Source organism: Candidatus Sulfurimonas baltica, from assembly GCF_015265455.1.
GTDB lineage: Bacteria > Campylobacterota > Campylobacteria > Campylobacterales > Sulfurimonadaceae > Sulfurimonas > Sulfurimonas baltica.
Genome location: NZ_CP054492.1, coordinates 634385 through 749727, shown reverse-complemented (window position 1 = coordinate 749727; position 115343 = coordinate 634385). Strand labels below are relative to the sequence as shown.

Annotated in this window: 111 protein-coding genes and 1 tRNA gene (2 of these 112 running past the window's edge); 27 read left to right on the top strand and 85 right to left on the bottom strand. The window is 32.6% G+C overall.

Annotated features, from left to right (window positions below):
• The 31 genes from HUE88_RS03705 to HUE88_RS03555 form a co-directional block, all read right to left on the bottom strand.
• Positions 1-585, bottom strand: the 5' portion of a protein-coding gene (locus HUE88_RS03705) for an OmpA family protein (protein WP_194371192.1). 6 nt of this gene lie to the left of the window's left edge; the window shows 585 of its 591 coding nt (coding positions 1-585); the start codon lies at positions 583-585; its stop codon lies off the left edge, out of view.
• 72 nt (positions 586-657) lie between these two features.
• The gene (tolB, locus tag HUE88_RS03700) at positions 658-1908 is read right to left on the bottom strand and encodes a Tol-Pal system protein TolB (RefSeq protein ID WP_194371190.1); all 1251 of its coding nucleotides are present in this window, start codon (positions 1906-1908) and stop codon (positions 658-660) included.
• 2 nt (positions 1909-1910) lie between these two features.
• A complete protein-coding gene (locus tag HUE88_RS03695; protein WP_194371188.1) occupies positions 1911-2636 on the bottom strand; it encodes a TonB C-terminal domain-containing protein in 726 nt (241 codons plus the stop codon).
• Positions 2629-3021, bottom strand: a complete 393-nt coding sequence (locus HUE88_RS03690) for an ExbD/TolR family protein (protein WP_194371186.1) — start codon at positions 3019-3021, stop codon at positions 2629-2631. Before HUE88_RS03690 ends, HUE88_RS03695 begins: the two co-directional genes overlap by 8 nt.
• A 3-nt stretch (positions 3022-3024) precedes the next feature.
• A complete protein-coding gene (locus tag HUE88_RS03685) occupies positions 3025-3591 on the bottom strand; it encodes a MotA/TolQ/ExbB proton channel family protein (RefSeq protein ID WP_194371184.1) in 567 nt (188 codons plus the stop codon).
• 3 nt (positions 3592-3594) lie between these two features.
• On the bottom strand, positions 3595-3987 hold the full coding sequence (gene atpC, locus HUE88_RS03680; RefSeq protein ID WP_194371182.1) for an ATP synthase F1 subunit epsilon: 393 nt from the start codon (positions 3985-3987) through the stop codon (positions 3595-3597).
• A 16-nt stretch (positions 3988-4003) separates the two neighbouring features.
• A complete protein-coding gene (gene atpD, locus HUE88_RS03675; RefSeq protein ID WP_194371180.1) occupies positions 4004-5395 on the bottom strand; it encodes a F0F1 ATP synthase subunit beta in 1392 nt (463 codons plus the stop codon).
• Positions 5396-5406: 11 nt separating this feature from the next.
• Positions 5407-6294: an ATP synthase F1 subunit gamma gene (gene atpG / locus HUE88_RS03670; protein WP_194371178.1), complete on the bottom strand. Its 888-nt coding sequence runs from the start codon at positions 6292-6294 to the stop codon at positions 5407-5409.
• A 10-nt stretch (positions 6295-6304) separates the two neighbouring features.
• Positions 6305-7822: a F0F1 ATP synthase subunit alpha gene (atpA, locus tag HUE88_RS03665; RefSeq protein WP_194371176.1), complete on the bottom strand. Its 1518-nt coding sequence runs from the start codon at positions 7820-7822 to the stop codon at positions 6305-6307.
• 21 nt (positions 7823-7843) lie between these two features.
• A complete protein-coding gene (locus HUE88_RS03660) occupies positions 7844-8377 on the bottom strand; it encodes a F0F1 ATP synthase subunit delta (RefSeq protein ID WP_194371173.1) in 534 nt (177 codons plus the stop codon).
• Positions 8378-8890: a F0F1 ATP synthase subunit B gene (locus HUE88_RS03655; RefSeq protein ID WP_194371171.1), complete on the bottom strand. Its 513-nt coding sequence runs from the start codon at positions 8888-8890 to the stop codon at positions 8378-8380.
• Positions 8891-8899: 9 nt separating this feature from the next.
• The gene (locus HUE88_RS03650; RefSeq protein WP_194371169.1) at positions 8900-9322 is read right to left on the bottom strand and encodes a FoF1 ATP synthase subunit B'; all 423 of its coding nucleotides are present in this window, start codon (positions 9320-9322) and stop codon (positions 8900-8902) included.
• Between the two features lie 96 nt (positions 9323-9418).
• The gene (locus HUE88_RS03645) at positions 9419-10258 is read right to left on the bottom strand and encodes a ParB/RepB/Spo0J family partition protein (RefSeq protein ID WP_194371167.1); all 840 of its coding nucleotides are present in this window, start codon (positions 10256-10258) and stop codon (positions 9419-9421) included.
• Positions 10255-11040 (bottom strand): ParA family protein, encoded by a 786-nt coding sequence (locus HUE88_RS03640; RefSeq protein ID WP_194371165.1) that lies wholly within the window; start codon positions 11038-11040, stop codon positions 10255-10257. The genes HUE88_RS03645 and HUE88_RS03640 overlap by 4 nt, the downstream gene beginning before the upstream one ends.
• The gene (locus tag HUE88_RS03635) at positions 11037-11672 is read right to left on the bottom strand and encodes a biotin--[acetyl-CoA-carboxylase] ligase (protein ID WP_194371163.1); all 636 of its coding nucleotides are present in this window, start codon (positions 11670-11672) and stop codon (positions 11037-11039) included. The genes HUE88_RS03640 and HUE88_RS03635 overlap by 4 nt, the downstream gene beginning before the upstream one ends.
• The gene (gene fmt, locus HUE88_RS03630; protein ID WP_430733192.1) at positions 11653-12561 is read right to left on the bottom strand and encodes a methionyl-tRNA formyltransferase; all 909 of its coding nucleotides are present in this window, start codon (positions 12559-12561) and stop codon (positions 11653-11655) included. Before fmt ends, HUE88_RS03635 begins: the two co-directional genes overlap by 20 nt.
• Positions 12558-13328 (bottom strand): glutamate 5-kinase, encoded by a 771-nt coding sequence (proB, locus tag HUE88_RS03625; RefSeq protein WP_194371161.1) that lies wholly within the window; start codon positions 13326-13328, stop codon positions 12558-12560. Before proB ends, fmt begins: the two co-directional genes overlap by 4 nt.
• Complete coding sequence (obgE, locus tag HUE88_RS03620) at positions 13329-14438, bottom strand: GTPase ObgE (protein ID WP_194371159.1); 1110 nt, start codon at positions 14436-14438, stop codon at positions 13329-13331.
• Between the two features lie 209 nt (positions 14439-14647).
• Positions 14648-14905 (bottom strand): 50S ribosomal protein L27, encoded by a 258-nt coding sequence (gene rpmA, locus HUE88_RS03615; RefSeq protein ID WP_194371157.1) that lies wholly within the window; start codon positions 14903-14905, stop codon positions 14648-14650.
• A 33-nt stretch (positions 14906-14938) separates the two neighbouring features.
• Positions 14939-15247 (bottom strand): 50S ribosomal protein L21, encoded by a 309-nt coding sequence (gene rplU, locus HUE88_RS03610; protein ID WP_194365882.1) that lies wholly within the window; start codon positions 15245-15247, stop codon positions 14939-14941.
• A 94-nt stretch (positions 15248-15341) separates the two neighbouring features.
• Positions 15342-15683, bottom strand: a complete 342-nt coding sequence (gene hypA, locus HUE88_RS03605) for a hydrogenase/urease nickel incorporation protein HypA (protein WP_194365884.1) — start codon at positions 15681-15683, stop codon at positions 15342-15344.
• A gap of 13 nt (positions 15684-15696) precedes the next feature.
• Positions 15697-16695, bottom strand: a complete 999-nt coding sequence (gene hypE, locus HUE88_RS03600; protein WP_194371155.1) for a hydrogenase expression/formation protein HypE — start codon at positions 16693-16695, stop codon at positions 15697-15699.
• Positions 16688-16939 (bottom strand): VF530 family protein, encoded by a 252-nt coding sequence (locus HUE88_RS03595; protein ID WP_194371153.1) that lies wholly within the window; start codon positions 16937-16939, stop codon positions 16688-16690. The genes hypE and HUE88_RS03595 overlap by 8 nt, the downstream gene beginning before the upstream one ends.
• Entirely contained in the window at positions 16936-18012 is a 1077-nt protein-coding gene (locus HUE88_RS03590) for a PDDEXK nuclease domain-containing protein (RefSeq protein WP_194371151.1), read from the bottom strand. The genes HUE88_RS03595 and HUE88_RS03590 overlap by 4 nt, the downstream gene beginning before the upstream one ends.
• Positions 18005-19477 (bottom strand): McrB family protein, encoded by a 1473-nt coding sequence (locus HUE88_RS03585; protein WP_194371149.1) that lies wholly within the window; start codon positions 19475-19477, stop codon positions 18005-18007. Before HUE88_RS03585 ends, HUE88_RS03590 begins: the two co-directional genes overlap by 8 nt.
• On the bottom strand, positions 19471-20613 hold the full coding sequence (locus HUE88_RS03580; RefSeq protein WP_194371147.1) for an McrC family protein: 1143 nt from the start codon (positions 20611-20613) through the stop codon (positions 19471-19473). The genes HUE88_RS03585 and HUE88_RS03580 overlap by 7 nt, the downstream gene beginning before the upstream one ends.
• A gap of 1 nt (position 20614) precedes the next feature.
• Positions 20615-21574, bottom strand: a complete 960-nt coding sequence (locus HUE88_RS03575) for a Fic family protein (protein ID WP_194371145.1) — start codon at positions 21572-21574, stop codon at positions 20615-20617.
• A gap of 30 nt (positions 21575-21604) precedes the next feature.
• Entirely contained in the window at positions 21605-22726 is a 1122-nt protein-coding gene (gene hypD / locus HUE88_RS03570; RefSeq protein WP_194371143.1) for a hydrogenase formation protein HypD, read from the bottom strand.
• Position 22727: 1 nt separating this feature from the next.
• Positions 22728-23018: a HypC/HybG/HupF family hydrogenase formation chaperone gene (locus tag HUE88_RS03565; protein ID WP_194365894.1), complete on the bottom strand. Its 291-nt coding sequence runs from the start codon at positions 23016-23018 to the stop codon at positions 22728-22730.
• Positions 23018-23797, bottom strand: a complete 780-nt coding sequence (hypB, locus tag HUE88_RS03560) for a hydrogenase nickel incorporation protein HypB (RefSeq protein WP_194371141.1) — start codon at positions 23795-23797, stop codon at positions 23018-23020. Before hypB ends, HUE88_RS03565 begins: the two co-directional genes overlap by 1 nt.
• 112 nt (positions 23798-23909) lie before the next feature.
• Complete coding sequence (locus HUE88_RS03555) at positions 23910-24548, bottom strand: hypothetical protein (protein WP_194371139.1); 639 nt, start codon at positions 24546-24548, stop codon at positions 23910-23912.
• A 220-nt stretch (positions 24549-24768) separates the two neighbouring features.
• Between HUE88_RS03555 and HUE88_RS03550 the strand changes: the two genes are divergently transcribed.
• Entirely contained in the window at positions 24769-25329 is a 561-nt protein-coding gene (locus tag HUE88_RS03550; RefSeq protein ID WP_229860144.1) for a transposase, read from the top strand.
• Here the strand turns inward: HUE88_RS03550 and HUE88_RS03545 are convergent.
• The 11 genes from HUE88_RS03545 to HUE88_RS03495 form a co-directional block, all read right to left on the bottom strand.
• The gene (locus HUE88_RS03545; RefSeq protein WP_194371135.1) at positions 25326-25628 is read right to left on the bottom strand and encodes a monooxygenase; all 303 of its coding nucleotides are present in this window, start codon (positions 25626-25628) and stop codon (positions 25326-25328) included. The two genes, HUE88_RS03550 and HUE88_RS03545, sit on opposite strands and share 4 nt — an antisense overlap.
• Before the next feature lie 38 nt (positions 25629-25666).
• Positions 25667-27829 (bottom strand): carbamoyltransferase HypF, encoded by a 2163-nt coding sequence (gene hypF / locus HUE88_RS03540; RefSeq protein ID WP_194371133.1) that lies wholly within the window; start codon positions 27827-27829, stop codon positions 25667-25669.
• Positions 27826-29493 (bottom strand): hydrogenase, encoded by a 1668-nt coding sequence (locus tag HUE88_RS03535; RefSeq protein WP_194371131.1) that lies wholly within the window; start codon positions 29491-29493, stop codon positions 27826-27828. The genes hypF and HUE88_RS03535 overlap by 4 nt, the downstream gene beginning before the upstream one ends.
• Entirely contained in the window at positions 29490-30035 is a 546-nt protein-coding gene (locus HUE88_RS03530; RefSeq protein ID WP_194371129.1) for a HyaD/HybD family hydrogenase maturation endopeptidase, read from the bottom strand. The genes HUE88_RS03535 and HUE88_RS03530 overlap by 4 nt, the downstream gene beginning before the upstream one ends.
• 15 nt (positions 30036-30050) lie before the next feature.
• The gene (gene cybH, locus HUE88_RS03525; RefSeq protein ID WP_194371127.1) at positions 30051-30770 is read right to left on the bottom strand and encodes a Ni/Fe-hydrogenase, b-type cytochrome subunit; all 720 of its coding nucleotides are present in this window, start codon (positions 30768-30770) and stop codon (positions 30051-30053) included.
• Between the two features lie 12 nt (positions 30771-30782).
• Positions 30783-32516, bottom strand: coding sequence for a nickel-dependent hydrogenase large subunit (locus HUE88_RS03520; protein WP_194371125.1), 1734 nt, complete (start codon positions 32514-32516; stop codon positions 30783-30785).
• A gap of 10 nt (positions 32517-32526) precedes the next feature.
• Complete coding sequence (locus HUE88_RS03515) at positions 32527-33681, bottom strand: hydrogenase small subunit (protein ID WP_194371124.1); 1155 nt, start codon at positions 33679-33681, stop codon at positions 32527-32529.
• A gap of 184 nt (positions 33682-33865) precedes the next feature.
• A complete protein-coding gene (locus HUE88_RS03510) occupies positions 33866-35125 on the bottom strand; it encodes a nickel-dependent hydrogenase large subunit (protein ID WP_194371122.1) in 1260 nt (419 codons plus the stop codon).
• Between the two features lie 95 nt (positions 35126-35220).
• Positions 35221-35991, bottom strand: coding sequence for an NADH-quinone oxidoreductase subunit B family protein (locus tag HUE88_RS03505; protein ID WP_229860143.1), 771 nt, complete (start codon positions 35989-35991; stop codon positions 35221-35223).
• Positions 35992-35994: 3 nt separating this feature from the next.
• Positions 35995-36585: a TetR/AcrR family transcriptional regulator gene (locus HUE88_RS03500; protein ID WP_194371120.1), complete on the bottom strand. Its 591-nt coding sequence runs from the start codon at positions 36583-36585 to the stop codon at positions 35995-35997.
• A 59-nt stretch (positions 36586-36644) separates the two neighbouring features.
• Positions 36645-37022: a RidA family protein gene (locus tag HUE88_RS03495; RefSeq protein ID WP_194371117.1), complete on the bottom strand. Its 378-nt coding sequence runs from the start codon at positions 37020-37022 to the stop codon at positions 36645-36647.
• Positions 37023-37175: 153 nt separating this feature from the next.
• Here HUE88_RS03495 and HUE88_RS03490 point away from each other — a divergent pair, with 153 nt between their 5' ends.
• Positions 37176-37412 carry a hypothetical protein gene (locus HUE88_RS03490; RefSeq protein ID WP_194371115.1) on the top strand — a complete coding sequence of 79 codons (237 nt, stop codon included), beginning with the start codon at positions 37176-37178 and terminating at the stop codon, positions 37410-37412.
• Positions 37413-37421: 9 nt separating this feature from the next.
• Here HUE88_RS03490 and HUE88_RS03485 read toward each other — a convergent pair whose 3' ends face one another.
• From HUE88_RS03485 to HUE88_RS03475, 3 genes are read right to left on the bottom strand one after another with little or no spacing between them, the layout of a single operon-like run.
• A complete protein-coding gene (locus tag HUE88_RS03485) occupies positions 37422-37808 on the bottom strand; it encodes a thioredoxin family protein (RefSeq protein WP_194371113.1) in 387 nt (128 codons plus the stop codon).
• Positions 37809-37811: 3 nt separating this feature from the next.
• On the bottom strand, positions 37812-38909 hold the full coding sequence (gene dapE / locus HUE88_RS03480; protein ID WP_194371111.1) for a succinyl-diaminopimelate desuccinylase: 1098 nt from the start codon (positions 38907-38909) through the stop codon (positions 37812-37814).
• A 39-nt stretch (positions 38910-38948) separates the two neighbouring features.
• Positions 38949-41981, bottom strand: coding sequence for a MutS-related protein (locus tag HUE88_RS03475; protein WP_194371109.1), 3033 nt, complete (start codon positions 41979-41981; stop codon positions 38949-38951).
• A gap of 79 nt (positions 41982-42060) precedes the next feature.
• Here HUE88_RS03475 and HUE88_RS03470 point away from each other — a divergent pair, with 79 nt between their 5' ends.
• From HUE88_RS03470 to HUE88_RS03440, 7 genes are all read left to right on the top strand, one after another.
• Positions 42061-42999, top strand: coding sequence for a sensor histidine kinase (locus HUE88_RS03470; RefSeq protein ID WP_194371107.1), 939 nt, complete (start codon positions 42061-42063; stop codon positions 42997-42999).
• On the top strand, positions 42992-43681 hold the full coding sequence (locus HUE88_RS03465; protein ID WP_194371105.1) for a response regulator transcription factor: 690 nt from the start codon (positions 42992-42994) through the stop codon (positions 43679-43681). Before HUE88_RS03470 ends, HUE88_RS03465 begins: the two co-directional genes overlap by 8 nt.
• Positions 43682-43777: 96 nt before the next feature.
• Positions 43778-44614: an OmpA family protein gene (locus tag HUE88_RS14080; protein WP_194371104.1), complete on the top strand. Its 837-nt coding sequence runs from the start codon at positions 43778-43780 to the stop codon at positions 44612-44614.
• Positions 44611-46473, top strand: a complete 1863-nt coding sequence (locus tag HUE88_RS03455; protein WP_229860142.1) for a TolC family outer membrane protein — start codon at positions 44611-44613, stop codon at positions 46471-46473. Before HUE88_RS14080 ends, HUE88_RS03455 begins: the two co-directional genes overlap by 4 nt.
• Before the next feature lie 17 nt (positions 46474-46490).
• Positions 46491-48680, top strand: coding sequence for a type I secretion system permease/ATPase (locus HUE88_RS03450; RefSeq protein ID WP_194371100.1), 2190 nt, complete (start codon positions 46491-46493; stop codon positions 48678-48680).
• A complete protein-coding gene (locus HUE88_RS03445) occupies positions 48667-50007 on the top strand; it encodes an HlyD family type I secretion periplasmic adaptor subunit (protein WP_194371098.1) in 1341 nt (446 codons plus the stop codon). The genes HUE88_RS03450 and HUE88_RS03445 overlap by 14 nt, the downstream gene beginning before the upstream one ends.
• Before the next feature lies 1 nt (position 50008).
• On the top strand, positions 50009-50614 hold the full coding sequence (locus HUE88_RS03440) for a response regulator transcription factor (RefSeq protein WP_194371096.1): 606 nt from the start codon (positions 50009-50011) through the stop codon (positions 50612-50614).
• 46 nt (positions 50615-50660) lie between these two features.
• Here the strand turns inward: HUE88_RS03440 and HUE88_RS03435 are convergent, their stop codons facing one another.
• Complete coding sequence (locus tag HUE88_RS03435; protein ID WP_194371094.1) at positions 50661-56006, bottom strand: beta strand repeat-containing protein; 5346 nt, start codon at positions 56004-56006, stop codon at positions 50661-50663.
• Positions 56007-56292: 286 nt separating this feature from the next.
• Here HUE88_RS03435 and HUE88_RS03430 point away from each other — a divergent pair, with 286 nt between their 5' ends.
• Positions 56293-57636, top strand: coding sequence for a tyrosine-type recombinase/integrase (locus HUE88_RS03430; RefSeq protein WP_194371092.1), 1344 nt, complete (start codon positions 56293-56295; stop codon positions 57634-57636).
• 71 nt (positions 57637-57707) lie between these two features.
• Here the strand turns inward: HUE88_RS03430 and HUE88_RS03425 are convergent, their stop codons facing one another.
• Entirely contained in the window at positions 57708-57890 is a 183-nt protein-coding gene (locus tag HUE88_RS03425; RefSeq protein WP_229860141.1) for a hypothetical protein, read from the bottom strand.
• Positions 57891-57986: 96 nt separating this feature from the next.
• On the opposite strand from HUE88_RS03425, the gene HUE88_RS03420 reads away from it, so the two are divergent.
• Positions 57987-58373: a hypothetical protein gene (locus tag HUE88_RS03420; RefSeq protein WP_194371088.1), complete on the top strand. Its 387-nt coding sequence runs from the start codon at positions 57987-57989 to the stop codon at positions 58371-58373.
• Positions 58374-58688: 315 nt separating this feature from the next.
• On the opposite strand, the gene HUE88_RS03415 is transcribed toward HUE88_RS03420, so the two are convergent.
• The 21 genes from HUE88_RS03415 to HUE88_RS03315 form a co-directional block, all read right to left on the bottom strand.
• Complete coding sequence (locus tag HUE88_RS03415) at positions 58689-63041, bottom strand: ATP-dependent helicase (RefSeq protein ID WP_194371086.1); 4353 nt, start codon at positions 63039-63041, stop codon at positions 58689-58691.
• Positions 63042-63045: 4 nt separating this feature from the next.
• Positions 63046-63417 (bottom strand): hypothetical protein, encoded by a 372-nt coding sequence (locus HUE88_RS03410; protein WP_194371084.1) that lies wholly within the window; start codon positions 63415-63417, stop codon positions 63046-63048.
• 17 nt (positions 63418-63434) lie between these two features.
• Positions 63435-64418, bottom strand: a complete 984-nt coding sequence (locus HUE88_RS03405; protein WP_194371082.1) for a V-type ATP synthase subunit I domain-containing protein — start codon at positions 64416-64418, stop codon at positions 63435-63437.
• A gap of 9 nt (positions 64419-64427) precedes the next feature.
• Positions 64428-64688, bottom strand: a complete 261-nt coding sequence (locus HUE88_RS03400) for a hypothetical protein (RefSeq protein ID WP_194371080.1) — start codon at positions 64686-64688, stop codon at positions 64428-64430.
• Positions 64689-64785: 97 nt separating this feature from the next.
• Entirely contained in the window at positions 64786-66906 is a 2121-nt protein-coding gene (locus HUE88_RS03395; RefSeq protein ID WP_194371078.1) for a hypothetical protein, read from the bottom strand.
• Between the two features lie 20 nt (positions 66907-66926).
• Positions 66927-67259: a hypothetical protein gene (locus HUE88_RS03390; protein WP_194371076.1), complete on the bottom strand. Its 333-nt coding sequence runs from the start codon at positions 67257-67259 to the stop codon at positions 66927-66929.
• A gap of 11 nt (positions 67260-67270) precedes the next feature.
• Positions 67271-67489, bottom strand: a complete 219-nt coding sequence (locus HUE88_RS03385; protein ID WP_194371074.1) for a hypothetical protein — start codon at positions 67487-67489, stop codon at positions 67271-67273.
• 85 nt (positions 67490-67574) lie between these two features.
• Positions 67575-68060: a hypothetical protein gene (locus HUE88_RS03380; protein WP_194371072.1), complete on the bottom strand. Its 486-nt coding sequence runs from the start codon at positions 68058-68060 to the stop codon at positions 67575-67577.
• 40 nt (positions 68061-68100) lie between these two features.
• On the bottom strand, positions 68101-68637 hold the full coding sequence (locus HUE88_RS03375; protein ID WP_194371070.1) for an antirestriction protein ArdA: 537 nt from the start codon (positions 68635-68637) through the stop codon (positions 68101-68103).
• Between the two features lie 124 nt (positions 68638-68761).
• Positions 68762-69079 (bottom strand): hypothetical protein, encoded by a 318-nt coding sequence (locus tag HUE88_RS03370; RefSeq protein ID WP_194371062.1) that lies wholly within the window; start codon positions 69077-69079, stop codon positions 68762-68764.
• A gap of 37 nt (positions 69080-69116) precedes the next feature.
• Positions 69117-69857: a hypothetical protein gene (locus HUE88_RS03365; RefSeq protein WP_194371060.1), complete on the bottom strand. Its 741-nt coding sequence runs from the start codon at positions 69855-69857 to the stop codon at positions 69117-69119.
• A gap of 423 nt (positions 69858-70280) precedes the next feature.
• The gene (locus HUE88_RS03360; RefSeq protein ID WP_194371058.1) at positions 70281-70511 is read right to left on the bottom strand and encodes a hypothetical protein; all 231 of its coding nucleotides are present in this window, start codon (positions 70509-70511) and stop codon (positions 70281-70283) included.
• Between the two features lie 108 nt (positions 70512-70619).
• Positions 70620-71585: a DNA adenine methylase gene (locus HUE88_RS03355; RefSeq protein WP_194371056.1), complete on the bottom strand. Its 966-nt coding sequence runs from the start codon at positions 71583-71585 to the stop codon at positions 70620-70622.
• Positions 71586-72008: 423 nt separating this feature from the next.
• Complete coding sequence (locus HUE88_RS03350) at positions 72009-73481, bottom strand: type I restriction-modification system subunit M (RefSeq protein ID WP_194371054.1); 1473 nt, start codon at positions 73479-73481, stop codon at positions 72009-72011.
• Positions 73482-74468 (bottom strand): virulence RhuM family protein, encoded by a 987-nt coding sequence (locus HUE88_RS03345; protein ID WP_194371052.1) that lies wholly within the window; start codon positions 74466-74468, stop codon positions 73482-73484.
• A gap of 14 nt (positions 74469-74482) precedes the next feature.
• A complete protein-coding gene (locus tag HUE88_RS03340; protein ID WP_194371050.1) occupies positions 74483-75481 on the bottom strand; it encodes a PDDEXK family nuclease in 999 nt (332 codons plus the stop codon).
• Positions 75481-76047, bottom strand: coding sequence for an SLATT domain-containing protein (locus HUE88_RS03335; protein WP_194371048.1), 567 nt, complete (start codon positions 76045-76047; stop codon positions 75481-75483). The genes HUE88_RS03340 and HUE88_RS03335 overlap by 1 nt, the downstream gene beginning before the upstream one ends.
• Complete coding sequence (locus HUE88_RS03330; protein ID WP_194371046.1) at positions 76031-76900, bottom strand: SMODS domain-containing nucleotidyltransferase; 870 nt, start codon at positions 76898-76900, stop codon at positions 76031-76033. The genes HUE88_RS03335 and HUE88_RS03330 overlap by 17 nt, the downstream gene beginning before the upstream one ends.
• The gene (locus HUE88_RS03325; protein ID WP_194371044.1) at positions 76901-78040 is read right to left on the bottom strand and encodes a restriction endonuclease subunit S; all 1140 of its coding nucleotides are present in this window, start codon (positions 78038-78040) and stop codon (positions 76901-76903) included. It abuts the gene before it with no gap.
• On the bottom strand, positions 78037-80739 hold the full coding sequence (locus HUE88_RS03320) for a type I restriction endonuclease subunit R (protein ID WP_194371042.1): 2703 nt from the start codon (positions 80737-80739) through the stop codon (positions 78037-78039). The genes HUE88_RS03325 and HUE88_RS03320 overlap by 4 nt, the downstream gene beginning before the upstream one ends.
• Before the next feature lie 245 nt (positions 80740-80984).
• Positions 80985-81074 (bottom strand) — tRNA-Ser (locus tag HUE88_RS03315).
• 147 nt (positions 81075-81221) lie between these two features.
• Here HUE88_RS03315 and HUE88_RS03310 point away from each other — a divergent pair.
• Together HUE88_RS03310 and HUE88_RS03305 are read left to right on the top strand one after the other, a co-directional pair.
• Entirely contained in the window at positions 81222-81827 is a 606-nt protein-coding gene (locus HUE88_RS03310) for a transglutaminase-like cysteine peptidase (RefSeq protein ID WP_229860140.1), read from the top strand.
• Between the two features lie 56 nt (positions 81828-81883).
• Entirely contained in the window at positions 81884-82516 is a 633-nt protein-coding gene (locus tag HUE88_RS03305) for a transglutaminase-like cysteine peptidase (protein WP_194371040.1), read from the top strand.
• On the opposite strand, the gene pyrF is transcribed toward HUE88_RS03305, so the two are convergent.
• From pyrF to HUE88_RS03260, 9 genes are all read right to left on the bottom strand, one after another.
• Entirely contained in the window at positions 82513-83196 is a 684-nt protein-coding gene (pyrF, locus tag HUE88_RS03300) for an orotidine-5'-phosphate decarboxylase (protein ID WP_194371038.1), read from the bottom strand. The two genes, HUE88_RS03305 and pyrF, sit on opposite strands and share 4 nt — an antisense overlap.
• A gap of 78 nt (positions 83197-83274) precedes the next feature.
• Positions 83275-85224, bottom strand: a complete 1950-nt coding sequence (acs, locus tag HUE88_RS03295) for an acetate--CoA ligase (RefSeq protein ID WP_194371036.1) — start codon at positions 85222-85224, stop codon at positions 83275-83277.
• Positions 85225-85848, bottom strand: coding sequence for a 3'-5' exonuclease (locus tag HUE88_RS03290; protein WP_194372499.1), 624 nt, complete (start codon positions 85846-85848; stop codon positions 85225-85227). It lies immediately after the preceding gene.
• Complete coding sequence (locus HUE88_RS03285; protein ID WP_194371034.1) at positions 85848-87662, bottom strand: putative nucleotidyltransferase substrate binding domain-containing protein; 1815 nt, start codon at positions 87660-87662, stop codon at positions 85848-85850. The genes HUE88_RS03290 and HUE88_RS03285 overlap by 1 nt, the downstream gene beginning before the upstream one ends.
• Before the next feature lie 104 nt (positions 87663-87766).
• Complete coding sequence (locus HUE88_RS03280) at positions 87767-89431, bottom strand: cation acetate symporter (protein WP_194371032.1); 1665 nt, start codon at positions 89429-89431, stop codon at positions 87767-87769.
• The gene (locus HUE88_RS03275; protein WP_194371030.1) at positions 89432-89746 is read right to left on the bottom strand and encodes a DUF485 domain-containing protein; all 315 of its coding nucleotides are present in this window, start codon (positions 89744-89746) and stop codon (positions 89432-89434) included.
• Positions 89747-89757: 11 nt separating this feature from the next.
• Positions 89758-91131, bottom strand: coding sequence for an OprD family outer membrane porin (locus HUE88_RS03270; protein ID WP_194371026.1), 1374 nt, complete (start codon positions 91129-91131; stop codon positions 89758-89760).
• A gap of 204 nt (positions 91132-91335) precedes the next feature.
• Complete coding sequence (locus tag HUE88_RS03265; RefSeq protein WP_194371024.1) at positions 91336-91992, bottom strand: response regulator transcription factor; 657 nt, start codon at positions 91990-91992, stop codon at positions 91336-91338.
• Positions 91992-93209 carry a sensor histidine kinase gene (locus HUE88_RS03260; RefSeq protein ID WP_194371021.1) on the bottom strand — a complete coding sequence of 406 codons (1218 nt, stop codon included), beginning with the start codon at positions 93207-93209 and terminating at the stop codon, positions 91992-91994. The genes HUE88_RS03265 and HUE88_RS03260 overlap by 1 nt, the downstream gene beginning before the upstream one ends.
• Positions 93210-93352: 143 nt before the next feature.
• Between HUE88_RS03260 and HUE88_RS03255 the strand changes: the two genes are divergently transcribed.
• The 14 genes from HUE88_RS03255 (at position 93353) to HUE88_RS03190 (ending at position 107707) form a co-directional block, all read left to right on the top strand.
• The gene (locus tag HUE88_RS03255) at positions 93353-93856 is read left to right on the top strand and encodes a peptidylprolyl isomerase (protein ID WP_194371019.1); all 504 of its coding nucleotides are present in this window, start codon (positions 93353-93355) and stop codon (positions 93854-93856) included.
• 135 nt (positions 93857-93991) lie between these two features.
• Positions 93992-94393, top strand: coding sequence for a hypothetical protein (locus HUE88_RS03250; RefSeq protein ID WP_194371016.1), 402 nt, complete (start codon positions 93992-93994; stop codon positions 94391-94393).
• Between the two features lie 81 nt (positions 94394-94474).
• Positions 94475-96271, top strand: a complete 1797-nt coding sequence (locus HUE88_RS03245; RefSeq protein WP_194371014.1) for a hypothetical protein — start codon at positions 94475-94477, stop codon at positions 96269-96271.
• Positions 96272-96292: 21 nt separating this feature from the next.
• Positions 96293-97375 (top strand): epoxyqueuosine reductase QueH, encoded by a 1083-nt coding sequence (locus tag HUE88_RS03240; RefSeq protein ID WP_194372498.1) that lies wholly within the window; start codon positions 96293-96295, stop codon positions 97373-97375.
• Positions 97376-97426: 51 nt separating this feature from the next.
• Positions 97427-97873, top strand: coding sequence for a 3-hydroxyacyl-ACP dehydratase FabZ (gene fabZ, locus HUE88_RS03235; RefSeq protein WP_194372497.1), 447 nt, complete (start codon positions 97427-97429; stop codon positions 97871-97873).
• A gap of 11 nt (positions 97874-97884) precedes the next feature.
• Entirely contained in the window at positions 97885-98670 is a 786-nt protein-coding gene (gene lpxA, locus HUE88_RS03230; protein WP_194371011.1) for an acyl-ACP--UDP-N-acetylglucosamine O-acyltransferase, read from the top strand.
• Entirely contained in the window at positions 98667-99911 is a 1245-nt protein-coding gene (gene clpX / locus HUE88_RS03225) for an ATP-dependent Clp protease ATP-binding subunit ClpX (RefSeq protein WP_194371009.1), read from the top strand. The genes lpxA and clpX overlap by 4 nt, the downstream gene beginning before the upstream one ends.
• Positions 99912-99920: 9 nt before the next feature.
• The gene (locus HUE88_RS03220; RefSeq protein WP_194371007.1) at positions 99921-100958 is read left to right on the top strand and encodes a rod shape-determining protein; all 1038 of its coding nucleotides are present in this window, start codon (positions 99921-99923) and stop codon (positions 100956-100958) included.
• Positions 100951-101712 (top strand): rod shape-determining protein MreC, encoded by a 762-nt coding sequence (gene mreC, locus HUE88_RS03215; RefSeq protein WP_194371005.1) that lies wholly within the window; start codon positions 100951-100953, stop codon positions 101710-101712. Before HUE88_RS03220 ends, mreC begins: the two co-directional genes overlap by 8 nt.
• Positions 101713-101782: 70 nt before the next feature.
• Positions 101783-105040, top strand: coding sequence for a carbamoyl-phosphate synthase large subunit (gene carB, locus HUE88_RS03210; protein ID WP_194371002.1), 3258 nt, complete (start codon positions 101783-101785; stop codon positions 105038-105040).
• Positions 105001-105474: a hypothetical protein gene (locus HUE88_RS03205; RefSeq protein WP_229860138.1), complete on the top strand. Its 474-nt coding sequence runs from the start codon at positions 105001-105003 to the stop codon at positions 105472-105474. The genes carB and HUE88_RS03205 overlap by 40 nt, the downstream gene beginning before the upstream one ends.
• Positions 105471-105914 (top strand): hypothetical protein, encoded by a 444-nt coding sequence (locus HUE88_RS03200; RefSeq protein ID WP_194370994.1) that lies wholly within the window; start codon positions 105471-105473, stop codon positions 105912-105914. Before HUE88_RS03205 ends, HUE88_RS03200 begins: the two co-directional genes overlap by 4 nt.
• A gap of 33 nt (positions 105915-105947) precedes the next feature.
• Complete coding sequence (locus HUE88_RS03195) at positions 105948-106526, top strand: Cj0371 family chemotaxis-regulating polar lipoprotein (protein WP_229860137.1); 579 nt, start codon at positions 105948-105950, stop codon at positions 106524-106526.
• Positions 106527-106528: 2 nt separating this feature from the next.
• On the top strand, positions 106529-107707 hold the full coding sequence (locus HUE88_RS03190; RefSeq protein ID WP_194370992.1) for a glutathionylspermidine synthase family protein: 1179 nt from the start codon (positions 106529-106531) through the stop codon (positions 107705-107707).
• Between the two features lie 96 nt (positions 107708-107803).
• Here the strand turns inward: HUE88_RS03190 and HUE88_RS03185 are convergent, their stop codons facing one another.
• From HUE88_RS03185 to pglF, 8 genes are all read right to left on the bottom strand, one after another.
• A complete protein-coding gene (locus HUE88_RS03185) occupies positions 107804-109012 on the bottom strand; it encodes an IS256 family transposase (RefSeq protein ID WP_194368116.1) in 1209 nt (402 codons plus the stop codon).
• A 72-nt stretch (positions 109013-109084) separates the two neighbouring features.
• Entirely contained in the window at positions 109085-110578 is a 1494-nt protein-coding gene (locus HUE88_RS03180) for a Wzz/FepE/Etk N-terminal domain-containing protein (protein ID WP_194370991.1), read from the bottom strand.
• A gap of 61 nt (positions 110579-110639) precedes the next feature.
• On the bottom strand, positions 110640-110885 hold the full coding sequence (locus tag HUE88_RS03175) for a helix-turn-helix domain-containing protein (RefSeq protein WP_229860136.1): 246 nt from the start codon (positions 110883-110885) through the stop codon (positions 110640-110642).
• Positions 110854-112059, bottom strand: a complete 1206-nt coding sequence (locus HUE88_RS03170) for a type II toxin-antitoxin system HipA family toxin (protein WP_194370988.1) — start codon at positions 112057-112059, stop codon at positions 110854-110856. Before HUE88_RS03170 ends, HUE88_RS03175 begins: the two co-directional genes overlap by 32 nt.
• A 78-nt stretch (positions 112060-112137) precedes the next feature.
• Positions 112138-112383: a ComEA family DNA-binding protein gene (locus HUE88_RS03165; RefSeq protein ID WP_194370987.1), complete on the bottom strand. Its 246-nt coding sequence runs from the start codon at positions 112381-112383 to the stop codon at positions 112138-112140.
• A gap of 131 nt (positions 112384-112514) precedes the next feature.
• Positions 112515-113729, bottom strand: a complete 1215-nt coding sequence (locus HUE88_RS03160) for a type II toxin-antitoxin system HipA family toxin (protein ID WP_194370985.1) — start codon at positions 113727-113729, stop codon at positions 112515-112517.
• Positions 113726-114040 carry a helix-turn-helix domain-containing protein gene (locus HUE88_RS03155; RefSeq protein ID WP_194370983.1) on the bottom strand — a complete coding sequence of 105 codons (315 nt, stop codon included), beginning with the start codon at positions 114038-114040 and terminating at the stop codon, positions 113726-113728. The genes HUE88_RS03160 and HUE88_RS03155 overlap by 4 nt, the downstream gene beginning before the upstream one ends.
• 62 nt (positions 114041-114102) lie before the next feature.
• A protein-coding gene (gene pglF / locus HUE88_RS03150; protein ID WP_194372493.1) for a UDP-N-acetylglucosamine 4,6-dehydratase (configuration-retaining) crosses the window boundary here: on the bottom strand, positions 114103-115343 show its 3' portion. Its footprint extends 508 nt past the window's final position; only the last 1241 of its 1749 coding nucleotides appear in the window; the start codon falls outside the window, past its right edge; the stop codon is at positions 114103-114105.

The window sequence follows — 115343 nt, the reverse complement described above, 5'->3', positions numbered from 1 at the left end:
TAATAGTTTAAAATCAACTCTACGGTTCTTAGCCCAACAATCTTTTGTTTTATCAGTACAGGTAGGGTTACTTTCACCATAGCTTACCATTGTAATACGATTAACAGCAACACCTTCTGCTACCAAAGATTTTTTAACTGTACTTGCTCTTTTAAGACCTAAAGCAAAGTTGTACTCGTCACTTCCCCATTCATCACAGTTACCTTCTAGTTTTATAGAAAATTTACTTGCTGTTGAATTTGCCAATTGCACATCGCCAGAAATTTTGTTTTCCATGTCAGAACGAATATTGAACTTGTCAAAATCAAAGTATATTGATGAAAAGTTTTTTTCTAACTTCTCCATAGAATCAGAGCCTGAAGAATCTTTACTACTTTCGTCTAGTGTCACTTTTTCATTTAATACAGAAGACTCGCTAGATGATACAGTTTCAGTTTCTACAGGTGCAACCTCTTCAGCAACTTTATCTTTTGCTATTTCACTAGCAACCTCAGTCTTAGTTTCGTCTATAACTGGATCTTTACTACTACATCCGCTTAAGATTAAAAGTGCTGTTACTACACTTGATATTACTATACTTTTCATTTTTTCACTACCTTCAGTTTTATTTGTGTCATTGTACCAGAATTATATTAATATATTTTAATAAAAACCGTTTTACCAATCCATTGATTGGACTTTTCCATATTTCAAAGGAAAAAGATAATTTTTATTATGCTTTAGTCTTATAATGCCGATAGAACTTTGAGCGCTATAATTTTTAATAAAAATTATAGCGTCGCCATCTATAGAAAATCTTGGAAATTCATTTACCCCTACAGCCGTCAGTCTTCTGATAAAGTCTGTCTCTGTTGAGATAAGATGTAAATTAAATGTATTATCGGAAAATGCATCAGAGCTTTCTCTTGCTTTATAGACTATATACTTCCCAAAAGCACTACATGCAGCGTTACTTTTTCCATAGTAAACCATCTGCTCAACACTGCTTCCATCAATTCTTTTAGAAAAAATATTTGGATACCCAAGTCGATCAGATACAAATATTATATTTTCATTATCTATAAATTGACCACTAACATCAATTCCACCATATTTTGTCAATCTTGTGGTTTTTTTCGTTTGAACGTCATATAGATAAATATCTGGTTGTCCAGCAGGTGCCTTAGTCAGTAACAGCTTTTGTCCGTCATCACTTACATCAGAACATATCATCATTCCATCCGAAGATGCGATTACTTCACTCTTGCCTGTAGTAATATCAACATATTTTAAAGTTGGTTTTTTTTCATCCAATGAAGTGTAATAAAATGCTGTTTGAGCCTTATTAGACCACTTTGGAAATAAATTAAAACCGCCTTTTACAGCAATATGCTGATATGTAAGAGTATAATCAGATATTACCAATTCACTCTTTTGGGGAGCAACAACTCTTGAAAAAATAACTTTTCTTTTAATCCATTCAATAGATGGTTCACCCATAAACTTGTTAATGTCATAGGCGACAGTATGCGAAAGAAACATATAAATATTTTTATTATTAACTTTATAGTTTTTATTAAATACAATTTTATTATCACTTATAATTTTTAATTTTATATTTAATGCACCGGCATCATCCTCTATAAGTTGATACCTTAAAATATAATTCATATCTTTGTTTTCTTGTGCTGTACTGCTTGAATCAAAGTCAATTTTACGATGATGTCTATCAACATTAAATATTGATATTACATTTAAATCAGCTACCAATGACTTAAAAAAGATCATTTTAAATGTGTCACTATAACTTAAAGAAGAATCTTCTACTGCCAAAGTTGGAAGAGAATCGACTTTTTTAATTACTTCTATTGTAGCATCGCTCGCGTATGTAAAAGTGAAAGCAATCAAAAATGAAATTAAAATTTTCATACTTACTCCTCTGATTTTAAAATTATTGTATATACCCCTGAATTATTTTCAGGGTTTTGTGGAAAAATTACATTTTTAAGTCTATCTTTAATTTTGTCACACTCATTATTCAATGCAGTATTAGATGAATATCTTAAGATTCTAAAATCGTACACCCTTCCTATAGAACTAAGTTCTATAATAGCTTCTACACTATTTCCCTGAGAATTTTGAGGTGGATAAAAATATTCATATACCAAAGCTTGAATTTTAGCCAAATATTCATTAACTTCAGGCGCTGTAGAACTCTTTAAACTCTCTTGCTCAATATTGTTTGTTTCAATTTTATTAACTTTTTTTGATAATGATTCAACCATATTATTTTCTGATTTACTAATAGGTTTTTTGATTTCATGAAGTCTTCTTATGTCAACTGTTTTAGGTTTTTGGCTTGGTGTTTTTATAGTTTTAGTCCAAACGTCACTAAACAGATTATCTATATTTACCTCTTCACTTTTTTTAGGTGCTTCACTTTTTTTTATTTCCGCTTCACTTACACTTTCTTTATTACTCTTTTGTTCTGTTTTTGGCATATCTATTGATACAGAAATATAGTTATCTTTTTTCATGGCAAATGTTTTTACTTTGTCAGATGATGTAACCATATATATAAACAATACTAAAAAAAATATAAATAATGATAGTGATATAAAACCACTAATATAAAAATAGGAGTTGTTTTTATCCATTAGTTGCTAATGAAACCTCAGAAAAACCTGCTTGCTTTACAGCAGCAAGTACTGACATAACAACACCGTAATCCAAACTTTTATCAGCACTAATAAGTACAGTAGCTTTTTTATCAAGTTTTTTAGTGTATAAATAAAAATTATCCATAAAAGAGTTTAGCTCATAGCTATCTTTATTAATTTTAAGATTTTTATTTTTATCAATAGTTATATGAACAGGAGGTATTTTTGACAATTGTGTGGTCTTAGAGCTTTGAGGAAGATTTATTTTTTCTTCGTATATCATATTTGGTGCAATTACCATCATAATCGCTAAAAGCACCAGCATAACATCTACCAATGGAGTAATATTTAACTCAGGTTTTTCATCCCAATCATAATTCATTTTTTATACTTTACGAGCTATTATTGCATCACTTTGCATCTGCATAAAGCTTATTAGTTCAAAAGATTTTCTTTTTAGTATTTGATGATATGTATATGCGAATATAGCAACAAATATACCCGCAGCAGTTGCTACCAAAGCATCTGAAACACCACTGGCTATAATACTCATTCCACCGCTACTTTGTCCTATATGTGTAAATGTGTCTAGTATAGACACAACCGTTCCAAATAACCCTATAAATGGAGTTGTGGAAGCAAATATAGAGAGTATTGACAACCCTTTAGTAGCTTCTTTTGTTGCAGCAAGCATTCCTAAACTTAACACTTCTTTTGTAATGTTAGAACTAGTTTTTAGGAAATTAAATAAAAAAGATTGTTGATTTACTGTTGTAGCTCCCATAAGAAGGCTCTCAAGAGATCTATTCTCTATTTCAAGCCAACTATTAAGAGAAAAATAGCGATAAAAATAAACCCAATTTAGCACTATAAAATAGATTGATAAAAGTGCTAAAACACCCAGAGTAACTGGGTGACTTTTTAAATAAAAATCAGTTATTTCGTTAATCATAGTTTACAATAAGTTATGAGCCGCTGATTCAATTCTAGCTGAAACAGCTGCTATTGCAGGATTGTTATCCTTAATAGATTCAATTAATTCTTTAGCATTTTCAAGTGCTGTAGCAATTGCGCTTTCGTTTTCACCACGAATAGCTACAGCACCTTCAACTAGAACAATAACTTTCTCTTCATCAACATGAACAACACCCCAGTTGATTAAAATTGACTCAACTGACTTGTCTTCTTTTTCTATATCTATAACGCCAGCTTCTAACAGTGTTGTTAGCGAAGCGTGTTCTGCAAGAACACCAAACTCACCCTCTTCACCTGGAAGAGTTACACTAATAGCTTCACCATTATAGATTTCACCATTAGGAGTTAGAATTTCAAGTTTTAACATACTCATTTGGATCCTTTATGAATTACTTCTTTTGAGATTTCTCAATTGCTTCATCCATGTTACCAACCATGTAGAAAGAATTTTCTGACATATGGTCACATTCACCATCAAGAATCATTTTGAAACCTTTGATAGTATCTGCTAAAGAAACATACTTACCAGGAGAACCTGTAAATACTTCTGCAACAAAGAATGGCTGTGATAAGAATTTCTCAATTTTACGAGCTCTCTCTACAACATTTTTATCTTCTTCAGATAATTCATCCATACCAAGAATAGCTATAATATCTTGTAAGTCTTTGTATTTTTGAAGTGTTTGTTGAACACCACGAGCTACATTATAGTGCTCTTCACCTAAAATTTGAGGATCAAGTAATCTAGAAGTTGAATCAAGTGGATCAACTGCAGGATATATACCTTTTTCAGCAATTTTACGATTAAGAACTGTAGTTGCATCTAAGTGAGCAAATACAGAAGCAGGAGCCGGGTCAGTTAAATCATCCGCTGGAACATAAACAGCTTGAACAGAAGTAATTGAACCATTTTTAGTTGATGTAATTCTATCTTGTAACGCACCCATTTCACGAGCTAAAGTTGGTTGGTAACCAACAGCTGAAGGGATACGACCAAGAAGAGCAGACATCTCTGAACCTGATTGAGCAAAACGGAAGATATTATCAACAAACATCAATACATCTAGACCTTTTTCATCTCTAAAGTACTCAGCCATAGTAAGACCAGTTAAAGCAATACGGTTACGTGCTCCAGGAGGCTCACTCATTTGACCGTAGCATAGTGCAACTTTATCAAGTACATTCGAGTCTTTCATCTCGTGGTAAAGGTCATTACCTTCACGAGTTCTCTCACCAACACCAGCGAATACAGATAGACCATCATGACCATGAGCAACATTATGAATAAGCTCCATGATAATAACTGTCTTACCAACACCAGCACCACCGAATAGTCCAACTTTACCACCTTTTGAGTATGGTGCTAATAAGTCAACAACTTTAATACCTGTCTCAAACATCTCCGTAGTAGTTGATTGATCAACTAATGGTGGAGGATCACGGTGAATAGACCATAGTGGTGCATCAGTAACTTGCTCACCATCATCAATAGTTTCACCGATAACATTAAAAATACGTCCAAGTACTTTCTCTCCAACAGGAACCTTAATAGGTGAACCAGTAGCAGTAGCATCCATACCACGAACTAAACCTTCACTCATATCCATTGCGATCGTTCTAACACGACCATCACCTAAGTGAGCTGCAACTTCTAATACTAAACGATTTACAGAACCTTCTAAACTTATTTGAACTTCAATTGCTTCATTAATTACTGGAAGATACCCATCAAAATCAACGTCAACAATAGGCCCCATAACCTGGCTTATTTTACCAATCATATTTTTCTCCATTATTTCATAGACTCCACACCACTTATAATCTCTATAAGTTCTGTTGTAATAGCTGCTTGTCTAGCTTTATTAAATTTAATATTTAATGATTTAACCATATCTTTAGCATTATTAGTAGCTGTATCCATAGCCTGCATTCTAGCACTGTGCTCAGCCGCAACTGAATCAATTAGCGCATAATACATAGCATATTCTACATACCTATTAACCAAAGAATCAAGCATTTTCTCTTCATCTTGAGCTTCAATCTCTAAGATTGATTTTTGTACTTCTTCACATTCAAACTGATCTGCATCTACTGGCAACACTTTGTTCACATGTAACTCTTGTGTTATCATGTTTTTGTAGCCATTATATACAAGATGAAGAGCATCAATTTTTCCATCTTTAAAATCTTCAATAGAAGTTTCGATGAAATCGTCTGCTCTATCTTTATCAGGTCTTGAACTAAGATTTATAACTGAGTCAAACATTTCAACTTCATTATATTTAAAAAACTCAACACCTTTTTTACCGATTCCACGTAAACGCACTTTTACATTTTTTGCTTTATACTCTGCAATTAGTTTTTTAACAGCTTTAATAGTTTGAATATTAAAACCGCCACATAAACCTTTATCAGCAGTTACAAAAATAATATCAACAGTTTTAGGGTTTTCAATTTTCGTAAAACAACGATTATCGATTCCGCCAACTTTGTTACATTTAATGCGTCCAGCTATTTCGGCAATTACCTGATTCATTTTTGCAGCATAAAGACGTGAGCGCTTAGCTAACTCTTCTGCGCGACGAAGCTTTGCAGTTGATACAAGCTTCATAGCACGAGTCGTCTTTTGAGTGTTAGAAACACTTTTTATCTGTCTTTGAATATCTTTCAAGTTTGCCATAAAGTTTTCCTTACTTAGCTACAAAGCTAGATTTGAACTCTTCAAGTGCTTTTTTCAATAATGTTGTAGTATCATCATCTACTTTAGAAGTACTTCTAATATTCTCAAAAATTTGAGGATACGATGCTTCAATAAATGGATACATTTCAGCCTCAAAACGAACAACATTTGACGGATCCATATCATCTAGGAAACCTTCATTTCCAGCGAAGATAATAGCAACTTGCTTTTCAGCAGAAAGAGGAGAAAATGGTCCTTGTTTTAGAACTTCTACCATTCTTTGTCCACGCTCTAGCTGATTACGAGATGTTTCATCAAGGTCAGATGCAAATTGTGCAAATGCTTGAAGCTCACGATACTGAGCTAGGTCAAGTCTTAAAGTACCAGCAACTTGCTTAGTAGCTTTAATCTGAGCAGCACCACCAACGCGAGAAACTGAAAGACCAACATTAATTGCTGGACGAACACCCGAGTTGAATAGTTCAGTTTCAAGGAAAATCTGACCATCAGTAATAGAGATAACATTAGTAGGAATATATGCCGCAACATCACCCGCTTGAGTCTCAATAATTGGGAGTGCTGTTAGTGAACCAGCACCTTTTTCATCTGAAAGCTTTGCAGCTCTCTCAAGAAGACGAGAGTGAATGTAAAAAACATCTCCAGGATAAGCTTCACGGCCCGGAGGACGACGAAGAATAAGTGACATTTCACGGTATGCAACTGCATGCTTTGATAAATCATCATATACAATTAGGCCATGTCTAGCGTTATCACGGAAGTATTCACCCATAGTAACACCAGTGTATGGAGCTAAAAATTGAAGTGCAGCAGCTTCAGCAGCTGTAGAAGATACAATAATTGTATATTCTAATGCACCATGCTCCTCTAAACGACGAACTATTTGAGCTACTGTTGACTCTTTTTGACCTACTGCAACATAGATACAAACAACGCCATTACCTTTTTGATTAATAATAGCGTCTAGTGCTACTGTTGTTTTACCAGTTTGTCTATCACCAATAATAAGTTCTCTTTGACCACGACCAATTGGAACTAATGCATCAATTGCTTTAATACCAGTTGCTAACGGCTCGTGAACAGATTTTCTCTGCATGATACCAGGTGCTTTTTCTTCAACGAAACGAGTTTCAGTTGTCTCAATAGGACCTTTACCATCAATTGGCTCTCCAAGTGCGTTTACAACACGACCAAGTAGTGCATCACCAACAGGAACTTTAAGAAGCTTACCAAGTCTTTTAACAGACATACCTTCTCTTAGTTGTGAACCTCCGCCAAGAATAACAACACCTACTCTGCTCTCTTCAAGATTCATTACTAAACCTTGAGTACCCTCGTCAAACTCTACCATTTCTCCAGCCATAACATTGCTAAGTCCGTAAACCTGTGCAACCCCATCAGCATAAGAAACTATTTTACCAGTTTCATTAATATCAACACTTAGTTCAAAGTTATCGATACGCTCTTTAATTATTGAGCTGATTTCATCAGCTTGAATTTTTGCTACCACTATATTTCTCCTCTCTTGAAGTTAAATTGCTTTTATAATATGTTCTATCATTTGATTATTAATTCTAGATTTAGAGAAACTTATCTCTATACCAAGATCTTGTACATCTACTTTTATACCGTTAAAGTCACTTTTCACCAACTCTAATGATATAGTAGAATCAAATTTTTTACCTAAGCCACTACCTAAATCTTCTATAGTTTTTGCGTCAATACTGCTGTCGCTGTATATAACACCACTATAGTTTTTACTTGTAGTTGCAATATCTTTTCTCAACACTTCCGCTAAAGTAGGAATAATATTGATACGATTATGTTCAGCAAGTAATTTAACTAAATTCTCAACATCTTTAGAATTAGCAGATTTAACTGCTGCCAAAAGAATCTCTGATTTTTGATCTCTGCTAACATTTGGGTTATTAATAATCTGAAGAAACTTCGGATCATTAAAAGACTCAGCTATAGCAGAAAAAATCAAAGCCATGTTCAGCATTGAATCCATATCAGAGCTTTTCTTAATAGCTTTAATATATCTTTTTGCGATTAACTCTTCCATTTATGCCACCTTCTTCAAGATAACATTAGCCATAGCTTCTCTATCAAAACTATCACTACTTTGTTTAAGTACATCTTCAAGTGTATCTTCAACAACTTTACGAACCATTTTTCTTTGCTCAAAGTCCATCAAAGTTGTTTGTTGTTTTACTATTATTTCCAAATCAACATCGCACTGATTCATAATATTGTCATTTATAATCTTATTCTCTTTTTTAGAAGAAACAAGTAACTCTGTTGCAAATTTCTCTGCATCAGTTATTTTTACAAGTGCATCTTTTTTTAAAGAAATAGACTCTTTTAACTTATCTTGAACCTTTTGCATCTCGTCAGCAATTCCTTGACTTCTTGACGCAAAATAGTTTTTTGCTGGTTCTGCAACAAGGTACCAAATAAGTCCAGCAAACAATAAAAAGTTTACTGTTCTTTGAACTATATCAGTTCCTGCATGCTCTGCATTAGATGCTAACGCTATTGTTGATATCATAATCATTAATACTATAATTCTACTCACATTACATCCTTATATTTGACTAAATTTAGCTTTAACAGCTTCTTGAAACAATGGAACTTGTGACTTTAGATCACTTGTTAATTGTTCACGAGATTGAGCAAGTGACCGCTCAAACTCTAAATACTGACTAGCTAATTCAGCACGCTTTGCCTCTATCTTACTATCTGCCAACTCTTTAGCATCTGCAATAACTTTCTCTCTCAGAGCCGCAGCCTCCAGTTTAGCATTATCAATTATTGATTGTGCTTTTGCATGAAGTTCATTGATTTCATCATCATTAGAACCGACTTTATTCAAGTCTTTTTTAATGTCTTCATCTCTTTTATTCATGTAAGCAAATAATGGATTGTAAAGCCAACTGTTAAGAGTGATAATAAGTGCAAGAAACACAATAAATGTAGCTACAAGTAGTATCGGATTTATATCTAACATAGCACCTCCTAAAAGTTGCGTGATTATACTATTATAAAATTGAAAGAATTGTTAAAGGAAGAATAAATTTTAATATTTACACTTTTTTGAGTATTATTACTTAAGATGCGATAAAAAACTACTAATTTGAGTTTCGCTGCCAAACTCTATAGTTAAATTTTTATTTGATGTCTTGATTTTAAAACCAAGATGGGAGAGTTTATTTTTAATATCTGTAAAATCGTATGATACAACTGGTTGTTCATCAGCAGGTTTAGATTTTATGCTTTTAATATTTTTGACCATAGCTTCAACTTCTCTTACACTTAGCTTTTGTCCAATAATGGAGTTTACAATCAACTGCTGCTGCTTTTCATCTAGCCCAACTAAGACCTTTGCATGTCCTGTTGAAATTTTTCTCTCTATAAGAGATCTTTGTGTTTTTACTGAGAGTTGTAAAAGCCTAATAGCATTTGTAATATGAGTTCTGCTTTTATGTATTTTTAAAGAGAGCTCTTCTTGGGTCAAATCATGAAGTTTTATCAACTCAGCATAAGCGTATGCAAGTTCAATTGAGTTCAATTCATCTCTTTGTATATTCTCTATCAAAGCGAATTGTCTCATCTTATGCTCATCGCTATTTTGTATAATGGCACGAATAGTTTTTAGTTTTGCCAATTTTGATGCGCGGAGTCTTCTTTCTCCCGCAATCAAGACATACCCGTCAATATCTTCAGTTACTACTATTGGCTGAAGAAGACCGTCGTTTTTTATTGATTCGCTTAACTCATAAAGAGAACTCTCCTCAAAATGTTTTCTTGGCTGAAAAGGGTTTGGTCTTACATCTTTAACTAAAACTTCTATAATAGAGTCTCTTGATGAGCCTTCATTTTCATAAGCTTCTCCCATTTCTCCTAAAAGAGCATCTAATCCACGGCCTAATTTTTGTGATTTCATTGTTCTATTATCGCTTGTGCTAAATTTTGGTATGAAATCGAGCCACTTGACTTCACATCATATAAAATTGCCGGTTTACCAAATGATGGAGATTCCGCCAACTTAACATTTCTTGGGACAACAATTATCTTGCCACTTTTTGTTTGAAAAAGCTTACTTTTGAAATGTTGTTTTAAATCAGCAAAAACTTGCTTAGAGAGATTATTTTGAGAACTAAACATTGTTGGGAGAAAACCTCTTACTTTAAGTTTTGGATTTATAGACTTTCTTACAAGTTTTATAGTGTTTAAAAGTTGCGCAAGACCTTCAAGTGCAAAAAACTCACACTGTATTGGTATTATTACAGAATTTGAAGCCGAAAGGGCATTGATAGTCATGGGTCCAAGTGCCGGAGGAGAATCTATAATAATATAGTCGTAATCTTTTAATACATTGGAAATAGCTTTTTTAAGTACTAATTCACGCCCTGCTGCCTTGTCTGCATCATAATACTCTTTTTCAATTCCAACCAATCCAATATTTGATGGAGCTAAATGAAGAGTTGGCAACTCAGACTTTAAGATAATATCTTTTAGTTTTTTTGTTCCGATTAACACATGATAAATATTAAACTCATAATCATTTCTATGAAAGCCCAAAGATGTAGTGGCATTTGCCTGTGGGTCAGAGTCTATTAAGAGTACTTTTTTTTCTGCAACAGCAAGAGAGGCAGCTAAATTTACGGCAGTAGTCGTTTTACCAACACCACCTTTTTGATTTGCTATTACTATTACTTCGCTCATCTTAGACTGTATATCCTCTCGCCATCACTTATTATAGAGCCATCGCTTTGCAGGACAACATCTTTTAAGGAAATTTTTAAATTATTTTTATGTGTAAAAAAGTTTTTATTCTTATGGAATTCTAACTCATACTTACTAAAAACTTGCTTCCATAAAACATTTTTTTCAACACTTTCAAAATACTTATTTAATAGTTCATCTATACTTATTTTTATATCTAATTTTGCAAAATTTTCTGGAGAATTTTCTATATTTAAACCAACCCCGCAGACAAGGGTTTTTTCAACCACATGTGTAATCATCCCGCCAATTTTTTTATTTCCGATATAAAAATCATTTGGCCATTTTAGCCAAACTTTAGAATTCGATTCAGACAAGCTATCTTTTAATAAATAAGCAAAATAAATAGAAGCCGATTCAAGTTTTAAATCTTTTGGCAGATTGCTTAATGGAATGGCAAAAGAGAGAAAAAGATTTCCATCCATACCGCTCCAAGTATTTTCTCTACTACCAATACCATTTGTTTGAGTTTTGGCTACAACAGCCAAAGGAGGAGTTACTTTGTTTTGTTTTACTAACTCTTTTAAATAATTTTGAGTAGAATCTACACTATCAAGAGAGAGTATCTGCAACGGTTAATCTTTTGCCATTAATATACGAGAGAACATCCATATCTTTTTTTGATTGTGGCTGAACTCTTACAATTCTAATAGTTCCATTTTCACATCCAACTACAATACTGTTTTTATCTACATGTAGAATTTTTCCAGCCTCATTGTTACTCTTCGCTTCTATTAATTCTATTTCTTTAAGTTTGAGTCCGTTATTTAAATAAACCCCTGGCCAAGGTGTAAATGCACGATATTTATTGTAAAGTGTGGTAGCGTCTTTAAACTCAACTTCACCATCTTCTTTTGTAATTTTACTGCAATGCGAAAATAGAGAGTCATTTTGTTTAACATGCGGGTATTTGCTAAAGTTTTGCAAGACATCTATTGTTAAATCACTTGCAACCTCTGTAAGTCTATCAAAAAGAGAATCTGACATTTCACTATCACTTACATCTATCTCTTTTATTTTGATAATGTCACCGGTATCCAAACCAACATCCATCAACATTGCTGTGACACCAGTTTTTTTGTCGCCATTTAGAAGAGTTTGCTGAATTGGACTTGCCCCTCTATATGTTGGTAATATAGACGCATGTAGATTTATGCACGGGGCGTGCTGTAAAATCTCAAGTGGCAATATTTGACCATACGCAGCAACAACTATAAAATCACACTCTATTTTAAGAAGCTCTTTTACAACACTCTCATCACGAAGTCTATTTGGCTGAAAAACGTCAATGTCATTTTCCAATGAAAGAGTTTTTACTTCTGGCGGTGTCATAACTTTTTTTCTGCCGACAGGTTTATCTGGCTGAGTGTAAACTGCAACCACTTCCATATCATTTGTATTAATAATTTTTTGCAGTATAGCCTTTGCATAATCTGGCGTACCCATAAAAATTATTTTCAATTATCTTTGCCTTTTGTAAAAAGTGTTCCGCCGGTATATTTTTTATCTAACATGTAGCTTTTAATATCACTCAAATCAAACCCACTAGACAAGAACATATCTATCGAATTGGTTAAAAGGTAATCAGCAGCTTTTAATTTAGTTAAAATTCCGCCTGTTGCAAAAGCGCCATGAGGTGTTGCATCTTTTTGAAGCTCATTTTTATCAATAGAATTTACAATTTTCAGTACTTTTGCATCTTTATTTTCTCTTGGATCACTGTCGTAGTAACCATCTATATCGGAAAGTATTATAAGCAAACTCGAATCGGTATGTTTTGTTATATAAGCTGATAGCTGGTCGTTGTCTCCAACAACAAGCTCTTTTGTAGATGTTGCGTCATTTTCATTGATAATTGGAATAACACCGTTGGAGATAAGAGTATCTACTGTATCTTTAATTCTTTGAATCTCATCTTCTCTTTGTAAGTTTGCAGCAGTAACCAGCACTTGAGCAGTAAGAATATTGTGTATTGCAAATTTTTTACCATATTTATCCATTAGTATAGGTTGACCTATGGATGCTAAGGCTTGTTTGTTTTGCAATACGCTTCTATCTAACTTCAGTGCCGTATATCCGGCTGCAACTGCCCCCGATGAAACGAGTATAACTTCATAACTCTTTTTCAGCTCTGCTAAAAAATCCACCAATGCTTTCATCCGCTCAAGAGCAATTGAATCATTTTGTGTTAAAACAGCACTACCAACTTTAACAACAATTCGTTTCATCTATTGAATGTCTCTTCTATTTGTATGTACTAAATTAAACAGAGAGTATTTAAGTGCTTCAATGTTTTTATTAATAGCAGAAGATATTGGTGCAACAAAATATGGAAGAGTTTTATCATATCCTAAAGTTTCATCTGCACTATCTTGAATAAAGTAAGGAATTGAATCATCAAAATCAAATTCACTGTTTTTATTTGCTTTAACTCCAAGAAGTTCTAAAAAACCATTTACTAAATCGTTTAATTCATCCGCAGGAACAACATCTAGTCTTGTAAGTGCGATAGCATACTGATTTGTGCCTAATATTTCAGAAAATGATGATATTTCATCTTTTAGAGTTTCAATTTGCTCTTTTAAGTCTCTATAAGAAGCTAAATCAACCATATATAAAAGTGTTTTTGTTCTCTCTATATGTCTTAAAAACTGAATTCCAAGACCTTTACCCTCGTGAGCTCCACCGATAATACCAGGAATATCAGCCATAACGAATGATTCAAAATCACCAATATTGACTTGACCAAGTTTTGGCGTAAGTGTAGTAAACTCATAGTTTGCAATCTCTGGACGAGCATTTGAAACAGTAGATATAAGAGTAGATTTTCCAACATTTGGAAAGCCGACTAAACCAACATCTGCAATAAGCTTTAAATCTAATTTGATTCTTCTTGTTTCACCCTTTTCACCAGGTTGTGCATAAGTTGGTCTTTGGTTAGTTGAACTCTTAAAGTGAACATTACCAAGTCCGCCTTTTCCACCCTCCACAAACAACACCTCTTTACCATGCTCAAGCATATCAAAAAGTACATCACCTGTTTCCATATCTAAAATTTGCGTCCCTGGTGGAACTATAATAACTTTTTTAAGACCAGATTTTCCTGCCATAAGTGAACCTGCGCCAGGAACTCCACCTTCTGCTTTAATGTGCATTTTTTTCTGAAAATGTGAGAGAGTATGGGTATTGTTATCACATTTAAACCAGATATCTCCACCTTTTCCGCCATCTCCACCATTTGGTCCGCCATTTAGAACAAACTTTTCACGACGAAATGCTACACACCCTTGTCCACCTTTTCCCGATGAAACTGTTAATTCGACACTATCTGTAAACAAGTGCTCTCCTTCTGATTTTTCTTTTAGCTAGTAACTATCCGTGTAAAATTTCTAAGTAAACTTTAGAAATCGATATTAAACTTAATATTTAAAAACTTAAAAATTCACTTGATTTTAAAATAGTAAATTATTAAATTTTTTTATATTGTTTAGGTGTAAAACCCATTGTGAAGCGGAAAACATTTGGGACAAGCCCAAATATTGTAGAATTATGCAGCAGGTATTACTGAAACTTGTTGACGTTTTTTGTCTTTTCTCTCAAAAGTAACAACACCTTCAACTAGTGCGAATAAAGTATGATCTTTACCCATACCAACATTTTTACCTGGATGAACTTTCGTTCCTCTTTGGCGAATAATGATGTTACCAGGTATTACTACCTCACCACCATACTTTTTAACTCCAAGTCTTCTACCAGCTGAGTCACGATTATTCTGTGTACTTCCCTGACCTTTCTTATGTGCCATATGAAATCTCCTACTTAATTATGAAGCTTGCTATTATGCAGCTATTTTCGTGATACGAACACGAGTGAAGTCTCTTCTGAAACCTCTTTTAACTTTACTGTCTTTACGACGACGTTTTTTGAAAATAACTACTTTTCTGTCACGACCTTCATTGATCACTTCAGCAGTTACAACAGCTCCATCAACATAAGGAGCTCCCATTTTAAGTTCACCTGCGTTAACAGCTAGAACTTCATTAATTTCGATGATAGCTTTAGGCTCAAGAGACATTTTATCTAATAATAAAACATCACCCTCTTGAACTTTATATTGCTTACCACCATTTTTGATAATTGCGTACATATACAATTCCTTAAATATATCTAAAAAGTCCGGAATTATATCCAAATAAGCTTTAAGTTTTATTTAATCCTTTACCAATATTCAAACAAAGTATTTATTCTAGTTCTAACTGCATCAAGTACATATCTTCACCATCAAGTATTGATAATTCTGTACTCTTGCATTTTGGGCAAGTATACTCTAGTTTTTTAAGTGTCGATTCGATTAAACAACTGTTACATTTTACAATAACACTTTGGATATTTATAATAAATTCTGCATCTTCACATATGGTTTGTTCTTTAAATGTATCAAAGGCAGTTTTTAAAAGCTCTGGCTCTACTCCGCTCATTACACCTATCTTTATAACAACCTTAATCACCTTTGTAGCATTGTTAGCTTTTGCATTCTCATCACATGAGTCTAAAAGAGATTGAACTATACTATATTCATGCATTCACAATATCCTTTTAGCAAATTCTTGGAAGCAGCTCACCGCTAGGCGTCTCTAAAAATCTTGAAGTTCCAAAACTGCTATTTAAGATTACCCTTTTTAAATGTCTATCTGTCACCTTACCTATAATAGTAGCGTTTGAGCAGTTTTGAAATGTTTTTAAAATCTCTACCGCTTTTTGTGCATCCTCTTTGTTTATAGCAAGTACGAAAGTTCCCTCATTTGCCAAAGCAGTTGCCTCAAAGCCAAGCATCTCGCAAATACCTACTACCTCATCACTTACAGGGATTTTATCTTCTTGTACTTCTATACAAATGTTTGACTGCTTAGACCACTCGTTTAAAACAGCACTCACTCCACCTCTGGTTGCATCTCTCATGGCAGTAATATTTATATTTGCATCTATTAGGGCTTTTACTTGAGCAAACAATGATTCACAATCGCTTTTTAAAGAGCTGCTCATCTCAATACCTTCACGAGCTGAAAAAATAGTTGCACCGTGACAACCGATATCACGGTTTACTATAATTAAATCATCCTGAGTGATGTTGTTCGAGCTAATACCTTTTTTTATAACCTCACCAATGCCGGTAGTGTTTATAAAAATCTTATCAACACTTCCACGAGGTACAACCTTTGTATCGCCGCTTACTACAATAGCACCGTTTACCTCAAGTTCCTTTTTCATACTGCTTACTATAATTTCAAGCTCAGAAGTTGAGAAGCCCTCTTCTATTATAACGCTACATGTAAGGTATTTTGGCTTTGCGCCCATCATCGCTAAATCGTTACATGTACCACAAACCGCTAGCTTGCCTATGTCGGCTCCAGCAAAGAAAAGTGGACTAACTGTAAAGCTATCAGTTGAAAATGCTAACTCTCCATTATGTATAATCGCAGCATCCTCACTTTTTTCCAATATATCGTTTTTAAATGCTTTATAAAATACTTTTGATATAAGCTCGTTGTTCTCTTCTCCACCGTTTCCCTGAGCAAGAGTGATTGTTTTATTCATGAGAATCTTCTTTTTTTGAGAGGTTTTTAGTGTTGAGATACAAATCTTCAACTTTTTTTCTAGCCCATGGTGTCTTTCTTAAAAACTTCAGGCTTGAGTTTATAGTTTGGTCAAATAAAAAACATCGAATGTCTATCAATTGCCCTAACTTCTTCCACCCGTAATGTTTAACAAGCGACTCTAAAATATCTTGTAGTTTTACACCGTGTAATGGATTGTTTTTGTTTTTTTCTTGCTCACTCATTTTTCATCATCTTTCAAACTGTATTTTAATTCATTCTCTATCATCTCAATTGTTGGTAAACTTGATTCAAACTCTTTTGGCAAAACCTCTGTTAGTTCATATTCTGATATGCCTATAGGTTGTGACATGTTTTTTAGTGAGTACTCTGCAACTATCTCATTCTTTTCTTGGCATAATATAAGTCCTATTGTTGGATTATCTTCTTTATGAGCCAATTTTTCATCTATAGCAGAACAATAAAAATTAACTTGTCCAGAATATTCTGGCTTAAATTTACCTTTTTTAAGTTCAATCACTATATAACATCGAAGCTTTAAATGATAAAAAAGCAAATCTATATAAAAATCATCATCTCCAACTTCTAACTTATACTGCTTACCTACAAACGCAAAACCACTTCCTAGCTCTATAAGAAACTTTTCCATGTGTTTAGTTAAATTTGATTCAAGTTCTCTTTCTCTAAAAGGCTCTGCAATAGTTAAAAAATCAAATATATAAGGGTCCTTAAATGACTGTTGCACTAAATCACTATCTTGTGGAGCCAGTATATTTTTAAAATTTGATACTAATTTTCCTTCCCTTTTATGAAATTCACTTTTAATCATCAAAGCCAAAGTGTCTCTACTCCAACCATTCTCAAAAGTTCTTTGAATATACCAATATCGTAATTCTATATCTTTTAGCTTTTGTATTAAGACTATATTATGTGCCCAAGGAATTTGTGCAACCAATAGTTGCCCTTTTTCTTTACTATTAATTTGTGCAACTGGCAGTTGCCCAATTCCAATATTTTCATATTCTTTATAAAACTGCACCATCAGCTTTATATTTCTTGTAGAAAAACCACCTATATCTGGAAATTCACTCTTTATATCACTACTTAGTTTATCTATTACTTTTGCACCCCAGCCAAGTTTTTGCTGTTTATAAAATATGGCTTTGCCTATATCAAAATAGAGCATTATCATCTCTTTGTTTACGCTATTTATAGCTCTTATTTGTGAGGTGTGTATCTGCTGTTTTATTTCAAATAAAAAGGTGCTATAGTCCTGTTGGTTTTCTACCTTATTCATCACTATCTTCTTTGTTTAAAATTTTCATAGCATTATCATGATTTTCATCATCAGCATAAAAATACTCTTCCAAAAGAGGTTTGATTTTATACTCTTTGACAAACTCCAAATCTTCTGTAGTTTGTATTTTCATAAAATAACTATGCCCTAACATGTAGTCTTCATTTAGATTATCTTTTATAAATTTATTTAGGCTATTAAACAGCTTTTTTGCCTTTACATGTAGAATCAAATCTTCATTCGGCTTCATCTTTAAAAATGTAAATCTTCTTCTAAGAGCTATATCTATAGTTGCGATAGATTTATCGGTAGAATTCATCGTAGCAATTATATAAAGATTTGAGGGAACTTTGAACTTCTCTTTTGAATATGGAAGCGTCACTTCATAAACATCTCTTTTATCTTCTTCTATTAGTGTAATTAGTTCTCCAAAGATTTTAGAGATATTTCCTCTGTTTATTTCGTCTATGACTATGTAGAAGTTTTTCTCTTTTTCTACATCAATTTTATTATTTTTAATTATTTCAACTATTTTATTTCCTATTGGAAAATAATATCCTGAAAGAGAAAAAGTATCTTTTTTTACTTCTAATCGTCTTATATCTGATGGCTTGCCTACAAGATTTTTAAGAATAGCATTTACTACTACTTCTAAATCATTTTTCTTAACATATTGTTCATCTTTTGCACTTTTAGATTGGACTTTTAGTGATTTTTCTTTAAAATCATTGATAACTATTTCTATATCACTAACAGAATACAAAGGCTCAAGCTCATTGTTAAAATACATACCTCTTAAGATATCATAAGCTTCATCAAAAGAGATATGTTTCAATTCTGACTCTCTAATTTTATTAAGTGCATTAAGTGAAAGCCTTTTAAATATCCCATCTTCAAGTTCAATATTGCCGCTCTCATTTGGTCTAAAGCCCTCTATAAAATCTTCATAAGAGTAGCTTTGATGGAAGGTCACAAACTCCACTCTTTTCTCTTTTTTTATGCTCTCAAAAGCATCATTTTTTAAATCTACATGTTGATTTTTTGAAACGACATCAAAAATCTCATTTTGGCTTTTACCATCTTCTATCATCGAGATTATATTTTTGTAATTATGAGTTTTTCCAACTCCTGGAGCACCGTAGAGGATTATATTTTTGATGTTTATCATATTTTGACTTTCTTCTTCAATTGTGCTGTTATTTAAAAACTCTACATATTTTCTAGCGCCACTTCTAAAATCATTAAATGTGTTATTATTAGCGTATTTATGGTGTTGATCAAATTCATTTTTGAATTCATTATTTGCATTAGCAAATTTAACTACTTTATCTTGGTCATTTAATGCTTGATATTCATCAATTTGATTTAATATATTAATTAACGAGTTTAAATATGCAATGTAATTTTGTATAGCACCAAATCCAATATCTTCTAAATATCTTCTAAAATTTTCTAAATCTAACATGACAGTTCCTTAACTTTAATTTTAACTTCCTCAATAAACTCACTATAACCACCGCACCCGTCAAACCACAAATCCAAACTCTTTACTTTCATTTTTACTTCCTCGCCCTTTTCCCCTAAAACCAAATCATAGTCAAAATGCTCCAGATGTTTCGGATAGAGAAGCATTGTATTTGTTATGTGATAGTTTTTTCCATAAACGAACATCTGAAACTTATCATCTCTTTTTATATCATTTTTTGCACCAAGCTTTTTATATTTAGTGTCAATTATCAAATCTTTTACAATGATATCAGGTTTTAAAATCAGATCTCCGTATGTGTCGCAGCTTTGAAGCAGTGTTGCGGGTTCAAGCTCTTTTACCATCTTGCCGACAAACCTCTCAAAAAGAACATTCATGTCAAACAAGAACGCAAAACTTTTTTTATCTTTTGCAAAGAGCGGAATTGATTTGTTTAAAAGCAAAAGTGCAAATTCAAAACTATCTTTGAACCTGTTGTTTAGTCTGTTAAAATGTACATGTAGGTTATTTATATCAAAAGTTCTATACTCTACCTCATCTAGTACAAGCTCACAATGTTTTAAAAGTTTTTTGTTTTTTGTGTATTTTAGTAGAGTTTTTACAGCAAACAAAAAAAACTGATTTAGCTCATTGTTTTCGCTGAATTCATCATATTCGCAGTAGATTTTATTTTTTATATGATTATATTTGAGATTTTCATTTATAAGATATTTGCCTCTAAGGGTCGTGAGATTATCCTGCTCGGTTATATATTCTTTGTAAATGCCTCGTTTGAACTCTTTAAACAACCTTTGTGCAAAAAGTTGTATAAAAACTTCTAAGATGTTATGTTTTTCATTTTTGCAAGAAGCTATATCTTCATTTTCAAGTTTTACGTCATAAGCATACATCAACATGTAGATAAAAATATCTAAATTTTCTTCTTCATTTGTATCGCTAATTTTAGGAAGTATGTAAAAATCTTTATCTTGAAAATTGAGTATTCCACAATACTGCCTAGTTTTTACTTTTCCCCAATCTTCTTTAAAATATTTATGTAAAGCGGAAGTATTAACAATGTGTTCTTTTAAAGCTTTGTGTTCAACTTCTCTATATTCATAAATAATATTTTTCATACTAAACTAAAACTTCCCAATATCCGCTTCTAGTACTACCTACTCTCTTGATTTTATTTTCTTGTTTTAGCTTCTCTAAATCTCTCTTAATTGTTTTATCATTTACTGAGAACCTAATAGCTAGTTCTTTTACTGTTACTTTTGAATTTTCTGTTATTAAACTAATTATTGAGAGTTCTCTTTCTTTAGGGACATTATTAGGGACATTATTAGGGACATTTTCTATAGCCTCTAAAATTACTCCTAGCATAAACTCTATAAAAGGTGTACTTTCACCGAGTTCTCCTGAGTCTAAGGCTTTATAGTACTTGTCTTGATAATCTCTCACTATACTCTCAGTAGCTATTGAAGAGAATATACTTTTATAGTGATACAAAATCACACTTTGCCAAAGTCTCCCTATGCGACCATTGCCATCACTAAAAGGATGAATAAATTCAAATTCATAGTGAAAAACACTACTTTTTATTAGAGGATGGTCATCTGAGTTTTGTAACCACTCAAATAAATCAATCATCAACTCAGGAACTCTCTCATGTCGTGGTGCTACATGACTTACTCCACTCTCACTTCCAACCCCGACATTAACTCTTCTAAAAGTTCCTGCTGTAGTTAAAATATCAGTCATTAAAATTTTATGTGCTTGAAGTAAATCATCTAGTGAATCATACTGATACTCTTCAAACTTCTCGTAAGCTTTTATTGCTCCATCTACTTCTGCAAGTTCACGCATAGTTCCTAGAACTCTTTTGCCATCTAAAATAGCTGTTATTTTTTCTTCACCTAAAAGGTTTCCCTCTATTTCTAAAGTTCCAGCTAATGTTTTTATTCGATTTGTTTTTCTCAAATAAGGAGTTATTATATTATTTTGAGTGCTCTCTATTTTCGCTAAAGCTTCAGTTATATCACTCACAAGATTTAGCATCTTAGATGTTATAGTAAAAGGTGGTTTATAACTCATACTTAAAGCCTTAAATTTTATATATTTATACTAAATCAAATTCCCATACTTATAGTACGCAGCACAAGCACCTTCACTGCTTACCATGCAGCTTCCTACAGGTGAAGATGGCTTACATGCTGTACCAAATATACTACACTCAACAGGATTTGCAAGACCTCTTAGTATATCGCCGCATATGCATAGTTTATGGTCGTCTATCTTTTGGCTCGGCAAAATCTCACTATAAATTTCTTCTGCATTATACTCTTTATACTCATCTCTTAGCTTCAACCCGCTTTTAGGAATATCACCTAAGCCTCTCCATCTAAAATGCTCAACTTTTTCAAAGTACTTGTTTATGAGTTCTTGCGCCTTTATGTTTCCATCATAAGTGACTGCTCTTTTATACTCAACTTCTAGCTCGCATCTATCTTCTATAAACTGTTTTACTATCATACTTATTGACTGCATAACATCAACTGGCTCAAAACCTGAAACCACTACAGGTTTATTGTAATCTCTTGGGAACTCTTCATATATTTTGCTCCCGCTAATTACGCTTACATGTGAGGGTCCTAAAAAAGCGTCTATCTTGTTGTCTTTATCGGCAAGTAGAGCAGACATAGCTTCTGGAATTGTTACATGGTTTATATGAAAAAGAATGTTTTTTATACCCTTTTTTATTACTGTATTAAGAAGAGCAGCTGTCATTGGAGTTGTTGTCTCAAAACCTATAGCAAAAAAGATTACTGTTTTTGCTGGGTTCTCTTGGGCAATTTTGAGACAATCTAGCGGAGAGTAAACAAAACGAACATCAGCTCCTTTACTTCTGGCATCTTGAAGGCTTCCATTACTTCCTGGTACTTTTATCATATCGCCTAGTGTTACAAGTATCACATCCTCTTGCATACTTAGTACATAAGCATGGTCGATTCTCTCTTTTGGCATTATACAAACAGGACAACCCGGACCATGAATAAACTTTATATTCTCAGGTAAAAGTTGAAGAATTCCGTACTTCATTATAGTATGGGTATGTCCGCCGCAAACTTCCATAATATTTATAGACCTCTTTAGTTTTTTAGCATCTTCTTTAATAATTTTTGCATAAGCCTTTATAGTGTCTGCATCTCTAAAATTATCATATAGATTTTTAAGCTCTAAACTCATATTACTCGCCTCTGTTTGGACACTCATCGTCTTCTAAAATTGCCATTTGCCTATCTTCTTCATTCATGGCGGCAATTATCTCTTTATAAAGTTCCAAGCTATCCAAAGCATCTGCTTCATCAATCTTATTCATTACAAAGCCGATGTGCAAAAGTACATAATCACCTATTTTTATATCTTCTTCACTAACTAAGTCTAAACTAGCAGCTCTTTGTACACCCATAGTGTCAACTGTTGCAACACCATTTTCTTTGTCTATTTTAACTACTTTTGAGGGTATTGAAAGGCACATTATCTCATCTCCATTTTAAACTTAATCCAAGAAGCGACTTTTTTAATACTCTCTTCGTCTTTAGTGCTTACTTCCATAATATCTACACTCGGTTTTAGTTTTCTTGCCATCTCTTTTTCTTTTTGCATGTCATACTCAAAGTATGGAAGCAAATCTGTTTTAGTAAAAAGAATCAAGTCGGCAGTTCTAAACATAACCGGGTATTTGGCTATTTTATCCTCACCCTCAGGAATGCTTACCAAAACTATGTTTAGGTGACTTCCGACATCATAAGAGGCTGGACACACGAGGTTTCCGACATTTTCTATAAAGCATACGTCCATATTGTCCAAATCCATATGATGAAGAGCTTTGTGAACCATAAAAGCATCAAGATGACATGCAGAGCCTGTTTGAATCTGGTGAGCTTCTATCCCTTTTGCTTTAAGTCTGTCTGCATCACGAGAAGTCTCTAAATCACCCTCTACTACACCAAATTTAAATTCAGCTATATCTGAGAGAGACTCAAGAAGAGCTGTCTTTCCGCTCCCTGGAGAACTCATAAGATTTATACACAACACGTCCTTAGAGTTAAAATGCTCTCTGTTGTGCCCTGCTTCATGGTCATTTTTATCTAAAATTTTAGTGATAATTGATATCGTCTTTGGATCATTTAGCTGTGGATTGTCATGTAGGTGTTGGTGCGCACCTTGGTGGTCACTTGAATTTTTGTGAGAGTGACTATGCTCATGTGTGTGAGCCTTTGAATCTGTTATACTGCAACCGCAATCTTTACACATATTATTTTCCTTAATTTTATTTTATAAACTAGATTCCAAGTCAAGCTTGGAATGACTGAACATCGTCATTCTGGACTTGATCCAGAATCTAGTTGCTTAATTGTTCACAGAGCTAAACTAACATACTAGAGCCTACAACTACAGAGATTAAACCTGCTGTTGTAAATACTCTTCTTAAATTTTGTTTTGAATTTAATAAATTTTTATTTATATACAATATTACTGTACCAAAACTTACAAATACAGTCATAACACCCAAACCAAACACTAAAACCATCACTAAATCAAGGCTGTTTCCCTCTATAAGTCCAAGAGTCACAAGCATCCCTCTGACTCCGCCTATTCCCATTAAGGCTCCAACAGTAAATGCTGAAGCTTTGTCACCGTTGCCATGGCTATGTTCTTTTCCAAACCAGATATGCAAATGTTCTTTTCCATTGTGAACATGTTTTTTAAGCTGGATTTGGTCGCTGTAAACCATATAGAGCAGATAAACACCCATTGCCAAAATAACAGATGACGATATGACATCTCCGAAACCCAGAATATTTTCACTGATATGGTAACTCTCTAAAATTTTTGCAAATATAAAAAGTGTTAGACCATGACCAACAGCAAATAAAACCGTAATTATCATTGTTTTCTTTTTATTTTTACCAATTGAAAAATCTGCAATAGCAGTTAAATGATCAGGTCCGAATGCATGCAAAATACCATACCAAAAAACAAAAAGCAATCCTAAATTTTCCACATCTAATCCTCGTAGTGAATATGTGTTCATATTTTATATATTTAATGTAAAAGTAACATTAATTTTACACTTTCTTATATTGTTTTGGGACTAAAATATGTTAAAATCGCCTATGAAATGTATTTATTGCAATAATGAAAAGTTATATAAACTAAAATCAGCCCAATTTAAATGCTCAAAGTGCAAAAAAAAGTTTTCTCCAAAAAGAGTAGAAAAAGATTTGAGCATAATTGAGTCCTTTTGTGAAAATCTCAGTATCAACCAAACAAGTAAAAAACTCTCGATAAACTATGTGAGTGTAAAAAACAGATATGAGCTTTTTAGACGGCTTATAGCTAACCACCTAGAAGAGAGTTACAGAGATAAAACCGTTATAGAGTACGATGAGTATATATATCTGCCAAAAAGCAAAAAAAAGATAAAAGAGAATATCTTTGATGCACAAAACTTTTTAACCTTTCATTATGAGGATAAAGTCTATAACCTTCTTATGACAAAACTAAACATACATAAAAATCAGTTTTTGGATGATGGAGTTGGAGATGCCTACTTTAAAGAGTTCTCAAAGTTTATGATGTATAACAAAATTTCTAAAACACAAAAAAGAGAAAACATTATCACTAAGTTTTGGCTTTTTTTTGAAGACTCAATTTTAAAGTACAAAGGTATTAAAGATGAGAACTTTTTTTATTATTTAAAAGAGATTGAGTTTAAGTTTAATTATGAGTTTGAGGAACAAATAGAGATTTTAATTGATTTATATTTACCTCTTAATACTTAAAGAGGTGCTTTTGTAATAAGACTTAGAGGTTCGTTTACTTTAAAGACCTTAGCTCTTATGTTAGAGTAGCCAAAAGATTCTAGTCTTTGCGTATGCATATCTAAATATCTATTTGCATCATCAATATTATCAAACAAGTAGATGCCTCCAGCTTCTTTGCTCTCTTCATTTTCTGTCCACAGTTTCCAAACCAATCCTTGTTCTTGTGCTATCTCTTTGGCCAAGTCAACAAATGCTGCTGAAAACTCTTCATTGAAAAGACCATCATGTGGAAAATCTACTTGTAAAATGTATTTCATATTGTAATCCTAATATTTTTTTGTAAGTATATAGAAAATTAAATAATATTTTTCAAAGCATAATAAAGTTGCCCTAAAGCAATTCCACCATCATTTATAGCTGTTTCTTGTTGATGATAATACTTGATTTTCGCTTGTTCTAATTTTATACATGTAAGCTCTAAAAGTGTCTTATTTTGGAACACTCCACCGCTTAAAATCACTTCTAGTTTTTCAACTTTTGAAATCCCTACTACTATCTCTATTAAAGTGTTTATAAACTTTGTAACAATATTTTTATCAAAAAAATCAAACTCTATATCTATCACTCCATCGATAATTTTATACTCAAAACTTTTCTCTACATGTAGATTATAGTTTTGTTCGCACATAAGTCCTGTTTCGCCCTCGTATGTTTGTACATGTAGCAGGTTTGCAAGACTTGCCACACCGTCAAAAAGACGACCTACTGAACTGCTTTGCGGTGCATTTAGGTTTTTTTCATAACTTTGATGAAGTGTTTTTATCTCTGTCAATGAGAATGATTTTACTACATGCAAGTCCAGAGCTAAGACATCTTCTAACGAGTACTTATCAAAAAGCATACTAAGAGCAACTCGTCGTGGTTCTTTGATTGCTTTTTCACCGCCAAGAAGTTTTATGGGCTTGAAGTGGTACTTTCTCTTGTCGCCGAGAAAAACTTCGCCGCCCCATAGTGAGCCATCATCTCCATAACCTGTTCCGTCAAAACTAAACCCCAAATAGTCTCCACTTAATCCAAACTCAGCCTTACAAGCGTAAATATGGGCTAGATGGTGTTGAACATCTACAAGTTCTTTATTTTGTATTTTTGCCCATTTTGTTGTTTCATATCTAGGGTGTTTATCATGAACTATAATATCAGGCTCAAAATCATAAAAATTTTTAAAACTCTCTAGTGTTCTAAGAAAAAAGCCAAAAGCCTCTAAAGAGTCCAAATCGCCGATATGAGGAGATAAAATAATATTGTCATCTATGACCAAAGCAATTGAGTTCTTTGCATTTGCTCCAACAGCCAAGATTTTCTTTTTGCTTTTAAATGGTAGTTTTATAACCTTTGGGGCATAGCCGCGTGAGAGTCTTAAAACCTGAGTTTTACCGGATACTACTTGAACCAAAGAGTCATCAACTGCGTTTATTATATCTCTGTCAAAATCTAAAACAAACTCTACAAATGGGAGTTTTTTATAGATTTCTTCCACATTTGTTATGATTGGTTCACTGCCCAAATTTGCACTTGTTGCGACTATTGGATTCTTTACATGTAGAAACAAAATATGATGAAGTGCTGTGTATGGCAAAAAGCACCCTATTCTACCTATATGTGGAGCTATTTTTGTGGATAGTTTAATATCTACATCTGCACCTTTTTTCAAAATAACGATAGGAGCCTCTTTTGATATTAAAAGCTCTTCCTCTTTTTCATCTACTTGTGCCAAAGATTTTATCTGCTGTACATCTTTGCACATTACTGCAAAAGGTTTAGCGGGTCTGTTTTTAAACTCTCTTAATTTTGTAACTACCTCATCATTTGTTGCATCACAGACGATATGAAATCCACCTATTCCTTTTATGGCAACTATCTTTCCTTCTATAATCTTTTGTGCACATGTTAAAATAGTTGCAGACAAACTTGGTCCGCAACTGTTGCAAGATATCGGCTGTGCGTGGTATCTTCTGTTTAACGGGTTATAATACTCATCCTCACACTCTTTACACATCTTAAACTTTTGCATAGATGTGTTTACCCTATCATAAGGAACTGTTTTTACTATGGAGTATCGTGGTCCGCAATTTGTGCAGTTTGTGGCGAAGTACCCTTTATATTTTTCTACATGTACAATGTCATCTAAGCACTCTTTACATGTAGCGATATCCGGAGAGACTAAAGCAGCTTTTACTGACTCTTTAGAGCTTTGTTTAATCTCAAAACTTCTTACATGTAGAAGTTCTATCTCTGATGTTTTAATCTCATCAATTCTTGCTAGCGGAGGCAAAGTTGAATAGAGTTTTTTTTCAAATTTTTCTATAGTCTCAGAGAAACCTTCGAGCTCTAATTCTACACCATTAGTTGAATTTTTCACAAACCCAAAAAGTTTTAACTCTAATGCCAGCTTATATATAAATGGTCTAAATCCAACACCTTGTACTAGCCCATTTATTAAATATTTATGTCTAATCAAAACAGTTCATTTCCACCATATTGAATATTTCTACCATCTACGGGCAACTCTTTATTAAAACAGAGATTATGGTTTACCGACACCTCTTTGCTAAGTTTACTGAAAAAATGTCTATTGTGCAGTAATGAACCAGTTATAACAACTACATCACTTTTCATTTCAGCTTTTATCTCATCCAATTGAGCAGATATAAACTCGGCAAAACTCTCAATAACGCCATAACTAAGAGACAGCTGGTCAAGTTCGGCAAGTTTGAAACTCATAGCAGTTCTAATCGTCATAAGAGAATCTATAAAAACTTTTGAGTCAATTCTGTTTAACTTATAGTCTATTCTAGGACCTTTATCTCCCATAAATGAAACTGCAAAATTTTCAAGTATTTGCGCTGATTTAATAAGGTCGCTATCTTTTGAAAAGCCTAAAATTATAGAAACAACTCCCCATAGTTTGTAAACGTTAAAATCTTTTTCATCAAACACTATTTTAGATATATCTTTATAATGTTCACTAAATTTATTTTTATAATTATTTACCAACTTCTCACCGGTTTCATTGGTCTCTGAAATAGCATCAAGCACCTCTTGGATTGAGCCAAAGCCAAATTTAAAAGATAGATATTCAATTGTTCCAAATTTTTTTGAATAGATTAAAATATCATTATGATAATCTTTACTTAAATTTACGCCTATTACTGTTTTTTCAAGTAATGAGTGCTCTTTTATAACTGAGAAAAAAGCACCGATATGAGGAATAAGAACCTTGTCTCCCAGCTCTTTGTACGGTAAACCTTTGTCACCTTTTAGTATAGCAATATGCTTATCACTTACAACAACTTCAATCGGTTCGAACTCTTTTACACTTTTAACCAAGTCCAACTTAACTTCTGAGGGCATTTTATCTTTTGTAATAAAAACTAGGTTGACTCCAAGTATATGCAACTCACTCATTAAAAGGTGCAAAACAAAATCATCGGCGAGCTTAAAGCGAATAAGTTCATTTTGTATATCTTCAAAATCTGTTTTAAATAAAAGGTTAGTTTTTACTCTTATAAGAGGTTTTTCTATCGCTCCCAAAGCTACTATTTCGCTGTTTGTAGCATTTGTATAGTTCTGTACTGTAGATAAATCATAACAAACAACATCAAAATCAACACCATTACATTTTTGATCTAGTTTGCCAACATAATATTTTCCATAAAATGTATCCACTTCAACTACTAATCCATCGTTTATTGATTTGGCAATTTTTACAAAAGTCTCTTTGTCACTCTTGATTTTAGAATCTACACCATATCCACAGACATTACACTCTGTAAAGATATTGTAATAATTTTTACTTGAGTCATTTATAACTTCATTCAAACATTTTGGACAAAATGGCATTTCTATCTTTGGTGATTTAGGCAGAGTAAAACTCTCATTGGGCATTTCATCTACGACTTTAGCGCCTGTTTCACGTAAGAATATAGAGTGGGGTAACTCTTGAGAGAGTTTATTTGCAAAATTTTCAAGTTCATCACTATCTTCAGACTCAACGTATAAAAAGAGTTCTTCACTATTTTTTACTAGTTTACCTTCTATAGAAAAAAGTTTTAATGTGTTTAACATTATTTTTTCGTAAACTAAAGATGAAGATGAGTAACTAAAAGAAAGTTCTAAAATCATGAAGCACCTTTTAAATATGTGTTTGGAGCAACTTCCGCTAAAGTTATCTCTCTTTTTATTGAAGTTTTAACGCCAAAATCTTTTATATATTTTATTATTGCATTTTCCATTGTAAGTCCAGCTTTTAAGACCTCTGGAGTCATAGTAAATGTACTATTTTCTCCAATTACATAAGGAACAACACCTACAATTTTTGTTGGTGGAAGGTCTCCTAACATCTCTATCATTTGAAGAGTCTGAAGCATTTCAACTTCATGAGCACTACCATTCCATTGTATAAACTCTGGAACGTCATTAAAATCAAAACTAAATACATCACCTATTTCGCCATCAATTGCACTAACACAATCTATAAGTAAAACATTGTCATAATCAGTAATAATTGGGATTAATCTTTGAGCGAGTGTTCCGCCATCTAGGATATCTACACTATGCTCATTTGACTCAAATTCGTATTTTTCATCAATTAAATTTGCTAGATGAGGACCAATGCCCTCATCTCCAAATAAAATATTACCAATGCCAAGAATTAATATTTTCAAATTAAAGTCCCTGCACTATTTGTGTTTATTTTTTTCTAGCCATCTATATCCGCTAAAAATAGAATCAACCGTACCTTCTCTACCGTGAACAGCATTAAACACAACCATATATACATGTCCAACTACAAATAAAATAACACCCCACATTAATAGATGGTGTAACTCTCTTACAGCAGCAAGACCGCCAATCATAACTTCTATATATCTCATTGGATCGTACAAGATACCACCAATAAATTCATGGTAGCTATGAACATATAGGACAAGCCCTGTGATAATTAAACCACTTATCGCGATATAAAAAACGACATAAGCCAAAAGCTGAATAACATTATATGCACCGGTAACTTTTGGATGCTTTGATAAAAGAAGATAGTACCCTATCTGACTCATCCAGTTTTTTAAACTCATAACATCTTTAAAAGAGTTTATCTCTATTCTATCTCTTACAGAGAAAAAGAAGTAGTAAGTCTTACCTATAAACATAGAGATCATAATAAAGCCGAAAACTTCATGAATAGTTCTATAAATAGCATTAGTAAAAGTAGTCGGCTCAGCACTTACAACCGGAACAAGAAAAGGAGATGAAAGATAAAATCCCGTATATGTTAAAGCTATTATACTAAAAACTCGAATCCAGTGATGCCATCTATAAAAGGCAGTAAACTCCAGTTCTCTTTCTATCTCTGTTTCTGTCTCCTTATGAGACTCTTCTGCTTTAGTAGTAGTTTGCATAATTCCTCCTTTCTATACGCTGCACGCACCGTAAAGTGGGTCTAACTTGTATTCACTCAATGTTTTACCTTTTGTATCCATTACATGTACCGCACATGCTATACAAGGGTCGTAAGAGTGAATAATTCTAATAATCTCTAATGGTTGTGTTAAATCTTTGATTTTAAGACCAATTAAATCAGCTTCATAAGGTCCTTTTGCACCTTTTGAGTCCATTGGTCCTGCATTCCATGTAGATGGAACAACTGCTTGATAATTTTCTACAACACCATTTTTAATTCTAATCCAGTGACTTAACGTCCCTCTTGGAACTTCACCAATACCTCTGCCTTTATACTCTTTATCTTTATCAATAGTATATGTAGCACAAGTCTCTTGGTCAACTTTAAGATTCTCAATTAGATTATTAAAAGCAATAAGAGCGTTATCTGCTACAAGTTTTGCTTGCAACATTCGCCCAGCTGTTCTTCCTAAAGTTGAAAAAAGTGCTGCTGCTGGAACACCAGTTTTTCCTAAGAAGTCACCTACAACTTTTACTACTTTTTTGTTACCACTTGCATATCCAACTAAGATACTTGCTAATGGACCAACTTCCATAGGTTCACCGTTATATCTTGGTGACTTAATCCAGCTGTATTTTTCTTTTTCATTAATCATTTTAGAGTGAACCATTTTGCCGTCAGGTCCAACACTATCTCCATCTACAAATCCAGTATAATTTGGTTTTGTTGTTCCATTGTAAGGGTGTTGAGGGTCATTGTCTGAATACCATGAGTGAGTAGCCTCTTCAGTAATCATATCTTCATCAATCTCAAGAACTTTACTTAAGTCTCCATTCATGATAATACCACTATTAAATAGGTAATCATTTCTTCCAACCATAAATTCTTTACTTGCCATAAAGTTCTTTACACCCATTGGTTTCATGACAGACGGCTCTGTTTTATACATCTCTGCTGCCATTACAATATCAGCATAGTATGCATTGTTTATAAAATCTGCTAACTCTTGGAACTTAACTAAGTATTCACCCATTTTTGCTGGATTTAAAATATCCATTACACATGTAACACCACCAACAACTAAACTTTGAGGATGTGGTTGCTTAGCTCCAAAAATAGCCATAAGTTGAGCAGCTGTTCTTTGCATCTCTAAAGCTTTTAAGTAGTGAGAAAGTGCTATTAGATTTTGTTCTGGAGTAAATCTATATGTCCCATGTCCCCAATATGCATTTGCAAATGGCCCAAGTCCTTGAGGATTTTTAGCAAATTTTGCCACTTTTTCTTGTACTTTTTTTAGCTCATTCTCTCCAGTACCAATAGGATTGTCTGTATATTTAAACGCTAACTTACTTGCTTTTGCAGGGTCTGCACTAAGTGCTGATACAATATCAACCCAATCAACACCATGTAAATGGTAAAAGTGAACTGGATGATCATGTATAAATAGTGCCGCATTCATAAGTGTTCTTACAAGTTCTGCATTATATGGAATTGTAATGCCTAATGCATCTTCAACAGCCATAGTACTTTTTAAGTAATGTGAATAAGTACATACACCACAAATTCTCTGCATCATTAATGGTATATTTCTTGGATCACGACCTTTTGCTATAACTTCAAGACCTCTCCATAAAGTTGAAGAGACAAATGCGTCCTGAACTACTCCATCATCGCCAACGATAACTTCAGCTCTTAAATGTCCTTCAATTCTTGTTATTGGGTCTACTATTACTCTTTTTGACATATCGTTTTCCTTACCATTCTTTAGGTTTTTTAACTAGGGATATTGCTGCGTGTGCTGCTATACCAACTGCTGTAACTGTAAGTATTCCTACTCCAATTTTATCTGCTGTGGCATCTGAACCTAATCCGCCAAATACCGTGTGATAAAGTCTATTGCCTAGTGGTTCGTGTACAATTCCCATTTTATCCCAGAAATCTGGTTCGCTACAACCCATACAACCGTGTCCGGCTTGAACAGGCCAAGATGTACCTTGATTGAACCTCTGCTTTGAACAGTTGTTAAATGTATATGGTCCTTTGCAACCTACTTTATAAAGACAGTATCCATCTTTTGCACCTTCATCACCAAACTGCTGTACAAATTCACCAGCATCAAATCTACCTCTTCTCTCACATGCATCATGAATTCTAAGTCCATAAGCCCATTTTGGTCTATTGTAAGCATCAAGTGCGGGAAGAGTTCCATAAAGGATAAAATGCAGTAGTGTTCCGACAATATTGCTCTCACTAGGTGGACACCCAGGAACATTGATAACTGGTTTATCTGTTATATTGCTTAGCGCTGTAGCATTTGTTGGGTTTGGATATGCGGCTTGAACACCGCCAAAAGATGAACATGTACCAATCGCAAAAATAGCAGCTGCATTTTCAGAAGCATCTCTAGCTATTTTTTCTCCTGTTTTTCCATGTGCTCCAATAGTTAAGTAAAAGTCACTTTCACCGTGTGGAATGCCACCCTCAACCATTAAAATATATTTTCCCTTATATTTTTTCATGGCTGACTCTAAGTTATGTTCAGCTTGCCAGCCGGCAGCCGACATAATTGTTTCATGATATTCCAATGAGATATAATCAAATATCAAACTATCTATACTCGGTGTCGCTGTTCTTAGTAAGGATTCACTACACCCTGTACACTCAGCCATATGCAGCCAAACCAATGGGAGTCTATCAGCCATCTCAGCTGCTTTTGCCACCAGTGGAGTAAAACTTGCCGGCAGCATAAGCATTGATGTCATAGCGCCTGCCCAGCCCATAAACTCTCTTCTAGAGAAACCCTTCTCTTCTATCAAGCTAGATATCGACTTATTATCATCCAGCTTTGGTAAATTGGATAATTCGTCAAGTCTAGAAGATAACTTTTCAAACAAAGCCTTATTTTCCATAACATTCTCCCTTGTAATTGTAAAGCACATATAATGAATGAGTATTCATTTATCAATATGATATAAGAATCAAACTTAAAATAAAATGAATATATATAATTTTTTATAATAAGTTAATTTTATTATCAGTAGTTAAAAGTATATCTAAATTTATCTGTTGGAAGTAATTAAAAAAGGTTTTTTGTTAATGAGTAGTGCAGACCGAGCATACATCAAATGTTTTAAAAACAAGTTCAGCAGTTTTAACATCACACAGACCAATCATAGCCTTTTGTGATACTCCCATCTTCTCTCTTGTGCCACCGCTCAGGTTCCATTGAGTCGGGGTTATTATCTCATAGTTTTTAATAATACCATTTTCTATCTCAACCTTATGTATAAGTGTTCCGCGTGCAGCCTCTACCGCAGAGTAACCACTTGCATTTAGTTGTTTTATATTTATTGAGGGTTCAATATATGACGGTTCATTTAAATCTAACTCTTTGATTAACTTTGTTGAGTGTAATAAAAGTTGTGAGATTTCACAGACGCGAGCTATTATTCTGCTAAATATGCTATCGCCGTATTTTTTATGGGCATCCAAAATAAGTTGATTTTTATTTACCATTGCCCTTGCCAATGGACCGACTTCATAGTATTTATCTTTATAGCTTACATTTTTAGCAAATGATGTAGCCATTTCAGACTCTTTGACATTGTCTATGGAGATGTTGTTGTTTACTCTTGTTTTTATAGATTTACCTTTTTTAAAGTAACTACTCTCTCCAAAAGAGATAAATCTGTCATAGCTTTTTCCGTGCTCTAGCAACTCTTCTGCGTTTATCTGTCTGAGTATGTCAGGCAAATCACCTTCGTACTTTAAAACACTCTCTACACTCTTACATGTAGAGAAGCTTTTGCTATCCATCTTAAGGAGATTTTCTTCCACAAATTGAACTGTTTTATCTATATAGTGCTGTAGCTTTATTATATCCATCTCTGTAATATCACAGACCACTCCACCTACAACTGCATAAGAGGTGTGTGGATACTGACCTCCAAAAAGTGCGATTGCCTTGCCCATTAGTTGCGAGGGGTATGTAGCTTTTAGCACCTCTTGCTTGTGTCCAAACAGAGGCATCATTGTTAAATAAAACCACTTAAAATGGTTTTGTATAAGTTCAAAATTGAGTGTTAATTCTCTTAAACTTTTCGCTTTATTTGAAATTTGCAAATTTTCATAACAACTCTCAAGAGCCTTAACCGTTGCAATAAGATGAGCATGACCACATATACCGCAAACTCTTGGATTTATGACAAGTGCGTCAAAAGCAGGCTTGCCCTTTAAAATATTTTCTATATTTCTTGTTGACATAAACTCTATATCTACGAACTCAATCTTCTCATCTTTAAAATTAAAATTTAACTTTGCTTCGCCTTCAATCTTTTCTATTAGTTTAATCATCAAATAACTTCTTTTGTAATCTTTGTATATTAAATGCTTTTGTTATACCGGCAAGTGTTAGGTATGTTCTTTTTCCTACTCCAAAAGGGAGATTCTCAGGAATGCCCATATTTTTTCGTCTCAAAAAGATTTTGTTTTGGAAATGTAGGCTCGGTACACCCCATGCATGTCAGACCTGCTCTTGTCTTTGAGTTAACTTCATTCCAAAGTATTTTATTACAGCTTGCATGCGTGTATGGTGCTTGACAGCCGTGGTCATAGTACATGCACCCCTCTAATTCGCCAAACTTATGATTATCAATTTTATACTCAAAATACTCATTTCTGGTACAACCATTGTGAACCGTATATGCATAAAACTCTTTTGGACGCAGAAAATTATCTAATTTTAAATTAGCACTTTTTTTAATTGAGTATAGAGTGTTAACTAAAATTTCCGGATGAACAGGACATCCAGAAAGAGAGATAGTTTTTTCAAATATCTCTTGAAAATCTTCTAATAATTGTTCTTGATTAAAGTGCAGACCTGAAGTATTCTCATAATCACTCTCTCTAAAAATTCCTCCAAAAGTTGCACATGTACCGACTGTAACTATTTTTTGAACTATTTTAGAGTAGTTTTTTATTATATTTACTACAGAGATATCTGCTCTTTGAAACTGTTTTGAGATTGCCCCTTCTATAAGTAAAATATCACAAGGTATCTGGTTTGAGACTATATCTTCAAGTGAATAAGCAGAGTCTATAATAGGATGGTATATAAATTCAAAATCGTTTAAAAATTGTTCTATATATGGATAGTTTAAAAATGAGTGAGCATTACCGTTGCAAGCAATTGCGCTGAGCCACAGAACTCTCATTTTCATAATTTATTCCACGCTCAGAGCTTTGTAAATATTAAAGCTTATATCATCTATATACTCATCCAAATCTTTAGGTAAAATATTTTCACCTTTTAAAAAGACCATTCCACCTAGATAACCCATAAAAAGACCAAATGCACTGAAAAAGTCTTGATCTCTCAAATCTCCGCATTTAACACCCTCTTCAAAATAAATCATTATCTCCATAACAAATTCATTTACGCAGATCATCCCCTCGCAGCCATCTTTAAAAACTTCACGAGTAGAGAGATAAATTCGGAGAAAATAGTCTATCATCTCAGGTTTAATTGATGCAGTTTTAAAATATGCTTCAATTATTTTTCTTGTTTTTTCTTTAGTGGATATATCTTGTTCGTTAATCTCTCTTAACTGTTTGCCAAGATATATGGAGATATATTTTATAATTTCTTTTGCTAAAATATCTTTTGATTTAAAGTAGTTGTACATATTGCCTACACTCATTTTTAAAGATGTAGCAATATCTGGAATAGTAGTATTGTAAAACCCTTTTGAGGCAAAAAGTTCCAGAGCAGATTGCATTATCTGCTCTTTTTTTAACTGTTTTTTATCTAACAAAATATATTCTCCTTAAATTCTAGGCAAATTATACTATAAAGATATTTCAATACTTATATCTATGCGTTAAGTAGTGCCACCGCGTCTATCTCAACTAGAGCATTTTTAGGTAAAGTTTTTACAGCCACAGTTGCACGTGCCGGTTTATGAGAGCCAAAAGCCTCTTCATATATTTCATTTATAACTGCAAAATCATCCATAGAGTCTATAAATATTGTTGTTTTAACAACCATATCCATAGAACTGCCTGCCTCTTCTAAAACAGCTTTTAAATTTTGAAGAACCTGCTTTGTTTGAATCACTACATCGTTTTCTAGCATTACACCTTCTGGCGTTAGTGCAATTTGGCCCGATGTATATACCATACCATTTGCTACAACTGCTTGAGAGTATGGTCCTATTGCTGAGGGAGCTTTACTTGTTTGTACAAATTTCATATATTTCCTTTAACTTTTGTTTTGAGATTTTACTTTGTTTTAACTTATAAATCTCAATATATCAAAATGAGATGTAGATAAATATTTTTATTTTTTGCAAATAGAATACTCCTCTTGTATGCTATAATCTCGCAATAATTTAAGGGAGATGCTATGCGTCGTAATGAAAAAAGACACTCTTCTGGTACTCTTCTGCCAAATATATATTTTTCACTTCAAGTAATTGGTGTGTTATTAATTTTATCGCTTGTTATCCAATTGGTTAAACTATTTGATCTTGCCTTTCCCATTATATTGATATCTTGTTTTATTGCCATAGGTTTTGTATTTTACTTTCTAATACGAAGAAAAATAGTTATACAAAGACAAGACATCTACCATAAAAAATAAAAATTTCTACTACTCTTTGAACATTTCAACCTCTTCTAGCATCTCGTAAAAACCATCAACACCTCTATAACCGACTGTTGTATAAATGATTTTTCCATCCTCTTTTAGGAAATAGTGCCTTGGTATGCTTTTCGTATCAAACTGACTTGGAATCTCATCCATAACAGTTGAAAGATAAAGAAGCACGTAGTCTTTTTTCAATCTCTTCACTACTTCATCTTTGGCTAAAACATTATTTTTAAGCTTTGTGCAAAAACTGCAATATTCCGAGCCAATCAATAAATAAATATCTTTCTTCTCTTTTTTGGCCTGAATCATAGCCTCTTCATAATCACTTGGCCACTCAAATGCGCTTAAAGTTGAAATAAGTGCAATTACTAAAATTAAATATCTCATAATCTATCCCCACATCTTAATTAAATTTTTAAATACATTGTAGAGATCTTCAACCTCTTTAAGAGTTGTTCTCTCATTGACACTATGTATTGTGTCATTTTTTACACCAAACTCTACTACATCAATTCCCAAAGGTGCTAAAAATCTTGCATCTGAAGTTCCTCCGGCAGTAGAGTGTTTTGGTTTTATACCCGTTACACTTTTTATGGCTTCATCTATTTTTTTAACAAGCTTGGTATCTGTATCTGTTTTAAACGGATATGAGCCTTGAGTGAGTTTTAGCTCATAATCAAGTCCGTCCATGTTTTTTGCTACAAACCCTTCAACTTCTTTTTGAGTTGTAAGAGTTGTATTTCTTACATTAAACATCATTTTCAACTCATTTGGAGTTACATTTGTCACTTGCATTCCTGAACGAATATCTGTGATTACAAATTTACTAGGACTAAAAAACTCGTCACCATTATCAAGATTAACCCCTGCCATATTTTGTAAAATTGGCGCTATATTATGTATAGGATTTATAGCCTTTTGGGGATATGCAGCATGTCCTTGCTTCCCCTTTAGAGTTATATACCCATTTATAGAGCCTCGTCTTCCAACTTTAATTGCATCTCCAAAATTATCTTCACATGTAGGCTCTGCCACGACTGCCGCATCCGGAAGCATATTGTGCTCTTTAAGATACTTTAAAACCTCAACCGTTCCATAAGTTGCATCACCCTCTTCATCTGATGTAAGCAAAAGAGATAGAGTCCCTTTAAAGTCTCGTGCTTCTTTTACTGCCTGAGTAAATGCTGCAACTCCGCTTTTCATATCTTGTGTCCCGCGACCATAAATAAATCCGTCTTTTTCTACAGCTTCATACGGGTTTGTATCCCAACCTTTTCCGGCAGGGACAACATCTACATGTCCGGCAAAACACAGGTGTTCACCATCTCCAAATTTTTTATATATAAAAAGATTTTTAACATCCTCTACATCTATGCGAACAGCTTTAAAGTCCGGCAGATAACTCTCTATAAAGTCCAAAAGTCCACCATCATCTGGTGTCTCACTTTTACAAGATATCATATATTTAAAAAGTTCAATTATATTCACTACTTTTCCCCCACCACTATTTTTTTAGTTACAATTTCTTTAATCCCAGTCATCTAAAACAAAACCTTCAGGCTCACCATCCTCTTTTTTCATATTTATCTCAGGCTCTTGCACTTTTATCTCTTTAGGTTTGCTCATCTGCTCTTCATAAGTTAGTTCCAGGCCATTTGATGTCATAACAAATCCGCCTATTTTAATCTTACCCTCATGTATCTCTTTATGATGCTCTTTGCACAGTGGAACGAGGTTATGTTTGGAATCTTTATGGAAGTGTCCTATAAACCCTGCTCCGTCTGCTAATGATTTATGGTTTATATGGTGAACATCCTCAGCCATTGCTCCGCAAATAACACATTTTGTCACATACAACTCTTTGTTGTACTTACTGGTTTTTTTCTTTACAAGCAACTCTAACTCATCAAAATCTTTTGCCAGGCGTTTACGGATTTTATTTGCCGTATCTAAAAACTCACTATCCATATGAAGTGATTTTGCAAACTCCAGACCGTAAATACTACTTCCGCTTCCAGCTTGAAGAACTCTATTAAAAAGCAGAGTATCTTGGGCTTCATCGTACTCGACACTTAGGTGCAAATCTACTACATTATCAAGGGATGTAATCTCTTTCATGGTTGAGAGTTGGTGCAGGTGTGTCGCAAACAGAAAAAGTGAGCGAAGTTTTGCCAACTTGATTATAGCACTAGAGACAATTGCCACACCAGAGAGTGTCTCTGTTCCGTGGCTTATTTCATCACCTAAAATAAGTGAGCCTACTGTCGCACGATTGAAAATATTTTTAAGTTCAAGCATCTCAACAGCAAAAGTCGACAACCCCTTTGAGAGGTTGTCTTTTGAAACTATGCGGGTAAATAGTGAATCAAAAAGAGAAAACTTCATAACAGCAGCACTTACAAAAAAGCCTGACTGAGCCATTAAAGTCGCTATTCCAATACTCTTCATAAGCGATGATTTTCCGCTGGAGTTTATACCATATAGTAAAACACCATTTATATCATGTCCGTCATGCACGCCAACTTCCAACATAACACTTTTAGGATGTGGCAAATCCATATAGCTGCGATTTCCCATAACTATGTCATTTGGCACATATATTCCGCTTAGCTCTTGAATCTCTATTAAGGGATGACGAAGTTGCATAATCTGCATAAAATTTTCATCTTTGTTTACATCAACAATCATTGGTCTGGAGTGCTTGTACATCTCGGCAACTTTTGATGAGCTTACCCCTACATCTAAATCGGCTACATAACTTATAACACGGTCAAAAAGAAGTGAGTATCTTTTCTCGTAAACCCCTTGAAGCTGAATAAACCTATCTTTTACCAAAGAGACTATCTTACGGCGGTTTTTCATAATAAGGTCTGAAAGATTATCTGTAAAAGCAGATGTTATTTTTACACTGTTTGTAAGTTTTTTAACACTGAACTCTTTAAAATCTTCATCTTTTTTAAACTCATCTTCAATCATGGAAAATCTGTTTTTACTCAAAGAGATGTAATAACCATCTTTTTCCAAAAGACCAAGTGTTACTAAGCGACTTGTGCTTCCTGCGTTTGAACTATCCAATAATTTCTCTATTTTGCTTATGATATCTTCAAAAGCTATAAGCATAGTAGAGTTTTCTTTAACCAAGGTATCAACAGACTCATCAACACCGCTCATTAAAAAGTTCTCATCAACAGTCGCATTTGTAAAGCGGCGCGAGACATCAAGGTCTATACTTTTGCTGATATCTCTTAAAAACTCATCAAGTTCACTCTCATGAAAAGGGGTTTTTTGAATTTTATGCTTTTTAACATAGAGCATCAGATCTTTTACGCTGAGTATAGATTCGTAAACATGGTTCATCTCAAAAGGGTGAAGTCTCCCTAAATCAAGTCGGCGAGATAGTCTCTGCAAATCATAAACTCCGCGCATAGTCTCATCCAGATACCTTGTGTGAGATGAGACACGCTCTATTAGATTATATCTTCTCTCAAGTTCCTCTTTTTCCATTATAGGGTTTAAAAGTCTCTCTTTTAAAAGTCTTTTTCCGATGGCAGTCGCACTTCTATCCATCATCTTAAGAAGTGTAAACTCTTTTTTATCTTTAGAGACAACACCCATCTGCTCTAGCGCGCTGTTGCCTAGATACATAAAGCGGCGATTATCTATTATATTTGGAAGGTCAAGTTTTTGGACTATATGTATATCATGTTCAATAACAAAGTGGATTAAAATTGCCAATGACTCTGTAATCATAGGGCTTCTCTCTAAGTCCAAATGCTCAATCGGTGAGAGAAGTGAACGTATCTGGTAAACCTCTTTAAACAGCCTGTTTTGAAACTCTATTTTAGGTCTCTCATTGTTTACGCTGTAGTGATAATGGTCTGGAATCTCAAGATACTGCATAACATGTCGCTGGTCTGCAATGCCATCTAAGAATGTAACAACAACCTCTGATGTGCGGTAAACATTTAAAAGATTAAAAACTTCATCAAGTGCGTAAGATGGATCTTCACTTGTCCCATGAGACTCATAAAGCCAAGTCTTTCCGGTTGTAACATCTATAGCACTGTACCCTACTGTGTATATATCTTTGTATTTATCAAGTAAAATTGAGACTATATAGTTGTCGTCATTATCTACAATATGGTCAAAATTAGTTCCTGGAGAGACGATTTGAGAGATATATCTGCTGATTTTTGGCGGGTTACCTTTTTGCTTTACAACAATAACGGTATATTTTTGCTCCGATATTACACGGTTTAAGTAGCGCTCAAATGAGACAGCTGGAACACCAGCCAACAGCGGATTTTTATCAGAGTTTTCTATAATATTTTTATTTTTTTTAGTTAGCTGAATATTTAAAAGTTCTGCTATCTCTTTTGCTTTACCAATCTGTTCATCATCATTGTTTACTTCATAGACCTCAAAAAAAGTGCCTATCTCCATAAATACGACTGTATCACTTCCGTATTTCTCTTCAAAAAATCTCTGTAAATCGAAATATGTTTGAGTTAATAATTTATCTTTATTATCTAAAATTGAACTTACATCTGATGAACGCATTTATCACTTTTCATAATTATTTTAAGTTGTGATTATATCATAATTGAAATTATCAATATTTATGTGATAAAATGCGCCCATGCAGACTGTAATAAAAATATTTTCAATACTATTTATAACAAATTTATACTCAAATGAGACAACAAAACATTTAAGCGACACATTTTCTGTTTATACACCGTATTTTGCAATTTTAACGTTTTTTGCAGCTATCGTCATCTTTCTAATGTACAGATATTATAATAATAAAAGAGTAGATGAAGAGTTAAAAAAGACCGTAGAAGAAGAGCTGAGAAAATCTAAAGAGAGAGATAAAATAATCTTTACTCAAAGCAAGCTTGCATCTATGGGAGAGATGATGGAAAACATTGCTCATCAGTGGAGGCAGCCTCTGTCGCAGATCAATTCCGCTGTTTTGGTTATTGATGATATTTTGTATGAAAAGAAAATCAATGACTCTGTAATTGAAGAAAAATTGTTGGAAATAGAGTCTTTAACAAAATACATGTCAAAAACAATTGATGATTTTAAAGATTTTTTTAACAAAAACAAAAAGAGAGAGAAATTTTCATTGAATGAGTTAATAGAACACTCTGTATATATTGTAAAAGGGACTCTAAAATCAAACAATATAGAGGTTAAAACATATTTTAATGAGAAGTTACTATGCAATAGTTACAGAAATGAACTGCAACAGGCAATTATAACTATATTAAATAATGCAAAGTTTATGTTTATTCATAGAAATATATTTAAGCCAAAAATCACTATTCGCGCTGAAAAGGTAGATGATAATTTTTCAATAACAATTTGTGATAATGCAGGTGGCATTGATAAGGAGATAATCTCTAAAATCTTTGAACCGTACTTTACCACCAAGCATAAGTCTCAAGGGACAGGGTTGGGTCTTTACATATCAAAAATGATGATTGAAGAGAGTATGGGTGGAAAACTAAGCGTAAAAAACAGTAATGGCGGTGCCTGTTTTGAAATAATATTAAAGGGTGATGATGAGTGAGAATAAATTTCCATATAATATTTTATTTGTCGAAGATGAAGATGCCACAAGAGAGAATTATGTCCGTTTTTTGAAAAAATATTATGAAAATGTTTATGAAGCTTGCGATGGAGAGGAAGCGTATAAGATTTATAAAGATAAAAAGCCTCATATATTAATTGTTGATATTAATATTCCAAAACTAAGCGGGATTAATCTACTTAAAAAAATCAGAGAAAATGATCATAGTATAAAAGTTATTATGCTAACAGCCCACTCTGAAACACACTACTTGCTTGAAGCAACTGAACTCATGCTAACAAAATATTTAATAAAACCCATTACTAGAGATGAGTTAAAGAATGCGCTTAATCTTGTGCTGCAAGAGTTGTCAAAATTTACCGTTTCACCAAAAAAACTTCTGATACTCAAAGATTGCTTTTCTTGGGATTATGATTTAAAAGAGTTGCTGTGTGAAAATAAACCTGTGCCACTAACAAATAAAGAGAGAAAAATACTTACTATTCTTTTTTTAAATATCAATAAAACATGTGACTATTATGAGATTATATACGAAGTTTGGTATGACTACAGCGATGACAAGCTTGATGCACTCAAGACAATTATAAAAAACCTAAGAAAAAAACTGCCAAAAGAGACAATTGGAAACGACTTTGGTGTTGGCTACAGACTTAAAATATAAGTTAATGACAAATTAGTGACAATATTTGACAATACTCACTACTTTATCACTTCTGCAAGATATAATAGTACAGATTAGTTTGAACAAGAGGAAATAATGAAAGATATACTACTACTGATTTCAGTTCTTTTTACATTGAGTGCAAATGAAGTAACGCAAGAAAATGAAGCGACAAACGAGTTTGCATATATTCAGCCAATATCAGTCGAGGAGGTGCCGGTAGCACCGGTACTAGATAGTGACAATGATGGAATTGCCGACAAAGACGACAAATGTCCTGCTACTCCTCCAAATACCAGAGTAGATTCCAAAGGGTGTGAATTTGACAGCGATAACGATGGAGTTGTTAATTCAAAAGATGAGTGCCCAAATACTCCGCCAAATACTAAAGTGGATTTCAAGGGTTGTAAAATTGTCAATGATTCAGATAACGATGGAGTTGCCGATGAGGATGACAAATGTCCCGGCACATTAGAGGGTATAAAAGTTGACTACAGAGGGTGTGAAATAGACAGCGATGATGATGGTGTTGTAGACTCTCAAGACCAGTGTCCGGATACAAGTAAAGATTTTAGAGTAGATGGTTACGGTTGCCCTCAAACAGCGACGCTCAATGTAAATTTTGAAACTGCAAAATATAATGTAGACGATAGGCTGGTTAAAAATTTACAGAAATTTTCACTCTTTTTACAAGAGAACAAGGGGTATAAAGTTGTCATATATGGATTTACTGACTCGGTTGGCGACAGCAATTCAAATAGAATACTCTCTAAAAATCGTGCAGAAGCTGTTAAAGAGGCACTGACTCTGTATGGAATTGATGCCTCCAGATTTACGACAATAGGCAAAGGTGAAACAAACCCTATTAGTGATAACGGTACAAAAGAGGGACGTGCTCAAAATCGCAGAATAGAAGTTGAGCTAATAAAATGATTAAATTATACGAGGGCAAAATGAAAACATTAGCAATATCACTCTTAATAGCTTCAACGCTGTTAAGTGCTCAAAGCCTAAAAATGTCAGTGAGTGAAGTCTTAAGTACAAATCCGGTTATTTTAGAGAGGCTTAAAAACTACAATGCAACAAAAGAGGATGTAACGATTGCCGAATCGGGGTATTATCCAAAACTTGATTTATCAATCGGTGTCGGAAAAGAAAAGGGTGAAAGAGCTGGCGGCACCGACTTTGACTTCAGTGTTTATCAGAATTCTCTTTCATACACCCAAAACCTTTTTCAAGGTTTTGAAACTACCTATCAGGTGCAAGAGCATGAAAACAGAACAATATCGGCAGCTTACAGCTACATAGAAAAAGTTAATGACACCTCTTTTAAAATGGTAGATAGCTATTTGCAGGTAATGAGAAACAAGGAACTCTTAGACAATGCACAGGCAAATATAGATATAAATACTGAGATATTAAATAAAGTACAAAAACTTTATGATTCAGGCTTAACAACTCTATCTGAGGTAAACAAGATAGAGTCATCACTCGCCCTTGCTAAAAGTAACTACTCTGTACAAGAAAACACACTATTGGATGTTAAATTTCAACTACAGAGAGTTCTTGGACGTAATATTAACCATGAAGATATGAGCCGACCTCAGCTTGTTGTGATTCTTCCTAAGAATATAGAGGATGCAACTCTTGTTGCAATGGAGAACAACCCATCTCTTTTGGTAAGTAAATACAATGTAAAGCTTGCGCAAGCTACATACCATAAAAGTAAAGCCCCTTTTTACCCATCATTAGACATTGAAATTTCTCAAAATATGACTAAAAACCTTAGCGGAGTTGAGGGTAAGTATGAGAACCTGAGAGCTATGGCATATTTAAAATATAATTTCTTTAATGGGTTTGCGGATAAAGCAACGCTGCAAAAAAGCGTAAGCAACATCCATAAAGAGGTGCAGGTAAAAAACACTCTTAGACGTGAAGTAATTGAGGGGCTTAGTCTATCTTGGGCTGCGTATGAAAAACTAACAGATCAGTTGGGACATCTGCAAAATTACAGAAAATTTTCACAAAAGACTTTGTCACTATACTCCAAAGAGTATGATTTGGGTCGCCGTTCACTGCTAGACCTATTATCTTCCCAAAATGATTATATTGCTTCAAAAGCTCAAATAATTAACACAGAATACAGTATGCTTTTTTCAAAATACAGAATCTTAGATGCTATGGGTACGCTTGTATCAACCGTTATGGAAGATAGTGATGTTAGCTATTCAAATGTAGGTTTTAAAAGTAAAATACATAAAAACAGTGTTGTCGTCCCTGAATTAAACGATACTTATAAAGATATGCTTCCTATATTATATGATGTTGACAGAGATTTAATTGTTGATGAAGTTGATATTTGTAATAACTCATTGCCTAAACCTATGAAAAGTCTTTATGGATGCGAAGAGACGTTTGAAGATATAAAACGCATAGAAAGATATAGCGGTTTCCTATTTAGCGGTGAAAGTTCAGAACTTACGCAAGATGCGGAAGATAGGCTAAACAGCTTAATAAAACAAATTGAGCCTTATGGTTGGGAAAATCTAAAATTTGACTTGCTTGGTAATGTTGAAAATATTAATATGTCAAAAGAGGACTTACTTGCTTTATCACAAAGAAGAGCTCAAGTAGTTAAAGATAAACTGGTAGAAGCTGGTGCATTTGAAGACAATATTACTCTACATGCAAATTCAGATAAAAACCCTATGTATAGCGATGAAGAGAGTGAATCAGTAGCGTTAAACAACCGCACAGATATCATAGTTAAAAAACTTAAACTAAACAGATAGAATTAAAAAGGTGTTAAATGCTTTTAACAAGCAGTGAAAATTTAAGAATGGACTCCTTGCTTGAATGCTTGGTTCTATTTACAAAACTTTACCATAAGCCATTTTCAGCAGAAGCTCTGACTGCCGGCTTGCCCATAGAAGTAGGAAGAGATGCTCCAGAACTCTTTTCAATAAATAACGCAAAAGGGCTTTTTTCACGTGCAGCTGAGAGAGCTGGGCTTAAATCATCTCTGATTAGGAGACCACTCTCTCAGATATCTCCTCTGCAACTTCCTATGATTATATTACTCTCAAATCAGGGTGCCTGCATTTTAGACAGATTTAATGAAGATAAAACTCAAGTTAAAATAATAATGCCAGCCGAAGAGGCAATTGAGCAGTGGGTTGATACCGATGTACTTCAGGATGAATATATTGGCTTTGGATTTATGATAAAAAAAGCTTTTGAATACAGTGATGATCCACTTAAAACACTCCATCTAAATCAAAAGCATTGGTTTTGGAGCACAATAAAATTATCTGCAAAAACATACAAAGATGTTTTATATGCTTCACTGCTTATAAATCTTTTTGTATTGGCTTCACCTCTGTTTACCATGAATGTCTACGACAGAGTAGTTCCAAACAACGCTATTGAAACGCTGTGGGTATTTGCAATTGGTGTAAGTATTATATATATCCTTGATACATTTTTAAAATTTACCAGGACATATCTTCTTGAGAGTGCTGCAAAAAAGAGTGATATTATTATGTCCTCAATTGTGTTTGAGAAAGTTTTAGACCTTAAGATGGAAAATCATCCATCTTCCGTTGGCTCATTTGCCAGCAACATAAAAGATTTTGACAGCATTAGAAGCTTTTTAACAAATGCCACTATGGCAGCTATAATTGATTTACCTTTTGCTGTAATATTTTTAATAGTTATCTGGTATATCGGCGGTGGAATTGTTTTTGTTCCTATTGTTACAATGTTACTTATTCTAAGTTATGCTTTTTTTATTAAAAAACCACTTCGCGATAGTATTGAAAGCACTCATGCAGCTAGTGCCAAAAAGAGTTCTATACTCATAGAAACTCTAAATAATATAGAAACACTAAAAACTCTTGGTACAGTAAATCAAGTTCAATGGAAGTGGGAAGAGTCAACGGGGGAGATTGCAGAAAAAAGTCTAAAATCTCGTTTATTATCAGCTTCTATTCCAACTATTACTCAACTTTTTATTCAACTAAATACCGTAATGATTATAGTGTATGGTGTTTACCTCATACAAGCATTTGAGTTATCAATGGGTGGACTTATCGCCATAGTTATTCTTACATCAAGAACATTAGCTCCAATGGGGCAAGTTGCAGCACTTTTAACAAATTATGAAGATACAAAAACATCTTATGAAACATTAAATGAAATAATTTCTCAACCAAGTGAAAGACCAAAAGGTAAAAAATTTCTTGAAAGACCTGAATTTACAGGTCATATAGAGTTTGTAGATGTTACATTTGCATATCCAGGAACCGACATTCCTGCGCTTAAAAATATCTCATTTGTAATAAATCCTGGTGAACATGTTGCAATTATTGGTCGTATCGGTTCAGGAAAAAGTACAATTCAAAAACTAATACTTGGTCTTTACGAACCTAGTTCTGGTCAAATACTTATAGATGGCATAGATATTAAACAAGTAGACCCTGCAGATTTACGAAAAAACATTGGCTATGTTTCTCAAGACATAATGCTATTTCGTGGAACAGTAAAAGACAACATTACATATCGTGCTACACACGCTAGTGATTCCGACATGATTAGAGCGGCAAACATCAGTGGTACTTCAGAATTTATTAGAAAACACCCTAAAGGTTATGAAATGCCAATTGGTGAGAGAGGGCAAGGTCTTTCGGGTGGTCAAAGACAAAGTATTGGAATCGCCCGTGCATTTTTAATTGAGTCTCCTATTATGTTAATGGATGAACCGAGCAACGCTATGGATCAAATTACTGAGGCAAAACTATTGGACAATCTATCTAAAAATACAATAAATAAAACATCATTATATGTAACTCAAAAAATGACTCTACTAAAAATAGTAGATAGAGTAATAGTGATTAATGAAGGGAAGATATATATAGACGCTCCAAAAGATGAAGCTCTAAAACAACTACAAACAAAAAAGAAAGATACTGACGAAGGGAAAAATATTGAGCAAAAATAATAAACCTATAGAATACACAAAAAATGACTACAGCTTCATGAACAGCCTTAGTGCTGCTGTTCTAGAACAGACACCTTCTAAAATGAGTAGAGTAGTAAAGATATGGCTTTTAACTGTTATCGCATTTTTAACTTGGGCATCTCTGGCAGAAATAGATGAGATTACAAGAGGGGACGGCGATGTCATTCCTTATGGACAAAATAAAATAATTCAAAATCTTGAAGGGGGAATAGTTGAATCTATTTTAGTTCAAGAGGGTCAAATAGTTAAAGCCGGCGAAGTTATTTTAAAAATAAACAATGCCAAGTCAACGTCTACATCTCGCACAAACGAGATGAACTACTACGAATTAGAGGCTAAAAAAATAAGACTCTACGCTCAAGCTAATCAACTTGAATTTGTTTCACCTGTGGTAGAAGACCCGGAATTTCAAAAGCAAATAAAACTCTCCCAAAATTTATACAACTCAAATAAAAAAGAGTTTATTGCAAAAGACAGCTCATTTGTCAACCAAATAGAACAAAAAAAACAGGCCTATAAAGAAGCAAGTGCCAGAGTTTACTCTCTTGAAAAATCGCTGGAGTTTGTGACAGAAGAGATTGAAATGACAGCACCAATGGTAAAAGAGGGTGTTAAATCAAAGGTCGATTTTTTAAAGCTTAAAAGAGAAGCAAACGGTATAGAAAATGACATAGAAGCAGCAAAACTTTCTCTTCCAAGACTCTCCTCTGCGATTGAAGAAGTTATAAACAAAAGAGAAGAATCAAAGCAGGTATTTATAAACGATGCAAAAAAAGAGTTAAATGAGGTCACAGCTGAAATTTCCAGACTTAAAACTCAGCAAGTTGCATACAGTGATCAAGTTGAAAGAACAATGGTAAAGTCACCTGTTGATGGAATCGTTCAAAAATTATTTATAAATACAGTTGGTGGAGTAATTCAACCTGGTGCTGACTTAGTTGAAATAGTCCCAACAAACAAAAAGCTATACTTAGAGATTAAGATAAAACCAAGCGATATTGCATTTTTGCACCCAGGAGCTCAAGCAAGAGTAAAAGTATCAGCGTATGACTTTGCAATACATGGTGGACTAATTGGTAAAGTTGTAAATATATCTCCAGATACCATAACAGACAGCAAAGAAAATACTTTTTATATTATACATGTAGTAACCGAGAAAAACTACTTGGGAACAGAGAATCATCCACTGATGATTATACCTGGAATGACTGCAAGTGTTGATATAATAACTGGACAAAAAACAGTCATGCAATATATTTTAAAACCTATTCTAAAATCAAAACAATATGTTTTTTCAGAGAGATAATATGAAAATAATACTTTTTAGCTCAAATATGGATACTATTGATGAATGGGTAAAAAGACATGGTATTCATCACGCAGATACATGTCAAGATACTGACTCTTTAATTGATAAACTAGAAGATAATAAAAATATTATTCTAATTGCTGATTACGATAGCGTTGCATCTGAAATAAACAACTTAATTTCATCATACTCTCTTCCTAAAAATTTAATAGTACTTGAAAGAGTGCCTGAAATTGCAACTGGTAAAATGCTTATACGTCATGGTATAAAAGCATATGGTAATTCAAGAATGCTATCTCAGCACTACAAACAGATGCTTGAAACAGTAACTTATGGCAATATATGGACATACCCTGAACTTACAGCGGCATTGGTTAAAACAACAAATAAAGAATCTCTAAACAGTGATGCTTTACAACTAGTAGAAAATAGACTATCAGCTAAAGAACTAGAAGTTATTTACTTAATGCTTAATGGACTAACTAATGATGCAATAGCTTCAGCGATTAACATAACAACAAGGACTGTCAAAGCACATGTAAGTTCTATTTTTTCTAAGCTACATGTAAATGATAGAGTTTCGTTAATACTTCTTCTTAAATAGTCTTACTTGTAGATTTAAAATCTACATGTAAATATCTTAATTTGCCTTAGCTCTCATCTACCTGAATACTTGTACTTATCTCTAAAACTACAGAGCTACCGTCATCTCCTGTTCCAGTATATTGATTATATGCTTGGTGTGTTTCAGAATCAACAATATGTTCTCCTAAAGTCCATTCACCTGATCCATCACTAGTTGTCGTATCTAAAGATACATGATCTTGTGCATCCCCATCTATACGAAGTATATTATCAGTATCTGTCATAATTAGCACATCATCAAGAGAAATAGAAATATTTTGTTTACCATCGCCTAGCTCAATAGCTTCTATATTATGAATATTATCATTTAGTCCACTAAAATTTATATTTTCTTCACCTGTTATGAGAATGGTATCATATCCGTCTGCACCATCTACAGTATCTTGTGCATCAAATACTACAATGTCTTCTCCAGCACCTGCGTTTATAGTGTCAGCACCTGTCCCAGAATGAATATAATCATCATAATCTGAGCCATCAGTACCATTTACTTCTAAATGAGCTGTTGCTTCAGTTGTTGAGCTATCTTCACCATCACGTTCTGTTGATGTTACACTTGCAGTGATATCGTTTATAGCTGATGGGTCTAATGGGCTGCCCGATGTCATTGATAATTGTACTACACCATCTGCATCTTTAGTAACAGTAGCCAAATCTATAGTATAAGTTCCATCGTTATTATCAGCGATACCAGTTCCAGAAGTTAAAGTTGCACCATCTGGCAATCTATCTACTGTAATAAAACCTAAACTCTCACTTCCATCGGTATCTGTAAGCGCTGCGTTGATAGCCACTGAGTATGTATATGTAGTGTCATTTGTAATTGCTGTACTTGTAGTTATTTCAACAGGTTCAACATAAAAGCCAGAATTACTATCCTTATTATCTGTTCCAGTTACATTACCCGCATCAAAAGCAACATATCTAAATGTTGCATCTGGATTAATAACTAAATCTAAACTAGCGTCAGTTGTATTAAACTCACCATTTGCTACTTTTAATCTATTTTCATCATATGCAATCCAGTTTCCAAAGAATTGTGTTCCATTATTTGCTGAATTCAGTGTAACAGTGATACCTTCAGATTTTCCAAAATCTAATAACAGTGATTCATTATTCTCTAAAGCTGTATCTTGAGAACCATGATTAGTATTTTTGTTACTCACTCCATATCCAAGGTCATCTTCATAAGAAACTTGTGCTTGAGAACTTGTAGTATTACCATTGCTCTCCCAACTATTAAATCCATTTCCTTCATATGCATGAGCAGTAAAGCTACTAGCTGATTCTAGAACTGCTTCACCAACTACAACTGAAAGAGTTGGAGCATCCGACACGGCGATAACTTCTATAGTAGTAGTATGAGTATCACTCCAATTAGTTCCATCACTTACTTTAAAGTCAAACGAACCGTCTGCATCTGTATTATGAGAAGGAGTAAATATCAATTTACTTGCTTCAATATCACTAACAGAAATCTCTTGCCCAGAAGTAACATCAACTCCATTAAGTGTTAATGTTCCATTTGTTGGCAATGTTGTAATTTTCACATCGCTAAAAGTGTCCAAATTTGCATCTTGATATGTTCCAAAGTCACTTAACGCAATGATTAAATACGTATCTTCAGGAGTTGAAATACTATCATCTGTAGATGTTGGTGTGCTGTTGTAATCTCCTATATTTAAACTACATCCACCAATATCTACTTTAACAACCATTGTATTGCTAGTTTTATCGCCATCATTTACAGTAAATTCAAAATTTCTAACCTCTCTGTCTGTACTGTTGCTTTCAAATGTTAATGACTCAAGTGCTGCTTCATAATCAGCTACTCTCGCAGCTCCTGTTAATTCTACAACTCCATCAGCAACAGTAGCAGTAATACCATTTGGTAAATCATCTGCGCTTATTACATCGCCAGCTTTAAAGTTGGTAAGAGTTACAGTTGCACTTTCTAAGTTCGCATCATCTACATCACTAAGGTTTATGTCTTTGAGAATTGTATTTGCACCATTTGCTGACGCTGGTCCACTCCCTTTAAATGATTGTAAGTAATAATCTGATGTATCTGAATTGCTATTAGCCCCAGTATCATACTGAACAGCCGTAAACACAATTTTATCAAAAACATTATCACCAGTATCAATTGTAAATGTAGGATTATTGCCCAATCCACTTCCATTTAAATCACCTTCACTAACAAGCACTCCATTTTTGTAAGTAGTATAATGACCTTGTTCATTTTCACTATCTATAAGTCTTGTAAATTGGAATTCTGCATGATTTAAGTTACCTTCAAGTTCTATAACAATAGCTTGTGACTGATCAGTAACTTCATCATAGTGTAATTGATTAGGAACTTGATTTCCAGTACTTCTACTCCCTTCAACACCAAGTTGATAATTTCCATCATTAAGTACCGAACCTGTAGATCCGTCAAAATTTAGCGCATAAATATTTATACCATTTCCATTACTGTCTACGTTGTTCCAAGTTGCTTTATTACTGTTGTCGCCATCTACAGTCCAAGCGTACTGTTGATTAGAATCAGAAATGTTACCTAAATCAACAAAGTAAGCTTCACCTGTTCCTAAAGTATTACAAGTATTGATAGTAATAACAACATCATCATAATCTCTATCGCCCAGAGAAGGAAGATCTTCAAATCCTAAAACTAACCCTTTCCCATCAGGGGCCATTCCAGCTACTACATGGTCATATCCACCTGCATTTAAACTATTATCACTATAGTATGCTGTAGTTGGTTTACCATCTACAGATATAAAACCATCATCATTAACAGTGATTGTACTATCAGTTGTTACGCCATTAGTTTTTCCGTTAGGAATAACAAAGAAAACAACATTACCTTCTAATCCATTTAATGTACCAGCACTAATAGATTGTGTTCCTTTCGTATTGCCTTGTTCCGCATATATAATTCCAGCTTGAGAGTTTTCACCCGTAGTATAATATCCTATAGCATTATTGTAACCAGCTTGACCGCCATTATATTCAACAGACATACTAGAACCACCTGTCCCCATATCTATGTTTAGATTGCCATTTTCTGCATTGAAAATAATACCTTTATCCTGAACAGTTAAATCAGCTGCACTTAAAGTATCTACAATATCATTACCATCAACATCTAACAATCCAGATACTACATGTAAAGGCTGATTGTTTGCAATAATAGAGTTTATAACTGGTGCGTCATCTCTTCCCTCTATATTTACAGTTAAAGTAGCAGAACTGGGATCATTAACACCATCGCTGATTGTGTATCCAATATCTATATCTAAAGTTTGCACTACATTAACATTACCATTAAGTGCATCCACAGTTGAATTTGTTTCATTAACAGCAAAAGTAAATGCACCTGTATTGTTAATAGTTAAAGTACCATAATCACCTATAACAGAAGTATCTGTTCCATCTGTTGGTAAAGTATGGAGGGTACCATCAACCGTAACACTAGTTACTTTAGCTAAATCGTTATTTGTTGTGTCATTTGCTAAAATATTTCCAGATGCTTGTTGTCCATCATCTTTAGCCTTAATTGTATCAACACTATCTTCAGATGAAACAGACTCTGTTCCATTTTCAGTTGCTGTGAATGTATCATTTTTAGCTTCAGGAAGTACATCATTATCTGTAATTGTTGTAACTACTGAAGAAGTACCTAGTGCTACTGTCTCATATGCAGAAGCTACTGGGTTTGAGATAGTTACATTAAAGTTTTCACCATTATCTGCTAAGTAATCATCTAATGCGTTTGCACTAAATACTGTATTTAATGCTTTAGCTGTGATATTTGCAGCTGAGTAATCTGCATTAGTAGCAGTTCCATCTGTAAATGCTACATCTGCTGTACCTGTTGCTCCATCGATAATATTACCAGCTGGGTCTTTTGCAACTAGTTTATAGTAAGCTGTATCACCCTCTGCAACTGTTGAGTCAGCTAATATATTACCATCTGCATCTGTCGCTACGATTGAGATTGTAACTGCTTCTGCATCTGTCTCAGGCGGTGGAGTTGTTGTAGTTGAATTATCTGTAATTGTTGTAACTACTGAAGAAGTACCTAGTGCTACTGTCTCATATGCAGCTGCTACAGGATTTGAGATTGTTACATTGAAATTCTCACCGTTATCTGCTAAGTAATCATCTAATGCGTTTGCACTAAATACTGTATTTAATGCTTTAGCTGTGATATTTGCAGCTGAGTAATCTGCATTAGTAGCAGTTCCATCTGTAAATGCTACATCTGCTGTACCTGTTGCTCCATCGATAATATTACCAGCTGGGTCTTTTGCAACTAGTTTATAGTAAGCTGTATCACCCTCTGCAACTGTTGAGTCAGCTAATATATTACCATCTGCATCTGTCGCTACGATTGAGATTGTAACTGCTTCTGCATCTGTCTCAGGCGGTGGAGTTGTTGTAGTTGAATTATCTGTAATTGTTGTAACTACTGAAGAAGTACCTAGTGCTACTGTCTCATATGCAGCTGCTACAGGATTTGAGATTGTTACATTGAAATTCTCACCGTTATCTGCTAAGTAATCATCTAATGCGTTTGCACTAAATACTGTATTTAATGCTTTAGCTGTGATATTTGCAGCTGAGTAATCTGCATTAGTAGCAGTTCCATCTGTAAATGCTACATCTGCTGTACCTGTTGCTCCATCGATAATATTACCAGCTGGGTCTTTTGCAACTAGTTTATAGTAAGCTGTATCACCCTCTGCAACTGTTGAGTCAGCTAATATATTACCATCTGCATCTGTCGCTACGATTGAGATTGTAACTGCTTCTGCATCTGTCTCAGGCGGTGGAGTTGTTGTAGACGCTGAGCGGCGAACTTCTTCACCAAGACCTTCTTCTAATTTTACTTCATCATCTCCAAAAGCACGCTCACGAAGATCTGCATTTACATCAGTGCTTGCATTATTAACATCTGCAAAGTCTGCTTCTCCACCTTCTGTAGACTCAGCTGAAGCGCCTTCACCAGCTGCAGTTTCTATATCATCTGCATCGTCAACATCACCATTTTCTTCTAGCATAGCCGCAATTGAGTCTTTACTTGTGACAGTTTCTTCTACTGCAAACTCCTGCTGAGTAAGAGATGCATCAAACAACTGTTTGTCATGACCTAATATAACCATATCGCTGCCATCAGTCATTGAAACTATAGCACTATTAATAGAAGCATTACTTTTATCACCAAAAACAGTTTGACCTTCTAAAATTTCATAACCTTTTGAAACTTCTTGAAGAGAACCATCTGTTCCTTTTGCATAAAAAGTACCATCAAGGCTTATGATTTTTCCTATTATATTAGACATGTAACACTCCATAAATATAGTTTATTGTGTATATAGTATGATAATTTTAAAAAATTGTATATTGTACTCAAGTACAAGTGCGGAATAAAAATTGTTTTAAGGGGAGTGTAGTAAAAAATAAAGTTTCTTCAGTGGTGGACGAGGAGAGGTTCGAACTCTCTACATATCTATATAATAAGTGCTTTAATAATATAAATTCCTCAATTATAGCTTTTTTTTCATTTTTTTGTCGTCTTTTTGTCGTCTTTTATGCTATAATCAATCTAATTAATTTAAAGGATTGTAAATGGATTTTAACACATTGCAAATTGGGGCTATAACTTCGGTTGGACAAGGAATATCTATTAAAAAATTAAATACTGGAAAGTTTTCTTATTCAGCTACTTATCGTGATAATAACAGTAAAGCTAAACGAAAAGTTTTAATGACAAAAGATAAGCATATAAATAAGCACATTACAGAGGCTCTTGTTTTAATGGATAAGTTTAAATCAAGCTTACACGGTGTAAATATACCAATAGAAAAAGAAGAAAAAGAAATTATTATAGATAATTCTTCAAATACAATTGAAAACGATTTAACTACAAATTACTTAACATTAAATGAATTAGCCGCCTTATTCTTTGAAAGTAAAAAAACAGATATGACTATAATGTTGAAACAAAAATACAATTATTTAAAAAAAGAAAAAGAATTTCAAGAAAATAGAGTAGTTCAAACTAAGTTGTATAATTTACATAAAGAAGTATTAAAATATAACAAAAATATAAGAGACAGTGAGTTAGCTTCAATTCCTGTGAATAAGATATTAAAATCAGATATATTAAAATATACTAAGAGCTATTTACCTACTAAGAACTTAGCTGAAAAATCTACTTATGACCTTATAACTAAAATAAAAAGTATAATCAACTATGCTATAAGAAATCAAATCATAGATATTAAAAACCCATTTCAAAATACTATTTTTAAAAATCCAAAAAAAGTCAGAGAAAATTCACTCTCAATAGAAGAAATTAAATTATTATTAGAAACTTGTAAAGCACACACAAAAAATCCCAATGTTTATCTATCAGTATATCTCGCTGTATTAACTGCTGGTCGTTCTAACACTATATTAAACATTAGAAAAAAAGATATTGACATAGATAAAAAAGAAATTACTCTAAATAATTTCAAAACAAATTCAAAAAGATATAGAATAGCATTAAATGACGAGGCTGTAAATTGGTTAGAAACCAAGGTTTTAGTAAATTATGAAAATGATGAATATTTAATTCGACCTATTGATCCAAGGAGAAGGAGAACCCCTCCACAACCACTAACGGTAGTTCCTAAAACTGTCTATACTATAATGGATAAATTATTTAATAAAAACTTAAACAAGCAGAATAATCAAGATAGGGATTTAGTTATCAACTTTCATTCAATCCGTAGGTCAATAGCAACTTCATTAGCTGAACAAGGAGCATCAATATACAATATTATGGTTTTATTAAATCATAGTAGTGTTAAACAAACGCAAGATTATCTTAATCTCTCAAATAAAAATCTTGCTAATGATACAAATACATTAAACAGTAATATATTTAATAATTTTGGGAATGCAAATTCTGTTATACCATATTAGAAAAAATCTATTATTTTATAATTATATTTTATAACTTCTAAGCTATATTAAATTTGTGTATCTAATTTATTTTATTTAGCCTTTAAAGCTTTTAAATTTGCTTTCTCGTCGGCAAGTTTAGCTTCAAGACTTTCAATCTTTTTTTCAGATTTAGCAATCTCTTTTTCATTTTCTTTTCGAGCTTCTTCCGCTTGAAATTTCAAAAAAACTTTATGCTCTGCTTCTGTTAATTGAACTGTGATTTTGTCTGACATCATATATCCTTTTATTTATATTTATTATTCTAACACAAAAAATTTAAAAATCTTCGTATAATCAATTATATAGGCAAATACTATGAAAGGAAAAAAATGTTTGGAACAAATAAAGAACTAACAGAAGACGAAAAATTAAAACTTCAAATTAAAAATTTTGATCGAGACGCATTAGAAGAAAAATTCTTCTCATTATTTAATAAATATAAAACTTTGATTACAGAAAAAAGTGAAGCTGAAAAATTAAAACAAGAAGAACCTAAACCGATTATTGAAGTTAAAAAAGAAATTGTTAAAACAATAGATTTTTCAATAAGTAAAAATGCAAAAAGACAAAGATACTTGCATAAAAAATATGCTGATAATGAGCGGATACTAAACGGAATTTTGAATATATATCTTGATACTAATGATAAAGATTTATTTGAATATTTGAGTAAAATTAATAAAGAACTTGAATTAAAAGAGCAAACCAATCAATAATGAATGGGTTGTGTTTGACAATCCGTAATCTGGTGGGGTTGGTTTTTGCGAAGCAATAAACCAATTCCCCGTCAGTTGTGGTATTGGCACAAAGAGGGCGAAGCCCCTTGAATACCTTATTAACCAACCCTTATATTTTCACAAACCAATAACAATGTATCAATAAATATTAAAATAAACACGAAAAATATGCAGAAATATCTATAAAATTCACTGCAATATTTTAGATTATTAGGACATACTTGGCAATAACAATTAATTTATAAGAATTTTTATAGTGTAGATAGATCTATCCGCAATTGAGTTTGGAAATTTTTAGGCTATTAACCTATTTTCACGCATTAATTCAAATATATCAATCTCTTCTTTAAAAGAATTATTCATAGCCTCATCAACATTTGGAGCATAATTATCATAGTGTTTTATCTTATCCATTCTATTTTTTAAAAAGCTGTATGTATCAAATTCGCTGTTAGATACAATCTCATTTGCCGTAATCCAACCTTTAATATACATATCTTCTACATATATTAAACTCTTTCTATTTGGTGTATTAAAATAAACTTCACTTTTTAAATTCCATTTTCCATTAAATGAGGTCCATTTAAAACTCCATTCTCTTGGAGCAAAAGATATATGTGGATTATTCATTTTTTCTCTATAAGCTTCTATCCCTTTTACATAAGCTGTTTTTTCATATTTACAAATTAATTTATCAGCTACTATTGCATTAATTAGTTTTTTATTTGTATGAATATTAATATATTTGCTCTTCTCTTGATTGCCTAAAACAAAGTTTGTCGCCAACTCCCACAAAAAATTTTCATTTTCAGTTCTGTCTTTTATAATTTCTCGAAATTTCATTTGTAAAATATCGTTTTCAATATCTTTAATATTAAAATTACTCTCCTCTAATCTACTTTGTAATTCTTTAATTGTGAGTTCGTTAGTTTTAAGCATACTGAAAATTAATTCAACGTCTTTAATAAAATCAGAATTTTTAAAATTCTCTTTAATTTGTCTTTCATAACCAAAAGTAAAATTACCGTTAATTTCTTGTTTTTCCAACCAATAGTATAAAGGCTTTCCAGTTCTCTTGACTGCTCTAATCGCCTCTGGTGCATTTTCTTGAAACCAACCATACATAATATCAATATGTTTTTGTGTAGTGTGCTTATAATTACTCATACCAGTAATTTTCACTTTGTTACCAATCATACTTTCCCAGGCATTGAAGAACTCTAATGTTTTACTATTCAATAGGTCGTCTTCCTCATTTTTAAACGCATTTTTTAGCATATATTTCCCAATATAACTTGATGGCATTGAAAAATTATTATTCAATCTTTTGTTAATATTTTTAATTTTTGTCTTGATACCTTTAAGATTTTTTTTATTAGTTTGAGTTTCTAATTTACCGTTTAAAATCATTAGTTCTTCAATTAATTTAGTGGTTTCTTCTTCACTTAGTGGTTCAACATCACTTTGATTTTTAATCTCTTGTAAATCTTGAAATTTACCATTTAGTCCAAATTCTTGAATAGTTTTATACATAGAATTTTTAACAACACCTTTAACTGCTTCATCGACAAATAATAGTATATGTCCGTGGCTTGTAAGGTTCTTATGTGCTTCTAATTGTCTAAAAAAACCAACTTCAAATTCCTCTTCAAGCTTATTTTTTTTCTTATAGTTTTGTATATCAGCTTTTAGTATTTGATAAAAATAAGTCCAAATTTTATTGATCTCTTTTGCTGAGTTAATAAAATGTTCTTGAAGATTATTGCCTTGCATTACAAAGTTCTCATTATCTTTTAAAATAGAACTGTCTCCGTATTTGCGATCTTCTTTCAATGATTTATATTTAGTTTTCCATTTATGCCAAATGCTTTTATTTGTGAATGTTAGGAAAAAAGCTCTTTTATCACTATATGCAAATTCTAAATATTTTAATTTCGCCCATCTTTTCTGTGCTTGTATAGTTTTGTTTTGATTTAAAAAGCTCCCTTTTAAAATCTCTCTATTGTATGAATATCCATTGGCATCTATACTAAAATCTTCAAGAACAGAGCCTTTTAATTTATCGTATCTATTATTGGTTAAATCAATCATTGGAAGATTGGTATTGATATTATGCATTCCTAAGACATTATGGGTAAAAAAGCTCTTTTGCTCGTTTGACTTAGTATAATATTGATTAAGCATATCATTCACAAAATCTTGATAGCTGTTTAACTTGGAATTTTTAGCTTTATTATAAATATTCTCACTTCTCTTTTGAATATATTTTTTAGCTCTATCCTTGGTTAAATCAGTATATTTTTTAGATACTACAAATTTTACGATAGATTTAAACATTTTAATTTGTTTCTCTTCAAACCAAATATCATTGATATTTTCTTCGCTCACCCAATTGCGATAATTGATAATTTTATGAACTATATCCGTGAAGTCATTGTTAATATAATCACTGTTTATTTTTCCTTTCTCAAAAAATAGACTTCTTGCAGTATCAATATTTTCGACTGCATATTTAAGGTCAAGATTATCAATCCCGTGTTCTTGTTTGAAGCTGTCTAAATCCAAAAGCATTATTTCTAAATCTTCAATCGTGATAGCATTAATATTATCAACAATATTTCTCTGCTTGTGTTCGTTATAGCTTCTAATAGTATCTTCAATAATATCAGCTCTTCTGGTTGATTTATAATTTTTCTCATACTCTGCAAAATCTAAATGTATAAAATCTATTTTTAAATCATTACGGTTCGTAAATTTTATTATATCACTGTGAGAACTCGCAAAATCAAGTTCATATTTTTTTTGCTTAGTAATAAATATTTTATCTATATAACCAGCATTGATTAAAGCACTTGTAAAACTATTAATTTTATGCTTACTTGTGATTATAAGATTTTCTTTTGCTCGTGTTATTGCCACATAATAAAGTCTTTTTTCCTCTTCAACTTCTCTATTGATTGGGAATATGCCATCTTCTTGATTATATAAAATAACAGTATTCCATTCTAAACCTTTTGACTTATGTATTGTCATAATATTAACACCATTTTTTTCAATATATAATTCATTATCTAAAAAATAATCAAGCTTATTTTCAAGTGTTTCAAGATAAATATTTAAGTTATTGTCAGAACTAAAAACTTGTAATTGTTTATCGCTCCACTTTTTAAACTTCTCTTGCATATCTTCTTCAAGTCCTCTATTTGAGAAATAAGCAACTATATTCATTTTATTCATAATCATTTCAATTACTCTTAAAATATCCAATATATTATGAGCTGTATAGTCGCCAGTAAGTCTAAATCTATTAAAATATATATCGTTTAATTCGTATCCAGCAGCAAACATTAATAAGATTGCATCTAAAAAATATTCAAATTCTCTTTCATTCTTATATTTGTATGGAACTTTCCATTTATTGAACTGCTCTTTAATCTCTTTTATGTGATTATTATTTCTTGCCAAAACACATATTTCATTAAGTTCTCTGCCACTCCTATAAATTAGTTCTGGAATTGTAAAATCACTAATATTCTCAATTACACTAATATTTTTATTCGCCACTAAACCGCTCTCTTTAACTGCATTGATTTTATTCGACTTCTCTTTCATATTTGTATCAATAAATTTATTGGAAAAATCAACTATATTTTTACTGCTTCTGTAATTTATATCCAACTGGATCACGTCAAAATCTTCTAATAGTGTTAACGACTTTTCAAAACTTGAACCTTGGAAACTGTATATTGATTGATATATATCTCCAACTAAAAATAAATTATTATGACTTATTAAATTTAGTATCTCTAAAACAATATTATTAGTATCTTGATATTCATCGACAAGAACATAATTAAAATGCTCAATTAATCTTTCTTGTATCCCTGCATCGCTTTTAATCATAAGATAGGTATATATGATAATATCGCTGAAACTCATTTTCTTATTTTTTATTTTCTTCTCAAAAAATATTTTAATTATATTAGTGTCTGTATAATTCGTCTTAACAGTCAATTTATCATTTAACAGCTCGTAGTATTCATTAATCGTATTACACTCTAATACAAGCTCTAAATGCTCGTTAATGAATTTATCTAACTTAATTGCAGTTCCAATTTTTGTAGTAAATTCTTTTTTCTCAAATTCGGGTAAATTCATATTATTTTTTAGATAATATTCATTCTTCTCTTCATTCATTATTTTAAAGTTAAAATAATTGCCGTATTCTTGAAGCAACTTAAAAAACACACTATGAAAAGTTCCCAAATATTCTAATTCTAAATCACTTCTTTCTTTAAATTCATTACTTGCTTTTTCTGTAAATGTTAAACCTAATATATTTCTACTCTTTACATTGAGTTTCTTAGTTATATATTTAATTCTCTCAACGAATACGGAAGTTTTTCCTGAACCTGGACCAGCACTTACAATTAAATTATTTTTCTTATTGTATTGAATGGCTTCAAGTTGTTTCTCATTGAATTTATCACTAATAATATATTCTTTATCACTAATAATTTCAACTGCTTTTTGGGCTTTTATAACTCTGTTAATCTCTTGGAATGATTTACCCTCTTTAAATAATTGTATCTCCAATAGAGCAATTCTATTAAATTCAATATCTTCAATTGTAGTTTTATAAATCATTAATTCATTCACTTTCTATTTTTTCATTCAATATATTATTAACAACATATAAATCATAATAATTATAAAAATTATTTTGGTATTTTTTAGTAAAATATTTTAAATTATTAAACTCGCTATCAACTATCTCTTTTGCAATTAAAAATTCTCTTATGAATTTAAAACTCTCAAATAAATTTTTGCTAATTTTTATCTTCTCTTTTTCAGAATTGATTATAATTATTAATTCATTATCCAAATAAGTATAAGTTCTGAATATCTCAAACATTCTTATAATTAATTTTCTGAATTCATTATTTTTATAATTATTTGTATTATTAAAAATATCTTCAAATATTTTATAATACTCATTCAATGTATAAATCCTGGCAATCATTTTTCACTCTTTTTTATTTATTTATTTTGAAATTTTTGAAATTCTGTTTGAGATAACCCAGCACGATTAAATAATATTTTGCATTGCTTCCAGCTTTCATTTAACAATCTTCGCTTATCAACTTCTACAATGTCGTCTATTTCTGCATTAAATCTCTTATTCATCTCTTTTTGTAATTCATAATTTTCTGTTGCCAATTGTATAAACTCTTCATCTATAATTCCCTCAACATAATTGCTAATATCTTTTAATAATTTTTTAACAGCTAAATCCTTTTCTTTATATAATGTCTTTGCAACAAAAAAGTCTCTCCATTCACTAAATGATACACTTTTGCCATTGGCTAAAAATCTATTGACAAGATTATATTTCAATTTATCATATTTATCTGTGTATTCTCTTTGCTTGCTTATAATAGAATTTTTAATAGTGTATTTAACAAACTTTTTTGTTCTTCGTGTCTTATAACTCTTAATAAAGTTTTTTAGTTTCTCTTTAATATCTGCTTCACTGTTGTCTTTTAAATCACTAAAATTATTTTCCAGTAATTCATTAATTTTATTTCCTACATTTTTATATTCATTTTCCAAATCTATTAAAATACTATTAACTTGCTCTTCAATCGTTTTAATAACTTTATTACTACTTTTATGATCACTATCTTGAAAATTTTCTTTCATACTCTCTGGGAGTTTTTTAATAATATTATTTCTGCCACTGTGCTCATTGTTTATTTTAATATTTTCAATAGTAAATTCAAAATCTTTAATCTCATAATCAATCTCTTCTAAATCATAATAATTCATAAATTTAGCTGTTTTATCTAATTTAATATCAATTAATAACTCGCTATTTAAAGTTTTATAATCAATCTTCAAGTGCAAATTATTCTTAATAATATTTAAACCTAAATTTTTTAATTTTTCATAATGATCTTGAACTAAATCATCGTTTTGTATTAAATCTAAAATTGTTTTTTCAAGCTGTTGATACTTATCCATATTTTCTCCTTAATCTAAATAATACAAATTACTTGCTATATTTTCTAAAATCAATAATTCAAAATTTTCAAGATAATCTAAATTATAATATGCTTCTTCCAGCCATTCTTCAAATTTATTATCCTCGAAATTTGTTTGTCGAACCTCTTCTTGATATAGTTCAAAATAATATTCACTTTCATTGTCTTTGCACATTAGTCTTTGAATCACCATACTCTTTAATTCTTTTTTATTTATTTTTGTATATTGCATTAAATTAGTAATTTTCATAATTGTTCCTTTGATTTTTAAAGTATTTCTATATTAAGCATAGTTAGTATAAAGAAATTAAAAAAAATTTCTTAATTTCTTATATAAATTTCATTTTCTACAAGTCATTTAATAGATTTGTAATATCATCTATTTTATGAATAGTTCCGTCTTCATTTTTATTATTATTAATTAATTGTTCCAATTCTTCAAACAACATATCTTCTTTTTTCTCTTTTATATCTTCAAGCTTTTGTATTTCAAATTCTTGTTTTTCTTTTTCTTCAAAACTCTCTAAACTAAATTCTTCAAATTCACTTTCAATTTTACTATTGTCAATCTTTTGTGCTTCTATAATGCTCTCATTAGTTTTCTTTTGTTTATGTAATTTTATTAAGCTTCTCAAATCAGGATTAATATCTATTTTTACAACTATTTCTTCTTTTTCAACTGTTTCTGTAATGAGCTGTTCGATTGGTTTATCAGTTTCATACTCTTCTTCTTCATTAATTTCAAATTCTTCTTCTTTAAGAAATTTAAAATTATCTTTTTCTTTTACTAAAAATTTATAATTACTGATTTCATTAATATTTTTTGTTAAAGTTTCGTTGAAGTCGTCTATTTGTTTTTTATAATCTGCCTCTTTTATCTCTTCTGCTTTTAATAATTTTTCATAATATACTTTGTTTTCATTTTTTAATTTTTGTTTTAATTGTATTGCTAACTTGAACATATTATTATCAATCTCTTTTCTTTGAGTAATATTTATTCTCCCCATATCAAACAAGAAGTTTTCATTTAAATATGCCGCTAAAAACTTAAAATATATAGAGTTATTCGCATTGTAATACAAGACTTCTCCTTTATTGAAATTTGAACAATCAATTCCTTTTTCATAAGCTTCACTACAAAAACTATTTGCTACATAACTTGAAGTTTTTAATAAAAAACCAATAGAAGTTTGTTTATTTAATGTTGAACTCCAATTATCTTGGACTTGATTTGATTGTCCGACTATGATTAAATACATATTCATAGCTCTGTAAAGCATTGAAAAGTCTTTTATCATTCTTTCGACTTGTTCGCCTTTCTTCCTTTCAAATTTATTTTTGCTTTCTAATGCTGACATACCAATATTGTATTCGTCTATCATTACAATAATTTTTCCACCTTTATAATTTAGCCAATTATTTTCACTCATAACTACTCTTCTATATTCGTAAACTACTTTCAATTTCACTAAAATATCTTCTAACTCATCTATTGTTGTTGAAGAAATAATTCTTTTTTCAAGCTCTTCTTTTTGGCTTGATTGTTCTATAAATTTTTCTATTCTTGAACTTTCAATACCTTTAAAATCGTGTATAAATAAAGTGTCAATTTCATTAAATGAATTTATAAAGTTTCGTAAAAATGTTGCAAAATTCACACTTTTTCCGAACCCGCTCGCTCCAATCAATTTTATATGAATGTTTAAATCACTTAATGGTAAATATTTAATAAATAAATTTCCAACTTTCTTTTCAATAGCACCTTCATCGCTTATATTGCTATAACCTAATGTCATATATCCTGCCATTGCGTATTGTTCTATATTTTTATTCAATTCCTTTACCTCTTCATTATCAATTGCTGGGAATTTATTACTAAACACGATTATTACTTTATTGTCTTCTACTCTTTTTGCTTCCATACTTGAATATCCAAAAAATTGACATAAATTTTCTTTATTTTTTATATTATTGAAGCCGTCAAAATTTACTGTTTCTCCCTTTATTAATTTAAAAGTAAAACTGTTGTTTTTTTTATCATTCTTATATAAAAAATATTGGTTTAAATTATTTGAGGCTAATCGTGATTGAACTTCTGCTTTTTTTCTAATACTATTAATCCATTTAAATATAAAAATGATAGGTAGCATTATAGAAATTAAATTAATAAATATAAATGTTATGTTTTTATCCACTAAAATATTTTTCGCTTTTTCAAACCACCATACAGCAGAGTTTGCAATAAATTCTTCTTGAAAACTATAATTAATAAATTCATTAAAAGTAATTTCTTTTAAGAATAGATAGTATCCAGATATTCCAATATAATTAAAAAAAATAAAGCTGATTATAATTGAAAAAAAACTAATTTTTGATATTAGACTTTTGTTTAAATAACCTTTTTTATTGAAATATCCAGCCTCGTATAAACGGTCCGTTGTTATAAACTCTTCTTCTTTATTCGCCATCAAAAACCCTTTAATATGATTTAAGCAACTCTTGTTAGTTCAATACCACAAGCTAAGAGTTCTTTCTTATATTTTCTATGTTCTCTTTGAGTTTGAGAATTTTGTTCTTTATTATAATATTGCTTACTTCCGCCTCTTTCTGCACGTCTTTGTTTATTTGCTTTTAATTTATCAGTGGAAATCGCAAATTGAATACTTCTTCTGCTTACATTATAAATTTCTGCTAATTCTCTTTGAGAGAATATACCCTCTTTATAAACTGTTTTAATCTCTTTTTTGTCTTCTACTGTCAATTTAACTCTTCTGTCATATTCAACATTATTTATTATATATCTATCTATTATCGCTGACATTATTTTTTCCTTTATATAATCATAAAATTATTTTTACAATCTTTTAAATATTCAATATATTCACTATGTGTATTTAATATATCTTCACTGGACCAGAACTTGATTTCTTTTTCAAGTGAATTAATAAAAAAATTCTCAATTTCTATAATTAATTTACTGCTTAAAATTTGATATTCAAGTATTTTATGTTCTAATTCTTTATAATCACATTCAAAAAAATATCCTTTCATAATTCCATTATTTCTTAGAATATTGTGTATGTGATTTAATTGTTTTAATAATAAGTTTCTCATTCCTTTTCTTAATAGATATACCCTATATTGAGGTATATACATATCCTACTTTTGGAATTTCGCTGTATTCAAATCTCAATAAACTATCCCATACACGGTTATAATCTATGAAGTTTAAAACTTTCTCATTTACGTCTCCAAATATATTTACTTCGCTTATCATATAGGTGCAAAATTCTTTCAAATCCATTTTGTAAGTATCAAGCTCGTCATTGTGTTCTAAACACCATTTAAGCTCTAAACACAAATCATATGATATTAATTCAAGCTCTTTAAATCTGCTTTCTTCAACTCCGTATGCTTTTTCTGCATATTCTTGATTAGTAATAAGGTTAATTTCTAATTTATGTTTTAAATCTTTTAATGTAAATTCGCCAGTATTGAATTCTTCTTCTAATGCTTCTGCTTCTGCCAGCATAATTGTTTGATCACCTAATATTAAACTATATGTTCGCATATTCTCTGTAATTAGCGTTTCAACCATATCATAAAATTTTTGACTATTCATAATTGTTCCTTTGCCATATTTCGGGCCTTTATTTTATTTTTTAATTCATACAAAAAGATATATTATTATCTTCCACATAGCCCTCATAGCTTAAATCTCTCGCAAGTTTTTGATAGTCAATATAAAACATTAATTTTTCGTTTATATTACCGAACAAACCTTCTTCAACCATTTCATAAGCCCAATCTTCAAGTGTTCCCTCAAAATAGTAAGTGTCTTCATAACTCTCAATAGCTTCTTGAAATGTGCTTCCGTTATTCATTAAAGCACTCACTAATTTAATTTCTGTTTCGTTTAATTCATTCATTTTTGCATTTATTTCTATCAACTTATCAAGATTAAAATATTCGTCAAACTGCATATTAAAATCACTGTTGTCAATTTCCCAATCAGTAATCAGCCACTCTTCCATTTCGTCTTCATATGTTAAACCATTTGCTTCAATTTTCTCTCTTGTATATTCGTATAAATCTTCCAATAAACTTTCAGAACTTGTATAGTTATTTAAATCTGCATTGAAATCAAAACTCCAACCTCTGTTATGTGTTCCGTGTTCTCTAATATAAATAGTAATCATTGATAATTCCTTTTGGCTATTTGCCTATTTTTTTTAATTTTCTTCTTCATTGTTTCGCTAAATTTCTTACAAAAATATTTAATTTTTACGTCAAACATTTACATTATAAATATTTTTAAAATTTCTATTTCTTATCTACATAATTCTTTATTATATATAGAATTATTTCTTTCATATTAAAAAATTCATTATCTTCCTTCGTTATTTCAAGCAACTTATTTTTATATTTTTTTAGTATTTCAACATTCATTAATTCTTCGTTTATTTTGTTGTAATCTGCACTTTTTTTATAAAACTCATTCTCATAAATAAAGTTTTTTATTTCACTTTTTAGTAAATCTTTTATTGAACTATATTTTGTGTCTTTTCTTAATAATTCTTTCAAATCAACTTTCAATTTTTTATTTATATTTAGAGAAAGTTGTGTATAGTTTATTTTCATTTTATCAACCTTTTTATATTTAGAACATATATAAACTTTATGCTAATGCAGGCATATCTTCTGTTGAAAAATAAGTTGTTCCATTGATACGGTTATCAGTCATTTTATTTATTCTGATTTTTCTTCCCAGGACTGGTTTGAACATAGCTTTATCAAGTTTCTTTCCGATTTTATTGTGCTTCAATTTGCACTCAAATGTTTTTACACTGCCATCATTTTCTGTTTTTATTGATATAAGTTTTACGTCGCCAGTCGGGTTTCCTTTTTTAAGAGCATTAGATACACTTGTTAGTTCAATATCTACAAAAGTATTTAACTCATAGCTTTCTACATTAGAATTTGGAATTACAATCATATTTGCCCATTGACCGCCGTATCTATGCTCTCGTGAAATCTCTTGCCCCATAGAATTTTTATTTATGTCTGTATATCTTACAATGTCAACTGTTTTGATTGTTTTACCAACCATTCCCTTAACTTCACTCTCTTTGATAATTCCTGCTTCGGCATTGAGTGTAAAGGTAAAATTAATTAATGCTCCCGTATCTTTATCAATCATTTTGTTCTGGATTTGGCATTTTATTACTCTGTCGTTCTCGTCTCTGCTCAATCTATAACCACTGATTTTTGCAATTATTGTATGACTTAAAAAAGCTTGCTCATTTTCTTGCTCTTCAATGGCAAGTAAATCAAATATATTCTCTTTTTCAACTGGTGCTATATTCGCATTAGACATTTTTATATCAACTTTTTTAGCTTCTTGTTTTAAATCTTCCATTTTATTCCTTTGCCGTATCTCAGGTCTTTTTATATTTTCTATATTTTGTATAGATTAAATTATTATAAAACTTTTTATCAAATTTCTTTTTTATTTAAGCTATTTAAAAGCTATTTTATGATTTAACTACAAAAAATTAGCCAAAAAACCCCTATCTATGGGAATTCTCTTTTTAAAAAGAATTTAAGTTTTCTTTATTTTTAAGCTATTTATTGTGATTTTTTCTTCAATATGGTCTAAATGGAATATTTGGATAATAAATCCTATCTTTATCTTCACTGACAATACTATTCATTTCTTCTATAAAAGTATCAATATCTTCTTCTGTCTCTATTAATTTTTTTTCTAAATCAATCTTAAACGCTCGTGCTTCAATTAATGCTCATTTATAATAATCATACTCTTCTATTTGTGCCTCTGTCATTATGATACCTTTATGTTTGAAAAGTCAGCTACAAAATAATCATATTTCAAATTACCATATCCGTCTGTTTCTTTACCTTGTTTATTAAAAAATTTTCCTAATGTTGGCACTTTCAATAGTCTATTATCTTCTAAATTATTAATGGTTTTTTCAAACCAAACATTATTTTCTTTATGTTGCTTTTTTGTCAGCTTAATTCTTGTGAAATATGTTTCAGACCAGTTCTTCATTTTATATCCTTTTTATTTTTTAAGCTAAACTTAAATTTAACTTAATGTAATCTTAACCTAAACTTAAACCAATGTCAAGTAAAACTATATTAAATGTAGATTTCTTTTTTAAATTGCCACCTCCACATTATTGATTTGATTATTTACTGCTCTTTGATTAGTGTAATTACTTACTAATATTTCTGTTGTATTCACTCGCTTATCCTTATTAGAGCTAATATTCTGTTTCATACTTATGTATTCAATCCTATATTTACTATATAAGTTTAAAGTTCTTTCGGTGCAACTATTAGATAGTAAGAAATAAGCTCCTATGCTGTCGATATAATCACACAACTCTTTCAGCTGCTCTTGTTCTTTAACTCCAAACCCCTCCTTTGTATAAGATTTTTCATTTGTTGAATTGTCATATGGACTATCAAAATAACAAAAGTCGCCTTTTTGAATATTATCCTTGATGCACATAAAATCTTTATGCTCTATAACCGTATTTTGAAGCTTTTTGCTGGCTTCTCTTATATAGTCATAGTCAAACTCTAAATCAGTCTTTTTATTCCAAGCTACATTATTTTGGTTCTTTTGATTAACTCTCCAAAGTCCGTTATAGCCTCCTTTCATTAAATACAAAAATCTACTGCCTCTTTCAATATCAGTTAGTTTATTGAATACCTCTAAATCTCTGTCAAGACTTCTAATCCTCATATAGTAATCAAGGTTAAATTCGTGTTTTCCTAAATCAACAATTAATTCTTCGACATTAGACTGAATAATTTTATAGCAATTAATAAGCTCATAGTTCATATCACTTATATAACCATTTTCAGGAACTTCTTTGAAGAACAAAGAGCCAGCACCGATAAAAGGTTCAAAGTAGTTGTTGTAAGTTTCAGGTAGTGTTTCAACAAGTTTGTCAGCAAGTCTTACTTTGCCTCCTACCCATTGCATTAGTGTTGTTGTTGTTTTTTTAGTCTGTGAGCTGTTTAATGACTGCTTTTTCATAATCAAGCCTTTTTTTTTAACTTTGATAATGGTAGATACAGAAAGATAGGTTTTTAAATGTGTTTCAAAATACATTTTTTGCAGTTAATCAGACAGGGTTTATAGTGGGTTATGAACTTTCCACTTAAATATAATCAATAATTTTATTTTAAATCTTGATATATATACTGATTAGAAATTGCTACGGGCAATTTTTAAATAGTGATAATAATGAGTTACATTTCTTGGTTCGGATAGAAAACTTCACAATTAAAGTTTTTATCGTTGGGGGAAGAATGTTTTATTGTAAGGAGAATTGTAGCGTAAGAAATCTTAAAATCTTCTTAAATGTATAAATCTTGCTTATGTTAATGATATTATACCAATAAATCATCCATAACACAAGCTTTTTCTAATAATTTATTAAAAATGTCTTTTTTTCAATGAATTATTGCGTAAAAGAGCGTTAGCGACTGATGTTTCATAAATCACCGCTCCTAAATTAATAGTGTATATTTACTATAAGAGTTGCTTCAACTCTTGTAAATCACTATTGATACTCACTGAAAGTGCTTCGATATCCCCTAAAATCTCATTAGTAGGTGGATATTCAATCTCTTCATATTCAATAGTTTTATAGCGATTGATAGATAAATCATAATCGTTTGCTACTATATCAGCGACATCAATAAAAAAGTGCTTTTTCGTAGATTTATATTCGGCAGTGTCTTTTTGTTTATATTTTTCTATAATATTTGGAATATCGTTTTGCTCGATTTTGTTTCTCTTGTCGTCTAAACTGTATCCGTCTGCTTCCATATCGTAGAACCAAACTTTATCAGTTGAGCCACCTTTTACAAAAACTAAAACTGCTGTTGATACTCCCGCATATGGTTTAAATACACCACTTGGCATAGATATAACAGCTTTTAGCTCATTGTTCTCTAAGAGGTTCTTTCTGAGGGTCTTATGAGCATTAGAACTACCAAATAAAACACCATCGGGAATGATAACACCACAACGACCACCAATATCTAAAACCCTTGTGATTAAATCCACAAAAAGAAGCTCTGTTTTAGTAGAAGAGATACTAAAATCTTCACTTTTGTCCTCTTTATCAATACTCCCTTTGAATGGCGGATTAGCTAAAACGACTTGATACTTGTCTTTTTCAGTGTAGCCTTTTCCAAGTGTATCAACTTGTTTTATATGTGGATTTTCTATATCGTGAAGCATCATATTCATCATAGATATTCGTATCATAGATATATCGCTGTCATTACCAAAGAATGTATCATTTGAGAGCTTATCCCATAAGTTGCTATCAGTTAGATTAGCTCCTAATCTTCCCTCTTTTTCTGTGTATGGTTGAAGCATATGAGTATAAGCACTTACTAAAAATCCTGCTGTTCCTACACTTGGGTCAAATACTCTTTCGCCAATTTGTGGATTAACAAGCTGAGTAATCATTTTTATTATGTGTCTTGGAGTTCTAAACTGTCCATTTTTACCACTTGAACTTATCTCAGATAAAAGATACTCATACATATCCCCTAAGCTATCCATAAAGCCTTTATCGTCCTCTTCAAGGATACTAAAAACCTCTTCAAGGGCTTCAACTGTTTCGCTTAGTAGTGATGGCTTTGTAATGATAAAAGCTAAGTCTTTAAGTGATTTGTTAAACTCGCTTCCCTCGTTGTATTTTTTGATAAAAGGAAATGCCACATCTCGAACTGTATTCAGCATACTCACACTATCTAACTCTTTGAAGTTATCCCACTTAGCTTGTTTGTCATTTTCAAAGATAGACACATAGTCTTCTCCAGTAAATGAAGCTTGTGATATTTTTTGCGTATCTTTTTCACTCAGCATTTTTAAAAATATAAGTGCTGTTATCTGCTCTATCGCATTAAGCGGATTGGCGATACCGCCACTCCAAAACTTGTTCCAAATACTGTCGATTTTACTTTTTACTTCGCTTCTTATGAACACTTATTTTCCTTTTATCTCTTTTTGAGAGCTCTCGATATGCTCTATAAAATCTTTCTCAACTCTTGATAATTCATTTTTTGTTTGTTCTTTATAGAGTTCATATTCTGCTTTTGCTTTTTCTATTGCTTGCGTATGACCACGAGAACCTTTATGAGTTAATATTTCATTTCCACTCATTTTTAAAAACTCATCAAGTCTCTCTATCCAATCTTTCATATACATTGGTTTGCGGTTTAAAGCTTGAAGTTCTGCGAGTTCCAAGTAAGCTGAAACAATACGGTTTAAAATATTTAGCTCTTCTTCATTTAAGTAGTTCTTAGCGATTTGTATCTCTTGCTTATTTGGCTTTGCACCTTTAAATGTAGTTAGCCCCATATTTTGCTCGGTCGCATCTGCTCTTTGAAAAATAATTTCAGCAGCAGTATGACCGTGAGCAGCGAAGTGCATTTTATTTTGGATAGTTTTAAAAAAAGTTATAGAAGTTTCCGCTTTTGCGTCATAATCAATGCTTGTTTCATAAATATCTAAGACTTTTCTATAAAAAACTTTTTCAGATGAACGGATATCTCTAATACGAGCAAGTAGTTCATCAAAATAAGTTCCACCGCCAACTTCTTTAAGCATTTCGTCATTCATAGTAAAACCTTTTACTATGTATTCTTTGAGCCTTGTGGTAGCCCATTGACGAAACTTTGTGCCTTGAAGTGATTTCACTCTGTATCCAACTGAAATAATCACGTCTAAATTATAAAAGTTAGTAGGCTTTTTAGCAAATTCGGATATTCCGAATTTCTTCATAGTTGCATCTTCTTCTAACTCATTTTCGGCATATATATTTTTAATATGTTCATTGATAGTAGAACGGGCTTTTTGAAAAAGCTCACCCATTTGCTCTTGGGAAAGCCACACTGTTTCATTTTCAAGTCGTGTTTCTAACTTTGTTTTACCATCATCGCTTTGATATATTAGTATGCTTGTTTCATTCATTTCACAATTTCCTTTTAAATCTCTTCAATCTCATAACCTAATCTACCCACATACTCTAAAAACTTTTCAATATTACCTTTTCCCCATTGGTTAGAAATAGTATATTTTTTATCCCCAATTTGTAGTAGTTCATCGTCTTCAACAAAGTATCTTGCCAAGCCATTACCATCTCTTCTTTGTTGTTCAAGAGCAGTTTCGATTTCAACAAATAATCGTCCTCTTATATCACTTGGAAAATCTTGTGTTAATTTTTCATAAGAGATACCTTGATTATCTTTTATATATTTTAGCCATACACTACGGACAATACCTCTTTTTCCAAGACCAACTTCTCCATTGAAGTTATACTTTGTATTGTCTCTTGCTCCTCTTAGCACTTCTCTTCGCTCTTCTTTTTGCTCTCTTACTTTTACTTGATAGCTCTCTGCCTCAGGTAGTGGGATTATCTGTTGAACATCTATCAAAATATCTTCATTATGTTTATAAGGTATAAGCCTATAACAGCGAATATCTAAGTCTCTTTCATTGAGCCACATTACAGATGTTGTAAGCTCTTTGGAAAAATCACTTGAAACCAAAATAATTCTAACATCCGAAGCAAAATTATCTTTATTGTCTCCAATAAAACTTAACAGCTCATCTTCGGCATTTAATTCACTCTCTATTGAAATAAGATACTTGCTAAAAATCTCTACTGCTCTAACAAAGGTAAGTGTTGAAACCATTGAAGCATATCGTATAGCTTGTAAATCCATATGCTCACCAGTTTCAGTGCGTTTGAGTTCGATTACAACTATATTTCCATCTTTATCTATACCAAGTAAATCTATTCTTCGTTTGCTATCGCTCCATTCGGAAAACTCTTCTGAAATAATCAATATATCAGGAGCTATGACATCTATCTGCTTTTTAAGAGCATTTTGAATATGTTGTCTTTCTAATATACCCTCGTTAGAGAATTGCGTTTGCTCTATTTTTTTAAAATTATCATTATCGAGTTTAAATATCGCCACTATTTCCCACCTTTTCTAAGCTTATCAGGCAAGAAATTATCTATCTCTTCATCACTAAAAGTTAGCTCTTCATTTTGTTTCAATGCTTTGGAAGCTTCATCATAAGCTTTATTAATTGTTCTTTCAGCACCTTTATAAACAGTAAAAAGCTCTTTTTGTAATATGTCTCTTTGCTCTCGAATTTGTGCTTCTGTCATAGCATTAATTTTAATATCTGTTAAAAGTGATAAATATTTTTCTCTAATGTTCCATAATTTTATTGCGGCATCAGAATGTTTTTGAGCTATTTGTCCTAAATTATAATTTTTTATATAGGTTGTTAAAATAAGTAGAGTTGTTGAAATAATCGCAGATATAATTCCAACTACATCATTATCTCCAAAAACTGTAATCAATATACCAGTTGTAGTTAATGCCGATAAGACAATCTGAATAATTTTAATAGTATGATTTCTCGCATTTAGTATATCCGCACATTTTTCTTGTGTTTTATGCGTCCATACTGTTCGCCCAAAAAGTTCTCTTATCTGAGCCTCTAAAACTTCCATATTAGAATTTAGTGCCATAAATTTCTCTCCATTTTTCATTTGCTGAATATTCATTTCCATTAGTATCATAATCTATTGCTTTTATTGCTATGTTATAGCATTGTAAGGCTTTATATTCAAATTTGCCTGTTCGCCATACATATTGATTACTACCAACTGCCAACCAATAGCTTTGGTTTTCATTTTGTTCTTTCAAATATTTTAAAAAATCTCTTGTCATAAAGTCATAATACAAGAATGATTTATCTTTGTTTTCCCAAGTTTTTATAAAGTTGTATGCCAATGTGTCAATTAGTAATCCTCCCATTGGAACATCCCATTTATCTTTCCAAGCTCTTGCCATACGACATAACTGCTTTAAATTTTTGTTATATAAAATATTTGCTTGTCTTATTTCTTCTATTTCAGGTTTTGGGTTGGTAGTTTTCCAAGAGCCTCCATTGTTGCTGTCAGGGTAAGTATAACTTTTATCTGTGTTAATGAAGCAAGGAACAATCTCAAAATTTATGCCATCAGTAAAATCAACTTTAACTACTTGTCCATCAGCTTTTATATATGAGTTATATGTTTTTTGTATAGAGTTTTTTACTGCTTGTAGTAAGGCTGATTGCCCATTACCTTTATAATTATCATATTGAACATAAACATCATACGGCAATATAAAAAGCATATCTATATCACTGATATGAATTTCTGTATCTCTTCCATATGAACCTACATATAAACTATGGTTTGTTTCTGATGTGCTAACATAAAAATCAGTATTTAATCGTTTAGTAATTTGCTTATATCGATACGAAATATTTGAAACATTTGTATCTGAAATTCGTATATTTGAACAAAAATTCTGAAATTTTTCTGCTACACCCATTTATGAGACCTTACCTTTAAAAGCTTTATCCATAAGGCTATTATGTAAAACTTCCAAGTGCTCTAACTTTTTAACTTCTTGCTCTTTTATTTTCTCTGTTTTTTCAACGATTGAAGCAAATTTATTTTGTAGTAATATTGGTGGATATGGAATATTGAACTTTTTAATCTGAGTATAATTTAAGGCTTCTCTTGTAGCCCCAGATTGATTGGAAATAATTTGATTTTGAAAACTATCAGTAGAAATCATAAAGCTAAGATATTCATTATTTAACTGTTCAGTAAGTCTAATGATACAAACGTGTTGATTTACATTTGCTCTTGTAGTATCTTTGTAAATAGCTGTTCTGCCGATTGAAGCACCCGTAATATTTAATAATACATCATTAAATTTGACTTGGCTTCTTTTCATTTTAGTATAAACTTCTTCTGAAATATAATAAATACCGTCATAATCCATTTCATTCATTCTAACATTTTGACTTCGGATAAATCTTATTTCTCCCTCATCTAAATAAGAACTTTGCCCACCTTTTGGAGTAGAACCACTTGATACAAGAGTAGTAAATTTATCAAGTTTTTCAATCTTCCACCCCATAGGATTTTTAATAGGATCGCCAAACATCTCTATAAACTTTGATTTTAAAAACAAATCATACTTCGCTATAAGCTCTTTTTGTTTCTCTATCAAAGCAGAGCTAATATCAAGAACTTTTACTATCTTCTCTTGTTTTTGGAGTGGTGGAATTAGAATTGGATATTTCGTTATGTTATCCATTTTGATATAGTTTGTAGCAGAACCAAACTGCTTACTTTCGTTATGAACAATCCAGTATCGTTTTAAATTGTAAAATATGTATCTTGAATTTTCTGTGAAATTATTGAGAATATAAGTTCTTTGATAAGCCTCAAACTTACCATCATAATACAATGCTAATCCAACATTAGCACCATTTCCAGCAAGAATGATTGACTTTCCTTCAAAACTATATGTATTACTCTTTATTGGTTTGGCGGCACAAGTAAAAAACAAATATTGTCCATTTTCTACACCGTGATTAGCATCTTTTTTGCCCGTAGATACATCACAAAGATTTTCAAGTTTCTCAACTCTCCACCCATTAGGAACTTTTCCTATCATTTAACATCTGCCTTATCGTCAATTATCTCTACCAGCTCATTCATAAGTGAGCCTTGAAACATTCCCATTATTCCCATTTTATGGAACTTTGTGAATGGATTTGTCATTAAATCTTTTCTATTTATGTCGTGTTTCTCTTCCACATAATGCCTTATAGCTTTTATAAAATCTATCTGTGAAGATGTGAGTTTATGATTACGAAGAAAGTTATCTAAAAGATGCGGAAGTTTATACTCTTTCTTGTTTATAATGGCTTTAAATATCTCAACCAAGTCATATGACTTACACTCGTATATCTCACTAAGCTTTTCTACCTCTATATCTTCTTTGAGTAGCTCATTTTTGAGTAGTTCTATCTCTTCATCGCTTAGTGTAGCTCCAACAAACAACTGTTGTAATGTCGGGCTTTCATTTACCATCTTTTGAATGGTTTTTCGTATGTGCTCTTCATAAGCTTTTAGCTCAACACTGCTATGAAGCGGTTTCACGCTTTTTATCTTAGTGGTATCTATAAAATCCTCTAAATCGAAATGCCCTACAACTATCTCAGCTCTTGATTTATACTTCATAAGCGGTGCGATGATGTCTGTTATCTCATTGGTAGATGTAAAATCCATCTCATACCAGTATCGCCCCTCGCTTGCTTTGTCTAAAAGCTCACTATGAGTATTGACAGCGGATATACTTTTGTTGATACGAAGCTTTTCAATATCTACTAAAATGCTATTGATATATTTTTCAATAAGTTTAGTGTCTTCTTTGATTTTTACATTTTGAAGTTTTTTCACTTTTATGCGAAATTGTAGTTCTTGCGGTTCTTTCACTTCAAGTCTATCTACAAGCTCAGAAATGTTTCCAAGAGCCATAAGGTTGTCTCTTAGATTGTTGTAAAAATCGTTATTCACTTTACTTAGAAGCGAAGCTTTTGATTTAATGAAGAAGTCCTCTCTTGGAAGTGCTTCTATTTGAGATTTTATCTCTTGCTTGATATGTTCAAACTCTTCACCTTGAAGTGATTTTAACATTATCATATTTTCATTAAAAAGTTTTCTATTGAGACTTATTTGCTCACTTGGCTCAAACCCCTCAGGATTTTCATTGAAGTAATCAAAATTACCCCAAAAGTCAAAGATTACGAATTTCTCTTTTAAAAACTCTTCGTCATAAAGTCTTGTTCCTCTTCCTATCATTTGCCAAAATTTAGCACGAGAGAAAACTGGCTTAGCAAACACAAGGTTCATAATACTTGGAACATCTATTCCAGTATCAAGCATATCAACTGATATAGCTATATTGAAGCCACTATTTACATCTCTAAACTCTTTGATAAGCTCTTCTGTATTGTTTAGCTCCGAAACGATTACCTTAGCCACCTTTGAGTGATACTGTGGAAATAGTTCGTTAAAGAGTGTCTCTAATCTATAAGCGTGTTTTTTGCTCACTGCGAAGATAATCGTTTTTGATGGTAGGTTTGATATTGGGTGTATGTAGCAGTTTTCCATAAAAGTAGTGAGAATTTTTCTGTTCGTGTCATCATTGATAACCATCTTCTCAATGGCTGAACCCTCATAGTTTATATCTTCCTCTATGTATCCGCTGTTTCTTAACTTTTCTTGTTCTTCTTTTGAAAGGAGAGTAAATTTAATTCCCTCTTCTTGGAACTTCGTTTGAACACTCATAACTTCGTAATCAGATAAGAAGTCGTCTTTTATAGCTTCTTCGTAGGTGTAAGCAAAAGTTGGATTGCCTCTATCTGTTCCAAAAAACTGAAATGTATCTCTATCTATAAAATCAACTGGGGTAGCTGTAAGACCTAACTTTATGGCATCAAACTTTAAAAATAGTTGTCCATAGTAGTTGTAAATACTTCTATGACTTTCGTCCGCTATGATTAAATCAAAAAAGCCTTGTGATATCTCCGTCTTTTTGAGTAAGCTCATCATAGTTTGATAAGTTGATACATACAGTCTTTTATCTTTTTCAAAACTATCAGCTTCTATGCGTTCTCGTGATTGATTTGGTAAATGCTCTTTGAAGTTGTCCATAGCTTGACGAGCTAATTCTCTTCTATCTGCTAAGAATAAAACTCTTTTAATGTAGCCTTGACGAAGTAAAATATCTACAAGGGAGATAATCGTTCTTGTCTTACCCGTTCCCGTAGCCATTACCCATAAAATACTTCTGTGTTTATTGTTTAGGGTTTCAAGTGATTTAGTAATAGCATTTACTTGATAGTATCTTCCTGCTATATCTTTATTGAGTAATTCAGGAGATAATTTTATATTGTTCTCGTTGCGTTTTCTGTAAGTTTCTAAATCGTCCAATGAATGATATGAGAGGACTTTTCGTATAGGAAAATTTTCACTATCCCAAAATTCTATTTCAAGCCCGTTAGTGATATAAACAAATGGAGCAAAGCCTTGAACATTTTTTATTCTACGAACATAATACTCTGCTTGTGTCTTAGCACTTCCAACAGATTTATTTTCTCTTTTAGCTTCAACGATAGCTATGATTTGTCCAGCTTTATTTTTAAGAGCATAATCTACAAATCTTTTAGTTCTATCAAAAAATGGTGGCAAGTCATCATCAAGTTCAATGACATACTCTTCAATTACTTTCGTAATATCTTGAACATTCCACCCGCACTTGCTTAACTCATCATTAATTAAATTAGTTCTTGTTTTGGCTTCGTTCATATAAACTGCACTCACTTTAAATTATTATAATAAGTCTATCTAAAATATAGTAAAAATCTTTCTTAATAGATTTATTTAATTTTTGTTATTCATCTCTGTTTCTCGTATGAAATCCCAATATATTCATACCTAAATGATAAATAATGTTGTATAGTTTGAATATAGAATATGTCGTCTTTTTGTCGTCTTTAAGTGATTAATTAATTATGAGAGTTTTAAGAATGCCTATTTTGAGGGTCTTCAAGTGGTGGACGAGGAGAGGTTCGAACTCTCGGTACAGTTACCCGTACGCATCCTTAGCAGGGATGTGGTTTCAGCCGCTCACCCACTCGTCCATTTGAAGACCGTGATTATAATCATATATTTATAACAATTAGCTTAATTATATAATTTTAAGATTACATGTAGAAATATTTTTATACAAAGAGTGTATAATTTCAGTATTGTTTATATGAGGAGTAAATATCAAAATATTTATATTTGTGTTCTTTTTTTCCATAATTAATGCTTCGGACTATCCTAACTTTACAATTCAAGAGTTACATAATATAGAAAAAAAATCAGGCTCTATTTCTAAAAACAGAATTATTGACTATGAACAAAGTATTGCACTCTTCAAAAAATATCCAAAATCTAAACAATTAATACAAGTAAATTTTTATTTAAACAAACTTTTACCACAATATGACGCAATAACTCAAAAGCAAGAAGATTACTGGTCAACTCCAAAAGAATTTTTAATTACTGGTTATGGAGATTGCGAAGATTATGTAATAATCAAATACTTCACACTATTAAAACTAGGATTTAAAGAAGAAAAATTATTTCTCACTACAGTACGCGAAAAATACTATGGGGGCTACCATATGGTTCTTAGTTATTTTAAAGATAAGAATAAGCCACCACTTATTTTAGATAATCTTAGTTTTAAAATCTTAGACATAGAAAAAAGAGTAGATTTAGAGGCAGACATATTTATCAATTCAAGTGGTGTTTACAAGATAGATAAAGAGTATAAACTAACAAAAATTGCTAATAATTTTAAACAATATGACAACCTCAAAGAAAAAATAAAAAATAAAAAATAAAATCGTAATTTTATGGAACTATTGTTGCATATGATTACTCAATTAATGGAGGCTTAATGAATATTAAAATTTTTAAATCATTTTTTTTTACATGTACCATTGTTTATGCCTCAAACTATCCTAATTTTACAAAGTATGAACTAAACAATATAAAAAAACACTCAGGGCAAGTTGCTAAGAATAGAGCACTTGATTATACTGAGACTATAGAATCATTAAAAAAACTGCCTATCCAAAAACGGTTAGACAGAGTAAATTTTTATTTAAATCAATTACCTACAAAATCTGACATGGTAAATCATAACAAAAGTGACTATTGGGAAACTCCTAAAGAGTTTTTGACTTGTGGTTATGGCGACTGTGAGGACTACGCCATTATAAAGTACTTTACACTTTTAAAACTTGGTTTTTCTAAAGATAAACTTTTTATAACTACTGCTTATGAAAAATATACTGGGCAGTACCATATGGTTCTTAGTTATTTTGAATCAAAGAACAAGCCGCCATTGATTCTTGATAATCTTAGTTTTAAAATCTTAGATTTAAACACTAGAGTAGATCTCAAAGCAGATATCTTTATTAATTCAACAGGAACTTATAAAATCAATAAAAATAATATTTTAATGAAATTGGACAAAGAGCATCCAAAATTTAAAGAATTAATGCAAAGGGTAATAAAAGAAAGTTAGAGCTTTTTTAAAATCTTTTCTACTACTGTTGCAGGATTTTGGGCTCTATAAATAGGTCTACCAACCACAATAAAATCTACTTGTGCATTTAGAGCAAACTCAACATCTGCTACTCTTTGCTGGTCACCTGCATCCTCACCGAAAGGTCGGATTCCAGGAGTTAAAGTCATAAACTCTTTACTTGTAATATTTTTAATAGATTCACTCTCATAAGCTGAACACACTACTCCATCTAAACCACTATCATAAGCATCTTTTGCGAATTGGTCAGCCTTCGTAGCAATACTTTTTTCATACACTTCACAAAACTCTTCTTCTGAAAAAGATGTAAGTGCCGTTACTGCCAAAACTATCGGTCTGTTTTCATATGAGCTAATTCTCTCCATAACCTCTTTCATAGCACGTTTTCCAGCACTTGCATGAATATTAAACATATCAACTCCAAGCCCCATAATAGACTCTGCTGCATCGGCCATGGTATTAGGAATATCATAAAGTTTCAAGTCTAAAAATATTTTAAAATCAGGGTTTATTTTTTTAATAGCAAGTAAAAAGTCTTCACCATCACGAATATATGTACGAAGTCCAACTTTTAGCCAAACATCATAATCTTTTATTTTGTGGATTAAATCTAAATTTTCTTGTTTTGTGGGTAAGTCGAGGGCAACACATAATTCCATAATAACTCTTTGTTGTTTAATTATGAAATTATATCATTTTTACATGTAGGTTATTCCCTACATGTAACTAAATAATATCTATTTATTCACCATAGTTGATATTGTTTCAACAATACTTGGATCTTCAAGTGTTGAAATATCTTGAGTAATCTCTTCGCCTTTCGCAATAGCACGTAGAATTCTTCTCATGATTTTACCTGAACGAGTTTTAGGAAGTCCTGGAGCAAATACCATGTCATCACAAAGAGCAATATTACCTATCTCTTTTTGAATAACTTTATTAATTGCCTTAACTTCTTCAACCTCATCAGCAACACCTTTGTCTGACTTTAACACAATATAAGCAAAGATACCCTCACCTTTTATATCGTGTGGTTTACCTACAACTGCTACCTCAGCTACGTTAGGATGCTTTTTGATTGCAGCTTCAACTTCAGCTGTTCCCATTCTATGTCCTGAAACATTAATAACATCATCTGTACGGCCTGTGATTGTGATGTAGCCATCCTCATCATAACGTGCTCCGTCACCTGTAAAATAAACAGCTTTGCCATCTTTTTTTACATCACCGAAATATGATTTAATATATCTCTCTGGGTCACCCCAAACACCGCGAATTTGAGAAGGCCAAGGACGAGTTATACACATGTATCCTGTTTCACCTGGTTCAGCTAATTCACCTGTTGCAGGATCTAAAATTTCAGCCATAATTCCTGGTAGTGGTAGTGTTGCACATCCTGCTTTAATCGGTGTAGCACCCGGAAGTGGTGATACTACATGTCCACCTGTCTCAGTCTGCCAGTACGTATCAACTATAGCACACTTAGAAGCACCAACTTCTTCATAGTACCATTTCCAAGCAGGAGGATCAATTGGCTCACCAACAGTTCCTAAAACTTTTAAGCTAGACAGATCATATTTAGCAGGCTCATGCTCACCCATCTTATGAAGCACACGTATAGCAGTTGGAGCTGTATAGAACTGGTTAATTCTGTGCTCTTCAACCATTTTCCAAGGACGTCCAGCATCAGGGTGAGTAATAACACCCTCAAACATTACAGTTGTAGCACCCATTGCAAGTGGTCCATATACTATGTAAGTATGACCAGTAATCCAACCAACATCGGCAGTACACCAGTAAGTATCGTTCTCTTTTACATCAAATACCCATTCCATAGTCATTTGAGCCCAAAGAATATACCCTGCACTGTTGTGCTGAACACCTTTTGGCTTACCTGTAGAACCAGACGTGTATAGTAAGAATAAAGGGTCTTCAGCATCCATAACCTCAGGCTCACATACACCTGATTTATTTTTTATAAGTTCATTATATGAGTAATCTCTTCCAGCCACCCACGTAACATCTTCGTTATTTCTCTCAACAACTAAAACTTTTTTTACTGGTGAGTTTTCATCAATAGCTGCATCGACAACTGGCTTTAACATATAAGGTTTAGTTTTTCTATATGCTCCATCTGCAGTAATTACAACTTTTGCCTCAGCATCTTCGATTCTATCTTTAAGTGCTTCAGAAGAAAATCCACCAAAAACAATAGAGTGAATTGCACCTATTCTTGCACATGCAAGCATCGCATAAGCAGCTTCAGGAATCATTGGCATATAAATAACAACTCTATCACCTTTTTGAACACCAAAGTCCTCTTTTAAAAGATTCGCTAATTTATTTACATTGTAATATAACTCAAGGTAAGTTATGATTTGTTTGTCGCCTCTGTCGCCTTCAAATATGATAGCTGCTTTGTTTTTACGAGAATCTAAGTGACGGTCAATACATTGTGAAGAAACATTTAGTTTTCCACCGTCAAACCACTTAACAAATGGAGCATTACTCTCATCCAACACATTAGTAAACGGCTCAATCCACTCTAATTTCTCTTTAGCATATGAACCCCAAAAACCCTCATAATCTTCAGCTGCAAAATCCTGTAAATCTTGGTATTCACACATGTTTTTTATGCGTGCATTTTTAGAGAACTCTTTATTTGGTTTAAAAACTTGTTTTGACATCTATTTTCCTTTGTTTTGTGTTAATTTTAAATAAATCATGGCAGTCATAATAGCATCGTTAACTGCGTTATGCGAACCCATGTTTGGCAACGAACAATTTTTTAGTATTGTATCGAAGCGTAAATCAATATTTCCTTGAGGTATCAAAGTAATTTTCTGATTGAAATATATCTCGGAAACCTCAATCATCTCATTTGGTAAAGTAATTCCAAGGATTGGCTTTACATACTTATTAATCATACTTACATCAAACTCTAAATAGTAACCTATAAGAGGACGTGAACCTATAAACTCTAAAAATTCTTTAACCGCATCTTTGCTGTTTCTAGCATTTTCTAAATCACATGGTCTGATTTTATGAATCTCTATACTTTTAGAACTTATCTTTTTAGAATTTTTAACATACACCTCAAAAGTTTGTGATGTCAGTATTTTATTATCTTTTATCTTAACTGCACCAATAGATAGGATTTCATCCTCTTTTGGGTTTAAACCTGTTGTCTCCGTATCGAAAACAACATACTCACCACTCTCATCTTTATCAAAAAGATATGAAAAGCCATTATCCTTTAATTTTGCCAGGTTTCGCTTCCTCTTGTAGTTATCAAAAAGAGAATATAACATCATCCGACCATATTTAAATGAAAATGAAAGCTCATAAATTTTTTGAACTTATTTATAACTTTAAAACTATCTTTGAGTAAATCCATCTGGATTTTTTGCAGATTTTTAGGATTTATATAGTTACTCTCCTCTAAGCTTTTCGCCTCTAGCATCGCTTTTAGACGAATAGATGATAATGTGTCAAAACTCTCCATCAACTCTGTTGCAAAATTTTTATCAATTACACCTCTATTGTTTAACTCCTTTATTCTCATTATAGTGCTAGTCTCATGGATCTCATATTGAAGAGCCAATGTTCTTATACCGTGAACTAGTGCGAAAATACCGCCTTTTTTTAAGTCAAGTTTATTGTTATGGCTCTTCTCTAATACGAAACTTGAAAAAAGAGACAAAGGTGTTTCAAAACTCAAAACAGCTTTTGCCAGATGCGCCAAAACATCATCACGAGAGTGAAAACTATGATGAAGGTAATCTGTGAGTTCACCTAACAAGTCATTATTTCCAGCAACACACTTAGCATCTAAAAATATGCTCAATTGCTGTAAACCTTCCTCGCTTAAACTTGTAATCCACTGATCAATAAGAGACTTGTAGCCACTTACATCTCTTCTCCAAAATTCATTGCTAACCATTACATTGCCCAGGCATATTGGAAAACCAAGTTCAAGTAAATAATGGTTTAACTTTATCATTGGTTCTCGAAAAAGTTCAACATCAACACCATCTTTTACAATAAGTGCATTATCTTGGTCTGTTTTAACACTCTGCTCTTCTCTTCCCTCTGAACCCATTACGATTAAAGCACATTTATCGTGAAGAGACTTATCCAAACACATGCCAAAAACTTTTTTATATATCTTAATATTTAGTGTTGAGACAAGTTTGGTGATATAGCGTACTTTAACACCTTTTGAATGCAAAACTATTAAAAGATTTTTTAAATCATTTTGAATATTTTTAAGGTCATCTACACTCTTAGCTTTATCTATCTGTACTGCAACCAAATGGGAGTGGTTAGCGAAATAACTCAATAAATCAAGCTGTTCTAAAACACCTTTAATTTTTCCATCTTCCATTACTACAACTCTTTTTATTTCATTGTGTGTAATAAGCAAAAGAGCATTAAATAAAAAGTCATTTACATCTATGCTAATAACAGTGTTGGAAGCTATTATACCAATAGGACTATGAACATCTATACCGCCAAGTATGACTTTATCTCTGATGTCTGTATCGTTAACAACATAGCATACAGAGCTATCTTCGACTATAACAACGCTTGTCTTTAACTCTTTCATTTTAACTACAGAATCATATATGGTTTCACTCTTATCTACTATACAAGCAGTATGTAAAAACATATCTGATACTTTTGACATTAAAAATGGCGTCAAATCACTCTGTGCATCATAATCTTTTAAATGTTGATGACGGGTCACAAAGTTTTGTAAAAAGTAACCTTGGACTTTTTTGTTTTGCATTAAATCGATAAAATCTTCTTTTTTTATCTCGTAACAAACCAAATCTTCATCTACTATAAATTTACCTTCACTTTTGTCATATATTAGTGCATCAGCATCAAAACTATCACCTGCGCTGTAGACGTTGTGAAGCTCATCATCTATAAATTCAGCAACTGAACCTTTAATGATTATATAAAATGCAATAGATGGGAGGTTTTTTGAGATTAGAAGTGTGTCTTTAGGATAATATGCTATATCAATTTTTTTCATAAGATTGTCTAAAGTAGTAGAACTTAACAATTCAAATGGATGAATAGACTCAATAAGTTTTCTCTGGTCTAAAATACTCATAATAAAATCAACCCCACATATTTAATTAGCCTCAAAAGAGGCTAACTTCAGTGGCCTCAGCGGCCCAAGCGAAGCTAGGGAGATTACTCTTCCTTCGCGGACTATTAATGATCACTAGCGCCTTCTGCACCAATACCAGTTTGACTTCTGATATATTGAGCTTCAAAAGCTTCTCTCTCTTTTTCTGCATCATGTGAGCTATCTGTAATAGAAAAGAACCAGATACCAACAAATGCCGCAGTTACAGAGAACAATGCTGGGTATTTATAAGGGAAAATTGCTTCAGCATTTCCTAAAATTTGTACCCATACGATTGGACCTAATATAACTAATAGTACTGCTGTTGCAAGACCTAAAGAACCACCAATTACAGCACCACGTGTAGTTAATTTTTTCCAATACATAGAAAGGAATAAAATTGGGAAGTTAGCAGATGCAGCGATAGCAAAAGCAAGACCAACAACGAATGCAATATTTTGTTTTTCAAACATAATACCCATAATGATAGCAATAATTCCAAGAATAATAGTAGCTATTTTAGATACTTTCATCTCTTTGATACCATCAACTTTACCCTTCATGATAACAGATGCATATAAGTCATGACTTATTGCAGATGCACCAGCAAGAGTAAGACCAGATACAACAGCTAAAATAGTTGCAAATGCAACAGCTGATATAAAGCCTAGGAAGAAATCACCACCAACTGCATGTGATAAGTGAATTGCAGCCATATTGTTTCCACCAAGAATTGGAGAACCACCGCTAATAGCTTGTTTAGCTAAATCTAAATATTGTGGGTTTTGAAAAACCATAACAATTGCGCCAAAACCGATAATAAAAGTTAAAATATAGAAATAACCGATAAAACCTGTTGCATAGAAAACTGATTTACGAGCCTCTTTAGCATCAGCAACTGTAAAAAATCTCATTAAAATGTGTGGAAGACCAGCTGTACCAAACATTAGAGCGACTGCAAGAGATATTGCCGAAACAGGATCAGAAACTAGTCCACCCGGACTCATAATTTCAATACCTTTAAGTTCTGTAGCATGAGCAAACAGAGCACCAAAACTAAAGTCATAGTGTGCCATAACAGCGATTGCCATAAATGTTGCACCTGAAAGTAATAAGAATGCTTTTACTATTTGTACCCAAGTAGTTGCAAGCATACCACCAAAAGTTACATATAAAACCATCAATACACCAACAAGAATAACCGCTACTTCATACTGAAGACCAAATAGAAGCTGGATAAGTTTACCAGAACCAACCATTTGAGCGATTAGGTAAAGAATAACAGTTGCGATAGAACCAGAAGCCGCTAAAGTACGGATTGGACCTTGACGAAGTCTGTATGAAGCAACATCAGCAAAAGTATATTTACCTAAGTTTCTAAGAGGCTCAGCAATCATAAAAAGGATAATTGGCCAACCAACTAAAAAACCGATAGAGTAGATTAGTCCATCGTAACCTTTAAGGTAAACAAGACCAGATATTCCTAAGAATGACGCAGCTGACATGTAGTCACCAGCGATTGCCATACCATTTTGAAAACCTGTAATTCCACCACCAGCAGTATAAAAATCTTTTGCAGATTTTGTACGTTTAGCTGCCCAGTAAGTAATACCTAAAGTACCGCCGACAAATAGTAAGAACATTACGATTGCAGACATATTAAGTGACTGTTTTTGTATCTCACCCTCTATAGCACCAGAAGCAAAAACTGCAATAGTACCTAGTATTAAAAATAAAAAAATTCTATTCATCTAGTTTTCCTTTATAGAATTTTTGATTTTATTATTTAAATCATCAAATTCACTGTTTGCACGTTTAGTATAAATACCTGTTAATATAAAGGCAAATACGATAACAGCCATACCTATCGGAATACCGATTGTTGTAACTGAGTCAGCTGATAAAGGAGCTCCAAGAGCAGCTGGGTTGAATGCGATTGTTAATATAAATGTGAAATACACAACAAGCATAGCTATTGATAGTTTAATCGCGAAACCAGATCTAGCTTTAACTAGAGTCTGATAATCAGGATTTGCCTTGATTTGTTCAACAAGTTCTTTTTTCATACTTATTTCCTTTAGAAATTATAGTTTGCGATTAGACGATACTCGTTCCAACCGGTCGTAGTTGTTGCATCAGAACCAGCGAAGTCTCTTGGAAAATTTCCACGAAAACGTAATTGAAGGTTTTTAACAGATGCAGGATAGTATATAGCATCAAAACCTGCTTCAGTAGCTGTTCTTGTTCCACCATAACCAGAATTTGCATCCATATCAAATGATGCATAATAACCAGCCAATGAAGCATTTGTTCCCATCTCTTTAAAACTGTAAGAAGCTCCAAATTTTGTAGTGTCTGTACCGGCTAAAAACTGATGACGCGTTACCATACCCTGAGTAAATGCCGGCATACCACCAAATTGAGTAATAATTGCATTTTTATAAGAGCTGTCTGTTGCACTGTTTTTGCCTGTTGTAGAGTATGCAACATAACCTGTAAATCCGCCAGCCTTCGCACCAAACTTACCAGCCCAGTAAGAAGAATCAATTTCACCGTTTCCACCCAAACCTGAATCTTTCATCAACTTATCACCAACACTGTTTTGCTTAATAGCTTGCGCAGCAAAAAAAGGCTTTACTTTGTCACTAAATAAACATGTCCATGAGATTGAAGCATCTGCGTAGATTGTATTATATAAATCGTGTGCATAGTCATCACCGATTTTTGCTTTAAAATTACCATTTTTATATGTAGCCATTAAAGATGTAACACCGTTAGTGTTTTTTCCAACAGCATACTCACCCATATTTTTAAAACTGCCAACTTGACTTGTAGCATCATGAGCTGAATAACCTGATGTTGCTCCTAATATTCCGCCTGCACCATAAACATTACCAAATGTACCTTGAGCAAATTTAGTTATGTGAGCTAACTGGATATTTACATTAGTAATATCTTTATTAGTTAAAACATAACCTTGAAACAAGTTTTTCAACATTCTTGCATCATCGCCACCCATCATCGCAGAGTCAAATGACATACGACCATATTTAAATGAAGTGTTACCTCTTTTGTAACCTACATAAGCTTCACCTAAAATTGAGTAAGAGCCATCTGGCCCTAAAAGAGTTGGATCTTTTTTAAGAGAATCTTCAGATGCATTGTCTGAATAATCAAATAAGTTTATATCATTAGTTGTATAAACAGCAGTTGCAAAATTAAGACCATTATAATCAGCCGTTTCAAACTTTAAATGACCACCAACAGCCATTGAATTACGTTGGTTGTTTGTTCCTGAACTTCCTTGATATTCTCTATCAACGTAGAACATTCTTACTTGACCGCTTGTCTTACCTTCACTAAACATAGTACTTAAGTCTTCAGCTGCTTGAACGTTAACTGAACAAATAAGTCCTGCTGTAATAGCACTAAAAAGTAACTGTTTTTTCATATATTTTCCTTCTCTGCATTTTTAAACATTACAATCTTAAGATAAGAGAATAGCATGAGTGTAGCAATGCAAAGAAATTATTATATAAATTTAAAATTTGTGAATTGTGTGTAGATTTGTAGCATATAAAGGTCTATATTTAATAAACCTTATATAAGATATTTTTATTTATGTTTTAAATAGTTCTAGCTCGCTGCCGGGCGGTCAAGGCTTCTCTATCATATACCCCATACCGCGAACATTTAATATGACCTCTTCTTTTAGAAACTTCTTAAGCCTGTTTATTTCAGCTCTTATGGTAGCGTTATCTACTATTTGCTCATCCCAAACATATATCTGAAACTGCTCAAAATCAACTACCATACCTCTATTTCTTGATAAAAGATCAATTATTTGAGATTGTCTTTTACTTAAAGTTTGATACTCTCCATTAAAAAGAAGGGTGCTGTGCTCTTGGTCATAGCTGTAATTTTTTGAAAGCCTAAGATGAACTCTTGGAATATCGCTGGAGAGTTTAACTCTGTCTACTCTTAATGACAACTCTTTTAGATGAAACGGCTTTTTCAAGTAGTCATAACAACCCAAATCATAAGCACGGGATATATCCTCTATATCCACTAAAGCGCTAATATATATTGTCTGTACATGTATTTTAAGTGCATGAATATTTTCTAAAAAACTAAGCCCATCCATTCCCGGAACATTGATATCTAAAATCAGTAAATCATAAGAGTTCTTTTTTATGTTCTCATATGCTTCTAGCCCATCAAAATATGTCTCGACCAAGTGTCCTTGGGACTCTAAATACTCGCATATAGATTCATTGAGCATCACCTCATCTTCTAGTAAAAGTATCTTCATTACGCACCCATCATTTTAAACTTATAGCTAAAGCTTGTAAAAGAGTCATCTGAGCTAACTTCAATCTCAACCCCCTCTTCATCACAAATAGTTCGGACCAATTGCAAGCCTAAACCAAAACCGTCTCTATTCTCCTCTTCTCTATAGTAAGCATCAAAAACTTTATTTGTATCTTTAATGGCTTTGGAATGACTTCCCATAGAGAACTCTACATGTGAACCATTTTTATTTAAGCTTACATGTACCTCTTTATTTGCAAGAGTATATTTGATTGCATTTGTTATTGTGTTATCTATAATTCGCTGAAGTTTTGTTTCATTAAAATATATATGCAACTCTTCAGCAGGAGGATTGTAGTTAAAACTAATTCTAGATAGTTCCGCTACTTCTGTAAAAAAATCTATTCTGCCAGAGAGGTAATTTTTAATATTTATCACAACTTTTGGATACTCGACTTGATCTTTTTTAACCAAATAGCTTAAATCATCATATATACTAAAAATATTTTTTACTGCTGCTTCTATTTTTGAGAGTTGTCTATCTTTTTTATTTTTCATGACATAAAGTTCAATACTTGTCAATATAACGCTTAAAGGAGTATTCGTCTCGTGAACTGCATATTTTAAAAACTCTTTTTGTGATTTTAATAACTCCTGCGAAAAGATTTTTTCTTTTTCGAGATTTTTATTTATTATTTGCAAATCTCTTGTTTTTCTCTTGACCCTCTCTTCTAAGTCAAGGTTCATATCCATAAGGGCATATTTCTGTTCACTGATTTTTTCCACCATATCATTAGCGTACCCTATCATTACCTTGAAATCTTTAAAAAAAATCATATTTGGATTTATCACCTGATCTCTTTGTGCTGCGTTTTCAAAAAAATCTAAAAAAGTTTGAGTATCCCTTTGCAAAAGTCTATTAAATATATTATTTAATCCCAGAAATATAGCAAAAAGTATGAAAGAGAGAGTAACAATAACCAAAACAATTTTTATAAAAAATGATTTTAATGACTTTTGTTTTTGATTGAGCAACTCGCTGTTATCACCACTATCGACTTTAACTAAAATATTTTGCTCATATAAACTTTCATAATCCTCATACATCTCTTCTACAAGAAGTCCAACAAACATCATAGTAAGAAAAAACAGAACTAAAATTGTAAATATATTGGCTTGTTTTATTGTTATGTTTTTAAATAGTGCTTTAATTGTCATGGCAAAATTATACACTGATTTTTTTACTTGACATGCAAATATTAGATAATTCAATTGCATTTAGAACAATATCATCAGGAGTAATTTTATATATTGATAAACTTACACTATAATTTCAAAAAATATTTCTAAAAGGTAGAAAAATGTTTGGAAGAACACAATTAAAAACTTACGACTTAAGTGCTGATGAATTAAGCAAACTTCAATGGGCAAAAGTATCAACGAGCAAAGGTGATATCTGGATAAAACTTTTTCCAGAAGAAGCACCAAATACTGTTGCAAACTTTGCACATTTGGCAAATACTGGTTTTTACAACGACCTTAATTTTCACCGTGTAATCCCTGGTTTTATGGCTCAAGGCGGTTGTCCTACTGGAACTGGAACTGGCGGACCAGACTGGGCTATCCCATGTGAAACTGCACAAAACGTATCTATTCATAGAAGAGGAACTCTCTCAATGGCTCACGCCGGACCAAATACTGGTGGAAGTCAATTTTTCATTACTTTTGTACCAACTCCTCACTTAGATGGTGTTCATACTGTTTTTGGAGCAATTGAAAAAGATGATGAAGATAGCTTTGCAGTTCTTGACAGCATTGCCGGACAAGATGCAATCAACTCAATAGAAGTTCTCGAAACTAAATAAATTAGCAAAATCTCCTTGGTATATCCGAGGAGAACCAAACAACCTGCGCTACATGTAACTAACTTTCAATCTTCGTAATACCAATGTAATCTTAATAATATAAAATTTTTCACCCAAATAAACAAAGGAAAATAGATGGCTTATTTTGATGATGTAAAAGTAAAAGATGAACTTTACGGAATTATTTTTGGCGCTGGAAAAGTGTCGCAGGTTTTTGAAGATAGTTATTACAAAATAATGGTAACTTTTAAAGACGGCTATGAAGTACCTTATACTGAAGATGGTATTCCGGGATGGGGCAAATTCAAGCAACAGACAATTTACTATAAAAGCGATATTGACCTGACAGATATAGACTTTACACCAGTTACAAAAGTTTTGTCTCCTAAAAAAATAATCAAGCTTAAAGAGAAGAAAAAACTTGAGATAAAACTTCCATCAGGAATATGGATAAATTGTAAAAAATGTGTAAAAAAGTACATGCAAGAGATGCTCGAAAAAGAAAACTACCACCTATTTAGAAAAACATTAAAATAATTTCCCTAAACAACAATACAAAAGCATATATTAAGAACCTACAAACTAAAATAGGCAAATTCTAGATTAAGGCTCACATAAGTGCTTATTTTCACCCCTGTAACCAAAATTTCATTTAATATAATTAATACAATAAATGAAGTTGCAAAAGATAGAAACATCAAACAAAACGATGTAGATTTTGATTTGCTTGGAGTACAAACACTTATTCAATCTGTAAAACATAAAGATTGGACCATTATAGAAGAGCCACTTGAAAAAATATTTGACGAAGAGACGCTAAGATCCAATTCGCTTTTTGTAAAACAAGAGTATAAAATCAAGTTAAGACCTTATATGCAAAATAAATTTTTTGAAAATATAAAAATCGAAATAGCTTTAAACAAAGCAAAAAGCAAAGTTGTTGCAACTTTTAAAAAGGGGTCTATTTTCCCTTGCGATGACAATTTGGCAAAACTTTTAAAAAAAGAGATAAACCGAAGAAAATTGCGATTAGGATTGCTTATTGGGCACTTTGAGGGGACCCTTAACTCTGTGCTGATTAAACTCTCTAAGGTAGTGAAATGCAATAAACCGCTTCAAAAAGATTTAAGAATCACCATAGCGAGTTCTCCGGGAGCCGTATTTGCAGTTGATGATTCAATTATTTTACATTATGAAAAAAATGAAAAGAAATTTATTGAGGGTGTTGATATTAATGAACTTATTTTTGAGTATATAAAGCCAAAAAAATGTCTGCATGGAAGAAGCTGCAACGGCAATCAGATTACAGTAAGCGAGCCAAAAGTTGAATTTTCACACTACAGATCCGATAAAGAAACTATTGAAGCTATAGAGGATGAAAACTCCATCAAATACTACTCAAAAGTGAACGGTTATGTAAAAAAAGAGTCTGATGTAATCTCTATATCTAAGGAAGTATCCATAAACTCTGCCTCTTTTCGCAATACCGGCTCCATAAGCACAGGAGAAGATAAAGATATATCTATAAATATAAACAATAAAAACAGTTCAGATGATGCTGTTGGAAGTGGAGTAAGCATAGATGTAAAAGAGCTACATGTAGACGGCACTGTAGGCTCATATGCTAAAGTAAAAGCAACTGATTTAAGTGTAGGGGAACAGACACATAGAAATTCACAGCTAGAGGCTGTTGAGAATGCAAAAATACACCTCCACCGCGGTAACCTTATAGCAAAAACTGCACAGATTGAGATTTTAGAGAATGGAACAGTTAAAGCAGATGATGTACATGTAAAAAAAATGCTTGGTGGGGAGATAATAGGAAAAAGAGTTATTGTTGAAGAACTTACGTCAAATACAACTATTATAGCATCTGAATCGATTGAGATTCATACTATATCCGGTCAACACAACAAGCTGATAATAAACCCCGACAAGATAGAGTCATATCATGAAAAAACACAAGCTCTTAAGCGGGAGATGAACACTAAAAAAACTTTACTTGCAGAAATCAAGCAAGAATACGAAAAAAGCTTATCTGAACACACTAAACAACTAGACAGAATAAAAGTGTTTCAAAAAAGAGTCATTATTGCTACAAAAGCTGAAAAAGCACCCAATAGAACCGATGTGATAAGGGTGGAACAATATAAAAATGAAGCTGAAAAATTAAAAATTACAGCTGAACTTATAGCCGAAGAGGAGAATGAGCTAATAGCAACAAGCAAGGAACTTGAAAAGCTCTATGAAGCGGAACTTCATGCTAAAATAATAAATAAAAGTAGATACGACGGACATACTCAAGTTGTATTTATAGATGTTAAAACATCACAGGAGTACTCAATGATTCCTGAAGGTGTTTACAAGGAACTCTTTTTGAAAAAAGATGGTTCTGATAAAAAAATAAGCTGGTAAGAAAGCTAAAAGGAGAATATTATTTTAGTACATATTTGTTGCAGTGTAGACTCACACTTTTTTTTACAAAAGCTACAACGTGATTATCCAGGTGAAAAACTTACCGGCTTTTTTTATGACCCAAACATTCACCCCTACTCTGAGTATCAGCTACGCTTTTTAGATGTACAGCGTTCTTGTAAAATACTCGGTATTGATTTAATTGAAGGTGAATATGATTTTGAAGCTTGGATGATAGCAGTTCGAGGATTAGAAAATGAACCTGAAAAAGGTGCCAGATGTGAAGTATGCTTTGATAAACGTTTTGATGTAAGTGCTAAAAAAGCCCTTGATCTTGGCGAAACAAAAGTAACCACAACACTACTTGTCAGTCCTTTAAAATCTCAAGAACAACTTAAACGAAGCGGTGATGCTTTTTACGAAAAATACGGAGTTGAATTTATAGCTGTCGATTACCGTTCAGGCGGTGGTACACAAGATCAAAGCCGAGTCACAAAAGAGCAAATGCTTTACCGACAAGACTACTGTGGATGCATCTTTGGACTAACCATGCAAAGAGACCAACAGGGGCGTTTAATGGATGAGATGTTCTCTTGTGTCTCAAACAAAATTCTCCCTGCTTCTATTGAGGAGAGAGTTGAAATGTATAGAGACAGGATGCAACTCGAAGATAAAAAAGTAGAGTATAAAATAATAAAAGAGAAATTTTTAAACTACCGCCAATTCAGTTTTAAAGTTATCTCCGGTAAGAGTGAAATCGTCCCTGCATATGCTTTATCTTATTCGACTTTGCCAAGAAAAAAAGCACAAGGAAATATAGAGTTTGAATTTGAAAATATTCACTACTTTAGCCGTGAAGAGATAAGATTTGTTACTCTGGAATTTTTCAACTCTACATGTGGATATGAGTACAAAACAATAAATGAGTTGATATTCAATCAGCCAAATATCAATGAAGAATTAAAGTTTAGAAACACGCTCACATCTACAAATTACGACTTAACTCTTATTGTTATTATTGAAAAAATTCCTAAAACCAAACTCACCATTATGCTTGATGCAAAAACTTACGAAGATGTCAGAGAAAAACTAATCATAATCTAATATATTTTTAGGTAAAATAGCCAAAATTATTATAAAGGCTCCTAACTTATGATTATGGATGTTACTGAAATTCAAAAAATTATACCTCACCGTTACCCATTTTTACTACTAGACAGAGTTACTGATATAAAAGAAAACGAGTCTCTAATTGGGTTTAAAAATGTAACTATCGGTGACAATGTTTTTCAAGGGCATTTCCCTGGTCACCCAATATATCCAGGTGTAATGATACTAGAGGGTATGGCTCAAGCTGGTGGAATACTTGCATTTAAAAGCATGGGAGACATGACAGAGGAAGAGGCTGCAAATAAAGTTGTATATTTTATGAGTATTGATAAAGCAAAATTTCGTGCTCCCGTTAAGCCAGGCGACAGACTTGAATACCGCATAAATGTCATAAAGAACAAAGGCGCTATCTGGATGCTCGACGGCAAAGCTTATGTTGATAATATTTTAGTTTCACAAGCTGAATTAAAAGCTATGATTGTAGATAAATAAAAGGCAAAGATTTGAGTAAAATTTCTCCTCTTGCAGTCATCGAAGATGGCGCGGTTATAGGTAAAGATGTTGAGATAGGGCCTTTTTGCTTTATTTCATCACAAGCGACTATTGGTGATGGAACCAAAATAGAACAAAGTACATCTATATGCGGAAAAACGACTATTGGTAAAAATAACCATATATTTTCAAATGCGGTTATTGGGTCAATTCCACAAGATTTGAAATTCGACGGTGAAGATGTTGAGCTTATAATCGGCGACAGTAATAAAATCAGAGAATTCACACTTTTCAACCCTGGAACAAAAGGTGGAGGCGGTAAAACTATTATCGGCTCACATAATCTTTTTATGGGATATGTTCATATCGGACATGATGTAATCATAGGAAACCACTGTATTTTAGCCAATGCTGCAACTTTAGCCGGACATGTAGAGATGGGAGACTATGCCGTAATCGGAGGAATGACTCCGGTTCATCAGTTCGTTCATATTGGAGACTATGCTATGATTGGAGGAGCTTCTGCACTTGCTCAGGATGTACCGCCATTTTGTATGGCCGAAGGTAACCGTGCCAATTTAAGAGGTCTAAATTTAAATGGCTTAAGACGCCATCTTAACCGTGAAGATATAAATGAACTTAAATCAGCATATAGAGAGCTGTTTGAATCAGGAAAACCACTAAAAGATGTAGCTAATGAGTTACTTGAAAATACAAAAAACCATTATGTAAATGACTTGTGTGATTTTGTAATTAAAACAAAAAGAGGAATCCCATATGAGAGGAAAAAAGTATGATTCATAGAGCATGTAGCTTTTGTGATGCAAAAGAGAGTGAAGAGAACCCTCTAATAGCCGGAAACGGTGTATATATATGTAAAAATTGTGTTGTTTCAGCATACAAGATTATGTTTGGAGATGATGTAGAGTCTGCTTCTTCAAAAAACTGTGAACTAGTCGATGCTGTTACAAAACTTATGACGCCAAAAGAGCTGAATAACTTTTTAGGTGATTATGTAATAGGCCAAGAACGTGCAAGAAAGCTTATCAGTGTAGCCGTCTACAATCATTATAAAAGAATATTTAAAATAGACAAAACAAGTGATGACGATACAGAAATTGCAAAGTCTAATGTACTTCTTATTGGACCAACAGGAAGCGGAAAAACTCTTATGGCTCAAACAATTGCTAGAGTTTTGAATGTTCCTATTGCCATAGCTGATGCTACAAGTCTTACTGAAGCTGGTTATGTAGGAGAAGATGTTGAAAATATTTTAACAAAACTTATACAAGCAGCAGACGGTGATGTAGAAAAAGCACAGCAGGGAATTGTATTTATTGATGAAGTAGACAAAATTTCTCGTATGAGTGAAAATCGTTCAATAACAAGAGACGTTTCCGGAGAAGGCGTTCAACAAGCACTTCTTAAAATCATAGAGGGTGCCGTTGTAAACATCCCACCAAAGGGCGGGAGAAAACATCCAAATCAAGATTTTATAGCTATGGACACAACAGGTATTCTTTTTATATGCGGTGGGGCTTTTGATGGTCTTGGTGAAATCATAAAGAAAAAACAGGGTGAAAATGTTTTAGGTTTCAACCAAGAGAAAAAAACTAAAGATGAGAAAAAAATCACTTTCGATATGGTTGAGCCTGACGATTTGGTTAACTATGGGCTTATTCCAGAACTAGTTGGACGACTTCCGATAATTGCATCTCTTAACGAAATAACAGAGGAAGATATGGTTCGTATTTTGACTGAACCAAAAAATTCTCTAATAAAACAATATAAAAAACTGTTTTCAATCGATGATGTCGAGCTAAACTTTGAGGAAGATGCACTAAAAGCAATTGCCAAAAAGTCTATAAAAAGAAAAACAGGGGCTCGTGGTTTGCGCGCGATTTTGGAAGAAAATATGATAGATATCATGTATGAACTTCCAGAGTACGGTGGGTATGAAGTTTTAATAACAAAAGCTGTAATTGATGATGGTGAAGCACCTATGTATATCAAAAAACAGTCTAAACAGACAGCATAAGGTAACGTGATGATTTTTAACAAACTAATTGGACTTTTTTCAAATGATTTATCTATAGACTTAGGAACTGCAAATACGATTGTAATAGCAAAAGGAAGAGGCATTATAATAAATGAGCCGTCTGTTGTTGCTGTTAAAACGGAGAAATATGGTCACCAGAGAGTCTTGGCTGTAGGACAAGAAGCAAAGAACATGGTCGGCAAGACACCTGGAAACATCAAAGCAATTCGTCCAATGCGTGATGGGGTTATTGCCGATTTTGATATGACTGAAAAAATGATTAGAAAATTCATTGAAAAAGCTCATGGAAGAACAAGCCTTATTAGTCCCCGCATTATAATATGTGTTCCTTACGGACTAACTCAAGTTGAAAGAAAAGCTGTTCGTGAATCTGCTTTAAGCGCAGGTGCAAGACAGGTATTTCTTATTGAAGAGCCTATGGCAGCAGCAATTGGTGCAGGGATAGAGATTAGAGAGCCAAAAGGTAACTTGGTAGTAGATATCGGTGGAGGGACAACAGAGATAGGTGTTGTTTCCCTTGGTGGGCTTGTTCTCTCAAAATCAATCCGCACAGCCGGTGATAAAATAGATCAGGCTATAGTAAACTATGTTAGAAAAAAGTATAATCTTTTAATTGGTGAAAGAGCTGCTGAAGAGATTAAAATCGCTATAGGAACTGCTGTAGCTTTAGATACAGATTTAAAAATGACTGTTACTGGTCGTGATCAGGTTGAGGGTCTTTTAAGTTCAGTTGAACTTACAAGCGAAGATGCAAGAGAAGCTATGAGAGAGCCTCTTAAAGAGATTGGAGAGGCTCTTCGCGACGTTTTAGAGCAAATGCCGCCTGATTTAGCAGGAGACATTGTAAGCAATGGAATCATTTTAACTGGTGGCGGCGCACTTATTCGTCAACTTGATAAATTCTTATCAGATATAATCAGAATACCTGTATATGTTGCAGATGAGCCACTTTTAGCAGTAGCTAGAGGAACGGGGCGCGCTCTTGAAGAGATAGATTTACTGCAAGAACTTTTCGACAATGAATAAGGGGCTTTTTAGCTTTTTATTGATCTTTATTGCACTCCTAATGGGTGCACTATATTATACAAATATTATTCAAGCGCCATTTATTTCAGCCTTAAACATTATTAAATCTAGCTACCACAACAGCATAGAGTCTGTAGAAAAATTGATAGTACAACATTTTTTTCAAGCTCAACAGATATCTTTATTAGAAGAGAAACTTCATAAATACGAAAATAATCATCTGGTTATGCAGCAACTCGCATCCGAGGTAAATGATCTTTTTGCCCTAAATAATTCTAAACTAAAAACAGACCCAAGTGTGCAACTTGTAAGAACAATTTCATATCAAAAATTTGCAGATCTAAATAGAGTCTGGCTAGAGATACCTGATTACAACTCCTCTAAAATATACGGACTTACATATAAAGAACTTGTCGCAGGGATAGTTGTCTCACAGGACAACAGGGCACTTGGTCTTTTAAACAGAGATATTAAAAGCTCCTATGCGGTTTATGTCGGTGAAGAAAAAGCACCAGGCATCGCACATGGCAATAGTGGAGAAAACTTAGTAGTAAGATTTATTCCGGCCTGGTTTTCTGTAAAAGAGGGTGACGAAGTTGTGACCTCTGGACTTGATGAGATTTTTTTCAAGGGGTTAAAAGTCGGGACAGTATTGTCTGTAACAAAATCACAGGGCTATCAAAATGCCGTAATTGAGCCTTACTATAAAGCTAATGATCCAAACTATTTCCACATGATAAAAAAAGTCAAATAACTCATCAAATCTTAAGTGCTTTTTACCTATAATATGCAAATTTTTCATGCACAAATATTAAGGGTAAAAAATGCCAAAACGCACAGATATAAAAACTATTTTACTTATTGGCTCTGGTCCAATCATCATTGGTCAAGCTTGTGAATTTGACTACTCAGGAACTCAGGCTGTTAAAACTCTAAAAGAGCTTGGTTACCGCGTAGTCCTCATAAACTCTAATCCTGCCACTATTATGACAGATCCTGAGTTTGCTGACAGAACCTACATTGAACCAATCAAAGAAGATGTAATTGCTAAAATTATCAGAGATGAAAAAGTAGATGCTATTCTTCCGACAATGGGTGGACAGACTGCACTAAATGTAGCTACTAGCATGTATGAAAAAGGGATGCTAGATGGAATAGAGTTTTTAGGTGCAACACCTGAAGCTATACATAAGGGCGAAGACCGCTTGGCATTTAAAGATGCGATGATTAAAATTGGAATGGATTTACCATTTTCAATGTATGCATACAATATGGACGATGCACTTAAAGCTGCCGATACAATTGGTTTTCCTATTATAATCCGTGCTTCATTTACTTTAGCCGGTGGAGGAAGTGGTGTTGCTTACAACATGGATGAGTTCAAAAAACTTGCAGCTCGCGGTCTAGATGAGTCACCAGTTACAGAAATCCTGATTGAAGAGTCTCTTCTTGGCTGGAAAGAGTACGAGATGGAGGTTATCCGCGATAAAGCGGACAACTGTATTATTGTATGTGCTATTGAAAACTTTGACCCTATGGGTGTTCACACAGGTGACAGTATTACAGTAGCTCCTGCACTTACATTAACGGACAAAGAGTACCAAAGAATGCGTAATGCATCTTTTGATATCTTAAGAGAAGTTGGTGTTGATACCGGCGGAAGTAATGTTCAATTCTCAATTGACCCTAAGACAGGGAGAATGATTGTAATTGAGATGAACCCTCGTGTTTCTCGCTCATCTGCTCTTGCCTCTAAGGCGACCGGTTACCCTATTGCAAAAGTAGCTACTCTCTTGGCTGTCGGTTTTACTCTTGATGAGATTACTAACGATATTACAGGAACTCCGGCATCATTTGAGCCAGTAATTGATTATGTTGTTACAAAGATTCCACGTTTTACATTTGAAAAATTTCCTGAAGCAGAAAATACACTTAGCACAAGCATGAAGTCTGTTGGTGAAGTTATGGCAATTGGACGTACTTTCAAAGAGTCAATTCAAAAAGCTCTCTGTTCACTTGAGACAGATTTATGTGGCTTCAATGAGATTGATGCTGATTTTGATTTTGTTAAACATGAAATCCGTCGTCCAAATGCAGATAGAATCCTATATGTTGCCGAGGGTTTTCGTCGCGGGATGAGCGTTGAGGAGATGTTTGACACATGTCAGATAGATCCATGGTTCTTATACCAATTAGAAGAGATGATAAAAGCTGAGAGTACCATCACAGATAAAATTTTATTTGATGCGGAATTTATGAGAAGCATGAAGGTCGACGGTTTTTCAGATAAAAGAATATCACAACTTATAGCTAAGAACTCAAACCAAAACGTTAGTGAAGATGATGTTTACAATGCAAGAAAAACTCTACATGTAAACTTTGAATATAACGAAGTTGATACATGTGCTGCTGAGTTTGAAGCACTTACTCCATATCTATACTCAACTACAAATATCACAAAACTCCCAAATGTAAAAAACAGAGTAAGTGATAAGAAAAAGGTTCTTATTTTAGGCGGTGGTCCAAACAGAATCGGTCAAGGTATTGAGTTTGACTACTGTTGTGTTCATGCAGCTTTCGCACTTAAAGAGATGGATATTGAGTGTATTATGTACAACTGTAATCCTGAAACTGTCTCAACTGATTATGATACTTCAGATGTACTCTACTTTGAACCAATAGATTTTGAACATGTAAGAGCAGTTGTTGAAAATGAAAAACCAGATGGAATTATAGTCCACTTTGGCGGGCAGACGCCACTTAAACTTGCAGATGCACTGACAAAAATAGGTGCTAATATTGCAGGAACCCCTTCTGCAGTAATTGACTTGGCGGAAGACAGAGAGCAATTTTCTAACTTTGTAATCAAACATGGGCTTAAACAGCCGGAGAACGGGTTAGCTAGAACCAAAGAGGAGTCTTATGTTATAGCACAAAGACTTGGCTACCCTGTTCTAGTCCGTCCATCTTTTGTTCTTGGCGGTCGCGGTATGAGAATTGTTTACAGCGAGGATGAACTTAAACAGTATATGGATTTGGCAGTCTCTGTATCAAACAATGCGCCTGTTCTTATCGATAAATTTTTAGACCAAGCTATAGAACTTGATGTTGATGCTATCTGTGACGGAACTGATGTTTACATAGGTTCAGTTATGCAACATATAGAAGAGGCTGGAATTCACTCTGGAGACAGTGCCTGCTCACTTCCACCGGTAAATCTATCCCTTGAGATGATTGAAAAAGTTGAACAGCAGACAAAAACTATTGCTCTTGGTCTTGGTGTTGTTGGTCTTATGAATGTTCAGTATGCAATCTACAAAGATGATATTTACCTTATAGAGGTAAATCCTAGAGCTTCAAGAACCGTCCCTTTTGTTTCAAAAGCGACGGGAATGCCGTTGGCAAAAGTTGCAACACGCGTAATGGTTGGAGAAACTCTTAGAAGTGCACTAGAGTATTATGATAAATATGATGTTGTTCAAGAAGTAAACGGTCTCTTAAAACCAAAATTAAAAAACCATATCTCTGTTAAAGAGGCTGTTTTTCCTTTCCATAAACTTTATGGGGCAGACTTAGTCCTTAGTCCTGAGATGAAATCAACAGGCGAAGTTATGGGAATAAGTTCTAGTTTTGGAATTAGTTTTGCAAAAGCTCAACTATCTGCAGGAAACAAAATACCTACAAGCGGAACATGCTTTCTCTCTTTTGTTGATACAGACAAAATGCATGCACCTGAGATAGCGGTCGGCTTGCACAAACATGGGTTTAAACTTGTTGCGACAAAAGGGACTCAAGCAATTATTGAAGAGTCAGGAGTCCCATGCGAAGTTGTTCTCAAGATTTCTGAAGGTCGTCCAAACATTGAAGACAGCATGAAAAACGATGCAATTCAAATGGCTATAAATACTTCAGATAACAACACTTCTAAAAAAGATGCAGTAGTTATCCGCCAAGAGGTACTTAAAAGAAATATCCCTTATTTTACAACTTTAAGTGCTGCAAGAGCATTGATTTTAGCACTCGACGAGATGAAAGACGACTCATGGTCAAATGCGAAAGCACTGCAAGATTTTCTAGCTTAGCAGTGCCTGTTATTCTAGCACAAACCGACACAACCGTCGGTTTTCTGTCTCAAGATTCAGACAAACTTTATGAGATAAAGTCTCGCCCAACTGCAAAACCTTTTATTAAAGTTTACAAAGATTTTTACAATTTTTTGCTAAATAAAAACAGAGTTCCTCAGAATAAAAAAAATCTTGTTCGCCGTTCAAAAAAAACAACCTTTATAGTCAAAAACAGGGCATTCAGAGTTGCCGCTTCTCAATTAAACTCACAAATACTAAGAGATTTATCGTGGAACTATTCAACTTCCGCAAACGAGTCCCAAAAAAAATTTGACAGAGTTTTTTGTGAATCAAAAGCTGATATAATAATAGAGGATAGGGGTGGTCTAAACGAGAACAGTTCATCAACTCTTATTAAAATAAACAAATTCAAGATGAGGCGGATGAGATGAGTAAGGTTATACAAGCACTTTTAACAGGTATGTTTTTCACGTTCTTTTTAGACTTTTTTATATTTTTGGGTATCAAACTTAATTATATAGATTTTTATGAGATTGATTTATATTACAATATTTTATTTGCCGACAATCAAAATATATATATTTTTCTAATTTTATCTGTCATTACAGGTTTTATTGTCATATATGTAAACAACAATAAAATAAGTGTAGCTGTTCTAGGCTCTTTATTTGTTCTTTCCCTATTAACACTTTTTGAACCCGTAGGCTATGCTCTTGGTGAGGCTTTGTTTATGAAAAAGAACTCAACTCTTAAAGATAAAAAATTCACATTTTACGGTGATATTTACTACGAGGGAAGAACTGAAATAACATTTTATGATCATGAACTTAAAAAAACAATACTATTAAATAAAAAGGATTTAATTAAATGAGAACAAGCAAAGCTCAATACACAGAGACACAAAATGTCTAGCAATAAACATATCTCCACTATTTCAAGAGGCGTTGCACTCGGTAGTGCCGGCATAATTATGATGAGCATTCTGAGTGGCTGTGAAGCTCCTCAGCAGAAGCAACAAAACCGCTATTTGGTTATAGAACAACAAACTAATGGCAAATATATTGTTGTTGAGGAGATGCCGACAGAGGGGCCAAATAGAGCAATTATTCGTGAGAAAGATGAAAACGGCAATACAGTTGAGCGTTTTATGAATGAAGCAGAAATGAAAGCATTAGCAGAGCAAGAGTATAAAAAAGTTCAAGATGGAACATCTGAGACTGTTTCTGGCAATAATGGAAGTGCGGGGATGGGCTTGGCTGGAACTATCTTGGCTGTTGCTGCGGGCTCACTGATGGGAAACATGATTGGGAATGCTCTAATGAACAACAAAAACTTTGCCAATCGCTCAAGTTCAGTCAATAAAAGTGCCTATAGCCGTTCTGCAGCCGGACAAGCATCAAGGGCAGGAACATCAGCTAAAAAAAGCTTTTTTGGCGGTTCTAGTAGAACTTCATCTTATAGCAGTACAAGTTATGGTGGCTGATAGTGATTAAGATACAAAAAATAAATCCGCTAGAAGATAAAACATTAGAAGAGATTGGGTTTAGCTGGCACACTGACAAAGATGGTAGTAAATATGTAAATAATGAGTTGGTTGTAATTTCACAAAACGAAGCAGACGCCTATTATGAAGCCGCAAATGAGATATATGACATGTATGTTGAAGCGGCAGAGCATGTCATAGAGAATAAACTTTTTTTTGAGCTTGGAATCCCTTTTAATCTAATAGATGCAATAAAAAAGAGTTGGGAAAATGATGTTCACTGGCATATTTACGGTAGATTTGATTTGGCAGGTGGATTGGATAGCAAACCAATCAAGCTTATAGAGTTTAATGCAGATACTCCAACATCACTTTTTGAGACTGCCCTGCTTCAATGGGCACTGCTAAAACAAAACAATATGGATGAAGATAAGCAGTTTAACAATGTTTATGATGCAATAAAAGATAACTTTAAAAGATTGGTTACTCTTTTTGATGATATTGAAAATTTTGATGAGAGATATGATGGGTGGAAAGTTCTTTTCTCAAGCGTTGAGGGTAATGATGAAGAAGAGGCTACAACAAGGCTACTTCAACAGATTGCAACTGATGCAGGATTCAACACTGGTTTTGAGTATCTAAGTAATGTTAGATTTGATAAAGACGGGATATTCGATGCAGATGACAATCAATACGAGTATTGGTTTAAACTCTACCCTTGGGAAGATATAGCACATGATGAACCGGAGCTTGCAACTATTTTAACAGATATAATGCAAAATCAAAAGGCGATTATATTAAACCCTGCATATACCCTGCTCTTTCAGTCAAAAGGTATGTTGAAAATATTGTATGACCTGTTCCCTGACTCTCCATATCTGTTAAAAACTTCTTTTGAACCACTAAAAAATACTCTACATGTAGCAAAAACTGTTTTTGGCAGAGAGGGAGCAAATATAAAGATAGTTTCTTCTGATGGAGCTATACTAGAACAAATAAACGGCCCGTACGACAACTACAAAAAAGTTTATCAGGAGTATGTTGATTTTAACAAAGATGAAAATGGTTCCAAATATCAGGCAGGAGTTTTCTTCGCTTATGAAGCTTGTGGAGTGAGCTTTAGAAAAGGCTCAGAGATAATGGATAATATGAGTAAATTTGTTGGACATTGTATTAAGTAAAAGAGATACTATCTCTTTTACGGGAGTGTAATAAATTCTGTGTCAACACCTAATTTCTCTTAAAATTGTATCATAAAAATGCTAGCCAATGGCATTTTACAGACCTAATCCTAAAGCGTCTTTTAATCTCTCCTTAAAAAATATATTGAGTTGAGAGATTGTGAGGCTCCAATTATGTATCGGCATAGTCCATTTTTTCTCAGCGTTTCTTATTCCAGCAAACAGTAATTTTAATAGGCTATTATCATTTGGGAAGGCTCCTTTTGTCTTTGTCAATGTTCTAAATTGGCGATGTATGGATTCAATGATATTGGTAGTGTAGATAATGCGTCTAATAGGCTCTGGATACTTAAAATAGTTAGATAAATTATCCCACTTATTTCTCCAAGATTCAAATACAATAGGGTATTTTTTGCCCCATTTTGACTCAAGTTTATCTAATGCCAGTTCAGCTTCTTCTTTTGTGAAAGCCTGGTAAACACTTTTAAGTTCACCTACGAATATTTTCTGATCTTTAGATGCAATGTATTTAACGCTGTTGCGTATTTGATGGACTATGCAGAGTTGCACTTCAGTCTCTGGAAAGACAGCATTTATGGCTTCAGGAAAGCCCTTTAGCCCATCAACGGAAGCGATGAGTATATCTTGCACTCCACGGTTCTGTAAGTCTGTAAGCACCTGCAGCCAGAACTTAGCACCTTCACTTTCATTGAGATATAATCCTAATATCTCTTTTTTACCTTCAAGGTTTATGCCGAGTACGGTATAAAAAGCCTTTGACACATAGTGACCGTCTTCTCTCACTTTATAGTGAATGGCGTCCAAATATATAAACGGATATATGGCGTCTAGCGGTCTTATTTTCCACTCTTCAAGCATAGGTATTAGTTTATCGGTAACAGTTGTAATAGCTGGCTTGGAGAAGTGCACGCCATAGATATCTTCTATGTGTTCACTAATCTGAGAGTAGCTGCTTCCCAAGCTAAAGAGAGAAAGCATCTTTTTTTCTATCTCATCTGATAAATACGTCTGGCTTTTTTTTACGATTTGAGGCTCGAAACTACCGTTACGGTCTCTTGGGGTTTCTAGCTCGAACTCGCCATGTTCGGTTCTCATGGTTTTTGACATATAACCATTTTTACGGTTCTTTTGGAGGTCTTGAGCTAGATGAGATTCTAGCTCTGCTTGTAAGGTCATCTCTGTAATCTGTCTAACTAAATCTGTCAAAGCTCCATCTTTGCCTGACAAACCTTTACCTGATTTTATTTTCTCTGCAAAATCCGCAACATCTATTTCTATTTTCATCTGTACTTCCTTCTGTATTCAATATTTTATCTTATTGACACAGAATTATTTACAGTCCCTCTTTTACACTATTTAACTCCCTGGGTTCTCTTCTTCTTTAAAGCCCTTAATAAACTCCATAAAAAACACCAAGAAGATAGATAAAATAAGTCCTGTTACAAAGGCAACGACTACAATCAGCTTTTTCTTAGGCGCTATTGGATAATCTTTAACTATATAGTCTCCAACAACTCTAGAGTTATTTATATAATTTTTTGAGAGGCTAAATTGAAGCTGATTGATTTTTTCTTCTAATTTTATTTTTTTTGTAACCAAATCTACATCAATTTGGTGCTGTAATTTTCTTATTGTCTCATTACTGATATTTCTCTTCTCTTTTTCAAGCTTAGCTATATCAATATTTTTAATATTCACTATACTTAACTCTATATCTTTTATAGTGATGTCTAAAATATTTCTCTTCTCTTTTTCAAGATTAGCTATATCAATATTCTTTATATTCTCTATACGTAATTCTATATCTTTTATAGTGATGTCTAAAATATTTTTTTTCTCTATCTCTAAATTGTCTATTGTTTCATTTGTAATTATCTCTTTTTCTATTTTTAAGTCTTCTATTTTATTTTGAGAATTTAAAATTAAATTTTGATAATTCACCATTTGAAGAGATGAAATCACTGTTGATGTATTATCATTTAATTTATTATTTTCATACAATGCATTAACTGATTCAGTATACTCTTTTAATTTATTAGTCTGAAATTGAATCTTTGACTCAACTGTTTTTAATTTAATATTATTATAAAAATCTATTTTCTTATCAATTTCTACAATCCTTTGGGTTTTTAGCAATTCAATTTGTTGCTCTAACTTTTTTATATCTTGATTGAGTAACTTTGCTATCTTTGCATCAATGTCTACAATCCTTTGGGTTTTTAGCAACTCAATTTGTTGTTCTAACTTTTTTATATCTTGGTTCATTAACTTTGCTATCTTGGCATCAATTTCTACAATCCTTTGAGTTTTTAGCAACTCAATTTGTCGTTGTATATTTTTAATTTCAAAATTTTCTATATTAGATATATCTCTTTGTGCGTCTGTTATGCTGTTTTTAGTATTTATTATATATTGCTCTATTTTTGGTTGATATAAATCTTCGATATACGTAACAACTTCTTTGTTCTTTTTTAATGCTTCTTCATTTGAAATTGCTTTTGTTATTATCTCTATAAAGTTTTTCAACTTTTTATTCGTATCTATGCTGAAAACCTCTGAGGTAAATTTCTCTTTTGCTGAAATTTTATCTTCTACATTAAAAACCAAATTTAGAGTTTTAACAAGCGTTTCCGGCTCTGTTATTAACTCTTGGTTTATCTGTCCAATCTGAATATTTGATTTTACTTCATAAACCTCTGGTAGCATATAGGCATAAATAACTGCGCCGATTGTAATAAAAAAAGTAATAAGCACAATTTTAATTCTGTTTTTCATAAGAGTTCTAAACAGTTCTCTTAAATCTATCTCATCTTCTTCATATCTCTGTATATTTTGTTGATTATCTTGCATGCAAATCCTAAAATTATAATTTGTTATTTAGTTGCAATTATAGTTAAGTTTGTATGCAAAACTACTTAAATTCGTCAAGAGTCGGCAGTCCAAAACTATATTTATCTTTCTTACTAAAATCTATCTCATAATCTAAAGCATTTAGTATAATATCTAAAGTTTTAATAGACACAGATCCCATTTGGCCTCTTTCAAGCTTGCCGAGAGTAACTCTAGATATAGCAGAATTTTTTGCCAATTGCTCTTGAGTTATACCTTTCTCTTTTCTTAGTTCTTTAATCATTTGTCCAATTTCGAATAATTTCAACAGGAATCTCCTTGTAACTTTTTTCATTAAGTGATAACTTCCAAGCATCTATCATTTTAGTAGCTATATTATCAAATATCTTATTTTTAATTTTATATTCTTCTAGTTCTTCAATAATCTGCAATAAAGCATTTTTACACTCTTTGTATAATAGTGTTGCATTATTTAATGACAAATAACAATGATTAGTCCCAAATTTAATGAGTTCATTTTTTCCAAACCAAATCTTTTTTCCAAACATAGTTAAAGCAGGTTTATCTTTAAAAATATATGCGGTAGTATTTACTATATCGTAAGCCGGTGCAAAATTAATGCTCTTAAATTCATTATCATAAAGAACTCCGAAGTTTTTCAAATGTGCATCTCCATTTTTAAGGAGATAACTCATAACAATCGTTTTGTACAATTGGCTCATAGAAGTTTCTCTGTCTGTTGAAACAGCATAAATAGTTTTAGCTATCTGTTCATAACTGCCACTATATTTTTTATCTCTATTTTTTCCTAAAAGTACAAGTACCTCTTCAAAACCTAAATACTCACCATTTTTTTTGTCATAATTAAACTTTTCAACCAATAAAAACTTTTTGTTCTTTGACAGCTCTATATTAGGAACAGCAACTCCACTATATTTAACTGCTTTCATACAGAAGTATTCATTTTCAGCCAAATAAGGATACTCATCACCCCAAGTTTTCACTATATACTCTTTTAAGACAAGACTCTCCTTATCTTTTATAAGTGCTAATGTTTTTGGTTGAACTCCTGATATTGCATTTTTCTCTAAAAAAATTTTTAGTAGCTTATGAAATGTATTTTCACTATCATTATTTAAAATTTCTTCAATATCAATACCATCAAATAAACGTTTGTCAAACTCACTTTCAAAAGTCAATCTACTTTCTATATTTGGTGCTAAATATGAAAAAACTAAAAAATCATTTATATATCCGTACTCTTTGGAGAGGTAATTTTTAAATATTTCAAATAAATAACCTTCTGGTAAATTCATTTCAAATATTGGATGAAGAGAGTGCTGCCATATATATGTAGATTGTCTATATGGCATAGTTAGAGAGATAGGGGCGCTTTGTTTTATATAATTAAAGCCATACTCCCGTTTTTTATCATCAAAAAAGAGCTCACCTATTCTTTCATTACTAAGCAGTACATTCATATAATCTTCCTAATGATAAATCTACTTACCATTATAGTTAAATATTCATAAAATGAAAAGTATTATTGTCATTAACTACTATTTACACTCACTTGCAGTCAAGTTTGCCCTATTCTTTTCAACCGTCTTTAATCCAATACCTTTTATATTCACAAGCTCATCTATGTTTTTAAAACAATTAGCAGTTCTATACTCAATAATTGCATCGGCTTTTTTAGCACCAATTCCATTAATGCTACTAAGCTCTTTTTGATTCGCACTGTTTATATCAACAGCTCCAAACAATAAACTTGCTCCAAGAAAAATCATTGCTAAAATTTTCATTTTAACCCCTTTGTTTTTATTTTAGAGCAGTATATAATAAAATTTAATATTTTGCAATTATATTGCAAATTGTCATATTTTATTTTTAAATATTTGCCTGATGATTAAACTCGGGTACTAGCTCTTTAAGTTTAGATAACTATAATGGCCTGACAAATCATTTTTATTGAGTGTTTAGAAACTCCAGCTATATTGGCATATATAGTAAAATTATTTACAACTGATTTTATCTCATCAACTATCTCTTTTGCATTTTTTATATTATGTTTTTTAGCCAGCTTTAGCAGATACTCACTTGTAGGATTTTTTCCCTCACCTAGATAAGTTGTGCTATGTTCACCACCTGGACCATACGAAAAAGTTAAATCGTAAGCGGGGCTTAATCTCCATCTACCATCACTATCCATTAAAAATGAGAAATTTTTTGCATGGTCATCACGATTGTGAGCAAATAAGTTAAAGCAAGCTAACCTGAACATTTTTATCTGCTCATTAATATCTTTTGTCAAATGTAAAGTCAAAGTAAGTAAATCATCATAGTCAAGTGTTGGAAACCTAAAATCACTATGAGTCAAACCAGATACAGAATGAAGATGAACCCTGTTGTCACCAATCCTATCAAATCTTTTTATTGCAAAATAACTATTTTTTGTGCCGCGTAATAGTTTTGTATTACTCATATCTATTTTGGCATCCCTAGCCATAAGGCTATATGCATACTCAATACTGCCAATATCCGCACTATCACTACTTGAAGCAAATTTTACCATCCAGTGAGCAAAACCACAATGCAGACTTTGGGAACCATGTATGATTTTATCTTCATCATTTAACTGTATCATAGCTTTTGGCCTAGCCCCCGCTGATGATCCTCCCAGTAGCAATAATTCTTCTAACATATCTTCGCTACTACCTTGCAAAATCTCTTGTGAACTTTGTGCCAATCTATCTAAGCTTATATTTTCTCTCTGCAGTACAATGTTCTCAATTACAGGCTCGTAACTCAGTGCCCCTGTGCCATATTTTCCTATATTGCTTAATCTATCAAGCGGTGTGATATCGTTGTACCTAAAACCTTGCTTTAAAAAATATCTATCTAAAAGAAGTCTACCCCAACCATCTGGTAAACTATCTCCAAATACTCCATAAAGTCCTTCAAAAATTTTATCCTCACAAACAAATACACCATTTTTTAGCGGTAGTTTATATGGAGATATTTCAAGTCCAGTATCTAAAAAATCTTTACTATACTCAAAATATATAGTTTTATCTTTATATGCTAATCTTCCAACATTTAGCTTCTTATCAAATTGATTTAAAAAAATATCTATAGTTTTTATATTCATTTGATTCTGCCTTTTTTGGGAAGCTTTTGTTTTTTTTCTTTATATAAATCATCTATAGAGTTAATTGTTTGCTTTTTTTGTAGTGCAATTTGTTGGAAATCATCCAAACACTCTAAAACTAAAGCTAATTTCAGTAAAGACTCTAGTGAGATTTGACCACTACTTTCAAATCTTTTTAAACTACCAAGACTAACCGCACTTCTAGTGGCCAATCCCTCTTGTGTAAGATTTAAAAACAGTCTTTTGTCCTTAAATTTTTGTTTTAGTTCATTCATTATAGAAATAGGTGATGATAAGTTTATATCTAACATATTAGCTCTTTTATAATTAATAGTATTATTGTAGCTTAAATATTATCTATACCAAATAAAAATTATGCATTCTTTTGATGATTAAACTCGGGAACAATTTCCTTTAGTTTTGCTAATTTATCTTTACATGTAAGCAACTCTTCAATATCTCTGTTTAACTTATCTATATCGTAAAGTGTCGGTTTTGCAACAGTGATAGACTCATAATCAGTTTTACAGTCAGTATCGTCTATAAGTAACTCCTCATAGAGTTTTTCACCTGGACGAAGCCCTGAGAATTCAATTTCGATCCCTTCTCGTCCACTTAGCTCTATCATTTTTTTAGCCAAATCAACTATCTTTATAGGCTCTCCCATATCAAGTATAAAGATCTCTCCACCCGTTCCAATAGCACCAGCTTGAAGAACCAACTCACATGCCTCTGGAATAAGCATGAAGTATCTTGTTATATCAGGATGTGTTACCGTTATGTTTTGTCCATTTTCTATTTGAGATTTAAACTTTGGTATAACACTGCCGCTGCTTCCAAGTACATTACCAAATCTAACTGCAACAATATCTGTGCCGTTGCCATTTGAATTTTCTAAAGAAACTACGTTTTGGGCATAAAGCTCACATATACGCTTTGTTGTCCCCATGACATTAGTTGGACGTACTGCCTTGTCTGTAGAAATCATCACAAATTTTTGCACACCATATTTTATAGATACATCTATAACGTTTTTAGTTCCAACAACATTATTTAAGATTCCTTCGTATATGTTTGCCTCAACCAAAGGGACATGCTTATAGGCAGCTGCATGTATAACTATCTCTGGTTTATAAGTCTTAAATGTTTCATCTAAAAATTCTTTATTAACAACACTTTGCATTACAGGGATAGTTTCAATTTTTTGCAACTCCTGCTCTATAGCATAGAGGTTATATTCACTATGATCTAGCAGTATTAACTTTTTGGCTCCAAACTTTTGACACTGTCTGCATATCTCACTCCCAATACTTCCGCCGGCACCGGTTACAAGAACGGTTTTACCTTTTATAAAAGACGATATTTTACTTTTGTCCAAATCCTGAGGGTGGCGTGCGAGTAAATCTTCTACCGATACATTTTTTAGCTGCATAGCAAAATCTTTAGTGTCTAAAATCTCATCCATTGATGGCAAAATCTGTATAGTTTTAAAGTATTTAGATAGATTATCGTAAATCTGTTTTATCCTATTTTGTGATGCCGATGGTATTGCAATAACTAATAAGTCAAATTTATCATCGCCAATCTTCTCTTTTAGTTTTTGTTTTGATATCA

What these genes read in the sequence shown, in the direction of transcription:
- tolB (WP_194371190.1), bottom strand. Translation starts at nt 1,908, where the DNA reads ATGAAAATTTTAATTTCATTTTTGATTGCTTTCACTTTTACATACGCG.
- HUE88_RS03695 (WP_194371188.1), bottom strand. Translation starts at nt 2,636, where the DNA reads ATGGATAAAAACAACTCCTATTTTTATATTAGTGGTTTTATATCACTA.
- HUE88_RS03690 (WP_194371186.1), bottom strand. Translation starts at nt 3,021, where the DNA reads ATGAATTATGATTGGGATGAAAAACCTGAGTTAAATATTACTCCATTG.
- HUE88_RS03685 (WP_194371184.1), bottom strand. Translation starts at nt 3,591, where the DNA reads ATGATTAACGAAATAACTGATTTTTATTTAAAAAGTCACCCAGTTACT.
- atpC (WP_194371182.1), bottom strand. Translation starts at nt 3,987, where the DNA reads ATGAGTATGTTAAAACTTGAAATTCTAACTCCTAATGGTGAAATCTAT.
- atpD (WP_194371180.1), bottom strand. Translation starts at nt 5,395, where the DNA reads ATGATTGGTAAAATAAGCCAGGTTATGGGGCCTATTGTTGACGTTGAT.
- atpG (WP_194371178.1), bottom strand. Translation starts at nt 6,294, where the DNA reads ATGGCAAACTTGAAAGATATTCAAAGACAGATAAAAAGTGTTTCTAAC.
- HUE88_RS03660 (WP_194371173.1), bottom strand. Translation starts at nt 8,377, where the DNA reads ATGGAAGAGTTAATCGCAAAAAGATATATTAAAGCTATTAAGAAAAGC.
- HUE88_RS03650 (WP_194371169.1), bottom strand. Translation starts at nt 9,322, where the DNA reads ATGTTAGATATAAATCCGATACTACTTGTAGCTACATTTATTGTGTTT.
- HUE88_RS03645 (WP_194371167.1), bottom strand. Translation starts at nt 10,258, where the DNA reads ATGAAATCACAAAAATTAGGCCGTGGATTAGATGCTCTTTTAGGAGAA.
- HUE88_RS03640 (WP_194371165.1), bottom strand. Translation starts at nt 11,040, where the DNA reads ATGAGCGAAGTAATAGTAATAGCAAATCAAAAAGGTGGTGTTGGTAAA.
- proB (WP_194371161.1), bottom strand. Translation starts at nt 13,328, where the DNA reads ATGAAACGAATTGTTGTTAAAGTTGGTAGTGCTGTTTTAACACAAAAT.
- rpmA (WP_194371157.1), bottom strand. Translation starts at nt 14,905, where the DNA reads ATGGCACATAAGAAAGGTCAGGGAAGTACACAGAATAATCGTGACTCA.
- rplU (WP_194365882.1), bottom strand. Translation starts at nt 15,247, where the DNA reads ATGTACGCAATTATCAAAAATGGTGGTAAGCAATATAAAGTTCAAGAG.
- hypA (WP_194365884.1), bottom strand. Translation starts at nt 15,683, where the DNA reads ATGCATGAATATAGTATAGTTCAATCTCTTTTAGACTCATGTGATGAG.
- hypE (WP_194371155.1), bottom strand. Translation starts at nt 16,695, where the DNA reads ATGAATAAAACAATCACTCTTGCTCAGGGAAACGGTGGAGAAGAGAAC.
- HUE88_RS03595 (WP_194371153.1), bottom strand. Translation starts at nt 16,939, where the DNA reads ATGAGTGAGCAAGAAAAAAACAAAAACAATCCATTACACGGTGTAAAA.
- HUE88_RS03590 (WP_194371151.1), bottom strand. Translation starts at nt 18,012, where the DNA reads ATGAATAAGGTAGAAAACCAACAGGACTATAGCACCTTTTTATTTGAA.
- HUE88_RS03585 (WP_194371149.1), bottom strand. Translation starts at nt 19,477, where the DNA reads ATGTTAGATTTAGAAAATTTTAGAAGATATTTAGAAGATATTGGATTT.
- HUE88_RS03580 (WP_194371147.1), bottom strand. Translation starts at nt 20,613, where the DNA reads ATGAAAAATATTATTTATGAATATAGAGAAGTTGAACACAAAGCTTTA.
- HUE88_RS03575 (WP_194371145.1), bottom strand. Translation starts at nt 21,574, where the DNA reads ATGAGTTATAAACCACCTTTTACTATAACATCTAAGATGCTAAATCTT.
- hypD (WP_194371143.1), bottom strand. Translation starts at nt 22,726, where the DNA reads ATGAGTTTAGAGCTTAAAAATCTATATGATAATTTTAGAGATGCAGAC.
- HUE88_RS03565 (WP_194365894.1), bottom strand. Translation starts at nt 23,018, where the DNA reads ATGTGCCTTTCAATACCCTCAAAAGTAGTTAAAATAGACAAAGAAAAT.
- hypB (WP_194371141.1), bottom strand. Translation starts at nt 23,797, where the DNA reads ATGTGTAAAGATTGCGGTTGCAGTATAACAGATTCAAAGGCTCACACA.
- HUE88_RS03545 (WP_194371135.1), bottom strand. Translation starts at nt 25,628, where the DNA reads ATGAAATACATTTTACAAGTAGATTTTCCACATGATGGTCTTTTCAAT.
- HUE88_RS03535 (WP_194371131.1), bottom strand. Translation starts at nt 29,493, where the DNA reads ATGATTTTAGAACTTTCTTTTAGTTACTCATCTTCATCTTTAGTTTAC.
- cybH (WP_194371127.1), bottom strand. Translation starts at nt 30,770, where the DNA reads ATGCAAACTACTACTAAAGCAGAAGAGTCTCATAAGGAGACAGAAACA.
- HUE88_RS03520 (WP_194371125.1), bottom strand. Translation starts at nt 32,516, where the DNA reads ATGTCAAAAAGAGTAATAGTAGACCCAATAACAAGAATTGAAGGACAT.
- HUE88_RS03515 (WP_194371124.1), bottom strand. Translation starts at nt 33,681, where the DNA reads ATGGAAAATAAGGCTTTGTTTGAAAAGTTATCTTCTAGACTTGACGAA.
- HUE88_RS03510 (WP_194371122.1), bottom strand. Translation starts at nt 35,125, where the DNA reads ATGATTAAACTAATAGAAAAGATTGAAGGCGAAGCAAAGTTAAATTTT.
- HUE88_RS03505 (WP_229860143.1), bottom strand. Translation starts at nt 35,991, where the DNA reads ATGAAAATGAGAGTTCTGTGGCTCAGCGCAATTGCTTGCAACGGTAAT.
- HUE88_RS03495 (WP_194371117.1), bottom strand. Translation starts at nt 37,022, where the DNA reads ATGAAATTTGTACAAACAAGTAAAGCTCCCTCAGCAATAGGACCATAC.
- HUE88_RS03490 (WP_194371115.1), top strand. Translation starts at nt 37,176, where the DNA reads ATGCGTCGTAATGAAAAAAGACACTCTTCTGGTACTCTTCTGCCAAAT.
- HUE88_RS03485 (WP_194371113.1), bottom strand. Translation starts at nt 37,808, where the DNA reads ATGAGATATTTAATTTTAGTAATTGCACTTATTTCAACTTTAAGCGCA.
- HUE88_RS03475 (WP_194371109.1), bottom strand. Translation starts at nt 41,981, where the DNA reads ATGCGTTCATCAGATGTAAGTTCAATTTTAGATAATAAAGATAAATTA.
- HUE88_RS03470 (WP_194371107.1), top strand. Translation starts at nt 42,061, where the DNA reads ATGCAGACTGTAATAAAAATATTTTCAATACTATTTATAACAAATTTA.
- HUE88_RS03465 (WP_194371105.1), top strand. Translation starts at nt 42,992, where the DNA reads ATGAGTGAGAATAAATTTCCATATAATATTTTATTTGTCGAAGATGAA.
- HUE88_RS14080 (WP_194371104.1), top strand. Translation starts at nt 43,778, where the DNA reads ATGAAAGATATACTACTACTGATTTCAGTTCTTTTTACATTGAGTGCA.
- HUE88_RS03455 (WP_229860142.1), top strand. Translation starts at nt 44,611, where the DNA reads ATGATTAAATTATACGAGGGCAAAATGAAAACATTAGCAATATCACTC.
- HUE88_RS03450 (WP_194371100.1), top strand. Translation starts at nt 46,491, where the DNA reads ATGCTTTTAACAAGCAGTGAAAATTTAAGAATGGACTCCTTGCTTGAA.
- HUE88_RS03440 (WP_194371096.1), top strand. Translation starts at nt 50,009, where the DNA reads ATGAAAATAATACTTTTTAGCTCAAATATGGATACTATTGATGAATGG.
- HUE88_RS03435 (WP_194371094.1), bottom strand. Translation starts at nt 56,006, where the DNA reads ATGTCTAATATAATAGGAAAAATCATAAGCCTTGATGGTACTTTTTAT.
- HUE88_RS03430 (WP_194371092.1), top strand. Translation starts at nt 56,293, where the DNA reads ATGGATTTTAACACATTGCAAATTGGGGCTATAACTTCGGTTGGACAA.
- HUE88_RS03425 (WP_229860141.1), bottom strand. Translation starts at nt 57,890, where the DNA reads ATGTCAGACAAAATCACAGTTCAATTAACAGAAGCAGAGCATAAAGTT.
- HUE88_RS03420 (WP_194371088.1), top strand. Translation starts at nt 57,987, where the DNA reads ATGTTTGGAACAAATAAAGAACTAACAGAAGACGAAAAATTAAAACTT.
- HUE88_RS03415 (WP_194371086.1), bottom strand. Translation starts at nt 63,041, where the DNA reads ATGATTTATAAAACTACAATTGAAGATATTGAATTTAATAGAATTGCT.
- HUE88_RS03410 (WP_194371084.1), bottom strand. Translation starts at nt 63,417, where the DNA reads ATGATTGCCAGGATTTATACATTGAATGAGTATTATAAAATATTTGAA.
- HUE88_RS03405 (WP_194371082.1), bottom strand. Translation starts at nt 64,418, where the DNA reads ATGGATAAGTATCAACAGCTTGAAAAAACAATTTTAGATTTAATACAA.
- HUE88_RS03400 (WP_194371080.1), bottom strand. Translation starts at nt 64,688, where the DNA reads ATGAAAATTACTAATTTAATGCAATATACAAAAATAAATAAAAAAGAA.
- HUE88_RS03395 (WP_194371078.1), bottom strand. Translation starts at nt 66,906, where the DNA reads ATGGCGAATAAAGAAGAAGAGTTTATAACAACGGACCGTTTATACGAG.
- HUE88_RS03390 (WP_194371076.1), bottom strand. Translation starts at nt 67,259, where the DNA reads ATGTCAGCGATAATAGATAGATATATAATAAATAATGTTGAATATGAC.
- HUE88_RS03385 (WP_194371074.1), bottom strand. Translation starts at nt 67,489, where the DNA reads ATGAAAGGATATTTTTTTGAATGTGATTATAAAGAATTAGAACATAAA.
- HUE88_RS03380 (WP_194371072.1), bottom strand. Translation starts at nt 68,060, where the DNA reads ATGAATAGTCAAAAATTTTATGATATGGTTGAAACGCTAATTACAGAG.
- HUE88_RS03375 (WP_194371070.1), bottom strand. Translation starts at nt 68,637, where the DNA reads ATGATTACTATTTATATTAGAGAACACGGAACACATAACAGAGGTTGG.
- HUE88_RS03370 (WP_194371062.1), bottom strand. Translation starts at nt 69,079, where the DNA reads ATGAAAATAAACTATACACAACTTTCTCTAAATATAAATAAAAAATTG.
- HUE88_RS03365 (WP_194371060.1), bottom strand. Translation starts at nt 69,857, where the DNA reads ATGGAAGATTTAAAACAAGAAGCTAAAAAAGTTGATATAAAAATGTCT.
- HUE88_RS03360 (WP_194371058.1), bottom strand. Translation starts at nt 70,511, where the DNA reads ATGAAGAACTGGTCTGAAACATATTTCACAAGAATTAAGCTGACAAAA.
- HUE88_RS03355 (WP_194371056.1), bottom strand. Translation starts at nt 71,585, where the DNA reads ATGTATTTTGAAACACATTTAAAAACCTATCTTTCTGTATCTACCATT.
- HUE88_RS03345 (WP_194371052.1), bottom strand. Translation starts at nt 74,468, where the DNA reads ATGAATGAAACAAGCATACTAATATATCAAAGCGATGATGGTAAAACA.
- HUE88_RS03335 (WP_194371048.1), bottom strand. Translation starts at nt 76,047, where the DNA reads ATGGCACTAAATTCTAATATGGAAGTTTTAGAGGCTCAGATAAGAGAA.
- HUE88_RS03330 (WP_194371046.1), bottom strand. Translation starts at nt 76,900, where the DNA reads ATGGGTGTAGCAGAAAAATTTCAGAATTTTTGTTCAAATATACGAATT.
- HUE88_RS03325 (WP_194371044.1), bottom strand. Translation starts at nt 78,040, where the DNA reads ATGATAGGAAAAGTTCCTAATGGGTGGAGAGTTGAGAAACTTGAAAAT.
- HUE88_RS03320 (WP_194371042.1), bottom strand. Translation starts at nt 80,739, where the DNA reads ATGAACGAAGCCAAAACAAGAACTAATTTAATTAATGATGAGTTAAGC.
- HUE88_RS03305 (WP_194371040.1), top strand. Translation starts at nt 81,884, where the DNA reads ATGAATATTAAAATTTTTAAATCATTTTTTTTTACATGTACCATTGTT.
- pyrF (WP_194371038.1), bottom strand. Translation starts at nt 83,196, where the DNA reads ATGGAATTATGTGTTGCCCTCGACTTACCCACAAAACAAGAAAATTTA.
- acs (WP_194371036.1), bottom strand. Translation starts at nt 85,224, where the DNA reads ATGTCAAAACAAGTTTTTAAACCAAATAAAGAGTTCTCTAAAAATGCA.
- HUE88_RS03290 (WP_194372499.1), bottom strand. Translation starts at nt 85,848, where the DNA reads ATGTTATATTCTCTTTTTGATAACTACAAGAGGAAGCGAAACCTGGCA.
- HUE88_RS03285 (WP_194371034.1), bottom strand. Translation starts at nt 87,662, where the DNA reads ATGAGTATTTTAGACCAGAGAAAACTTATTGAGTCTATTCATCCATTT.
- HUE88_RS03280 (WP_194371032.1), bottom strand. Translation starts at nt 89,431, where the DNA reads ATGAATAGAATTTTTTTATTTTTAATACTAGGTACTATTGCAGTTTTT.
- HUE88_RS03275 (WP_194371030.1), bottom strand. Translation starts at nt 89,746, where the DNA reads ATGAAAAAAGAACTTGTTGAACAAATCAAGGCAAATCCTGATTATCAG.
- HUE88_RS03270 (WP_194371026.1), bottom strand. Translation starts at nt 91,131, where the DNA reads ATGAAAAAACAGTTACTTTTTAGTGCTATTACAGCAGGACTTATTTGT.
- HUE88_RS03265 (WP_194371024.1), bottom strand. Translation starts at nt 91,992, where the DNA reads ATGAAGATACTTTTACTAGAAGATGAGGTGATGCTCAATGAATCTATA.
- HUE88_RS03260 (WP_194371021.1), bottom strand. Translation starts at nt 93,209, where the DNA reads ATGACAATTAAAGCACTATTTAAAAACATAACAATAAAACAAGCCAAT.
- HUE88_RS03255 (WP_194371019.1), top strand. Translation starts at nt 93,353, where the DNA reads ATGTTTGGAAGAACACAATTAAAAACTTACGACTTAAGTGCTGATGAA.
- HUE88_RS03250 (WP_194371016.1), top strand. Translation starts at nt 93,992, where the DNA reads ATGGCTTATTTTGATGATGTAAAAGTAAAAGATGAACTTTACGGAATT.
- clpX (WP_194371009.1), top strand. Translation starts at nt 98,667, where the DNA reads ATGATTCATAGAGCATGTAGCTTTTGTGATGCAAAAGAGAGTGAAGAG.
- HUE88_RS03220 (WP_194371007.1), top strand. Translation starts at nt 99,921, where the DNA reads ATGATTTTTAACAAACTAATTGGACTTTTTTCAAATGATTTATCTATA.
- mreC (WP_194371005.1), top strand. Translation starts at nt 100,951, where the DNA reads ATGAATAAGGGGCTTTTTAGCTTTTTATTGATCTTTATTGCACTCCTA.
- carB (WP_194371002.1), top strand. Translation starts at nt 101,783, where the DNA reads ATGCCAAAACGCACAGATATAAAAACTATTTTACTTATTGGCTCTGGT.
- HUE88_RS03205 (WP_229860138.1), top strand. Translation starts at nt 105,001, where the DNA reads ATGGTCAAATGCGAAAGCACTGCAAGATTTTCTAGCTTAGCAGTGCCT.
- HUE88_RS03200 (WP_194370994.1), top strand. Translation starts at nt 105,471, where the DNA reads ATGAGTAAGGTTATACAAGCACTTTTAACAGGTATGTTTTTCACGTTC.
- HUE88_RS03195 (WP_229860137.1), top strand. Translation starts at nt 105,948, where the DNA reads ATGTCTAGCAATAAACATATCTCCACTATTTCAAGAGGCGTTGCACTC.
- HUE88_RS03185 (WP_194368116.1), bottom strand. Translation starts at nt 109,012, where the DNA reads ATGAAAATAGAAATAGATGTTGCGGATTTTGCAGAGAAAATAAAATCA.
- HUE88_RS03180 (WP_194370991.1), bottom strand. Translation starts at nt 110,578, where the DNA reads ATGCAAGATAATCAACAAAATATACAGAGATATGAAGAAGATGAGATA.
- HUE88_RS03170 (WP_194370988.1), bottom strand. Translation starts at nt 112,059, where the DNA reads ATGAATGTACTGCTTAGTAATGAAAGAATAGGTGAGCTCTTTTTTGAT.
- HUE88_RS03165 (WP_194370987.1), bottom strand. Translation starts at nt 112,383, where the DNA reads ATGAAAATTTTAGCAATGATTTTTCTTGGAGCAAGTTTATTGTTTGGA.
- HUE88_RS03160 (WP_194370985.1), bottom strand. Translation starts at nt 113,729, where the DNA reads ATGAATATAAAAACTATAGATATTTTTTTAAATCAATTTGATAAGAAG.
- HUE88_RS03155 (WP_194370983.1), bottom strand. Translation starts at nt 114,040, where the DNA reads ATGTTAGATATAAACTTATCATCACCTATTTCTATAATGAATGAACTA.